Genomic DNA, 115,343 nt, shown 5'->3' on the forward strand with positions numbered 1-115,343 from the left:
TACAAATCTTGGCAAGCCAATATGGATGAAGGCTGGAGCCGTTGGATGTTCGAGCAATTTGAATTCGATTTAGACACCCTTCATAATGCTGAAATCAAAAATGCTGACTTGTCTCAGTACAGCGCTATTATTATGCCTTCTCAGAGTCCTCGTGGAATTAAAGATGGATCGAACAGAATGCCTGAGAACCTTCGTGGAGGTATTGGCGAAGAAGGTGTAGCCAAATTAGATGCTTATGCTAAAAATGGCGGTGCAATTATATTCTTTGACGATGCTAGTAATTTTGCCATTGAGGAATTTAAATTACCAGTAACGAATGTATTGAAAGAGCTTAAATCTTCTGAATTCTTTATTCCAGGTTCATTAATCCGTACCGACATCATGACTGATCATCCGCTTGCCTTCGGTATGCAACCACAGGTGGCCGCCTCATTTGATAATGGGCGAGCGTTTAAGGTGAATGCTGGTGCCGAAGGAATTGAGGAGGTAGCACGCTATGCTTCTAAGGATTTACTTATGAGTGGTTGGGCAATGGGAGAAGATAAGTACTTGGCGAATACATCAGCCATGCTCAATGTGAACTATGGTAATGGTGATTTGGTATTGTTCGGTTTTGGTCCGCAATTCCGTGGTCAGCCTAGAGGAACTTATAAATTGATTTTCAACTCTATTTATATGGGTGCTGAAAAGAAGTCGATTAAAATGAATAAAAAATAAGGAGATCAAAATTCATCTAAAAGCCCTGCCGTTTTTTGAAATGGCAGGGCTTTTTTTATGTCCTTTTCTTCTTAAGATTTTGAGCTAAAAATCGGACAGATATAAACTAAAGATAATTGAATGACACTGTTTTTCATCCTGAGTGAAACGAAGGAACTAGAAACAGCATCACGCAAATCAAGACAATTAGACCCTTCCTCCGAAGTTTCGGAGCCAGGAAAGGAAAATAAGCCTCTTTATGTTAAATAATCATCATCATTAATTTGGTTTAGGCCATGGTCTTAAGGGCAAAAAAATAACCCCTCAATTACGAGCGGTTTCAGTTCCTATTTTAAAGACTTAGGTTGTCGTCATTGTGCTACTGTGCATCCCATTTTATAGCGACTTGGGGCTGTCATTTGTGTACTTAAACAGATTTGGGAGTTAAAAGTTTCCTTTATCCTTAGATTTTTGAAAATAAAAAAGGGTTGAACGTCAGTCCAACCCTTCTCTTCAATATTATATAATGTGCTTAACCGATTTTCTCGATCAAGTCAGCAGCTCTATTAGAGTAGCCCGCCTCGTTATCGTACCAACCTACCACTTTAACAAGTGTTCCTTGCGCTGAAGTAAGCTGAGAATCGAAAATGTTTGAGTGAGGGTTTCCAACGATATCGATAGAAACGATCGGATCTTCTGTGTACTCAAGAATGCCTTTCATTGGGCCTTCAGCCGCAGCTTTCATTGCAGCGTTTACTTCTTCTTTAGTCACTTCTCTTTTCAATACCACAGTAAGGTCAGTTAAAGAGCCATCAGGAATTGGAACACGTAAAGCGATACCGTCTAATTTTCCTTTTAGGTGAGGTAACACCAAACCCACTGCTTTTGCAGCTCCAGTAGAGGTAGGGATGATAGAAACCGCGCCAGCTCTTGCTCTTCTCAAATCAGAGTGAGGTGCATCTTGAATACGTTGGTCAGAAGTGTAAGCGTGTACAGTTGAAATATAACCGTGTACAATTCCGAAATTATCATCTAAAACTTTGGCCATAGGAGCCAAGCAGTTAGTAGTACATGATGCGTTTGAAAGAATAGTTTCTTCGCCAGTCATGCTGTCTTCGTTAACACCCAAAACAACGGTTGGGATGTTACCTTTTGCAGGAGCAGAGATAACTACTTTTCTAGCACCAGCCTTTAAGTGTCCACCAGCACCTTCTTCATCCACAAATCTACCAGTAGACTCAAGAACAACATCAACACCTAGTTCACCCCAAGGAAGGTTAGCAGGTTCTCTTTCAGCATAGATTTTGATTTCTTTGCCATTTACTACAATACCATCTTTAGTAGAAGTTACAGTTCCATCGAATCTTCCATGAACTGAATCGTACTTTAAAAGGTGGGCTAAAGTTGCGGTGTCAGTTAAGTCATTGATCGCTACAACTTCGATGTTTTCTTTGGCCAACAATACTTTGAAAGTCAATCTTCCGATCCTTCCGAAGCCGTTGATCGCTACTTTGGTTTTAGACATATCTAGAAAGTTAATTTATGTGATTCTAAAAAGTGGTGCAAAGGTAACTAAGCCTTCTGCTATATCCAATACAATCGAATGAAGTTGCGCATAGTTCCATCAAAATGGTTGAATTTTTTTGAAGAAAATATTTTTGCAATTAAAATGGACTACTATATTTGCACCACGAAAAAAATGGTCCGTTCGTCTAGGGGTTAGGACACTGGGTTTTCATCTCAGCAACAGGGGTTCGATTCCCCTACGGACTACTTTCAAAAGCTCAGCAATATTGCTGAGCTTTTTTGTTTTAATGACTTTAAAGTATGGGGGAACCCACCCCGTAAGCTGGCCTAATTATAAACTCTTTCACCGGAAGAGTTATTAATCTTCATCCAGCGTAATTTCTTCTAGCACTCGATTTCCCCAACCACCGTATCGTCCGACAGACTCAATGTAATTGGTAAGTTCAACATCACTGTAGGCACATCCGTCATAAATTTCCGCTCCTAGTTCAACCAGTTCCCAATCATTTTCGATCAGGTGCCAACTGAATTGGTGTGATGCATTGGTATTGTAGCCTGCATAGCCCTGTCCCAGTTGTCCTAATGGGAACATGTTTCGCTGTTCAAGCGGTAGACTGAGTTGATCAAGGCATTGCTGAATCACCGCAGCATCGGCTGTTGCGGCAACGAAACTGCTGTCCTGCCAGCGGCCATGGGTTTCGCTAGGGCAGCTACTAAATCGGAAATATCGCCATTCAGGGTTTAGCTCATTTTTATCTCCATCGTCATTGCTGCAGCCTACCACCATTAGGGCTGCACAAAAGAAAATTAGTGTTTTTATATTCATAAAGTTTTTGACACAAAGAGAAGAAGAGGGGTTGTAAAGTATCGTTTTCTTTTCTCCCCAAATTGCAGATTCCAAATTGGAGCTTCTCACATGCTCATTTTGATAGGGGGTGAAAAGAAAGAAGAGCTCGACATTGCCGAACTCTTCATCTTTGCTGAACAAATTAAAACTACTTACTTCATTTCTCATAAGCAGGCACAAGCGTTATTTTACTGCGTATTACACTTGATCCGCTTTATAACCAGCGTTTTCCACTGCGATCTTGATTTTTGAAGCATCCACCTGTCCCTTTACCGTAAGCGTTTTTGAGGGGTTGTCGATGTCTACTTCCCAATTGTTTTTGCCCACTGCTTCGTCAAGAAATGGAGTAACATTGGCCACGCAACCTGAACACTTTATTGTTGTTTTGAATTTTAAACTTTCCATTTTTTTACTACTTTTTTGATTTTATTAAATGATTTTTCTTTTCACTCAATTAACGAAGATGAGGGCTTTTGGCTTTGCATAATTCCCGAGATTACTTATATAATTGTTGTTTTAACCTACTCTAGGCCCTTTCTGAACTGGTTGAGTTGAGGTGATTTATACCAACTCAATCTTAGATCAGATAAGAACAGTTGCTAGGCAAGCTGTGGCTACTACATTACCAATAAGGAGTACTATTGATTTTTTCATCGATCTCGTTGTTGAATGACTCAATTGATAGATCAAAGATAGTGGAGTGTCTGCCTCTGGCTCTTGCGCAATAACAGGATTGAATTACATTATTTACAGCACCCCGCGCTGGGGAGGGTTGGCTTGCTTGAAAATTGATAAACAGTGATCACTACAAAAATAAAAGGCCTTATCCTGATGCTTGTATCTTAGTGCTTCTTCAGGTGTCACAATCAGCATTTGACAAATAGGGTCTCTCATTTGATCTTGTTCGTTTGGAGCCGGGCTGAGTAACCTAAAAACCTTGACCTTAGATGAGAAGTTCTTGAATTCAAAGTGCCCCAAATCGATAAGTTGATAAGCATTGGTGTTTTTGAGCTGCCATGCAAAAGATTCAGAGCAGCGTACTTCTCCCGCTTTTGCTGTTGCAGCAATCCGGGCGGCAATATTAATTGTTGAGCCAAAAAAGCGACCCTCTTTTTCGACTATTTTACCATAATGGATTCCCGCATGAATCGGTAGAAATAAATTCTCTTTCTTCGTGAGCTCATTTAATTGGAGTGCGGTGGCAGCAAGATCGTCAACTACCGTTGAACAGACCACAACTTGGTCTCCAATTCGCTCTGCAAGGTAGCTTTCCCCCATCAGCGAAGATTCGACCAACTGAATATATCGGTCAACAATCTTTGAAGCAGAATCACCACCATGCACTTCTGTCATGGCGGTGTATCCTGTTAAATCTGCGATCAAAATAGCAAGGTCTTTCTCCATTTAAAAAGTAAGTATGCCTAGGGCTTTGTCCAATTGCAGTTTGGTGATGTTGATATCGTATACAGTACGCGTAAAATTCAACTTGGCTTCGCTCAAGGCAATTTCAGCATCACTCAATTCCAATCGAGAACTTAATCCATTTCTGTAGCGATCATTGGTGATTTTGAAATTTTGTTGTGCCGCATCTACGGTTCGTTCCTGAGCGTCAAGTCTTCGCATGGCCTCCATTAATCTGCTTTGAATTGAAACGATTTCCACTTTCGCTTTCTCAGTTTCATCCATCAACTTGATTTCTGATTGCTTGACATTGAGCGATGTTTGACGAATTTGGGAATTGATTCGGTTCCCCGAAAAGATGGGGACAGCGGCCTGTAATCCTAAATAAGAAGTGCTTGGCCACTTATAAGAACCAAGTTTAAGATTGTCAGCCTGCGCCTGTAATTGGTATGCACCAACTAAAGAGAGTACTGGCAACCGTTGTGCTTCTGCTTGTTTTACAAGGCTTCTACTTAATGCCGTAACTAGTTTTTGACGCTGAATATCAGGACGATTCTCAATCATCCCGCCATGCAGTTCATCAATTGCTGAAAAGTAGTTGGCCGAAGTATCAAGTTGAAGCTTATCAGTAAGCGTTATTAATTGAGCATCAGATACACCAATCAGCTGCTTCAAGTTCAACAAGGCTACTGCATGCTGACTTTGAAGATAAGAAGTGCTGGTTTTTAAATTTTCGACAGCAATGAAATTACTTAAGGTGTCCACCTTCAAGGCCTTGCCTTGGCTGAATAGTGAACGTGAATCCTGCAATGAGCGAAGGTTACGTTCTAAGCTTTGTCGATTCAGTTGTATGTTTTCATCGATCAGTAAAATCGTGTAATAACGAACCGAGACCTCCATAACTAATTGCGCTTCCAATTCTTTCGTTGTTTGCAATTGCACGGCTTCATTTAGCTGGGCAGATTTTAGCTGGTTTCTTGCTACTTCCGAAAGAATTGGCTGTTGAAATGTAAGCATTGTATTGAAGGTGTTTTTTCCACCAACAGCCACATCGACAACAGGCGCGGTGTCGTTGCCAGCGAAAGCTCCTGGCATAAAAATCACCTGACGGTCAAAGTAATTCGAATAATTTCCCTGTACACCAATGGAGGGTAACATCGCACCTTTTAGCTCACGGGTTCGTTCACCCGCAACAGATTCAGAAAATTTCTGAACCTGTAATGACTTATTATTTTCCTTGGCAAGCCCAAGGGCTTCCACAAGAGAAATATTGGTTTGGGCGTTCATTGCACCTGACAAAGAGGTCATGAAAAGCCCGATGATATATATGTTAAAGTTGGTTTTCATAAAGAAGTTCGTTTGCTGTTTCTATATCTGCTTGCACAATTTCTTCTACTTCCTTTTTGCGTTTCGAAGACGATAGGTACGAATACACAGCTGGAATTATAAAGAGGGTAAGAATTCCTGCGAAGATTAATCCGCCTGCGATCACGATACCCAATGATTGACGGCTATTGTTGGTGAGTGCAATTGGGAGTGCACCAAAAATCATCGCTAAACTGGTCATCAAGATTGGGCGGAACCGTTGCTCAGCAGCCAGCTTAGCGGCTTGAAATTTTGAAAGCCCCGTATCTTTTAAGTGGTTGGCAAACTCCACAATCAGAATTCCATTTTTGGTGATCAAACCTACCAATGTGATGATTCCAATCTGACTAAATACATTTAAGCTTTGGTCAAACCAGTCGAGGCTGATCAAGGCGCCCGTAACTGCCATAGGCACAGTGAGCATAATGATTAAGGGATCACGTAAGCTTTCAAATTGGGCCGCAAGAATCATGTAGATAAGAAGCAAGGCCAGCATAAGTGTGAATAAGATATTGCCTTGGCTTTCAACGAAATCACGAGACTGACCTGCCAAGGTGCTTTTAAAACTTTCACCCAATACTTCATGCTTAATCCGTTCCATTTCTTTGATCCCTTCATCCAGACTTACCCCTGGAGCAAGACCAGCAGAAACAGTGGCGGAGGTAAATTGGTCATAGCGGTAAATGGCTGCTGGACTGATGCCTTCTTCTATGGTCACTAGGTTATCTAACGAAATCATTTTGCCATGTGCAGCACGTACATGAATGGCCCGTAAATCACCAATGTCATTTCGATTGATACGCTCAACCTGACCAATTACTTCATACTGTCTATCATCTTTGAGAAAGTATCCATAGCGCTGTCCAGAAAGAGAAAGCTGTAAAGCACGGGCTACCTCTTGAATGGAAACCCCCATCAAAGCAGCCTTTTCCCTATTAATATTAATCATCAATTCGGGCTTGTTGATTTTTAGATCGCTATCGACAAACATCAACTTGTTGCTCTGTCTTGCGGCTGCCAAAAACTTGGGCAATACATTGGCTACGCTATCAAGACTGGGGCCTTGCAATACATATTGTACCGGCTGACCACCACCATACCGTGTGCCTATGGTAGGAGGCATATAAGGGAACAGTAATATATTTCTGAATTGACTAGACGCAGCACCATATTGATAATACAACTCTTGGGCGCTCATCTTTCTTTCCTTGGGGTCTTTCAGGTAAATGCTTTGTACAGCAACATTGACGGGTGCTGGAGCAGGAATAAATGAAATGGCAACCATAGAATAGGTTTGATAAAGACCATCGGTATTGTCATTTACATAGTGACCAACTTCTTCCATATTCTTCTTCATGAAATCATAGGAAACTCCCTCTGGCGCAATGGCGATCAACATCATATTGGAGCGATCTTCAACGGGCGCTAATTCGGAAGGAAGTTTTTTTCCTACATGGAATATTAAACCGCCTGATGCAATCAGGAAGACCCAGGCAAGCCAGCGGTATTTCATAAAGGAGTTTAACAGGTTGGCGTATCCCTTATTTAATCCAACAAACATGGGTTCGGTTACACGATACAACCAATTAGGTTTGTCCTGCTTTTTTAACAGATAAGCACTGAGCATCGGGGAAAGGGTAAGGGCTACAAATGCCGAGACCAATACAGATCCTGATACCACGATGGCAAACTCTTTAAACAATTGACCACTGATGCCACCCATGAAAATAATAGGCAAAAACACGGCTGCAAGAGTTATGGTGGTTGAAATCACTGCAAAGTAAATTTCCTTTGACCCGGCAAAGGCCGCTTGAACTGGGGTCATGCCTTCTTCTACTTTCTTGTAAATATTCTCCAACACCACAATTGCATCATCGACTACAAGCCCGATGGCCAGTACCAATCCTAATAGCGTTAACACGTTAATGGAGAATCCCCATAAATACATGATGAAGAATGCCGATAAAATAGAAACAGGAATGGCGAGCACAGGGATAATGGTCGAACGCCAATCGCGGAGAAATAAAAAGATGATCACTACGACTAAGCCAAAGGCAATGAACAGTGTTTCTTCCACCTCTTTGATGGATTCACGAACAGGCTTGGTGAAATCAAAGCCCACAATCAACCGGTACTCAGAAGGAATATCTCTGCGAAGTTGGTCTAAGCGTTTGTAAAACTCATCTACAACCTGAATTGCATTTGCCCCACGTTGAATCTGAATTGCAACCCCAACTCCTACACGATCTGCTTTTTCGGTACCGTTGATAATCGCATTGCGCTCATTGACTTCACCCAACTCCGCATAGCCAATATCTTTTAATTGAACGACCGTTGAGCCGGTTTGCTTAATAATCATGTTGTTGAACTCTTCGGCAGTAGTTAGCCTTCCGAGCGTACGCACACTCAACTCATTGCTTGTTCCTTCAATTCTTCCAGAGGGTAAATCCATATTTTCACGGTGTAATGCCATCCGGATATCTTCAGGGGTCAATTGAAAGGCTGCAAGTTTGATGGGATCAAAGCGCAATCGCATGGCATATTTGTGTTCGCCAACAATACTCACGCGCTGAATGCCTGGGATAGATTGCACGCGCTCTTTAATCACAGTGGACGCCAGGTGACTTACTTCTTTGATGTCACGTGTATCGCTCTCTACTTCAAGAAAGGCCACCAAGTTATCAGGTGAACTTGCTTTCTCAACAATAGGAGGGTCAACATCAGCAGGGAGCTGATTTTTCGATTTAGAAACTTTATCGCGAACGTCATTCAGTGCATCTTCCAAATCAATATCACGATTGAACTCAATGGAGATAATACTCACTTGTTCTCTCGATTCAGAGGAGATAGTCCTCACACCGCTGGCTTCTGCAATGGCTTCTTCTAATGGCTTGGTAATTTTGGAAGCGATCACATCTGGACTAGCGCCAGGATAAAATGTGATGGCTGAAATTACGGGTGGTTCTGTCAATGGGAATTCTCGTACACCGAGATATTTCCAGCCCACAAAACCCATGATCACGATCAGTGCAGAAAACACTCCGGCCAACACAGGTCTTTTTATACTTATTGATGGTAAACTCATCGTCTTGTCTTTTAAGTTTATTTTGAGGTGACTACTTGAACCGGAGTGCCTTCACCAGTGCGTAGAATGTTAGATATCATGACCGTATCGCCATCCACTAAACCAGAGGTGATCAAAGCATCCGACTCGGTACGGTTTCCAATGGAGACCGGAGAAATTTTGGCAACTCCATTTTTTACCACAAAGACACTGTATCCTTGCGCACTAGGAATTAAAGACTCAGTGGGAAGCCTAATTCCCTTCGTGCCTTCCTCAATTGTTGAGAAGTAAACCTGCGCGGACATTCCTGCTCTCAATGTTCCGCTCTTATTATCCGCAATGGCATGTACTGTAATGCTTCTGCTCAAGGCATTAATTCCAGGTTCAGTGGCAATCACATAAGCTGTTTGTTTCTCGTTTTCTGTAGTAGTGATGAAAGAAACTTTGGTTCCGTTTTTTACTTTGGTGATGTATTTTTCGGATACCTCAAATGTAATTTTGACCTGCCCTTGTTCTTGAAGGTTAACCAATGGCGTGCCCGGGCTCACCAATGAGCCAACCTCTGCTTTTGTGATGCCAATCACACCGCTGAAAGGTGCCTGGATAGAGGTTTTTGCATGCTCTGCGCTTAACAACTCTTCAGCGGCTAGTAGAGAATGTAGCTTTGCATAGGCTACATCATATTCCTCTTGGCGAACGGATTCATTCAAAAGCAATTCCGCCAAACGGGACTCATTTAGTTTTGCCAACGATAGTTCAGCGTCTACTTGCTTCATGCGTGCAAGGACTTCAGCATCATCAAGTTTGTAAAGTAATTGGCCTTTTTTAACCACCTGACCGTCTTGGAAATGAATTCCAGTTACCTTTCTTGAAACTTCACTCATGATGGTGACTTCCCTTGTGGCTAAAATGGAGCCAGCCACAGTCTCTTCCTGAATGATGGGTAGATTTCTCACCACTTTTACATCAACTGGCAGCTTCATAGCTTCAGTTGTACTTGGTTGATCAACTTCAGCGACTTGCGTTGTGCAGGCGACTAATGCCATACTCAATACCAGAAGACTTAGGTACGTACTTAGTTTTTTCATATTCATAGCATTTGGTTTTTTTCTTGGGTTGAACGACATGCCATGTTGTGTTGATTTGTATTTAAACTGATGGGGTTTATAAAGTTTACAGCAAAAAAAAATGTCCGGAGGGAGCCGGACATTAATTTGATTTTAGAAAGAGTCAGGTCAGTCTATTTGAATTGCTTGATTCCGAGGAAGGCAATTACAACTCCAAGTCCACTAATAACCGCGGCTGCTCTAAATGCAGATTGAAACCCAGCGTTAAGTGCTTCGGTAGATGCAGAAGCTCCAGAGGCAAATCCGTTGGTAGTAGCAATGGCGATCGCTACTGCGATGGCCAACCCAATAGCAGAACCCACTTGATAGGTTGTGCTTACCAGCCCCGATGCCAATCCTGCTTCTTCCGGTTTCGCGCCAGACATGGCGGCCATTGTTCCTGGTATATACGCCAACGACATTCCAATAGCCCCAAGCAAAGAAGCGCCAAGCACATGTGTTAGAAAATTACCTAAGACAGGGACAAATGAAAACCAAATCAAAGAAGCGGTTAGGGCTACCAAACCCGTGATTAGCGTGAGCTTATAGCCAAATTTGGCAATGAGTTTACCTGTAAGCCCTACCATAAGCACCATTATGGTGATGGTCATTGGCAGTAAGGCCAATCCAGAGTAAAAAGCAGAGTAGCCGAGTGTTTGTTGTAAATAAAGGTTCAGATAAAACCACAGCGGAATCCAGGCACCTGCCATCAAAGCCATCACAATATTTCCAACAGAAAGGTTCGGGACTTTAAATATGGAAAGTGGGAGCAATGGAGATTTTAATTTGCGCTGAAGTACGATAAAGACGATGAAGAGCAATAACGAGATTCCAAGGAGCCCTAAAGTAGTGGGTGAGGTCCAAGCATTTTTATCTACCATCACAAGCGCATAGACCAACACCATTGTTGCAGCGGTTACTAATAATGCGCCTAGATAATCAATTTTGCCCTTTTGACGATTTCCTGCCACGAGCAATGAGGCACCAGCCACCATCACAACAAGAGCAAGCGGTATGTTGATGAAAAAAGTCCATCGCCAAGATACATATTCAGTTAATACACCCCCTAAGAAAACACCAGCAGAGCCACCGGCTGCGGCAGAAGCTCCCCAAAACCCAAATGCTTTACCTAATTCTTTTGGGTCTGTAAAAATAGTCATCAGTAATGTAAGTGCCGATGGTGCAATTAATGCGGCACCCAAACCTTGTAAGGCACGTCCCGCATTCATCGACATTTCAGACCAAGCCAAGCCTGTTAGAAGTGAGGCTGCTGTAAGAATACCAAAACCCCACATGAAAATGTTTTTTGGTCTATAGAGGTCTGATAACTTACCTCCCAAAAGAAGTACCCCACCAAGAACGATTACATAGGCATTGAAAATCCATTGTAATTCAGAAGGTGTGTAATTTAGGGCGCTTTGAATGGCGGGCAAAGCGACCCCGATTATGGAGGTATCCATAATCACCATGAACTGGGCCGCACATAATACAGTCAGCGCCATCCATCGCTTCTCGTGAAGACTGACTGAGTTGTTTGTAATTGTTGACATTGTCTTAGTTGTTAAATTTTGATTTTTGAAATGAGTTGTCCTGTACCACCTGTTTAGGAGGTCATTATTTTTTGCTTTTTCAGCGTTTAAATTTTGGCTGTTTTTAGGCGTAGGCTGTTCCCTACAACGCTCACTGAACTCAATGCCATGGCCGCTCCAGCGATCATTGGATCCAATAAAAATCCGTTAATGGGATACAAAATTCCAGCAGCCAATGGAATACCAATGATGTTGTAAATGAAGGCCCAGAATAAATTCTGACGAATGCCCATCACGGTTTTCGATGAAAGGCTAAGTGCTTTGGGAATTGATTGTAGGTCCGATGTGATCAAGGTCATTTTGGCAACATCCATGGCAATGTCAGACCCTTTCCCCATGGCGATACTAACATCGGCTTGTGCCAAGGCATGTGAATCATTAATGCCATCGCCTACCATGGCAACAATTTTACCTTCGGCTTGCAGCATCTTGACAAATTCCGCTTTATCGCTCGGCAATACTTCCGATTGATAATGCTCAATGCCTACTGCTTTCGCTACGGCACTGGCTGTTTGCTGGTTATCACCTGTCAACATATGGACCGCAATGCCATCTTGCTGCAAGCGCTCGATCGCTGCTTTAGATGTGGCTTTAATTTTATCAGCGATGGCCACTACAGCCAATATTTCAGTAGCATTGGTGAAGTACACTACGGTCTTAGCTTCCGCTTGTAAGCCTGTCGTTTTTGACGCTACATCCTTGTCGATTTTTATTCCATTTTCTTCTAATAATCTTCGGTTTCCAACAAAATACCGAACACCATTTATTGTAGCACGAACGCCTCTTCCCGTAATACTTTCAAACTGTTCGAGCGAAACATTTGTGTTGAGTTGATGCTTTAGTTTTGCTACTACAGCATCCGCCAGTGGGTGTTCAGACTGTGATTCAATGGTGTAAAGTACAGCGCTCAGTAGATCGTTATTTTTACTCACTTCCCAGATTAGATCAGTCACTACAGGTTTGCCTTCAGTGATTGTTCCTGTTTTGTCCAAAACTATTGCATTGACTTTATGGGCCAGCTCTAGGCTTTCCGCATCTTTGATAAGAATGTTGTTTTCGGCACCCTTGCCAACGCCTACCATAATGGCGGTTGGCGTGGCAAGCCCAAGCGCACAAGGGCATGCAATGACCAACACAGTGACGGAGGTGAGTAAGGCATGAGTGAATGCATTGTCACCTCCTAAGATCATCCAGGTAATGAAGGTGAGAATGGCGATTCCAATGACTACGGGTACAAATATTCCAGCTATTTTATCGACCAGCTTCTGCACGGGGGCTTTGCTGCCCTGGGCTTGGTGTACCATTTTAATGATCTGGGCTAAAAGGGTGTCGCCACCTACTTTTTGTGCTTCAAACTGAAAACTTCCTTTTTGATTGATGGTGCCTGCAAATACTTTTTCCCCGGCTACTTTTTCCACCGCCACAGGTTCTCCGCTAATCATGCTCTCATCAACATAGGATCCACCTGATTTCACAAATCCATCAACAGGTATTTTTTCTCCAGGACGAACCTGAATTAAATGGCCCACTTGAACAGCACCAATCGGTAACTCTTGCTCGTCTCCATCGATGATAACCTTTACCGTTTTGGGTTGAAGGCCCATTAACTTTTTTATAGCGGAGGAAGTATTTGATTTTGCTTTTTCCTCCAATAATTTACCCAATGAAATAAAGGCGATCACTACCGCAGCTGCTTCATAGTATACATGGGGGTGAACTCCTCTTGCATGCCAAAATTCGGGGAAGAAGGTATTGAAAGCACTGAAAAGAAAGGCAATTCCGGTAGACAGTGCGACCAAGGTATCCATGTTGGCTTTGCCAAAGCGGGCCTGCTTGAATGCATTGACAAAGAAGTTTCTTCCTAAATAAAATATCACAGGAGCGGAAAGCGCCATGGAGATATAATTGCCATAGGGCATATCCATAAAGAACATTCCAATAATAACCACGGGTAACGCCAACACTGAAGACCAGATGGTTCTGTGTTTTACTTCCTCATAATGTTTACGTTGCGATTCTTCAAGAACGGCTTGTGGGTCTTCGGCATCGACAACAAGGTCGTAGCCAATGGAGCGTACAACAGATTGAAGCGCCTGGGGTTTGGTGATCTGTTGATCATAGGTTACCCAAGCGGTTTGGTTGGCGAAGTTCACTCTGGCATCGCTTACACCTGTTGCTGTTTTAAGCATGGACTCCACGCTTACTGCACAGGCCGCACAGGTCATTTCGAGCACAGGGAAACTATCGCTTTTCATATCATCATTTTCCTTTGATAAAGGCATCTTAGTATTCGAAGTCATGTCATTAATTTTTCTGATTCTTACTATGACAAGTATACTACTGAGACTTACACTTGGATTTGTACTTTGACAGGTGTGTTTTATAGGATTTACTAATAGTAGAAATATAAGGCCGTTTCGGATACATTTCCTCCACTTGCGATGCGTTTCTCTGCGAGGCCATCTGTACGGAACTCATAAGAAAATGTATAAGACAGATTTGCCCCACCTTCTTCTAGCTGGTAGCTAAGGGGTAACTTTTTCTGTGCGTTCTTGTTGGGAAGTATTTTTACCATCGGGAATGGGTTCTCTCCATCTGTATAGTGTTCAAAAGTTTCTGTTTTCACCAACACATCTTCTCCATTCTGGGGAGTATACATCATTTTTTTGTAGAGATTCCCGTCCAAGAAGTAGAGGTATAAAATGGTGAAGTCTAAACGGTAATCACTATTGTCCTTTCGGGAGTAATTTGCTGTCCCAGATACGTTACCATAATTGTCGTAATCGTAAAGAGTGTACTTAGTTACTATACCATTGTTTACTTCTTCTGATTTGGAAATTTCATTGTTATGCCAAGTATACAACACATCAATATTTTCGTATTGACTGATTCGTTCAATCCGATGTTGTGCATCGTAGTAGTATGTTTCTGTATGTGCACTGTATGCAGGTGTTGATTTTTCAATAAGTACTTTGTAGATGTCACCGCGTTCGTTGTACTCAATGGTCTCCTTCAGACCCCAAGACCCTCCTTCAGTTTGATACCCTTTTGGTTTACCAGTTAACTCATCATCTGAAATTTTAACAGATTCCATTAGGTTCGTTCCCTTAGTTATTGACCCACTGGTATTGTCAACCCTAAACATTACTTCCAATTCACCTGTGATAATTGAATTATTGATTGGGAAAACTTTGAAGCTTACTGTGCTTGAATTCAGTGCTGCATACAGGGTGAGCTTTCCATTTTCCAATGCAGGTTCAGTTCTGAAATGCTGCTCTGTGGCTTTAATAGATTGGTAGCTGATTATTACCTGTCCTTCCTGAACTAGCGGTTTGGAGAAATGGATTTGAAGTTCTAGCCCTGTTTCATTGGTTTCGATTAACGTAGCATTTTGTGAAATAAAATTCGCCTCGCTGACTACGGATTCAGGCGATTCATCATCGGTAATAATGGCTTTAAATTCATTTTGTGTTCCAATCTCAAAACCTGTTGTAACTGTTTTGAGCTTAATGGTAAGCGTGATAGATTCATTCACAACTGAATTATCTACTGGAACAAGTTGGATTGTTGCTGTGCTAGCCCCTTTCGCAACAGGGAGTGAAATTAGCCCATTCATGGAAGCTGGTACAGTTGTGTAATTCTCACTAGTGCCACCATCAATGGAAAGGGAAATTGTTCCATCATCGTTTGCAGGCTTAGAAAACGAAATTGCGATAGATTGGCTCTCCGCATTTTCAGCAAAGGATGTTTCCACGGTGGAAAACTGAACTATGACGGGGTCAGTAACGGGATCCATATCATCTTCGTTACAGCTGGTCAGAATTAGACTGAACATTAGAAACGGAATAAAATAACGATGTGATTTTTTCATGTGTGTAAATTTATTTTGCAATAACACGGATGATTTCAATTCCCTGTTTTGCATTTATACCGTTTCCATTTACAGAATTTCCATGTGCGTAACATTTCTGTTTTGGGACACTGACTATGGACTTAAGGTCAAATAGGAGCATGTAGGAAATAAAGAGATGGGATATGTGCCATGAACTACCGAATACTTGGTGCGCTTGATCCTTTAATGAAAAAGGAAGTGCATTGAACATATGTAGAGCTACTGGGTATCTTACTTTGTCGAAAATTTGGTGTTCGATAACCGAAAAAAAGCGCAGATTTACTCAGGTAATCGTTCCCTGTAAAATTGTTGACGGCTTCCTATTGTACAGATATAATGGATTGCGTTAAAGAAGGCTTTTCTTGGAACTCCCAATCGATTTAAAATGGGAGGGAGGTAGACCAGTCAGTTCTTTGAATTGGCGAGAAAGGTGGTTGATGCTATTGAAGCCTGTCTGATAAGCGATTTGTGTAAGGGACATATCTGTGTAGGCAAGTAATTCTTTTACCTTTTCAAGTCTCCTATTAATCATAAATTTTTCGATAGTGATTCCTTCCGACTTGCTAAAGACTTCGCTTATAGAATCATAGTTCAGGTGCAAGCGCTCTGCCAAAAGGGTGGAATATTTGACTTTAATGTCATACTTCCGGTCTTCATCAAATATTTCTTCAATAATTTCCTTTGTTAGCTGGACTAGCTTTTCTTTCTTATCTGTAAGCAATTCAAATCCTTTTTGCAGAAGAAAGTTATTAATTCGTAATAAATCAGTTTCCTGAAGAGTGGAGGCTAGAACTACTTTTCCCAGTTCTACTTTTTTTACATTAAAGCCCAATGCTGTAATTCCATTGGTGATAACGGACTTGCAACGATTACAAACCATTCCTTTTATTGAAACTTCAGTAAACTGTTCCATGCTTATGCTCAGTTGATACGGAAGCAAAGCACCAAAATTCCAGAATAAACAGTGTTACACTTTATAGGGTAAGAGTTACATCTTCTTAAGAAATAGAGTCGATAGGCTTTCTGTTCTGTTCCAACATTCTCGATTTCTTCAATTCGGAAGGTGTGAAGCCGGTTGTTCTTTTGAACAAGCCAGACAGATGGGCCACACTGCTGAATCCCATTCGATTGGCAATTTGGCTAAGGGTAAGCTCATCATAGAATAGCAATTCCTTGACCCTTTCAATTTTCTGTCGAATGATGTATTGCTCTAGGGTTATTCCTTCAACCGATGAAAAAAGATTGCTGAGGTAATTGTATTCGTAATGAAGCGCCTCCGATAGAATGGTGGACCAATTGTATTTTTGTTCACTGTCTGCATCGTGATGGATTTTCTGGATGACGATATTTTTGATCGACTCCATAAGTCTGCTCTTGCGATCATCGATGCGTTCAAAGCCTGCGGCAACTAGCGAGGCATCAAGTGCTTTTAATTGATCACTGTTTAGCGATTCTTCCTTCAAGAGCACTTCTCCTAACACTACTTTTTCAGGGTGAAGCCCCAATTTTTCTATCTCTTCTTTGACAACCATGATGCACCGGTTGCAGACCATGTTTTTGATATATAAGGTTTGCATAACTAAAATTAGTTAGAAAAAATTATATTCCCGATAGCGGTTTTTAACCTCTATTCGTAATCGCCTTCCTAAGAAAAGCCTAATAATAGAAACCTAAATGCTATTTTCTTTCCTAAGGCGTCTGGGGAGTCTTGGAGGTTTTTTCTTTGGGCCTGAGATCAAGTCGGCAACTACTTTGGTCCTTGGGAATTGCTCTAAAATGATTTTAAAGAATACGGTAAGCGGTATGGACATGATAAGCCCAGGAACACCCCAGATATAACCCCAAAGCATAAGCATTACTAAAATGGTAATGATATTGATTGAGAAGGATTTCCCCATAAACACGGGCTCTAATACACCTCCAAAAAGTGCTTGAACACCCGTAATGCTTAGAATAAAGAAGAACAAGGTGCTACTGGCATCCATTTCGACAAAGGCGAATACGGCCAGAAGTATTACCGATACAAATGAGCCAATCATTTGCACGAAGTTGATTACAAAGGCAAAGAGGCCCCAGAAAATGGGGAAGCTCACGCCAAAGAAAACGCAGGCCAAGCTTATGCCTATGCCAGTAAAAAGGCTTACCATAAACTTTACCTTAATGAAGGTGATGAGGTCTTTCTCAATTTTCATGAAAGTCTTTACTGAGGCAAATTCTTTTTTCAGAATAGTGCTGCTCAAGAGCTTTTGAAAATTGACAGATTCGGCCAACCAAAGAATGGCAAAGAAGGCTGTCATTAGCGTCATTGAAACCGTATTCTGAACAAAACCGAGAATAGTGCCTACATTTTTGAAAGAACTATCTTTTCCAATAATACCACCCAAAAGGTTTTCTCCCTGTAAAAGTGTAACCCCAAAAAGTTCTTCAATCGACATAATCATAGAAATGATTTTCGATTCTGCCTTCTGAAAAAAGTCATTTTCTGCGGATAGTATTTCTCTGCTTGAAAGCTGTATTAACTCAATTCCTACTTTAAACACACCTGCTATAATCAAGATGATAATTAAGATGCTGATGGTTTTAGGTAGATTTTTCTTGTTGAACCAACGCATGAGTGGTAGGAACAACAAGGCGATAAACATTGAGAAAATGAGCGGAATGAATATAAATGAAAGCAGCTTCAGCAGGTAGAATACCAACGGAATTACAATGATCAACAACAGGGTATTTGTTGTCTTTAAATCTTTTAATGGATTGTCTTGCATCTTTATTTTTTGCTCTCCTTATTTTAGGCACTTAAATGTTCAACTCACATACGAGTTTGCCGCGCAAAAGTACGTAAGGATCATGTTATTTTTCTTTAGAAGACAGAAGAATCTGTGGCCTGATTAAACATTTCTAAAAAACGCATCCCTTTATATGAGTTGCCTTTATCATTAAGACGTGGACTCCAGACTGCAACACTAAAGTGTTCAGGAAGCACGGCTATAATGCCACCACCCACACCACTTTTTCCTGGAATTCCTACTTTAAAAGAGAACTCACCAGCTTCGTCATAAAAACCACACAGCTGCATTAATGTATTGATTCGCTTTGATTTTTCGGTGCTGATTATTCTTTCTTTTGAAAACGGGTCAACGCCATCATTGACTAAAAACATAAAGGTTCTAGAAAGCTCAGCGCAGGTCATTTCAATAGCGCATAAGTGAAAGTAGAAATCTAAAACTACATCACAATTGCCTTGAATATTGCCATATGCCTTCATTAAATTGATTAGTGCAGCATTTCTATATCCATATGCCTTTTCCGACTCAGCTACTTTTTTATTGTAGTCGATTGAGTTATTCCCTGCAATTTTACGGATGTATTCAATAAAGGTCTGTTTTGAATCTTGAAGGTGATCTACTAAAATGTCGCAAACCACCAAAGCACCAGAATTGATCAAGGGGTTTCTAGGAATTCCCAAATCATATTCTAATTGGACTAGTGAGTTAAAGGGAGTGCCAGAAGGTTCAACTCCAACTCTTTTCCAGAGTTTTTCGCCCTCCAATTCATAGGCCAAAACTAATGAAAGTACTTTGGCTATACTTTGAATAGAGAATTTTTCATTGGAGTCTCCATAACTGAAGTTTTCGCCATTCATAGTGGTAAGATGAACTCCAAATTTGGTTGGGTCTACACAGCTTAGCTCTGGAATATAAGAAGCTACTTTACCAGGGTCATTTACATCAGAAAGAAAATTGCAGGTATTGGTAAAAGCTTGTTTGTACTCCATTCTATAATTCAATTATGGTTTTTATAGGTCAAAAAAATGATGTGTTAAACCTAAAGAAATTGAGAACAGAACAAAAGAGAAAGAGGATTGTTTGCTGCAATCCTCTTTCGCGTGTTTTAATAAATGGCTTTTCGCTGTTCTACCCAAGCGTCATTTTCGATGTAATCATCGTAAGTGCTTAGTTTATCTAGGAAACCTTTTGGTCCTAACTCCACAATTCTATTGGCTACGGTATGGGTAAATTCGTGGTCATGTGAAGTGAATAACACTGTTCCAGGAAAATCTTTCAAAGCATTGTTAAAGGCTTGAATCGATTCTAAATCTAAGTGATTAGTAGGTTCGTCAATAATTAAAAGATTGCCCTGCTTCAGCATCATTCGAGAAAGCATACAACGTACTTTTTCTCCCCCAGAAAGAACGCTACACTTTTTGAAAACCTCTTCGCCTGAGAAAAGCATTTTACCCAAGAAACCTCGAATGTAAACTTCATCTTTCTCTCCGTCCGAATATTGCCTTAGCCAGTCAATCAGGTTGTCGCTAGACTCGAAGTATTCCGCATTATCGTTCGGCAAATACGAATGAGTAATGGTTTGACCAAACTTGAATTCACCAGAGTCAGCTTTTACGGCACCCGTCAATATTTCGAAAAGGGCAGTAGTAGCCATGCTATCTTTACTAAGGAAGGCGATTTTATCTCCCTTATTCACAAACAGGTCTAGGTTGTTAATAAGTGTTTTGTCTTCACTCTTTTTGTTCAACCCTTTGATCTCAAGAATTTGATCTCCCGCTTCTCTGTTTTGCGTGAAAATAATGGCTGGGTATCGTCTAGTAGAAGGCTGAATGTCATCAAGGTTAATCTTCTCCAATAACTTTCTTCTACTTGTTGCTTGCTTAGATTTAGAGGCATTGGCACTAAATCTGGCAATAAATTCTTGTAATTCTTTCTTCTTCTCTTCTGCTTTTTTGTTGGCCGAAGATCGTTGTGTTAAAGCCAATTGGCTAGACTGATACCAGAAGGAATAGTTACCAGTATACAGTTTTACTTGGCTAAAGTCGATATCAACAATGTTGGTACAAACAGTATCTAAAAAGTGTCTATCGTGAGATACTACAATAACCGTGTTTTTAAATTCAAGCAAGAAATCTTCTAACCAAGAAATGGTGTTAATGTCCAAGTCGTTGGTAGGCTCATCTAGAATGAGAATATCAGGGTTGCCAAATAAGGCTTGTGCTAAAAGCACACGTACTTTTTGGCTACCGTTAAGGTCTTTCATTAACATATAATGAAGGTCTTCGGTAATACCTAGGCCGCTAAGTAATGAAGCCGCATCTGATTCAGCATTCCATCCGTCCATTTCGGCAAACTGACCTTCAAGCTCAGAAGCTTTAATTCCATCCGCTTCAGAAAAGTCTGGCTTCATATAAATGGCCTCTTTTTCTTTCATCAGGTTCCACAGAATGGTGTGTCCCATCATTACGGTATCTAACACTGTGTTTTCATCAAAGCCAAAGTGGTTCTGGCTTAACACTGCCATTCTTTTTCCAGGCTCTAAAATCACTTGGCCTGAATTAGGGTCTACTTCCCCCGAAAGAATTTTCAAGAAAGTAGATTTTCCAGCTCCATTGGCGCCAATTACGCCATAACAGTTGTTGCCTGTAAACTTGATGTTTACTTCATCGAACAATACTCTTTTGCCGTAAGCGAGGGAAATATTTTGGGTTGATATCATAGCTACCGTATTTTAAGGCCGCAAAGGTAAGGGGATCAAATGGGAAAGGGAAGTCAACAAGCAACTTTATGATTTGTATACCTTAACTATTAGAAATAAGTGAGTTATGTTTATAGAAAGTTGATTAGTTTCGCGGGATTTTTTACATGACTAAGTTCTCTGAAGAGCAGTGGATCAACTGGGTTGATCAGCTCTCACAAAATGATTTTGTTGTAATTGATGATTTTCTCGATAAGCAATTGTTTGAGAATATTCGTACCTATTTTCTCGATCGCCTTGAGACAGATGGCTTTTCTGATGCGGCTATTGGTGCTTTGAATCAAAAACAGCTTGAGAAATCAATTCGTGGAGATAAAATTTATTGGCTGGAACGAAAGAACGACCTTGAAATGGAATCTTTTTTCCAGCTTTCAGATGAGCTAATTCAACAACTCAATCAGCTTTGTTACCTCAGTCTTTCAGGTTGCGAGTTTCACTTGGCACATTACCCTATTGGTACTTTTTATAAAAAGCACATCGATCAGTTTAAGGGCAGAAGCAACCGATTGATTTCAGTGATTATCTACCTAAATATGGGTTGGAAACCTGGAGATGGGGGAGAACTTAAGGTTTTTAAAGAAAACGGTGAAGAACTGCTAGTAGAGCCTCTCGCAGGCCGATGTGTAATGTTCAAAAGCGACACTGTGCCTCATGAGGTAATGAAAACCCAAGTAAACAGATACAGTTTAACTGGCTGGTTACTATATCAGCCATCTACACTTGGGTATTTGTTAGGTTAAACTTATCGCTTCAGAATGGCCTCTACTACCACAGGTAAGTGGTCGGAGGGATACTTTTTATCCTTTGAATCACTAAGTACTGCATATTTTCTCACTTCAACTTGATATGGATTGGTGAAAATATAGTCGATTCGTCTGGTTACTGGCTCATTATGTTTAAATCCGTTGAAAGTACCTTTGGGGCCAAAAACTAAGTCAGTGCTATAGTGGCGAGCATCGTTCATTCTAGAGCTGAGTTTTTGAATAGGTTCAGAATCTGGCTCAAGATTAAGGTCTCCCATAAAAAAAACAGGTAGATTCTCCGTGTTCAGTTTTCTTATTTCGGTTGTAATAAGATCTACACTGTTTGCTCTTGCGGTATCTCCCACATGATCGAAATGGGTATTAAATACCCAAAATTTTTGATTAGTAACTTTATGCTGAAACAAGGCATAGGTGCAGATTCTTTCTAGTGCTGCATCCCAGCCTACACTTGGCTTCTCGGGAGTTTCCGAAAGCCAAAATGTATTTTGATTGATAAGCTCTAAGGTTTCGTTTTTGTAGAAAATCGCAGTGTATTCTCCAGCTTCTTTACCATCATCTCGCCCTACCCCAATATGATTATAGGTAGGCAACGCATCTTCTAAAAAAGTTACTTGATGAGAAAGGCCTTCTTGAATTCCCAATACATCGGGTTCTATAAAGTTGATTTGATTAGCCAGCCAGCGTTTACGCAATTCCCAATGATTCTCCCCATCATTCGGGTTGTCATAGCGAATATTATAGGTCATTACTTTAATTGGGGTTTGACCGATTAAAGTAGGAGTAAGTAAAATGGTGAATAGGAGAACGAATAATTTACGCATTGGTCAAAGTTCGGAATTGATTTGGAGATTATAAAACAAACTGACTGTTCTGGTAACCAAATTTTAGGCCAGAGCCTTAGAGCACTAGACGGAATGGATAAAAGAGATATTCGTTTTTGATTTGAATGAAAAGACCATAAAAAGGAAAAGGTGCCCGTACGGCACCTTTCCTCTCCTAAACACCACTATGATTGGATAACCATTTAATCCAACTGCTAGCGAAAATCTTTAACCCAAATCTTAACTTTAGATTGGTCCTAAATAAAAAAGTGAAACAGTACCCCCCGCGTTTGATGCCGCTCTTTGAACGTTACAAATGGCCTCTGTTTGTGGAACGGGGGGAGAAGGAGCGCCCAAAGGTTTATTGTTACACACAGGAGGAGCAACACTTGCTGTGCATATATCGCAGGCATAGGGGAAAACCCCTATATTCCCAATGTTTTTACCCAGCGCAGCATTCTTAAATTTTGTTACATTCGGGTAGTTTGGTCCCGCATTCCATTTCTCTCCATCCGTTAATAGAAATTTCATGTAAGAATTGGCTCCTGATACATTACTTATATCTACCGTTTCCCAGTTCTTGGGGTTGGCATGGTAAGTATTCAATGTGAATTCAGCTAGGTTGATTCCCATAGGGAAATCGTTAGTCGGACAATTCATTGGAGGAGAATTGAAAGAAATGTTTCCTGCAAATGCTTTATTTTGGGGAGAATTGTAGGATATAAATTTACTGGGTGCGAGCGTAAAATACCCTTGATTCGGATTGGTGATATTTTTAATGAAAGGTATTTTAGTGATGTCGGAAATGTAGCCATCTCCTTCATCTAAAGTAAGATAGACCTTGACTTCTTCAGTCCAGTCGTTGATAATGATAAATTCAGTAGTTCCCATATTTGGCTTATTTGAAAGATTAACAAGCTTTCTTGTTTAAGGAAGAGCTATTGATCTAAGTTTAAGACATCCCAAAATTGAGGAGTAAAAGGAAGGGTTTAATCGGCTGTAAGTAGTAATTTCACGATACCACTTTAGAGGTATGGGCAGAGCAGATCGAGGCCTTAATTTTGAAGAGATTTCAACTAAAACCAATTATAATTATGTCAAATGTTATTAATGATCAATATCCTTTGGGCCCAGGTGGGTCGTATGGGATGGCTACATGTATTGTTGCCGAAAACTTAGCTTTTGAAGACACGAAGGGTGTCGGAAAGGATCCTCTTGCATTCCCTGAACCGTTTTGTCCATTTTTAAGGATGACCAAAGTTGAAAATACCCAAGCACAACGACTGCATGTGGTAATTTTTGCTCCTCAAGGTTTTGTTTTAGACCCTAAGTCTCCCTTGGTCTGTGACTATATGGGAGCTGAATTGTTTTTTTATGTTAATTTCAAGCAAAACACGGTAGATCCAACTAAAAAGCAATGTTTCGTAATTCATGCTGATTTCACAGTTGAATTTTCTGCCAAACTTAAAAGAAAGAAAATCTTCGTTATTCCAGTACATGGCGATCCAGAGGAGGGTGAAGTTACTAAAGTAGTCGTTGAGGATGAAGGAGAAGTATAATCTATGCTAAATTTAACTATGGGATCAGGTAATTTTTTCAGTCTATTAATTTTTCGCTTAGGGCTTGGTCTCATAGTTTTACTTATATCTAGTTCACTCTACGGTTTTACACCTCAAGACCAGTCTAGAATAAAACAACTACAAGAAGATGCCGATCGAATAGGCAAAAACAACCTGGATTCAGTCTTATTACTTCTAAAAATGGCTGAGGATTTGGCCATTAAAGAGGACATCCAGAAAGTTCAAGCAGAAAATGCATGGATTAAGGCTAAAACTTATTATAGCCTTAGAGATTATGCTCAATCTCAAAAATTTGGCGAACAGGCCATCAAGATAGCTACTCCAATAAAGCATTTCCAAGTGCTCGGAGATGCTCATAATCTGCTTGGCCTTTTAATTAAAAGAGAAGGTAGAACTGATTCAGCCATTGACGAGTATAAACTTAGTTTGAAATACAAAGAGCTATTGTCCGATTCCTTAGGGATTGCTAAGACTTTGCAGAATATGGGGCTTGCTTTTAGGGCATTAGAGCTTCACGATAGTGCCCTTGTATATTATCAAAAGAGTATAGATATCAAAAGCGTACTCAACGATACGCTTTCTTTGGCCAAAACCATTTCAAACTTAGGTACTTATTATTTTGATGTAGGCAAGTATCAAACTGCTATAGAAAAATTTCAAGAGGCCGTAAAAATATATTCAAAGGGAAATCACCAAGAAGACTTGGCAAGAAATTACAATAATGTTGGCAGTGCTTATCTCAGACTGGGTTATTATCAACTGGCTTTAAATTTTTACTTAAAAGCATTGGATGAATATAGAGCTTTAGACTTAAAGTTAGAAGAGGGAAATACCTACTATAATATAGGAGCTATGTATAGTTATATGTCAAATATTCCTGAAGCTCTAAATTATTACTCTAAAAGTTTGGGGATATACGAATCAATGGATAACGATCTTGATAAGGCAAATGTATTTCTTGGCTTAGGTGAACTTTATCTTAAAGATAGGAAGCCTGAAGAAGCGCTGAAATACTTTAAGATGTGTGAAGATTTATATGCTCAAAAAGGAAAATCGAGCGATTTGGCACTCGTTCAGCATGGTTATGGTAAAGCATATGCTCAAATGGAGCAGTATCCAAAAGCCAAGGCATATTATCAAGAGACTATTTTAAGGCAGAAGGAACTTAATGGGACTAATGATTTAGGGAGTGTTTATAACAGCTTAGCAGTAACCAATTATAGAGCCAAGGAGTACAATGAGGCTTTGTCCAACTATAAAAAAGGACTAGATATTGCGAAGGAACTCAAACTCCCAGCATTGACAAGAGGGTCTCTTTTAGGTCTTTCAGAAGTATATGAGGCATTAGGTGATTCGAAGAGAGCTTATCAGTACAGATTGCAATACGAGACAGTGAAAGACAGCTTGGATAATGTGGAAAAATCACGTCAACTGGCTGAAATTAGAGAAATCTATGAATCTGAAAAGAAGGACGAACAGATTTCGCAATTAGAACTTGAAAACCAAGTGGTAAATGCTAAAAGCGAGGCAAATGCGGCTTTAGCGGCCAAAGAAGCGGCTAACAAGTTGGTGTTCATTATTTTAGCAATTGCATTATTTGTTTTGGCGCTAATCTTCTACTTCTACTTTAGACAGCGACTTGTGCTTACTAAATTGAAGGTCAATGAAGAAAAGGAATCTCATAATAAAGAGGTAAATCAGTTAATGATTCAGCAGCAAACCAAAACCCTAGAGGCAATGGTAGAAGGGCAGGAACAAGAACGAAAAAGAATTGCGAAAGAATTACACGATCACTTCGGGAGCTTAATGGCAACAGTAAAGGTAAACCTGACTACAGTGGCTTCGAATAAGGAAGTTACTCCCGAAAGCGAACTCCAAATGCAGCATTTAGCTAAGCTTGTAGATCAAGCTTGCGTAGATATTCGAAGCTTATCCCATACTATGCACGTGGGTATTTCTGAAGCTTTCGGTTTAGTGCCTGCATTAAAAGACTTGACAAACTCTATTTCTCAGTCAGGGAAAATTCAGGTGTCGTTTCATGCCTCGAACTGTGCGGAGAAACTCGATTCTACAATTGAAATTACTGCCTACAGGGTGATTCAAGAGCTTGTGAGTAATGTGTTGAAACACGCAAAGGCCACAAAACTGACAATTCAATTGACCTGCTTAGAAGATATTATAAACATTATTGTTGAAGATAACGGTCGTGGTTTCGATGCTGATTTCTTAATGAAGAATTCGCAAGGAATGGGGCTTAAGAGCCTACAAGAAAGAATTACTGAATTGCATGGGGAGTTTGAAGTGGACAGTAGGTCTGAAAAAGGAACTACGGTTATTATTGATTTACCCATATCTATTGAACAAACCCTGTTAAAAGTATGATACGCGCCTTGCTTGTAGATGATCATCAATTATTTGGTGAAGGAGTTCGCTCTATGTTTAAGCCCAATGATGGGATTGAAATTGTGAAGATCACAACCAACGGCAATAATGTTCCTTCCATCCTTTCTGAAATCGAGGTAGATATGATTCTGATGGACATCAGTATGCCATTGATTGATGGCGTTGGGGTGTTGGAGTTAATGAAAAGTAAGGGTTTAGATGTGCCGGTTTTGATGCTCACTATGCACCAAGACATGAAGTACATCAGAAGAACATTAGAAACTGGTGCGCAAGGCTATATTCTTAAAGATGCCTCAAAAGCAGAACTTACAGAGGCTATTGAAAAGGTAAGTAGAAGAGAAAACTATTTTCACCCAAAAATCAATAATCAAATTTTTGACTATCTGCGTGGTAATAAAAACCCAAGTGAAGGGAATTTAGTAGATCAACTTTCAGATAGAGAAAAGGAAATTATTAGCTGTATTGGGAAGGGAATGAACAGTAAGGCCATTGCCGAGGCCCTTTTTATTAGCGAGCATACAGTTAAAACTCACCGCAGAAATATTATGCACAAACTGGGTGTTAAGAATACTGCCGAGTTGGTTACCTTTTCAATGGAAAAAGGAATTATTTAGCCTAATTGAATCTCTGCAAGTTTAGCCTTTTGGTTTGACGGGAATCCAAATCTCTTCTTCTGAATTGGGGTCGGCATTTTTGTATTTCTCCCCTAAAACTTCAAAGTGAGGTCTGTGATCTAAATTATAATCTGATTTAGGTAACCATGTACCGAAAATATAACTGAAGATTCGGTGATCAGCGCTTGAACCTTTGTAGTCGAAAATGGCATAAAGCCCTTCTTTCAACACGAAGCTTTTCATTCCTTCTGGAATTGTACTGAAATCAGAAACTTCAACTCCAGCCCATTTTTCAAAGGTTTGCTCATATTGACCAAGGTTTAGAGGTTCGGAATACACTTGCATGGAAATTAGGTTGGAGCTGAGTGCGTTTATGACTTCCTTTCTCCTGGGCATAAAACTGCTCCAAAGCTCACCAGTTCGATTATTGGCAAGCGACATTTTTAATCGCTTACCAATAATTCTTTTTTGGGGTAACCTCTCAATTCTAGGTTCAATATTCATTTTATCTGAATACTAAGATTACTGCTTGGAATCATAAAGTACCTTTCCACCCACAATGGTCATGGCTACTTTTGTGTTTAGAATTTCAGCTTCAGGAATCGTCATAATGTCCTTATCAAAAACGGTAAAGTCCGCAACTTTGCCAACCTCAATACTACCTTTAAAATCTTCTTCAAATTCGCTGTAAGCACCAAAAATGGTGAATGATTTTAATGCTTGCTCACGTGTCATTTTTTGTTTTGGTTCAAACCCACCTTCTGGTAAACCAGTTAATGTTTTTCTAGAAACTGAGGCATAAAAAGAAGGAATTGGATCAACAGGCTCCACGGGTGCATCCGTTCCATTTGGAATTATAGCACCCGATTTAAGTAAATCTTGCCACACATAAGCACCTTCTTCAATTCTAGCTTTACCCAATCTGTCAATGGCCCAAGGTCTATCTGAACTCATGTGAATGGCTTGCATAGCTGGAATTACACCTAACTCTCCAAAACGTGGAATATCTTCGCCACTCAAATGTTGAGCATGTTCAATTCTAAATCGATGGTCTTTTGCCATGTCAGGGTATTTTTCAAAAGCAGCTTGATAGCGATCTAGTATTTCTCGATTTGCGCGGTCGCCAATGGCATGAGAGCAAACCTGAAAACCATGTTGAAGGCCTTGCTCTGAAACTTCTGTTACCACTTCCATAGGTAAAGTTTCGTGGCCAGTGTGTCCAGCTCTGTCCGCATAGTCTTCTAACAGCCATGCACCTCGTGGTCCAAGTGCACCATCGCAGTTTAACTTAATAGAACGAACCGTAACATAATGGTCTGGGTCGATCATGGGACCTCTTTCATACCAACGCTCCAGTAACTCTGGAGATCGTCCTGTAAGCATAACATACATTCTGATTCCCAGCTTTCCTTCGGTCTTAAATTTTTCTAATCTATCAATGAATCCTTGCCCTGAACCCGCATCATGAAAGCTAGTAATTCCTTTTTCTAAACATTCTTGAATGGCCATTTCTAAAGCTTGATCGTCTTTTTCTTCAGTAGATCCAGGTACTAAACGACCAACTAATCCTGAGGCACGTTCAGTAAAAACACCTGTCGGATTACCCAAATCGTCTTTAATAATCTCACCACCTTCTACTTTACTAGAAAGTTGTTCAATACTCAATCGGTTTACGCCTGCCAATTGCATGGCTTTTTCGTTGGCAAAAGTAGCATGACCACTGGCATGACGGAGATAAACAGGGTTGTCGGGTGAAACAGCACTTAACTTATCATGCGTTTGAAAGCCCTTTATCATATTGTCGGGTCGTTCAATCCATTTGTCTTGATGCCAGCCTCTGCCAGTAATCCAGTCACCTGGTTTGGCTTTCTGAACGGCTTCGGCAACTTTTTCAACCAGTTCATCATAGGTTTTTACATACATCAAGTCTAGTTCGAGCTTGTTATAACCTATCCCCATCAAGTGACCATGTGATTCAATAAACCCTGGTGTCATGGTTTTGCCTCCAAGATCAATCACTTTTGTTTCTTTACCTTTCATGGCTTCAATTTCGGCCAGATTTCCGGTAGCTAAGATCATCCCATCTTTGACTGCAACTGCTTCTACTTTAGAATTGCTAATGTCTGAGGTGTAAATATGGCCATTGGTGTAAATGACATCGGGTGTGTTTTTTGAACTGCAGGACAGAACTGTGAGCGCAATAAAGAGCGCAAGGCAGAGAAGTTTAGAAGTAGGTTTCATTATTTAAGGGTTGATTTTGCTGATGAATCTAATCCTTTTGTCTGAAACCTACAACGGCTTTATATACCACTTAAGAACTCTAGCGTATCAATGCCATCGGTATAGCTGTATGTTTTCTTGTAGGGCGTTTTTGAGAATAGACTAAATATTAAAGACAGGCACAACCGAAGGCATCAATAGAATCGATCCAAAGGCTAATTACAATATCATTTTTCACATAGTGGAATCCTCTAAGTGGTGTGTATAAATCATCCAAGGCTTTCTCTGGGTCATTTGCATAGGTGAAGTAGAGATTGTCGAATCCATTTAGTTTAGCAAAAGTGACTTGTTGATCATAGCTTGATGGGCAGTCCACACAGATTTCAGGGTATTGAGCATTGATCAATGAGTCAATTGATGGGTAGTTTTCATATTCGAGATCTAGGTCAAATGGACTTGCAAACATGATCGATTGATTTGCTAGCTGACTTTTCTTAATATTGGTAAGATAGAATGAATATCCATTATCACATTCGCTTTCTGAAACCCCAAATGCCTCTATTTGAGCGGAAATGACCTTTGTTGTACTGAATACATTTGTCTTAGCGTTAGTTTGAAAAGCCTGATCGTAAATGGAGTCATAAAGATACAATTCACCATTAGGTACAATTATATTTTTAGAGTCTTCCGAATATGTTGCTTGTTCTAATAACCTAGCATCACCAGAACTAATGTATTCTGTTCCATAGATTCCAACAGTATCTTCTCGGTAATTAAATATTGGAGCAATAGGATTTTCAATGGTAAGTGAACTTTTGCTTTTCTTTTCTTTGAACACTAATAATGCATTTAAGAAAGATTGATTCACAGAAACACCTGGTTGATCAGAATATAGACTGTTTATGATAGAATCATTTCGTCCTCTGTTTTGCTCACTGATTTTTTTTCTCAAGGTATAATATTGAGGACATAAATCCCACATAAGGGGGCCTAGGTTTTTTCTTAGTTCTGAGTAGTTATAGAGGTTATTGACCGTTTGATGATATGCTATGAGTTTAGTTAACTCAACCTCTAAATTTTCTGACAGAGAATCGGCTTCGAATTTTGGGCCTGCAATTAGCGATTGATAGAGTTTTAAGTCACCTGATGTAGGGGCTAGCGCTGCACTAATTTTTTTGCGAACAATCTCAGTTTCACCTGTCGTTCTACCATCATGTTTATTGTAGAGTAAAGCGAGGTCAATCAAATCTTCAAAAGTAACACCAATTAATGCTTGAAGTTTTTTGTGACTACTCGGCTCGAGTTGTCTCATCATGTTTAGATATGGATGGCTTTCATGTATTTCTGACCTGATGTAGGCACTGCCTTCAATGGTATTGAAGAGAGATCGTAACTCGCGTGTTTCGTTAAAGAACTCCTCATTTCTTATCAGATCGTCTGATAGTACTGTGCTATCAATACTCCTTGATTGAGTAGGCTGATTTAGGCCGTAATCGTCTGATAACAGACTATCACTTGGTGTGTTATTGTTGCTTTGTGTGGGTACCGAATCGCTAACAGGTTCGGCCTTTTTGGTTTCTGTAGTTTTTTGGCAAGAGAAGAATATTATGGAAATACATAGTATAAAGGCATGTGCTATTTTCATTGTTTTAATTAAATCTAAAATGCTTGTAAAAGCAAAGTCTGATACTGCTGATATTCAATTTGTTCTTCGATTGTTTTGAATTTAATGTGTTAACAAAGTTTCAGTTTAAAGACCACTCAAGAACTCTAGCGTGTCAACGCCATCGGCATAGTCCCAAAGTTCAGGCTGTTGGGCTTTTCCTAATGGAATACTGCCTTCGTACCAGCCGTTAGCAGAAACAATACATTGAATTTTATCATGGTGTTTGGCAAGTGTAAGGTCTAGTTCCGCTTCACTATTATAGTATTCATAAAAGAGCACCGAAATAGGGGAGACAAGCTCTTGACTTTCTCTCATTAAAAAGAAACCAGAATCGAGGTGTGGTTCGCCATTTACCAAATAGATGGACTTATTGTAATCGTAATTGTTGCGGTATTTATGATGGTCGAGCACTGTTTCATACCCCATAAGAGCATCGATCAATTTTACAAAGTCATAACCCTTTGGCGCATAGATTTTAGAAACGTTTCTACAACCTAAGCCAAAATATTGAAAATAGTCTTTACCAAAATCAGTCAGTTCTTCATCTGTTTCATTTCCTTTAATTACGGCTATGGCTGTTCTGTTTTGCCTAATGATGTGAGGGTGCTGGGCAAAATAATGCTTAAAGTAGCGGGCGCTGTTATCTGAGCCAGTCGCAATAATTGCATCTGCTTCATTCATTCTTTCAGCGTGAACAATATGGCTACCGAGTATTTCGGAAATAATACGAATTTCAGAAATGACAAACTGCATTAATACTTTGTCTTGAGAAGATAGCTTAACCATAGCGGTGTGTCCAGAAATAAGTACGGACAGCAAATCATGAAAGCCAACCATTGGAATATTTCCTGCCATAACCAACCCTACTTTTTTAGAGGCTTTGGGCGTTAAAGCATAGTCTTTTGTCCAAGAGGAAAGAGATTTTTCTGTCAAACATTCTCCCCAAGTGTTTAGTGTTGATTTAACACTTTCAGAAGTAAACCAAGAATTTTCATTTCTTGCTCTGAAGCTTAAATTGTCAATTTCATCGTCAGTCAGTGATTTAATCCGTTCTCCTAATTGAGCAAAAGCCTGTATTCTTTCCTTAAGTGTCATATTCTATAAATCTTGGGCAAAAATACACCTTATGTTTACTTCAAAGTCAAAATAGTGATTAGTTTTGCGGCAAATAAAAACCTTTGGCGATGAAACTTCGTCAGATAGGTTTTGTTATAAGGAAGTGATTATTCATTACAAAGGAGATCAGAAATGGCAATTATTATAACTGACGAATGCATCAATTGTGGGGCTTGTGAACCAGAATGCCCGAATACAGCTATATATGAAGGCGGTCAAGAATGGAATTGGGCTGGTGGAACTGACCTTCGCGAAGTGGAAATGGAAGATGGGTCTGTCTTGGATGCCAGCGATATGCAAGAACCTGTTTCAGACGAGTTTTACTACATTGTTCCTGGAAAGTGTACCGAGTGTACAGGTTTTCATGAAGAGCCACAGTGTGCCGCAGTTTGCCCTGTTGATTGCTGTGTAGACGACCCTGATTACAGAGAAACAGAAGAAGAGCTTTTGGCAAAAAAGGAGTGGCTACACGTATAAGTTATTCCTTCAATATATACTTGAAAAGCCTTCAGTGATGAAGGCTTTTTTTATATCCATTTGGTAATTTTGAAACACAGTTTTTCATTCTCTATACTGCTTTAGAGAATAGTTCTTTATAGTAAACTGTTCTTCAAACCCTAGCTTTAAGTACAAGCCTTTTCCCATGTTTGATGCTTGTAAAGTAACATACTCACACCCTTGTTTGATTGATAGGTTAAGAAGCATGATCATAAGTTGGTGGGCAAGCCCCTTTCTTCTTGCTTCGGGAATAATTCCTATTGCATGAACTCCCATGACATTTCCTGTTTGATATGTGATGGCCGTACCAACCGCTTTGTTTTGATAGTAAACAGTAAAGTAGCCAATGGCTTCATTTGTTGTGAGAAGTATATCAGGTAGAATTCTGTAGCCAAATGACATTTCAAATAAACTGCACCAATTATTGGCTTGGTCAAGAGTGACAACGGGCTCTAAGTTTATATTACATAGGCCGTCAAATGAGTCTGCTATTTTTAATGACATCCCCACTTGCTCAAACAATTTTGTAAACCCGTTTTTCTCTAATAGTTGGTATGAATGGTTTTCGTAAATTCCCCAATACGGTACAATAAGGTTAGGGTGCTTCGATAATACCTGATCTTTGGCATTCAAAACCATTTCCAAGTCTAAGTCATTGTTAAACCATAATCTATTTGGCCAATTCGAAGCCTCAATTACTGAATAGCTAAATTGTGGGTTTGCAATAAATGAATGATTGAATTCACTCGCTGTTGCCCATAATGAAGTCAAGTTTTCAATGTTTAGTTTTGCTATTGTCTGTGTGTTTTTCATTTTCCGTTGATTAAAAGAATTCCTAATATCATGGCTATCAGACCCGAAATACGCTTAACTGTTATTGGTTCTGTGGGTAGGTTTAGCCAGCCAAAGTGGCCAGCTATTACCGCAAAAATTAACTGACCACATAAGCCCAAAGAAATCATGGTTGAAACTCCGAGTTTTGGGATGGTGTAATAATAAAGGCTTATGCCTAAAACGCTGAAGAAGCCTCCTGTAAACCATAAATAGGCGGGGATCATTTTTACCTGACTTAGCGTAGGGAGTTTTTCTATACTGAAAATCGCTATTGATAGAGCGAAAATAAAGCTGCTGAAAAAAGCTACAACAGAAGCCAATAATGGGTTTTTAAGAAGTACTCCTAGGTGAGAATTTAAGCCTCCTTGAATGGCCAAGAAAACGCCACCTAAAAATGCCAACGCTGATAATGTAAATTGATTCATAATGTAAAGCTCGGTCGGTAGAATGACTTCCGCATTTACATATGTTGATTCCGCTACTTTTTTAAATCTCTTCTTATTCGGCTGAGTTGAGTTGGAGTGATTCCTAGGTGAGAAGCAATATGATGTTGAGGTACTCGCTTTTCTATATTGGGGCGCTTATTCAATAGTTTTAAATATCTAGCGGTGGCGTTTTCCATTACCATAGAAATTTCATTTTGCTCTTTCTCTATAATCCAGTTTTTTTCAATGTAAGCGATATAGAAGTTTTTCAGATCTGAATTTTCCTCAATCAACCTTCTGTATTCACTGAAGTTAATGTTGATTACAACGGAATCTTCTAAGGCTTCGATCGAAAAGTAAGAAGGAGTGTTTTTTAGAAGAGAGACCTTAGAAGCAGGAAAATCGCCTTCTAGAAATATATTTTTGTTATAAATGTTACCTTGGTTATCGGTGAAAAAGGTTCGGAAAACTCCCTTACAGATATAATGGATGTATTTGGCTGTTTGGCCTTCTCTTAATAGAGTAGCTCCCTTTTCAACCGATTGAAAGTGAATAATGGACTGAATCTGTTGCCAAGACTCCTTCGTTATTTTGGAATACGAGTCAAATGCCGACTTTAGCTCTATAATGTGTTTTTCTTCATCTATTTCCATTTGTAACACTGCCTTTCACAACGCCTTTGTTTAAGCCATCTTTCTTCTTTTGATCAAATACGAGTTTAAAATTTGATCAAAACCTAAGTTAATATCGGCCTCAATTAGGTCTATTTTGAGTTTCGCGCATTTCAAATATAGCTCCTTATAGTAGCTGTCCATTTGTATTTTGAAGTCCTTTTTAATGGCCGCTGGATTCAGCTTTATTCTTTCTTTGGTTTCTGAATCTATAAACTCATAAGGGCGATCCTCAAAATCGAAGTCGAATTCAGTTTTATGGTCGGTAACATGAAATAGGAGCACCTCATGTTTTTTATGTTTCAAATGTTGGAGTGCTGCTAATATTTCCGTTTCGTTGTTTTCATTGTCGAACATATCGCTAAAAAGAACTATCAATGATCGTCTGTGTACTTTTTCTGCCAACTGATGTAGGATAGAAGCTACATTGGTTCGCTTTTCCGTCTTTTGTTTTTCTAGCAGATGATTGAACTGAATAAAAAGCTTATGAATATGAGAGGCCGATGACTTTACAGGAGTTTCTAATTCTAGCTTATCGCTGAAGGTATGAAGCCCCACCGCATCTCGTTGTTTGTGAAGAAGGTAGGTGAGGGCAGCACCAGCCAAAACACTAAATCGCATTTTGCCAAAGTTGTGCTCAGGGTAATACATTGAAGAAGATTGGTCTATTACAATTTGACAACGCAAATTGGTCTCCTCTTCATACCGTTTTGTATATAAGCGGTCGGTCTTCGCAAAAATCTTCCAATCTACATGGCGTGTACTTTCGCCAGTATTGTAAAGCCTATGCTCTGCAAACTCTACAGAAAAACCATGATAAGGTGATTTATGAAGCCCCGTAATAAAGCCCTCAACCATCTGTTTGGCAAGGAGTTCAATGTTTGAAAATTGTTTTACGTCATCCAGAGAAAACTTCATAAGCAAAATTGAATTTGGGTCTAAAATAAGCCTTTATGCAAGGCTTTGTGCCAAATAAGGTACTGTTTTCTATATATTAAGTTTACGGAATTATACATTCGGCTATTGCAATAGTAATTATTATTGGCTTATATTGGATGAGTTTTTATAGTTATATCTACTTGGTAATTTACCAAACTAAATGTTGAATAGTGGAAGAGAACAAGGATAGTGACAAGAATGAAATTTTTTCAAAGAGGGTAAGAGCTGGTAAGAGAACCTATTTTTTTGATGTAAAGGCAACACGTTCAAACGACTACTACCTTACCATTACGGAAAGTAAAAGGAAGTTTAAAGACGATGGCTTTACTTATGAAAAGCACAAGATTTTTCTTTATAAAGAAGACTTTAATAAATTCATGGAGGCGTTTGGTTCGGCAGTGAATCATGTGAAAACAGAACTAATGCCTGATTTTGATTTTGATCAGTTTGATGAGGAAGAAGACGAAATGTTTGCTGAATCGTCATCGGAAGGATCTGACTTGAAATGGGACTGAAAAAAATGTAAATGAAAAAACTTAAGAGTTCTTGATCCCTCAGGAACTCTTTTTTTTGATATGAAAAGAACAGCCATATATATAGCTCTGATTATAGCCGCTCTGCTTCTATTCATATATTATTTCACAAGCATTTTCACTTACCTCGTATTGTCGCTAGTGCTGGCTTCGATTTTACGGCCTTTGGTAGAGAAAATTAGTGGAGCTCGTTTTTTTAAGCTGAAAGTACCTAGGTGGTTAGCAATTCTCATGGCTTTTGGTGCCATGATAGTGGTGCTTACTATGTTCGTTATTTTATTTATTCCACTGATAGACGATCAAATTTCTTTGCTATCTACGCTAGATATTGATAAAGTGACTGAAAGCATCCTTGAACCAATAAGGTCGCTTGAAGAGTTTCTGCTTGAAAAAAGACTGTCAAATGAGCCTCCAGGCTTTTTGGTTGAAGGCCTGCGCAATACAATTACAGAAGCGATAAGTAAAATTCAGGTACAGAGCATACTCAATATTATCCTGTCCTTTTTGAGTAGTTTTTTTGTAGGCCTATTGGCATTGAGTTTTATCACCTTCCTTTTGCTTTATGAAAAAGGGCTTTTAAGAAATAGCATTATTGTTATGATTCCCAATAAGTACTTTGAGGTATCAATTGCGGCACTCGATAAAATAGAAAGGTTACTCTCAAATTACCTTTTGGGCCTATCTTTTCAGGTGTTGGTTATTTTTACAATGGCCTCTGTTGGTCTTACAATTATGGGGATTAAGTACTCTTTAACCATAGCTCTTTTTGCTGCCTTGGCAAACCTTATCCCGTACGCTGGGCCATTGTTAGGATCAGCATTCGGAATTATCGTTGGACTTTCTACATCAGGTGATTTGGTTACATCCAACGATTACATCTTTTTAATAGTAAAGGTTGTTTCCGTATTCTCTGTGATTCAGCTTACCGATAATATCTTGCTTCAACCATTGATTTTCTCCAAATCTGTTAAAGTACATCCGTTAGAAATATTTGTTATTATCTTTGCGGGCGCTTCCATAGCGGGCATCCCCGGAATGATCGCTGCGATTCCTGCATATACCATTATCAGGGTGTCGATAGTAGAGCTTAGAAGGGGATATAAACAGTACAGTATTTTCAGATCATAGCATATTACCATGGGACTTCAGTGTGGGATAGTAGGATTGCCGAATGTGGGCAAGTCCACCCTTTTTAATGCATTATCCAGTGCCAAAGCAGAGGCAGCAAATTTTCCTTTTTGTACTATAGAACCCAATGTAGGGGTGGTTACCGTACCAGACCCTAGATTGAAGGTGTTGGAAAACTTGGTGAATCCACAGCGTGTTTTACCAACTGTAATTGAGTTTGTTGACATTGCAGGATTGGTGAAAGGCGCTTCAAAAGGCGAAGGTTTAGGTAATAAATTCTTGGCCAATATTAGAGAAGTTGATGCTATTCTACATGTAGTGCGTTGTTTCGAAGACGATAATGTAGTGCATGTAGCAGGTTCTGTTGACCCTATGTTCGACAAAGAGGTAATCGATACAGAACTGCAATTGAAGGACCTTGAATCAATTGAGAAGAAAATTCTTAGATATTCTAAAGTGGCTAAATCAGGAGATGCTACTGCTAAAAGAGAGCTTGCCATTTTAGATAAGTTTAAGGCAGCGCTAGAATCTGGTAAAAACGCCAGAGCTGTAGAGGCTAGTAAAGAAGATTTGGCTGCGGTTCGCGATTTGAGCTTACTTACAATTAAGCCAGTAATCTATGTGGCAAATGTAGAAGAAGAGTCTGTTAACTCTGGAAACAAGTTTGTCGATGCTCTTAGAGAAGGTGTTAAAGAAGAAAATGCAGAAGTAATAATTGTGTCTGCTGCTATTGAAGCTCAAATAGCTGAATTGGAAGAAGAAGATGAAAAACTGATGTTTCTTGAAGAATATGGCCTTTCTGAATCTGGTTTGAGCCAACTGATTAGAGCATCATACTCCATACTGGATTTAATCACCTATTTTACTGCTGGTGAAAAAGAGGTACGCGCTTGGACAATCAAAAAAGGATGGACGGCTCCACAAGCCGCAGGCGTAATTCATACCGATTTCGAAAAGGGATTTATTAAAGCTGAGGTAATTAAAATTGCTGACTTCGAAAATTATAAAACAGAAGTTGCTGTGAAGGAAGCTGGCAAAATGGCCATTGAGGGTAAAGAGTACATTGTTAAAGATGGCGATGTAATGCACTTTAGATTTAATGTCTAATCCATACAGTATTAAATAATTCAATAAATTTCATGCTTGTCATTGAACAAACTGTGACAACATTCAGTTAACGCTATACCCAATTAATTTATAATCGTATAAGTTGATAGGCGTTTTTTAATTAAAGTTGAGTTGTTGTGAGAGTAAGAATCATTTTTAAACTTAAGAATAGAGGGGCTGTTCTTCCGTTTCATCATCAATACATATTAGCACAGTTTATCAAGGGCGTAATTGTTAATGGTGGGGAGAAGGAATTTATTGATTATCCTTATTATAGCTTTTCAGGACTGAAAGGTCAGACAAAGGTAAGTAGAACCGGTTTGCATTATTATTCAAACTTGGTAACGCTAGTATTGTCATCTCCTAAAAAGGAGTTTATCGATTATGTGCTAACCGAAATTTTCAAGTTTGATCAGTTTGAACTAGGCAGTTTACAGCTTATTCCTCAAAACACTGAGCTTGAAAAGGTACCTGATTTTAACTCGGAAATGAAATATATCTGTATTTCGCCAATCGTTCCAGTTTCTTCTACTTTTAACGGGCCTGAAGGTAAGCGCTTTATAGAACCCGAAAATGACGAGTTTTCTGATTTTCTGTTTGATTCGACCCTTCAGAGAATGGAAGAATCTGGTCAATATGACATAGATAAAATTGAAGGCTTTAGTAAGTTTCAGGCAGTTCCTGATCAAGAGTACTTGAATAAATTGAGAGAAAGAGATAAGAAGTTTGCTAGAATTTACTCTCTGTTCGATATGGACGTGAAGTACGAAGTAAGGGGCTATACTTTACCATTTAAGCTTTATGCTGCCAAGGAGGTACAAGAGTTTATCTTTAATTGTGGAATAGGGAATTACACCTATAAAGGTTTTGGAATGGTAGATTTAGCCAATGCAAATCCAATTGAAAGGTCTGTGGAATACTCTTTTTCAAAGAAGGTTTCTACTAATCAAGACTAACGCCTGCGGTTGTAGTCTATTCTGGAATAACCAACTAAAATATCTCCGCGTCCCCCAATGGGCTTGAAATAAACATAAATTTCATACAGATTTTCAGTTTCGAAAAAGCTCTGCTCAAACTCATTTGGCGCCATGGGGTCTGCACTCCAATAAGAGTAATCATACCAGCCTTGCTTTAATAAGTAGTCAGTTTCATACGCCTCTCTTTGAGCGTTCCATTTTAGTTTAGATTGAGCATCCCTCTTCCAATTGTTAAAGGCACCAAGCAGATAAATGTCGGTAAGCCGTTTTTCTGTTTTTAAACTGAAAGTAGTAGTTACGTATTCAGAGGTAATTGCAAAGGCACCACCACCTTCTAAATCACGAATATAATATTGACCATTGAGGTCTAGGTTTTGGAAGTAGCCGTCATTCCTCATTACATCCATTCCGAGCTGCGCAAAAGGTTTGTTGTCCTTAAAGCCAGCATCGGTTATATTCCTACCTTTAAAATTCACCGTGCTTAAGTCAAAGAATCTGAATTCATTCCCGCCTGAAAAATCATTTTCGCTACCAAGGTTTTGATATCGAATTACTTTACTGTTCTCATCAATAAATGTAGGCTTAAGCAGTAGTAGCATATCTGGCCTTTGATTTTGCCTTACTACCACTTTAAAATCTTGCCTTGGGTCTATGCTATTAAGATTTCCATAACTCATTGTGACTTCAACGCGCTGATGGGTTAACCTATCTCCGACAGCGCTGGAGCGTGATATATTGCCACCAACACCCACTTCGTTTTGATAAACCCTAAAACGCTTGCTAAGAACAAGGTCTTCTTTATTTCTATCGCGGTACACTACCAACATGTAGTTGCCAGTAGATTGAAATGTTGGCAACCGATATTTGTAATGCACATAGTTTGTTTTTGATTCGCTACTGAATTCAAAGTCTTCAATTTCGAACTCATTAAAGCTGTTCAAATACATATTTGGCCTTAAATCAGAAGGAGTCCAGTCTGCATTGCAATGAATAAATTGCACAAAGTAATAGTCGGCATCGTTTCTTAAATCATCAAACTCCAATATTAGTTTTGTGGTCTGCCCTAGTTCAGCAATGGCAGGAGAAAGACTATTTTGGATCGAACCTCCTTCTGGATACATCTGCACAGTTTTGATCTCGTTCTCATAAACTGTGTCTTCAAATTTCAACTCCTTCTTTTTTTGAAAAGCCATTAAGGGTTGAATGAAAAAAACTAACAACGATAAGGTGAAGATTGACTTTGATTTCAAAACGGTGCTTTTAGTGCAAAATAACATATCATTTGCTTTCAACATAAATATGAAAAGAAATGGGAGATTAGGTAAGGTTTGGTGCGAAGATTGTGCCGAACTCAATTTTTAAACTTTAGATAGATAACGTTTACAACCATAACTTTGTGTGCGGTGTCTAATAAAACGGAAGAAAGAAACCGGCACTTCTCCATTAATGAACCTAGACGAAAATCTAATTGACCAATGTATAAAAGGCAACCAAAAGGCTCAGCGGGAGTTGTACGACCGCTATGCCCTAAAGTTAATGCCTATGGCAATGCGGTATGCCAAATCTCAGGAAGATGCGGAAGATATATTACAAGATGCATTCATTAAGATTTTCAACAGTTTAGATTCTTTTAGAAGAGAGGCTCAATTTCTGACTTGGCTAAAACGAATTGTGATTAATACGGCCATAAATCACAACAGAAAGAAAATGTATCAGCAACCAATGTTGGACATAGAAAAAGTGGCGCTAATGCATGTTGAATCTGATTTAACGCTTTCTAACATGCACTTCACCGAGATTTTAGCCATGATGCAGAAACTACCTGTAGGCTCTAGGACTATTTTCAACCTCTTCGCAATTGAAGGATATGGCCATAAGGAAATTGCAGAAATGTTAGAAATAAGTGAAGGCACATCTAAATCACAATACTCAAGAGCACGAGTGCTCCTGAGGTCTATGATTGATGAAGCAAATAAAGTTGTTCAAACTAATTATTTATCAGATGAGCGATTTTGAAAATGGGTTAAAGGAGATGTTTGAAGGGGCTGAATTTAAGCCTTCTGATCGTGTTTGGGCTGGTGTTGAGGCAGGCATCAAAATCAAAAAGAAGAAGGGTGTATTCTTCTACTGGCAGACCTATGGAATTGCGGCTGGAATTGCCTTGGTTTTAAGCTTTGGATTTCTCTTCTCCGATCGCTTTAATGGAGAAGGGCAGAAGGTAACTACAAAGAGTAAGGCGGAAGTTGAAAATAAGGAATCTGGAGTTAAAAATTCTGATGAGAATTCAAAAGGTACCGACAGTACTTTAAAGCTAGAAGAGGGGGGGGGAAGCAAATTGGACAACGAGGTGAATTCTAAGCTTCAAGCTTCAAACTCAACCCAAAAACCTATTGCTAAAATATACTCATTACCACCTGCAAAGCTTAAAAATGAAGTAGCTTCAGTAGGTGATGCATCTAATCTGGTTATTAGAGATAATGAGGTCTTTGAATCTCCCCAATTAAGAACTCCCCAGCGAAGTATTAATATTTTAAAAGGTTTATGGGACATGAAGCATATGGTGGCTTCAATGGATTTAAAAGATTATAAAATAGAGGAGGTTACTATAAACGAATCTCGTGCTTTAGCCTTAAATGGTGGCTTAAGTGGGGGTAGTTTCAACCCTAACCCTTCAGGTAACTCTCATGATATGTTTTCTAGGCTTGATAGCCCTTCTGGTAATAGTGGTATTGCTTTATCATCGGTAAGCAACGGTAGCGATAAACAGTTAGGCTCTTTAAGCTTTGGTGCTGGATTAGGCTTTGAGCTAAGCGACCGATGGGGGATAAATGCTGGCCTTAGGTATTCGGAATATAGATTTGCAAATCAGTCCAACGCTTATTCTGTTGAAAACGGGGTTTCTTATCCAATTTACCTTCCGGCCGGGTATTCTGGCGAGGTGTACTTCATTCCTAATTATGATATTACCAATACAATCAAGAGTGTATCAATTCCAGTTCAAGCTACTTTTAAGGTGTTGGATTTGGGCAAGTTTGATGTGCAAATGAAGGCTGGCTTTAGTGCAGATTATTTTCTCAGCTATAATATAAAAGGAGACTTAAGCTCACTTGAGGTAAGAAAAGTAGCCTTTTCGAAAGATGGTTTGTATGATCGCTTGAATTTTGCTGGGTTAAGTGCTTTGGCATTAAACTATAAATTGAGCCAAGAATGGGGAGTGTCGGTAGAAGGTTATTATAGAAAGTTTCTAAAACCATCCAATCAAGACAACTCTTTTCAGTCGAGCCCATCTGTTTTGGGTGTAGGCTTTAGTTTAAACTATTTTATAAATCGTGATTAAAATGAGAAAGCTTTCTTTAGTATTCTTTATCGCTTTAGGGTTAAGTGCCTTAGTGGGTTGTTCTGCAATTGACGAATTTGGTTTAGAAAAGGAAACGACTCTAGAAGAGGCTACAGCGATGTTAGATAAAATTCAAACTGACATTGATGGCATTATATCTGATAAGTCATGTAGCACAACTGGTGAATGCAAAGTGCTAGCCTACGGAAAGAAAGCTTGCGGAGGCCCATCTACCTACGTGATTTATGGCAGTAAAATTGATGAAGTTCTTTTAGCGAAGAAGTGTAACGAATACACCCTATTGCAAACTGAAATTAATAATAGGTTTGGGCTTTTTAGTGATTGTAGCTTACTTATTGTTCCGGAAGTGACTTGTGTGGATGGCAAATGCGTTAAGGTAGAAAATAATTAAACGGATAGTGCATGTTGATTAGTAAACGAATTTTGGTGGCCTTTTCTATACTCATTTCATCGGTGGTTTTTTCTTGCGATGAAGAGTTTGAGGTTTTTGAAGGAGGTGTATTTTCTCTAAAATTAAACCAGCCTAAAACTCTAATTGATGGCACTGTACTGGAGTTGATAGAAGTAGAAGATTCTCGTTGCCCAACAAACGCAAACTGTGTTTGGGAAGGTAGGTCAGCTGTTAAAGTAAGGTGGGTAAGACAAGAGTCCTATGATATAGAGCTCAATGATGTAGAATATGTTAACGCTCAAGTTGATGGGTATTTAGTCACACTACTTGAAGTGAACCCTTACCCGACTCTTGAAGCGGCTAATGAAGATAAAGTGGTGAAAATTAAAATTGAGGCGAATTAATTCACCTCAATTGCATCAATCATTTCAGCAATTTTCTCCCAGTTACTTTGAGCCGACTCTAATTTATTTGTGAGCTGATCGTATTCTGATTGCTTTTCTTGCAGTTTATTAAAATCTCCGAAAACCTCTGGTTTAGCCATTTCAGCTTCCAACTTTCCTTTCTTTGCCTCTAGTTTTTCAATGTCATTTTCTACATTCTCTAATTGATTCTGTAGCTTTTTTAACTCTTGTTGATTTGGGTCTTTTGGCGGTCTTTGGTTCTGAACAGGCTTTTCTTTCTGAACTTTAACTTCCTCAACTTTAGGCTTTTGCTCCGCCTCCTTTTTCTGTTGCCAATACACGTATTCGTCATACGTACCTGGGTACTCCTTAATTTGATGATCTTCGATGTACCAAATCTTATTAGCGATTTGAGAAATAAAATGTCTGTCGTGAGATACAATTAAGAACGTGCCTTCATACTGTTGCAAAGCCTGAATAAGAATATTTACCGAAAGAAAATCCAAGTGGTTTGTAGGCTCATCCATCATCAAGAAGTTGGCCTCAGAAATCAAAGTTTTGGCCAAAGCCACTCTTGATTTTTCACCACCAGAAAGTACTTTGATCTTCTTGAACACATCCTCGTTCGAAAATAAGAAGCAGCCAAGAATAGCCCTTAACTCCATTTCTGATTTTTCACTTCCAGCCTGAGAAAGCTCCTGAAGAATTTCATTGTTTACATTCAGAGCCTCTAGCTGATGTTGGGCATAGAAAGTAGTCAATACATTAAAACCCTCTTTTCTTTCGCCAGTTACTTTTTCTGTTCCCGCAATTACGCGTAACAGAGTAGACTTACCTTTTCCGTTTGCACCAATCAATGCAATTTTATCTCCACGCTCAATCTTGGCAGTGGTGTTTTTCAAAATGGTTAAGTTACCATAAGCCTTCGAAATATTGTCTAACTCAATAATGGAGCGGCCAGATTTCTGCTTGAAACCGAACTTGAAATTCATCACCATCGAATCATCAACGATATCTTCAATCTTGTCCATTCTCTCCAGAGATTTTACTCTTGATTGAACCTGACGGGCTTTTGTGGCTTTTGATCGGAAACGTTCAATGAACTGCTCGGTTTGCTTAATTTGTTGCTGCTGATTTTCAAAGGCGTTTTTCTGGATTTCTTCTCGCATTTGCTTTTCCTTCATGTAGAAAGAATAGTTTCCACTGTATTGTGTTAGCCTTTGGTTTGATACTTCTACTATTGAAGTTGCTACATTATCAATAAACGAACGGTCGTGAGAAACTACAATTACCGCTCCCTCATAAGTTTTTAAATAGTTTTCTATCCATTGAATTGAAGGTAAATCCAAGTGGTTAGTAGGTTCATCGAGCATTAGTAACGAAGGCTTTTCCAAGAGTAACTTGGCCAGCATTACCCTCATTCTCCAACCTCCCGAAAATTCTTTCAATGGTCGGTTTAAGTCTTCCGTTCTAAAACCAATCCCCTCTAAGATTGCTTCCGCATCTGATTGCATGGAATACCCTCCAAGCGTTTCAAATTGATCTTGCGCTTTGGCCAAATCATCTACCAATTTATCGTGGTAGTTGGTTTCCATTTCTTTCAGAATTCGGTCTATGGTAGCTTGAAGCTCATTCGCTTTGCCAAAGGCTTGCATGGCCACGGCCAAAATACTTTCTTCCGACTGATAAGAGAGAAGGTCCTGATTTAAGAACCCAATCGTGCAATCTTTACTTTTACTAATATCGCCAGAGGTAGGCGGAAATTCGCCATCAATCATTCTCAGAATGGTAGATTTGCCCTTTCCGTTTAGCCCTATCAAACCAATTTTGTCTTTTGGTTTAATATGAAGTGAAGCGTTTTCGTAAAGAGCTCGCCCCCCAATGAGGTACGATAAGTTGTTGATTGCAATCATGCCGCAAAATTAGTGTTTGTAAAGCCAATTCAAACGTTTATAAAAGTATTTTGGCATATATCCATTTGTCAAATCTTTTTTAACACTTAGCGCTTTATGTAATACCTTTCGGCATTAAATGAATTGTATATGATGAAACGCATTTCAACGATATTCTCAGTAGGCTTAATAGTACTACTGACTTGTAGCCTTGATGTATCGGCACAAAGTGAAATTGATTTAACGAAAATCAAACTGCCTGATGGATTCAAGATTTCTATTTATGCCGAAGGAATCACCGATGCTCGTTCACTGAGTAGAACCCCAGATGGTAAAATCGTATTTGTGGGAAATAGAAGGCGAAAAAATGTATACGCATTAAGCGATACTGATGGTGATATGGTAGTAGATAAAACCTACAAATGGGCATCTAAAACTGGAACGGATTGGAATAGCCCAAACGGTGTGGCATATCACAATGGAGATTTGTATGTAGCTGAAATAAACAGAATTCTCAGGTTTCCTGACATTATCAACAACTTGGATGATCCAAAGCAAGAGGTGATTTTTGAAGATTACCCAACAGACGGACACCATGGTTGGAAATTTATTGCTTTTGGACCTGACGGAAAACTTTATGTTCCGGTAGGAGCGCCCTGTAATGTTTGCGAGAGCGATAAGGAAGTTTACGCATCTATCACCAGAATGAATCCTGACGGTTCTAACATGGAGATTTACGCAAAGGGCGTGAGAAATACCGTAGGCTTTGCTTGGGATCCAAAAACGGAGAAAATGTGGTTTACCGATAATGGAAGAGATATGATGGGAGACGACATTCCTGCTTGTGAGCTTAATTATGCGCCAGAAAAAGGAATGAACTTCGGATTTCCTTATTGGCACCAAGGCGATATTCCAGATCCAGATTTTGGAGATAAATTTCCAAGAACGAATTTTACTGAACCAAAATATAAGTTTGAGCCCCATTCTGCTCCCTTAGGCTTGCGGTTCTACCAAGGCGATATGTTTCCAGCTAAATACAAAAACAATATCATTGTAGCCCAACACGGCTCTTGGAACCGTACCCTAGATGCTGGACATATTGGCTACCAATTGCGTTTTGTTCAGGTAGAAGGAGATAAGGTAATTAGCAGTGAAATTTTCGCTTCTGGTTGGTTAAACAAAGAGGATAACAAAGGTTGGGGAAAGCCAGTGGATATATTAGAAATGCCTGATGGCTCCATTCTAGTTTCTGATGATGTGGCTGGAGTGATTTACCGTATTTCTTATGAAAAATAGCTTGATTTTGATCAGGTTTAAATAAGGCACTATTGAAGTTTCTGAAAGTAGATAAAGTATCAAAAACCTATTCAGGTAATGAAAAGCCAGCCGTTTCGGGTCTGGCTTTTTCAATGAAAAGGGGTGAAATCGTTTCTTTTGTGGGCGCTAGTGGCTCAGGAAAATCAACCCTAATGAAAATGATAGGTGGATTGATTTCACCAGAAAAAGGAGCTATTCATTTTCAAGGCAAAGCGCTCGACAAGCCTGAGGATAAGCTAATTTCTGGAGAAGAAGGAATAAAAATGGTGTTCCAAGATTTACGTTTAATGCCTAACCATACGGTAGAGGAGAATATTAAATACCCACTTCTGCTTTTTGATAAGGACTATCAGAATGAAAGGACAGCAGAACTTTTGGAGGTATGTCACCTAAAAGAGTACAAGAGGAGGTTGCCAAGAGAATTATCTGGTGGCCAACAGCAACGCTTGGCTTTGGGGAAAACACTTGCAGAAGACCCTACACTTCTTTTAATGGATGAACCCTTTAGTAATTTAGATCCGATTGTTAAAAATAAATTGATTGTTGATGTAAGTGAAATTATCCGAAGCCAACAGTTGAGTTTGATTATGGTGACGCATGATACACAAGATGCGCTGATGTTGTCGGATAAAATTGGCTTTATGTCTGAAGGTAAATTGGTTCAGTATGATTCTCCATTCAATATTTACAATAAGCCAAAGAGCATTGAGATAGCTGAGTTTTTTGGCTCCGTTAATGTTTTTACCAAAGCGGAATTTCAGCAAATTTTTAATTGCAGTTTAGATATTGGTGATAACAAGAAGGTTGTTGTCAGAACAGAGAGCTTTCAGACTTCATTCCAATCAGACATGTTAAGGTTAGAAGGAGTAGTGCTAGGCGCTTTTTTTAAAGGTTCAGGGTATTTAATTAAGTTGAAAGTAGGTAGTCACCTGCTCGATGTGTTTGCTAATGATGTGTTGAAAATTGGAGATAACGTACCGTTTTATGTCGATCGCCACAAGATAATAGTGATTTAGGATTCGACTGATCTTTTTAATTACAGAAATTTCTTCATAACTTCGGCACATTGGTTTTTACCAGTCATTACCTCAATCCAATCACCATTCTTCCGACAAACTGTTGCTTTTTTTAGTACACAACTAACCATACACTTTAGATTATGAAGAGTGCCATAATTTTTTCATTTCTGTTATTGTGTCTGACTACTGTTAGTCAAGCACAAAACCTCAACAAAGCCTACGCGGCTATGGAAGAGGGCGATTGGGAAGTAGCATTGGGAATGCTAGAACCAATTATAAAGAAAAACGCTAAGAACAACGAAGCAAAGTTTTTAGCCGCGATATGTCATACCGAACGATATAGATTAGAACAAGCCATTGGCCTGTTCAACGAATCAACTGCCTTTGCTCAGGATTCTCCATACTTTTGGGTAAAATTTGCCAAGGCGTATTTGTTAAATGAGCAAATAGATGAAGCGGAACAGACAATCAAAAAAGTAAGAATGCAAGACTTGGATGATTTTCTACGACCAGATTATCTGTTAGTAAGTAGTAACATTCAAAATGCGAAGAAATACCTGCCAAACCCTAGAGATATCATCATTAAAAACCTAGGGCCAAACATTAACACTGAAGGAAATGAGTATAGCCAAGTAGTAACTGGTGACCAAAGGGGTATCTTTTTTACCGCAAGAAGAAAAGGAACTGCTAAGGTAGCAGATGACGGAGAGGCCTATGAGCAGGTTCTTACTGCCGACATGAATGATATTGATGAATGGGATAAGGATAATCCGCTCGAAGGGTTTGCAAGTACTACGGCTAACGAGGCTCCAATTCAGCTTTTCAATAACGACAGTACCTTGATTACCTTTTATGATGAAGATTTATTCATTTCGCAAAAGAGAAAAGATGGTACTTGGAGTAAAAGAGATGCTTTACCAATTAACTCAAAACGATGGGATTCGCACGCATTCATTTACAATAATGGCAACTCAATGATTTATGCTTCAGACATTAATCATGAGGTTGAAAACCTCGACTTGTATATAATGCACAAAGATGACAAAGGTAAATGGGGTAAGCCAGCACCTATTGCAGAGCTAAATACACCTTTAAATGATGATGCTCCTTTTGTAGCAGAAGATGGTACGTTCTATTTCTCTTCTAGAGGGCATGATTCAATGGGTGGATATGATATCTTCTCTACTAAATATGACAGTGCTTCAGGTAAGTTTAATGCACCTGTAAACATGGGCGCTCCAATAAACCTACCTAATGACGATACCTTCTTTACCATGTATGGTGGGTTCGCATATTTATCCTCTAGCCGACCAGAAGGCTATGGTCAAGTAGATATTTATCGTATCATCATGTTCAATCAATCTCAGATTCAAGGTAAGTTTTTAGAGTGCGATGGTGTGACACCAGTAGCCAATGCTACTATTACAGTAGAAGGTGAAGATGGTCCAATGTCTACCACAACTGATGAGTATGGTGTGTATAAAATGGTAATGCCAATCGAACGCTCTTTTGATTTAAGAGCAGTTTTGAACGGAGAAACGATTTATGAGAAAAAGCATACCATTCGCGTGCTTTTCAGAGATCAGTTTGATGTAGATCAAAACTTCTATGTAGGCTGTGAGAAGAATGATGAAACCATTTATGTGAAAATGATCAATGGTTTCGATCTTGACCCTATCAACTTACCAGTTGACCCACCTTCAATTGAAGGAATAAAGCCTAAAGTTACGGAAGAAGTGGTGGCAGAGGCAGCTCCACCAGTGGAAGAACCAAAGGAAATTATTGCTCCAGTTGCTGTAGATAAGAAAATTAAGCTTCCTAATGTGTTTTTTGATTTTGATAAGCACAACATCAAATCAGATTTCTTTAAACGTTTGAACGAAGCGGCTGAGCTATTGATAGAAAATAGGGAATTGAGAGTGATGGTTGCAGGACATACCGATGCTTACGGAACTAACCCTTATAACGTAGCGCTTGGAATTAGACGATATACTGAAGTGTATAATTACTTGATTAGCAAAGGAGTAGATCCTAGCCAGCTTGAAGTCAAAACTTTCAGTGAAGACATTCCAATATCGACTAATCGAACAATTGAAGGTAGAGCCTTTAACCGTAGGGTTGAATTGTCTTTTATTGAAAATTAGATTGAAGGGAAATGATATTTAATCAGAGAGGCATCTGTACAGATGCCTCTTTTTTTTGTCTCGATTGTATTACTGAGCTCTTTTATAATTGATTTGCCAATTCAATTTCCAAGTCTTTCCTCCGTCTTCACTCGACTCCCAGTCCCAAACGAACGAATCTTTAGTAATGTCCTTAAACACCATTCTTGATACTTGCTGTTTGCCATTTACCTCTTGAGGTCTAGTAATAAAGCCTTTGATGTTTTCGTCAAAAAAGCCTGTAAAGTTGATATTGCCTCGTTGGTTATCCATCCATGTTTGGTGCCATGTTTTTGAATTGGCATTGTATACCGAAATGCTGATTCCTTTATATCCTTTTTGAGCACCTTCAGTGGCTTCAAAGTTTTCTTGAATAACTTTTCCATCCAGTATTTCAGAAATGGTGTTTTGGCCCCGCTCAATTTTTCCATTTGCACCCAGCCAGGTAAGGTTCCATTTACCTATCCAGAAATCAAATTGTTTTTCAGGGTTGTTTTGGGCGTACATTCCATTCAATGAGAACAAGAAAATACAGAATACAATAAGTTTTTTCATCCGCTTTTTTTGAGCAAAATCAGCAGTTTGCTTTTAGTTTGAGGCAAAATCTATAATATTTTCCTTCAAATTATTGAAAGCGTTTTTCAAGTATTGATTTTCGGTATTGGGAAGGAGGTTGCCCTTCAAATTTTTTGAAAGCATTTAAAAATGAAGTTTTATTATTGAAACCAGCATCAATGGCAATAGCAAGAAGTGTAGCCTCTTTGTTTTCTTGTTTGCACAAAAGCTCTTTTGCCTCATTTACTCTTAGTTCATTTAAGTAATCGTTAAAGCTTTTCCCTTTTTTAACATTAATAGCTTGAGAGAGGCCATGTAGGTTAACCTCCAGTGTGTCGGCTAAATCTTGTAGTTTTAAATCGCCATTGGTGAACAGTTTTTCTTGTTCCATTTTCTGATCTAACTTCTTTTCAATCCACACTAAAGCGGTTTCGGTTAAGTTTGATTTAGCATACTTGTTTTCTTTATGCCCTTTTTCTGAGTGGTATGGCTGCGTATATCCACTATAACCAATAAAATAGATAAACACTGACATGCCCAATGACACCATGTAGTCATACTCGACTTTAAGCCACCCGAGCCAAACAAGTAGGTAATAGGCTAAGAAACACAAACAGTACCCCGAAAAGGCAAACAGAAGTTTGGTCAGCCATTTATTTGGGCTCTTGGTTTTAATGAAAGCATAGAGAAGTGCAACATAAATAAATAGATGAGCAATTTGCAAAATGGGAAAAACTACTATTGGAATATGCGCCTGAAAAGGAATCAGTAGCGAAATCAAAAGAAAAGGCAAATAGTGTATAGCTTCACTCTTAATGTCCTCGTTTTGAGTTTGTTTGGCATATTTTAAAACCAAGGGGCCGAGTAAATACGTTAGGTTGCCAGCGATACCTAGCCATATTGGTAAGTCTTTGGAGATGCCCATCCAGAAGACAATGTAATAGCTAATAATTAGGGTAAACGTAAATAGTAATAGAGCCAAAGTATTTTGACTGCTTCTTCCACTTGGGTTTTTACCAATAAGAATAAATGATAAGAACAAGCCTTGAGCTGCTGCCGCAATAAAAAAGATGATCCAAAGATTGAGTTCAGCTTTCATAAGCTAGGGTTTAACTATGAAAGCTAATGATTAATAATTTCCATTAAAAATGGAAAATGCCTTTGGAGTAGTAGTGGTGCTTCCCTTAGCCTTTTCGTCTCAGTGGCATGGTAGAACACCTAAGCAGACCACTAAGCTTTGAGTTCTCGGTGTAGTCTACTTCATGAACAGTGTAGCCACGCTCTTTTAAAGCGGCAATCAAAGCTTTAAATGATCTTTCCACTACAATGTCTTTTGGAGAAAGTGAAAAAATATTGGGGAACATTCTGTTCATTTGGGCCTGATCTACTTTAAGCATGTCTTCTTCCTTAAACAGATCATAAATGATTTGCGGATGTTCGGCAAAACCGTTTTCGTAGATGATCGCCTCCTTTGAGCCAATGGGCTGAAAGGTACAGTCAAGATGGAGAATATTCTTTTTTCGATCCTTAGACACTACCAATGGAATAGCATGTACCTGCTTATGAGGAAAGGAAGTTTTGATGAACTCATAACCTTCCATATTAGTACGGGCACTAATGCCCACAAAAATATGGTCGTTCCAAAGAATGACATCTCCACCTTCGACATTTGCCCCCTTTGGTGGGTGAATAATATGATTTGGGTCAATTCTATTTGTGATGTGGTTTACGCCTGGGAGTTCCATTTGACGAACCTCTTCCTGCATACTGGCCACCACATAGGTGTTATCTATCACAAAGCCAATGTCACGTGTAAAAACCTGCTCAAGTCCTTCAATATTCTTTGGGCGGTATACTTCAATCCCCTGTGACTTTAACACCTTCTCAAAAGTAGATATTTCCCTCTGGATGTCTTCTTCAGTAGGATAAGTGCCTTCCTCTTTGTGATACTTACTGGTAGGGTTAATTTCAGACTCTTCACCTATATCAGTACCAATGCCCAACACCACTGCTTCCAGTTTGTCTGTTTCGTTCTGAACATGAAGTGAAATATAATTTTGAGAATTGTTTTTATTGGTGAGCAAGTCGTCACTCATGAAACGGGGTTTTTGGTTAAAAATCGCAATGTCGGCATTGTTGATTAAACGCCCTAAGTATAACTGCCGAAATAGCCCTTTGGTTATAAATTCAATATCCGCTTTGTCGCCTAATTGAGATCTGTCTTTCTTAATGTTCTGTAAGCGAATAACACGCTTATAAATGTAAGAATGGCACCCAGCAAAAAAGCCGCTCCCGCAAAGTAGAAGTTGCCTTCGGTGGTGAAGTAAGCAAAGATGCCTGTCATCAATGGTGGGCCTACAATGGAAGTAACGCTGATTAAACTGGTTAAACCACCTTGTAATTCACCTTGTTCATTGGCAGGTAATTGTGACGACATAATGGCTTGAAGTGTTGGGCCAGCCAAACCGCCCAAAGCATAGGGAATCATGAAAGCATACATCATCCATGATTTATTGGCGAAAGCGAAGAGTAGTAAGCCCAAAGCATAAAAGGTAATACCAATATAGACAGCTCGCCTCTGGCCTAATTTAGGCACGGCCACACGAATAAGTAACCCTTGCACTAAAGCCACCATCAACCCTACAAATGCCAAAGAGTATCCGATTTGGGCTTCAGACCATTGAAATTCTTCAATCACAAAAAACGACCAGTTGCTTTGCACGGCATGGGCAGCAATGTAAATCAAGACCAATGACAACACTAAGCCCATAATGACAGGGTATTTCTTCAATTGTGCCAACGAGCCAATTGGGTTAGCCCGTTTCCACGAAAAAGGTCGTCTATTTTCAGGAGTTAATGATTCTGGAAGAATGAAATAGCCATATAGCCAATTGAGAAGAGCTAAGCCTCCCGCAACAAAAAATGGTACCCTTGGCCCAATTTCACCAAGTAAACCTCCAGTCAATGGGCCAATGATAAAGCCAACGCCAAAGGCTGCTCCAATCATACCAAAATTTTGAGCACGCTTTTCTGGCGGACTTACATCGGCAATATAGGCCATGGCGGTAGTGATGCTCGCACCGCCAATGCCAGCTACAATTCTTGCCAGAAAAAGCCAACTTAAAGTAGGAGATAGGGCTGCAATAAAATAATCGATTCCCAAAGCAAAGAGTGAAATGAGAAGAATAGGGCGTCTGCCATATTTGTCGCTTAATCCGCCTAAAATAGGAGAGAAGATAAACTGCATGGAGGCATAGGATAAGGCGAGAAGGCCACCAATTTTGGCTGTTTCACTAATGGACTCACCTCCCAACTCTAAAATGAGTGTAGGCACTACGGGTAAAACAATTCCAATTCCAATAATGTCAATCAGAATGGTTGCCAAAATAAATGGCATAGCAGGCGTACGTTTCGACATCTTGGATAAATTTGAGGGGTCGAATTTATGGAATTGAAACGAGTTGAAGAAGGATTAAATGATATTCACTTCAGGGATGATTTCGATTCCAAATTTAGAAGCAACAGAAGCCTTTATTTCGAAGGCTAATTTCTTGATGTCTTCGCCTTTTCCATTGCCGTAATTAACCAGAACGAGGGGGTGATTTTTGTGCACGCCAATTTCACCAAAAGTTTTTCCTTTCCACCCTGCTTGTTCAATGAGCCAAGCCGCTGGAATCTTCACCTTTTGCTCTGGTAATTTATAACCAGGAATATTTGGGAACTCGGCCCTAAGGCCTTCATAGTCAATGTTGTCGATCGTAGGATTCTTAAAGAAGCTACCAGAATTTCCTATCTCAACAGGGTCAGGGAGTTTGCTTTGCCTGATTTTTATTACAGCATCGCTAATGGCTTTGATGCTCAATTCTGTCACTCCCATTTCGTCTAAAGTAGCCTGAATAGCACCGTAAGAGGTGTTGAATGTTGGTTTTTTATCCAGCTTAAATACTACCGAAGTAATAATGTATTGTCCTTTTAGTGAGGTTTTAAAAACGCTTTCGCGATAGTCAAACTCGCAATCTTCTGCGGTAAACTCTTGGTATTTTCCTGATGCTATTTCAACCGCTTCTAAAGAATGGAAAACGTCTTTAATTTCTACTCCATACGCTCCAATATTTTGCATAGGAGCAGCGCCAACTGTACCAGGAATTAGGGAAAGGTTTTCTATGCCTGCCCAGTTGTTTTCAATACAGTGTAAAACAAATTGATGCCAATTTTCACCCGCCATGGCTTTGATCCAAACATGGTTTCTGTCTTCATCGATAAGCTCAATGCCTTTGAGCTCGTTTTTGAGTACAACGCCTTCAAAATCTTTAGTGAGTAAAATATTGCTACCGCCCCCTAAAACCATTAGTTGTTGGTCTGATTCAATCATTTTGAGTGCTTCCAGCAATTCGTTTACTGATGTGAATGCAATGAAATGGGCAGCTTTGGCTGATAACCCAAAGGTGTTAAAGGGTTTTAGAGAGACATCTTGTTCTACTTTGATCATTTATCTAAAATCCTGCGGTGGTAATTGATTTGCCCTAAATGATAGTTTAAATGCCCTTGAAGATGAATGAGGAAGAACAGCGTGCTCATTTCTTTATTGTTAAAAAGTCTTTGCGGGTAGGGGTAATTCAATACCGACTCTGGTAAACGTTGGAGTGTGTCGGTTACAGCAGTTTTTGTTTCTTGAATTGAGCCAAGGAGTTCTGCACGACTCACATTTTTTCCTGCAAACTCAAAATCTCTATTCCTTTCGTATCCCGTTTTTCCCAGAACTGCTCCTATGAAATGCTGTAAGTTTCCGCAAAGATGAAGTACTAAATTCCCTGCCGTATTGGTAATTTCTCCTTCTGTAATCCAAAGATTTTCTTCCTTTGAGTAAGTTTCTACTTCTATGGAAAGACGGTCTAAATCTCGGTTGATTAATTCTGAAATGGATTGGGCTGCAATGCTCATAACTTTAAATCTTTTTTGATGGTGTCAATTCTACTCTCTAAAAACCTTTTGGTTTCGTTAAACTCAACAGCAGATTTAAGCGCAGTGTTCACACTGACATAAAATTTAATTTTTGGCTCAGTACCAGAAGGCCTAGCCGAAATTTTAGTGCCGTCTTCTAAATAAAACTGCAACACATTTGACTTTGGTTGATCAATCGCTTTTTCAGAACCAGAAATCATGTCTTTTTCTACTAAACTTTGATAGTCCATGGTTCTTATTACTTTGCTCCCAGCAATTGTAGAAGGAGTTTTTTCACGCATATCGATCATCATTTGCTTGATTTCGTCTGCACCTTTCATCCCTTTTTTGGTCATTGAAATCAACGTTTCTAAATAGAAACCGTTTTCTACATAGATTTGCTTGAGAAGATCAAAAACAGACATGCCTTGATCTTTGGCCCAAGCACACATTTCGGCAAGCATGGCGCAAGAAGCAACGGCATCTTTATCACGTACAAAATCACTGATCATGTAACCATAGCTTTCTTCGCCACCGCCAATGAACTCTTTTTTACCTTCTTCCTGCCTTATAAGCGCGGCAATGTATTTAAAGCCCGTCAGCGTTTCAGGGCAATCTACCTCAAACTTTTCGGCAATTCGGGTGAGCAAATCAGTGGTTACAATGGTTTTAATAATCATCTGCTTGCCATTGAGCTTGCCGTTTTCTTTCCACTTTCTAAGCAAGTAGTAAATCAGAAGACTGGCAGCCTGATTCCCATTCAATAATTCAAACTCTCCTTCATTATTTTTGGCAGCCATACCCACTCGGTCAGCATCAGGGTCTGTAGCCATTACAAGGTCGGCATCTAACTCCTTGGCTTTATTCAGTGCCAAAGTCATCGCTTCTCTCTCCTCAGGATTTGGGTAAACTACGGTAGGGAAATCGCCATTGGGCTCGGCTTGTTCTTCCACCACAAATATGTTTTCAAAGCCTTTTCGCTTCAGAATTTCGGGTACTAATGTAATGCCTGTTCCATGAATAGGAGAGAACACAATTTTGAGATCTTTCTGATTTTTGATGGCTTCTGGCGCTAGGGTTAACCCTTCAATAGCCGAAAGATATTTTTCATCCAGTTCAGCACCAATCAATTCAATTTTACTATCGTCCTTTTCAAACTTAACCGCCTCAATTCCGGCTATAGCCTGAACTTCAGCAATGATATTTTTATCATGAGGGGCAATTACTTGTGCACCATCGTCCCAATAGGCTTTATAACCGTTGTATTCTCTTGGATTATGCGAAGCTGTGAGTACCACTCCACTTTTACAGCCCAATTCTCTGATGGCAAATGAAAGTTCTGGTGTAGGGCGTAGACTTTCAAAAAGATATACATAAATGCCATTGGCTGAGAAAACCGCAGCGGTAGTTTCTGCAAAGAATCGGCTATTGTTACGGCTATCGTGTGCTATGGCTACTTTTATAGCTTCGTTAGGGAAAGTTTTGATTAGGTAATTGGCCAAGCCTTGAGTAGCCATTCCAATGGTGTATTTGTTGATTCGGTTAGAACCTACTCCCATAATACCTCTTAAGCCTCCTGTGCCAAATTCAAGGTCTTTATAAAAAGCATCATTTAAATCATCTCCAGTAAGTGAACGAATGGCTGTTTTGCTCGCTTCGTCAATGCTACTGCTTAACCAAATATTTACTTTGTCTTGAATGCTATTTGCCATAAATGGAATGGTGAAAAAATATAAGTGACTAAAGAAATTTAGTTTGTAAAGTTATGTTTTCTGCCTGCTTTTAAAAAGGAAATTGACCTCTAGTAAACCTTTTTCTCTTATGCCTTGCATGTTTTAATTGAACTTACATTCTTTGTGCTACGCCTAGTATTTAGAATATGAATGTAGAGAAACTGAATGATGATTTTGCTGCCATTGCGGAGAAAATCAATGAGTTGGACGACATGGATTATAGCGATGAACGCTACGATGACTTGGAGGAAGAGCTTCACGATATGGAAGATGCGTTTATCGAAGAGTTCGGCCCCGAACTTGAGGAAGCCATTGCTTTAGTACACGATGAATTTTGCCCTGATAATGATGTGCTCTTGCCTATCGCCTATTTTGCAAAAAACTATATCCGTTTGCAACGTGACAAAGAGGGTAAATATGGATATGATGTTGAGTTTGGTGAAGGAGTGCCAGTAGAGGTAGATGATTTTCCGAACCAAGAAGTGAAGTTGGTATTGGTGCCAGGCCCAACCCGTTTATTGGTAACCGTTGGCGAAAATGCTAAACAAGAAGCTTGGAGAGCTAAGTAATTAGCCCTTTATAATAAAACCAAAAAAGTCTGGCTTGCCAGACTTTTTTGGTTTCAAGCCATTTTTTTAGCCACAAATAAGAGTTGAAGCTATAGGCTTTAGAGCACTTCACTTTGGCTTCTTAAATAGAATATAGAATATACGATGTTGGATATACAATGCACGGGGCTTTGGACATTCGTACTTCAAACATCTAAAATCGTACATTTTCCCTTGCCAGTTGCAAATTGACTTTCATCCGTATTGAAATCTATGATGCTTTTAAGGGAGATTTAATAGAGCATCCTGAATTTTATCGTGTGCTCTATTTTCTTTAACGCTTTACTTAACTCCTTTCCGTACTGTTTATTGATATCGGTAATTACATAACCAATGGTTTCATTGGTTTTTAGGTATTGCCCAACAATGTTGGCTTCAAATTCAGCCAAGGTATTATTGATTTTAGCTAAAACCCCAGGTCGGTTTTTGTGAATATGAATAAGTCTGTGTGCGTCTTTCAGTGGAGGTAAGGTAATATTCGGGAAGTTGACACTGTTTTCTGTGTTTCCTGTATTGATATAATCCATGATTTTACGAGGAACAAAGTCAGCAATGTTTTCTTGTGCCTCTAAAGTGCTACCTCCAATATGAGGAGTAAGAATGGTATTGGGTAAACCCCTAAGTTCCGAAGTAAAAGGGTCGTTGTTGCTTTTCGGTTCTTCTGGAAAAACATCAATTCCTGCGCCTATAACCTTGCCACTCAAAATGGCTTCTTTCAAGGCAAGAATATCAACCACTGGGCCGCGGGCCAAGTTCAAGAAAATAACGCCATCCTTCATCATCTGAAAATGCTCCCTAAGAAAGAAGTTTCCGTTTTCTGGTCGGCCATCAATGTGTAAAGAAACCACATCAGCAATGGATAGTAACTCTTCCATTGTATTGCATTTGGTGGCGTTACCTAGCGCTAATTTTTCAACCAAATCGTAATAGTAAACATCCATTCCAAGGTTTTCTGCCAAAACAGAAAGTTGAGCACCTATACTGCCGTAGCCAATAATGCCCAATTTCTTTCCTCGAATTTCAAAGCTGTTTTTAGCCGTTTTCGACCAAATGCCTTGGTGCATATCTCGGTTCTTATCAGAGATGCCACGCATCAGGCTAATCATTTCGGCAATGGCCAATTCTACCACCGAACGTGTATTGCTGAAAGGCGCATTAAAAACAGGGATTCCAGCTTCTAGCGCTGCCTCAGTGTCAATTTGATTAGTGCCAATACAGAAGGCACCAATGGCCATCAGCTTGTCGGCTTCTTTAATTACTTTGGCCGTTACTTGCGTTTTCGATCTAAGTCCTAAAACGTGAATGCCTTTAATCTTTTCGCAAAGCTCATCTTCGTCTAAACCCGCAGGGTAGCTCTCAACACTAAATCCTTCTTCTTTTAATTTGGCCAGCGCATTGGGATGAACGCTTTCTAGCAAAAGCATTTTGATTCGGTTTTTGGGGTAGGATAGGGCTCCGCTCATTTTCTTATGATATAAAATTTCGTCAAAACTTGGGGCAATGTGATCGGCATGTTTCTTTACGGGTTCGCGTTCTACATTTTCGGTATAAGCATAAAAGTTATTGGCCATTCCGGCTTGGCGCACCTCGTAATCGGTGTAACCATCGCCAATCATATTGATTTGACCCTTTAATTTTAACGCTTCAATCTGCTTTACTTTTCCTCCATTTATGGAAAGAACATTGTTGCGATTAAGGTCGATAATGTTGCCATCTTCATCAAAAACCATATCGTTCGCAAAAACATGATCGGCTTTAATGCCAAACTTGGTTACTACAGGCACTATAAACTCTTTGAAGCCATTCGAAATAATAAAAGTGTTTTCAGGGTGCTCATTAAAGAAAACACTATTTCTTTCAATAGATTTTGATACCAGTTTCGATAGGCGGGAGATTAACTCTGGAAGGTGTGCTTTATTGCCGTTTAATAACTGAATGCGAGCAATAAGTGATTCACGTAGCGACATTTCTCCAGCCATTCCTAAGTCGGTAATGTCTTTAATTTTCTGTAATCGAGCGTTCTTTTCGGGATGGTTAGAAAGTGAAATTTCCCCTAAAATATCAAGTGCTTCTACTTGAGTGAAGGTACTATCAAAATCAATTACAAAATACTGTTTTTCTTCCTCTTCAATTTTCATTCTACTTTTTCCCTGCGATTAATTGCTTGCATTGGTTACCAAAAACACCGGCCACTCCAGCAGCAATTCCCCCTACAACTCCCGTAATCAGAAAAAGCAAAAAGGTGTTTCCTTCTAAAGGTAATAGTACTGCTATTTTCTTGGTCATGGTGAAATCGTTGGGTTGCGCCAGAAACCATGCGTTTACGATCCAAAGTAAGGCGATTGCCAAGAAGGGAACAAAGAAAGAAGAGGCCTTTTTTAGTCCTACAACGGTTCCTATAATAAAGCCAGCAATCATCACTGACCACCAAGGAAGGAACAGACCTAAAATAAAGGCGATAGCAACAGTTAGAATAATATTGATGAACGTTTTCATTACTTGGCTGGGCTTAGGTTTTGAGAAAAAATGATACGGTCTGAAGCTTGGTCAGCGGACTTCATAAAGAAGAGTGGAATATATTCTCCAGCTGCCCAGCGATCAATCATATTGTCATAGAATTTGCTACCTGGATTTCCTGATTGGCCTCCAGGGTAAATTCCCAAAGCATTGGGCTCGTTGCCTAATTCTACAATCATTCTCCACGAAGGACCATGATTTTCACTCGTGGCATTTACAATACCTGAATTTCCTCCAATAGGTAAATTGAAACGCGAGAATGCGGGTAACGCTTGTAGCAAATGCCCAACAAAAGTGCCTTTGTAATCCACCCATTTTAAGGACTTCCCTGTTCTAGATTGCCAAACGGTCAGGTCTTGCACGGCATCTCTAAACGATTGAAAATAAAGGTCTTTAGCGGTTTCTATTTCTGGCGTTTCCTTCCTATCGAACCAAGGGTGGTTCGGCTGATTTTTTAGTAACCATATGGTTTGGTAATCGCTTGGGCGATTGATAGCGACATCGAGGTTATAGAGTTCGTCCCAAGTCATTCGATACAAGTTATCCCACCACTTTTCCCAAATCGAAGCGCCCTCGGCATCAATGTTATTGTTGAAGTCCCAATCTTCTATTGTAGAGAGCATCTGTTCTTCATTGGCAGTAAGCGAACTTCTGTCCATATTGTCGAGCATGGTAGGAATTAACTCAGCTGCCTTTAGGTTAAAGTTATTGGCTTGTAAATCTTTAAAATCTTGAATATCGAATTTCTCCTTACTTCTGAAAAAGTTATTGATTACGCGGTTACGATAGGTTTCATAACCGTCATCATATACATAATAAGGATATTTTTCATCGGTGGGGTGTTGGTTGGCTGAACTCACAAAACCTCTTTCAGGATTTTTTACATAAGCATTTTGGTGTTGAGGAATGAATGATTGCCATTCATATCTAGAATCTGACCCATCCATCAGAAACTTACCTTGTTCCGGCCATTTATTGGCCAATTCTCCTTGAATCCAGAGAGCAATATCGCCTTCGCGCGAAGCGAAAACAAAGTTTTGCGCTGGCGCAGTAAAGTGCTTTAAAGCTGCTGCATATTCATCATAGTTCTTTGCCTTATTTAAATCTAGAAAAGTTTGCTGGTTATTGTTCGGTAAATGGCCTGTCCATTTCATGGCGTAACCCACTTTTTCTCCATTTCCTTTATGGGTGTGGTCATAGGTTACAGGGCCATAATGGGTGTAAGTCACGGTGTCGTATACCGTAGATTTCCCTCTTACTTTGATCTCTTCGATTACCTCAGTAGTGGCTTTCCATTCATTATCATACTTGTAAGCTTTTCTGTTTTCGTCTTGAAATTCGATTTTGTACCAATCTTTTACATCGCGGGTGGCATTGGTTACGCCCCAAGCTATGTTTTGGTTGAAGCCAATAATGATTCCCATTGCCCCAGGAAGTGTAGCGCCAAAGGTGTTTTTCTCAGGAGTGGTCAATTGCATTACATACCAGATAGAAGGCAAGTTGAGTTGTAAATGCGGGTCATTGGCTAAAATTGGATTGCCAGAAACTGATTTGGATGGCGCTATAGCCCAGTTGTTACTACCGTTGTGCGGATTAGGCTTGTCCATGGTTTCTTTAATGAAATCGCTAGGGAAGTCAACATCGGGCTTTTCTACGGTTTCCAAATCAAAACTACTCCAGTCTCTTTCTTGAGGTATTACAGGGTCTTGGTCTGCATAAAAATTTGGGAAGAGCAAATCGAAGGTTTCTTGCCCAAATAGCTTTACAAAATTGGTGTTTTCTAAATCTACATCGCGCCCAGCTAGCATATCCGTCATGTACATTAATAGCAGTGCAGTTTTCTTGGTCGTCCAAGGTTCAGGCTTATAATCAAGTATTTTGTACTCCACCGGAATTTCTCCTACACTCAAACTTTCGATGTATGCATTAATTCCATCTCGGTAAGCTTCAAGTAGTTTCACTTCTTCAGGGTGCTTCATCATCTCCTTTAAAGCATTGTCAGCTCCAAAGCCCATTCCTTTTCTGCGTTGGCCGCGGTCGTATTCGATGGCCGCTTCGCCTACTATTTCTGAAAGTCTACCGCCCGAAGCAAAGGTCTGGAATTCAAGTTGCCACAGTCGGTGTTGGGCCGTAATGTAACCTTGAGCTCTGTACAAATCTTCATCATTTTGAGCGAATACATGAGGAATCAGAGATTCATCATAATGCACAGTTACAGGGCTTTTCAGTCCAGAAATTTCTAAAGTTTCTTTTGCCACATCAGACTCAGTGACTTCGTTTTTCCAGAAACCTTGGTTTGGGCTTAGAAATTTCCCCATCGGGGGGATGTCTCCAAACTTGGTGTTTAGTCCGTAAAAAATGCCAAGAGTAAAAAGTAGGCTGACCAAAAACTTAACTGACTTCATAAAGTAGTGGATTAAAGTAGACTTTAAATATAGTAGCCTGAACCCGATTAATAAAATAGCCATAAATTAATTATAGCTGAACAAGCCTCCAAAAGTGGGTGCTTAATCTTATTGAAAAATAAACGAGTCCATCTGTACTATGAATAAGAACTTTTGGAGGAGGTTATCTATTCGGTTCTTGCTGTATTTAAAGTCGAGTTAAGGTTAGTAGTTAATGTTGGATTCAGAAGAGGAGTAGTGTTGTGGTTTTAAAGTGTTTTTATGACTTTATTGAAAATCGAAGCATTATGTCAGACAAAAAAAACCTTCTACATTTGTCTAAATCTAAAGCTGTGAGAATATCCACTGAGATTGCTGAGAAAGCAAAAAAAATAAAAGCCATTATTTTCGATGTTGATGGCGTACTTACCGATGGCCGTATTATTTATAATAATGAGGGCATGGAGTCCAAAGAATTCAATGTGAAAGACGGTCAGATTATCCAACATTTAAAACTTCACGAAATCTTAACAGGCGTTATCACTGGGCGCGATTCTCAGGTGGTGCGTAATCGATGCAACGAGCTAAAATTTGATTTTCATTACCATGGGGTGAAAAGAAAAGGAGAAAAGTTTGATGATATCTTGATGGAATTCGGGTTAAATGCAGATGAAGTGGCCTTTGTAGGTGATGATATTAACGATCTTCCTGTACTGATACAGTGTGGGTTAGCTGCCACACCAGCAGATGGACACTACAAAGTGAAAGAACAGGTTGATTTGGTGCTCCAAGCCAAAGGAGGAGAAGGAGCACTACGAGAACTGGCCGATTTGGTTTTAGAGTCTCAAGGTTTTTATGAGTTAATTATTGAAAGACAGTTAAGAAATGAATAAGTTTGAAGAAGGTTTTCGCTTAAGTGATAGTGTAGAAGTAGGGAATGGCAAGATGGTACTGTTCTCTGGACCATGCGCAGTTGAAAGTTATGATATTTGTGCACAAATTGCGGAGACCTTAATAGCGATTTGTTCTGAACTGGATATCCAGTACGTATTCAAAGCTTCTTTTGATAAGGCCAATAGAACTTCTGTTGATTCATTTAGATCAGTAGGGTTCGAAGGGGCTTTAGACGTACTAGCAAGGATCAAAGCAAATTACCACGTACCAATTGTGACTGATATTCACGAATCATATCAAGCTTCTCCTGTGAGTGAAGTGGCGGACGCGTTGCAAATTCCGGCTTACTTATGTAGGCAAACCGACCTATTGGTAGCGGCTGGTGAAACGGGTAAAACCGTCAAAATAAAGCGAGGTCAGTTTATGGCTGCAGAAGATATGGGATACGCTGTGAACAAGGTGAAGTCTACTGGTAATGAGAAGGTTTGCTTAACCGAACGCGGTGTTTCATTTGGCTATCACAACCTTGTAGTAGATATGCGCTCCCTTCCTGTTATGCGTCAATTCGCTCCTGTTATTTTTGATGTTACCCATAGTGTTCAACAGCCAGGAGGCATGAATGGAAAATCAGGAGGTCAAAGAGAGTTTGCACCCTATTTAGCTCGTGCTGCCGCAGCCACTGGTGTAGACGGTTTCTTTATTGAAACCCACCCAGATCCTTCAAAGGCCTTAAGTGATGGGCCAAATTTAATTCCATTAGATAAAATGAAAGGCTTTATGGAAATGCTGAAAACAGGCTTTGAGTACGGTAACAGTCTTAATAATACCATTCTTTAAAATTGAATAAGCTGGACAAATGGTAAAGAAAATTTTAGGTTTGGTTGTATTAATAGCGATTGTGTCTTCCTGCATTCCGAATGAGAAGATTATTCTTTTTCAAAATAAGAATGATAACGATGCACTTAAATTAGATACTCTAATTACCCCACCTAGGTCTGAATACTTTTTACAGCCGAGGGATATTCTTTCTATTAATTTCTTCTCTAATGTAGAAACAGCTGTGGAGCCTTTTAGGCAATCCACTGCGGATGTTATCGCAACTACAGGTTCAGGTCAAGGTCAGCAAGGAGGGGGACAGGGGGGACAACAAGGCAGTCGTCAATCGCTAGGGCAGACTTTTGTTATTGATAATAATGGGTTTTTACTCATCAACACGCTAGAACCTCTTAGAGCTACAGGTTTAACAACCAAGGTTCTGAAGGACAGCTTAGAAAGTGTAATTAGAAGAGTTAAGGGTGTGAAAGATATTTCTGTGAATGTGAGTTTAGCTGGTATTAGGTATACTACCACCGGTGAAATAGGAGGAGGACAACAGTTAATAGTAGGAAGTGAGGCAAATCTTTTGGAAGCCATAGCCAATGCTGGAGGTTTTACCATTAATGCTGACAGACAGAAAGTGCAAGTGTTAAGAAATTATGAGGGGGGAGTAAAATGGCATGAGATAGATGTAACTCAAAGAGATTTAATGCTCACGGAGTTTTGGTACGTTAAACCTGGAGATATTATTTATGCACCTCCTTTAAAATTGCGTGAAATTGGAGCTGGAGATAACTTCCTTTCGCAGTTAGGGGTGGTTGTTGGATTGATTTCCACTGGAATTTTTCTTATCAGTTTAACAAGTAACTAGCAGCATGGAAGATTTTGAAGACCTTTTCGGTCAGGGAGAGAGTAAAACAAAAACGGCAGCTTTTAACCCAAAAGAGGTGGTTTTTAAGTACATCCGCTTATGGCCTCTTTTTATCATCTCCATATTTATGCTTTTGCTTACTGTATATATCTATCACAGATATACTACTGAAAAGTTCAGCGTAAGTAATACCATTTTAATTCCTGAACAGAATAGAGATATTGACCAAAGTATTTTAGCCCAGTTTAGTTTCGATTTCGGAGCAGTTTTCTTAAATGAAATTGAAATTCTAAAATCAAAACCACTTACAAGGGATGCTTTAGATAGCCTTAATTTTGATGTGTCTTATTATTCTAAGGGTAGAATAAAAACGATTGAAGAATACAGAACCCTACCCTTTGTTATACATTACGATAAGAGTCATCCTCAGCCCTATGACCAGGAATGGAGACTTACTTTCTACGAGGGAAACCAGTTTAGTGTATCTAAAGCTGGAGAAGAGGTTCAAGAATCTCCTATCAGATTCCGTCCCGATGGTTGGATTGAGAGCAGCCAATATCGATTCAAACTGGAATTTAAAAACTATACTGATTTAGCTGGTAAGACTTACTATTTCAAAATTCATAGTACAGAAAACCTGATTGATAGCTTTCAGAGTCGATTGAATGTAACCTATTTAAAAGCCTTTAGTTCCATTGCGGTACTTACGCTTACTACAGATGTGCCACAGAAGGGTGTTGACTTTCTTAATAAACTATTGGAAGTATACCAGAAAAGGGAACTTGCCTTGAAAAACAGTAAGGCAGAGAAAACCATAGAATTTATCGATAGCCAAATGGATACCCTTGAAGGTCAATTGGCGACTTTAAGCGCAGAAAGATCTAAGTATAGAATTGATAACAGGTTTTTAGATTTGGGAAGCAAGGGTACTGAACTATTGTCAAAGATAAATGAATCCGATTTTGAGATAAGGAAGTTGGAGCGTCAGGTTGAGTTTTTAAATGAGTCGCTTAATAAAATTGAAAGTAACGATGGCCTTCAAGATTTGATCTCCCCGTCCTTATATGGTATTGAGGATGTATACATGAATCAGTTTACAGACCAAATCAGTGAGCTTACCTTAGAGCGATCGGGGTTACTTCAATACCTAGAACCATATAACAGTGCAATTCAAACTTTAGATGAACAAATTAACCAAGTTAAAAGGAACTTGAAAAGTTATGTGAAGCTTAAGATTGAGGAGCTTGAAGGACAACTCAAGGCCTATCAAGATGAGAATAAGTTGGTTGAATCTGACTTTAAAGATTACCCTGTAATAGAACAAGGTTATTTGGAAATTGAGAGAAGGTTTAATATTGTTAATGGAATTTACACCAACTTGCTTCAGCGCAGGCAGGAAGCAGCGATTGTATCGGCTTCGAATGTGGCCAACTCTGAAGTGGTAGACCCTGCTGTTTTACCTTCAAAACCATTCTTTCCTAATTATCAGTTAAACTATTTGGTGGGAGGCGCATTAGGTTTGATTATTCCATTATTGTTTATTGTTATCAGAGAACTTACGTTCAACCGAATCGAAACCAGAGGCCAAATTGAGCGCATTACCTCCATTCCTATTATAGGGGTGATTGGGCATAACGAGCAAAAATCTAATTTGGCCATATTTGATAAGCCTAAATCTATTATTGCAGAAACTTTCCGTTCCTTGCGTTCTAACCTTCAGTATTTTAGTAGTGAAAAGGAGCTGCAAACCATTTTAGTTACCTCTGGCTCATCGGGCGAGGGTAAATCTTTCTGTTCTACCAATTTAGCTTCTATTATGGCCATTAGCGGCAAGAAAACCGTATTGCTAGGTTTGGATTTAAGGAAACCTAAACTTTTTGACGATTTCGGCTTAACCAACGATATAGGAGTTTCGAATTACCTTGGGGGCTTTGTGGAAATGGAAGATATCATTATCCATACCGAGTTCAATAATTTAGATGTTATTTTTGGAGGACCAGTACCACCCAATCCTGCGGAACTTTTAATGGGGCAGAAAATGGAAAAACTGATGGCTTACTTAAAGTCTAAGTATGAAATCATTATCATAGATACCCCTCCAATTGGTATTGTTTCCGATACTTTTAACCTGCTTAAATATGCCGATATTAGTTTGTATTTAGTGCGCCACCTCTATACCCAACAAGATTCGCTAAAACCACTTAACGAGTATGTAGAAAAAGGAATTATCAAAAATATGGCTTTAATCCTCAACGATTTTAAATCCCGTACGGGTTATGGCTATGGTTATAATTACGGTTACGGTTACGGTTATGGTTATGGTTATGGTTATGGTTACGGTAATCAATATGGTGGAGGGTATTATGAAGAGTTGGCTCCTGGTAAGTCAAAGGGTTTGATCAAAAGGTTAACTAAAAAATAATGAAGCCCTATTTTGCAGTTATTGTTACACTATTCTTGACGGTATATGGTCAGCTTATTTTGAAGTGGCGAATTTTGAAATATGGAAGTTTACCAGAGGAATTAAAACCAAAAATTCTATTTTTATTTAAGCTATTTCTTGATCCATATATTTTATCAGGTTTTTTCGCTGCCTTATTAGCCTCTGTACTTTGGATGGCAGCCATGACTAAACTTGAACTTTCCAAAGCATACCCTGTAATGAGTTTGGCGCCAGCGTTAGTGTTTTTCTTAAGTATTTTGTTTTTGAATGAGAGTTACTCACATGGGAAATTGGTTGGACTTTTATTAATTGGGTTAGGGGTAATTGTTACTTTTAAGTTTTAACATTTGAATATCGTAATTACACAATCGAACTATATTCCTTGGAAAGGATACTTTGACGCTATAGCGATCGCTGATTATTTTGTGGTTTTTGATGAAATGCAATATACCCGTAGGGACTGGAGGAATCGTAACAAAATCAAGACCCCTCAAGGGTTGAAATGGCTAACAGTTCCTGTTGAAGTAAAGGGTAAATTCTATCAGAAAATCAATGAAACAACAGTTGTGGATTCGAGTTGGACATCTTTACATTGGAAAAGTATATGTCATAATTACTCCAAAGCGCCTTTCTTTCAACAAACCAAGGAAATGGTTGAGGACTGGTATAAGCAAGCCGCTTTAGCGAACACTATTACTGAGGTAAACTTGATTTTTCTCCGTGGAATTTCCGATTTTTTGGGATTCAAAACGAAATTTCTATTCTCTAAAGATTTTGAACTGCTTGAAGACAAGACGGAAAGATTGATACATATTTGTAAACAGCTAGATGGTAAACAATATTACACTGGAGCTGCAGCAAGGGCATATATGAACGAAGGCCTTTTTGAAGAAGCTGGTATTGGCTTAAACTATTTTGATTATAGTGGTTATCCCGAGTACCTACAATTACATGGTGGTTTTGAACATGGTGTTAGTATTCTTGATATGATTTTCAATCTGGGTGATGAGACTAGACATTATTTAAAGATCCAATCATGAAGTTATCAATTATAAGCCCTGTATACCAAGCTGAAGAAATTGTTGATGAACTCCTTTTGAGGATTACTCAAGAGGCATCTAAAATCACTGATGACTTTGAAATACTTTTAGTTGAAGATGGGAGTGCAGATAATAGCTGGTCAAAAATCAAGAATCATTGTAAACACAATTCACATGTTGTTGGAATTAAACTAAGTAGAAACTTCGGGCAGCATTACGCAATAACTGCAGGAATCCAAAGAGCAAAAGGTGATTACATTATACTCATGGATTGTGATTTACAAGATAACCCAAAATATTTTTCATTATTAATTGAGCAAGCCGAAATTGGTTTTGATATTGTATTTACAAAAAGGGAAAAACGTAAGCATGGCTTTTTCAAAAGCGTCAATTCTAATTTGTATAATTTATTATTTAGACTGTTTTCGGATAGAAGATATGACGTGAATGCAGGATCATTAATACTTTTTACCAAGAGAATTGGTCTTGAGTTTCTGAAAATAAAAGACAAGGATAGACTTTATTTACAAATTTTTAAATGGCTCGGTTTTCGCAATACGACCATAGAAGTGGAACACGAACCTCGATATTCAGGTAAATCGAGTTATAAGTTTCTGGATTTACTTAAGCTGGGTTTGCAAGGCTGGACTTCGCATTCGGATAAGCTTTTGAAAATGAGCATTTATATTGGTTTCTTCATGGCACTCTTTTCATTTGTTTCTTCACTGGTTATTCTTGTTGCTACTTTTATCGGGTCATTCCAACCAGGATGGCCAAGCTTGATTGTTGTTATTTTCTTTTCAACAGGTCTTATTTTATTGAGTATCGGAATTGCTGGCATTTACATCGGTAAAACTTTTGATCAAGTTAAGGATAGACCGCTTTTCATTATAGAAGAAGAATTGAATTATGAAGGATAATATTCTATCTGCTGTGAATGATTACTATACGGAAAAAGTAGTTAAACATGGCGGGACAGCCTTAGGAGTTGATTGGAACTCTAAAGAGTCTCAATATTTACGTTTTGAACAACTAAGCAAAGTAATTCAAGCACAGCACTATTCTATACTCGACTATGGCTGCGGCTATGGTGAGTATGTGAATTTTATTGGTGCTGATAACATTGATTCCTGTAGAATTAGCTATACCGGCTATGATATTTCCAGAGAAATGATTCTCAAAGCGGAGACATCGTTTGGTCATTTGAAAGGTGTTCAATTTGAGTCTGCTTTAAGTAACTTGAAACATGACTATGCCATTGCAAGTGGTTTGTTTAATGTTAGGTTAAATATTACCGATGACTCAACTTGGTATGATTATATTTTAGAAACTATAAAAACATTGGATAATTATTCAGAAAAAGGTTTTGCTTTTAACGCTCTCACATCATATTCAGATCCAGAGTTCATGAAAGACTATCTATTTTATGCTGACCCACATAAGTTATTTAATTATTGTAAAACAAATTTCTCTAAAAATGTTGCCCTCTTACATGATTATGACCTTTATGAATTTACCATTATTGTTAGGAAATGAGAATTATACCTTTTGCAGACCATAAGATTGGTTATGATTGTGTGGAGTATTTATTGCATTTAGAGGGAATTGGTAAAGTAGAAATTCCATTTTTGGTTACTACCTCTAATAATGAAAATAATTGGTGGCCATCTCTTGCCAGCCTTGCTTCTGAAAAATCAATCCTGATTTTTGAACCGGGTAAGCCTATTGATGATTTCATATTTGATGATATTGACTTTGTTTTTCTAATTTCTTGGAAATACCTAATGCCAAAATCATTTGTAAACCATTATGATGTTATTATTAACCTTCATTATAGTCTTTTGCCTAAGTTTCGAGGTGTTTATCCTGTTAATTGGGCGATAATTGAAGGTGAAGAAAAAACAGGAGTTACATTTCATTCTATTAATAACTGTATTGATAGAGGACATCTGTTGGCTCAACGAGAAGTAGATATTGTTGAGAATGATACTTCTTATAGCTTATTACAAAAACTAGATATTATTGCTTTTGATTTATTTCAAGCAATAATTACTGAACAGATATTGTCTGGAAATATCTGTTTTATTAATGTTTTGCCAGATGAGTCTGCTTATTATTCAAGAATTAAGTTTAATGAAAAAGCAAAACTCTCTTTACAAGATAATATGAAGATAGGTGATATTCTAAATATCTTAAGGGGATATACTTTTAAAGACGGTACCTCTTCTGCTTATTTTATCGGTAGAAATGGCAAGAAATATTGGGTCTCAATTGATATTAAAAGTGATGAATAATATCCCATTCAATAAACCATATCTAACTGGTAAAGAAGCACATTATATTTATCAAGCTGTTTATTCAGGGAAAATATCAGGCAATGGTATCTATACCAAAAAATGTCATGAGTTCTTTAATGATAAATATGGGTTTGAGCAGTGCCTGTTGACTACCTCATGTACAGATGCCTTAGAGATGGCTGCTATTCTTTTAGATATTAAGGAGGGCGATGAAGTGATTATGCCCTCCTATACGTTTGTGTCTACGGCCAATGCTTTTGTACTTCGTGGTGCGAAAATTATTTTTTGTGATTCTAGAATTGATCATCCAGGCATGGATGAGTCACAAATTGAGGCCTTAATTACACTCAAAACTAAGGCGATAGTAGTGGTTCATTATGCTGGAGTTGCCTGTGATATGGATTTGGTAATGGATATTGCTAACAGGCATAATCTGTATGTAGTAGAAGACGCAGCGCAGGCCATTGATAGCTATTACAAAGGTCGCCCTTTAGGCGGTATTGGTCATTTGGCGGCTTTTTCTTTTCATGAAACCAAAAACATCATTAGCGGAGAGGGAGGAATGTTGGTTGTTAATGCGCCAGAATTTGCAAAGCGGGCAGAAATCATATGGGAAAAGGGCACTAATCGTTCTGCTTTTTTTCGTGGAGAGGTAGATAAGTACAGTTGGGTGGATGTGGGCTCATCTTTTCTACCTTCTGAGCTTATTTCTGCCTTTTTGTATGCTCAATTAGAGAATTTAGATGATATTCAGAAAAGGAGAAAGCAACACTGGGGACAATATGAATCTGAACTTAAAGCAGCGAATTTAACTGGGATTCAACTGCCGCAGCTACCACCCTTCGCCTCCAATAATGCTCACATGTTCTATTTGTTGTGTGAAAGCAGCCAGTTTAGAGAAGGCCTTATTGATCATTTAAAAACATCTGGCGTTTATGCAGTTTTCCACTATTTGTCACTTCATAAAAGCCCGTTCTATCTAAACAAACACGATGGAAGGGAATTGCCAGAGACGGATAGGTATTCAGAAAACCTAGTCCGTTTACCGCTTTACTATCAATTGGAAGCTAACCAAATTACTAAAATCACACAACTAATCATTCAGTTTTGCAATTCTTATCACAATTAAAAGAGGAAGGCGGTATTTGGTACAGCCCAGGTACAGATGTTATTTCATATCCAGAAGAAGGTAACTCACTTTGTTACCAGTTAGAAGATAAGAGTTATTGGTTTGCCCATCGAAACTCCTGCCTTTCCTATTTGATAAAAAAATACTCAAACGAGGGCATATTTGCAGACGTTGGTGGGGGGAATGGCTTTGTAAGTGCTATGCTTCAAAAGAATGGACATAAGGTAGTATTGGTAGAACCGGGTGAGACGGGTTGTTTAAATGCCAAGAAACGAGGTATTGAAAATGTAGTCTGTGCCAGATTAGAAGACATTGATTGGGCGGAAGGTGAATTGCAAAATGTTGGGGCTTTCGATGTGGTAGAACATATAGAAGACCATGAAGGTTTTTTGAATACAATACATGCTGCTTTAGCAGAAAATGGGAAACTATTTATTACAGTGCCCTCTTTTCAGTATCTGTGGTCAAAAGAAGATGTTGATGCAGGCCATTACAGAAGATATACCAAGCAATCAATGGCCAAATTGCTGTCTAAGACAGGCTTTGAACTGATTTATGATAATTATTTATTTACCTCCCTGCATTTCCCTATTTACTTAATGCGTACCATTCCTTCAAAACTAGGACTAAGAAAAAACAGCCCAGAAAACTCAGCCAATGAGCATGGCACCGAAGGTGGTTTGATGATAAGGTTCATAAACAAAATGCTGAAGAAAGAGCTCGCCAATGTAAAATCAGGAAAGAAGTACAGCTTGGGGAGTAGCTTGGTTGTAGTGGCTGTTAAAAGATGAATTTTGTATTCAGTATATAAAACATAAGCGAAGGTTATATGGCAAGGCTTAAATTGAAACACCACAGGTCACCATTCCTCTTTACCATTATAGGCATTTATGTTCTATCTAACTTTTTGATGCTTATTAATGGCGGTGTTTTTTGGGATGACTGGATTCTTTATGATATGCCTAAATCAACTGTGCTACAGGTTTTTACTGATGTAGGGGCACCATATATAGGTGTATTACACAACTTCCTTAACAGTTTTGATAATCCTGTCTTTATGTATAGGGTTATAACGCTGTCTTTGCAAATTGCATCAGTGCTAATTTTGAACAGAATTCTTGTTTATATCCGGGTCACTGACAAATATGATAGGTTCTATGTTTTAATGCTTTTTGCCTTAGTTCCATTCTATGCATCTAAGGTTACGTTAATAATGCTTCCAGCTACTTTGAGTTATGCTATTTTTATATTCGCCTTCTACCTATTGATGCGCTATTTGAGCCAAAAGCTTTTATACCTTAGGCTTTTATCATTGATGCTCTTTTTTGTTTCTTTTTCATTGAACTCATTACTGGTTTTTTATGCTGTTCCAATTTATTTTTTGGTGAGTGACCGTAGTCCTAAAAAACTATTTGACTTTAAGATTTCTTATTACATTGATTTCCTAAGGACGCATAAATATTTAAAAATATTAGATTTTTTATTGCTCCCTTTTATTTTTTGGGTAGTTAAGAAATTGGCTTTTCCATTAGGAGGAGCCTATCTCAATAAGAGTTACAATGAACTGAGTATAAAAGCTCTATTGAAGTTCCCACTACGTTTTTTAGAGACGGTAAAGAACTCTTTCTTGGGAGTTTTTTCTGAGTTCTACAGCTACATAGCAATAGACTTATTTTATGGTTTGTTATTTATAGGGGTATTAATGGTTGGGGTTATCTCAAGTAAATTCATTTTTTCTAATAGAGCCGCTAGAGTTGAAAGTAGGGTTGAATCATCCAAGAAATTTCTTGTGGTAGGTTTTATTGTTTTTTTATTAGGGAGTCTCCCCTATATTTTAGTTAAGAAAATTCCTTCTTTCGAAGGTTATGAAACCAGACATCAAGTTTTGTTGTCCTTGGGGTTCTCTCTTTTAATGTTTGGGTTTTTGCTTTTAATTAAAAATAATGTGGTTCGGAGGCTATTTTTTTATGTAACAATTTCAGTTTTTGTTACTTGTACTCTCGCCTTTCAATTACAATACTTAAAGGGATGGTTAAAACAAGAAGCCATACATGGCATTTTTGCAAAGGAATTGACCGAAGATACAGCCAGCTTGATTATTGTTCATGACAGCACAAAAGTGTATAACGCAACCTCTAGAGATATTGCATTTTATAACTATAACGGAATAGCAAAGAAGGCTACTGGATTACAGCAATTTTTTATCATAGAGCAAGAGGAATATGATTCATATTTAATTGGAGAGACAACTTATGAAGGCCGTATGGAAGCTTTTAACATGCAAGATTATGAGATCGGCCACAAAGCTGCGTCTATAACCTTCAGTTTTGGGGATACAGCATTAGATGTATTGACAACATTGAGACTATCTCTTCTTTATCATACGGATTTGCCTTTATTTGAACAACAAGTAGAATCGATTTTAAGTTATGAGATTAATGAGTGATTACTTCCTAGAATAAATGGGATTGAAAACTAATTTGATGAATTATTTATTGGGCTTGACAAAAAGCTTTAGATTTTTTTATGCCTTTCTTAAGTATCGAATATTTATAATCTTAGGAGCAAGTGTTTTTGTAGGGATCCTAGATGGCTTTGGACTCGCAATGATTGTCCCGTTGTTAGAAGTTGTAGATAAAGGTGGTGAAGTGGAAGGTGATGAGCTTGGGAGCTTATCTTTTGTTTTGGATTTTTTGCGAGCCTTGAATTTGCCAATGGAAGTATCTACCATTGTTGTTGTGCTACTTCTATTTTTCATATTAAAGGGGGTGTTTAAATATCTTGAAGGGTTTTTTAGGGTTACTTATCAACAAAAATTCATGCGCATGATCAGGGATCAGAATGCAGATATGTTCTGTTATTATAAATATTCTGATTTTGTGTTATCTGATGCAGGAAGAATTCAAAATACGTTTAGTGCCGAAGTGCTAAGGGTTAATCAGGCTTTTCAAACTTATTTTTTATCTGCTCAAGCGCTAATCATGATATCTGTTTATCTAGGGCTAGCATTTGGTGTTAACCCGCTTTTTGCATTATTGGTTAGTATAGGAGGGCTTGCAACTAATGTCTTGTTCAAGAGGATTTATAAACAAACCAAGGTACTTTCTCGCCAACTATCTAATGAGGCTAACTCTTTTCATGGTATTTTGATGCAAATGGTGAATAATTTCAAGTATTTAAAATCAACGAGCTCAATTGTACCGTACACTGGTAAGCTAAAGCAACAAATCAAAGAAATTGAGAGAGTTCAAAAAAGGTTAGGTATATTAGATTCCATTCTCCAAGCGGCTCGTGAACCTTTGATAATTTTAGTCGTTGCTGGTGTAATATTTATTCAAGTTAACCTTTATGGTGACTCTTTAGGGTCAATAATTTTGAGCTTACTCTTTTTGTATAGGGCATTGAGTTTTGTGATGGCCATGCAAAAACAATGGAATGGATTTTTAGGTCATTCAGGTGCCTTAGATCAAATGGTTGAGTTTCGAGATGAGTTGCGTAATTCACAAGAGAGTTTCGGAGAAGTGGTTGTAGATAAATTTAGCAGAGATATAGAGTTGAGGAATGTCTCATTTTCTTATGATGACTTAACGGTTTTGAAAGGAGTTGATCTTACAATTGAAAAGAACGAATCCATTGCTGTTGTTGGTGAAAGTGGATCTGGTAAAACTACTCTAATTAATATACTATGCGGATTAATTAGACCAAGCTTTGGAACAATTAGTCTTGATGGAAATAATTACGAGGGTTTATATTTACCAAGCCTTCAAAAGCGAATAGGGTATATAACTCAAGAACCAGTTATATTCAGTGATACTATATTCAATAATGTAACATTCTGGTCCAAAAAAACACCTGAGATATTATTTCGCTTTCAAGAAGCACTTAAAAAGGCATCTATTTATGACTTTGTGAAGAGTTTGAAAAATACGGAAGAAACTATTTTAGGAACTTCTGGAATTAATTTAAGTGGGGGGCAGAAACAACGGCTTTCTATTGCTAGAGAGTTGTTCAAAAATGTTGATATTTTAATTTTGGATGAGGCAACTTCAGCACTTGATACAGAGACTGAAAAGGAGATTCAAGCGAGTATTGATGTTTTAAGAGGGGAATACACGTTGATTGTTGTTGCCCACAGACTATCTACGATTAGAAATGTTGATAGGGTTTTATTATTAAGTGAAGGAGAAATTAAAGAGCAAGGAACGTTTGATGAGCTTTATATTGACTCTGAGCGCTTTAAGAGGATGGTCTCCTCTCAAAATTACTAAATCATGGTAAAGTTATTAATAAGCGGATGTTTCTAATTGCGGAGATAGGTCAGGCCCATGACGGAAGTTTGGGACAAGCTCATTCATATGTGGAGGCTTTGAGAGGCACTGGAGTGGATGCTATAAAGTTTCAAACTCATATTGCTGAGGCTGAGAGTTCAATACATGAGCCTTTCAGAGTAAAATTTTCAAAGCAGGATGCTACGAGGATGGACTACTGGAAAAGGATGGAATTCACAGAATTACAATGGATTGATTTGAAAAAGCACTGTGATGATGCGGGGCTTGAGTTCATGTCATCACCTTTTAGTTGTGCTGCAGTGGATTTGCTCGAAAGGGTGGGGGTGAAGCGTTATAAAATTGGTTCAGGAGAGGTTAATAATTTCTTGCTTTTGAAGAAAATTGCGCAAACAGGTAAACCTATTATATTATCGTCAGGAATGAGCTCTTTGGACGAACTAGATTGTACCTTCGACTTTCTTTTAAAGTATAATAACCACGTTTCACTTCTACAGTGCACCACGGCCTACCCAACAAAACCTAAGCAATGGGGATTAGACCAAATTCCAGTTTTAAAGGATCGATATAAAATCCCAGTAGGATATTCAGATCATTCGGGAGACATCTTTGCTGCCATGGCGGCAGCTGCTTTGGGTGCTGAAATCTTGGAGTTTCATGTGGTATTTCATAGGCTTTGCTTTGGGCCAGATTCCAATGCAAGCATTTTGATAGATGATATTCCAAGAATGGTTAATGGTGTCCGTCAAATATTTGAGAGCCTAAATCATAAGTCAGATAAGGCAAATGTTGAAGAGTTTTCAGAATTAAAAAGAATTTTCGAGAAATCATTGGCAGTAAATAAAGATTTACCGGAGGGCCATGTACTTACATTTGATGATTTGGAGTCTAAAAAACCATCAGGCATGGGGATTCCCGCGAGTCGGTATTATGAAGTTTTAGGAAAAAAAATTTCAATAGCCTTAAGTCAATGGTCATTTCTAAATGAAGATAATTTATTATGAGTAAAAGAAAGATTTGTGTTGTAGTTACTGCTAGACCTTCATACAGTAGGGTTAAAACAGCCCTTACTGCAATTCAGAATCATCCTAATCTTGAGTTACAACTTGTTGTGGCTGGGTCAGCACTTTTAAGTAGATATGGTAGTGTTATAGATTATATTACGGATGATGGCTTTGAGATAACAGAGAAGGTATATGTAGTATTAGAAGGAGAGAATCCTACAGCTATGGCCAAAACTACAGGTCTTGCAGTAATGGAGTTGTCTACTGTTTTTAATAACCTTTCGCCTGATGTTGTTGTTGTAATTGCTGATAGATTTGAAACATTGGCGGTGAGTATTGCTGCGGCATATCAAAACATTCCGGTTGCACATATACAAGGTGGTGAGGTTACTGGTAATATTGATGAAAAGGTAAGACATGCGAACACGAAACTTGCGGATATTCATTTAGTGGCATCAGAAGATGCTAGAGAAAGAGTGTTGAAGATGGGAGAGGATGTGGAATACGTGTTCAATTCGGGATGTCCTTCAATGGATATAGCAGCGGAGATAAAGAAAGTGGAATGCTTGAATTTTGATCCGATTAAAGTGTACGGTGGAGTTGGATCGGAGATAGATTTTAAGAAGGATTATATAGTTGTAATGCAACATCCCGTTACTACGGAGTACACTCAGGCTAAGGAGCATGTTTGGAAAACATTGAACGCAATCACCGAGTTGGGTATTCAAACGTGCTGGTTCTGGCCAAACGTAGATGCTGGTTCGGATGGAACATCCAACAGTATTAGGACTTTCAGGGAAACTAGGAACCCTCAGAATATTCGATTTTTTAAAAATATAGAACCGAGACATTTTCTTATGTTACTCATGCAGTCAAAATGTCTTGTAGGAAATTCAAGTGTTGGTGTTAGAGAATGCGCTTTCCTTGGGGTACCAGTAGTTAATATTGGCACACGCCAGCATAATAGGCTGCGTGGCGCAAATGTCCTTGATGTAATCTATGATAAGGATGAGATTAAGAAGGCTATTCAAAATCAAGTTACTCATGGTAAATATGATCCAGAGTATATTTATGGAAAAGGTGATGCCGGTATTAGGATTGCAAATATTCTTTCAGAAGTAAAACTCCGATCTCATAAAACAATCAATTATTGATTCACAATTTTGTATAGCTATTTGAATTGTAATTCTCAATGAGGATACTCGGACTGATTCCTGCGCGTGGGGGCTCTAAGGGAGTTCCTAAAAAGAACATTAAATACCTGGGAGGTAAGCCTCTCATAGCATATTCTTTAGAGAGTGCTGCAAAGTCTAATTTAATTTCTAGCACTATTGTGTCTACCGATACAGATGAGATAGCCGAGGAGGCAAGAAAGTGGGGAGGACAGGTTCCTTTTCTTAGGCCAGGACATCTTTCCACTGATAAAAGCCCTACAGTTGATACAGTATTATATTGCTTGGGGGAATTGGAAAAAAATGGATTGCAGTTTGATGCCGTTTGTTTAATCCAGCCAACTACTCCGTTCCGTCCTGAAGGTTTTATAGATGAATGTATTAATAAGTTCATTTCATCAGAGAGCGATTCTTTAATATCCGTATTGGAAGTTCCCAAAGAATACAATCCTCATTGGGTTTTTGAACCAAACGTAAATGGTTACTTACAAATAGCGACAGGTGAAAGTGAGATAATTTCAAGAAGACAAAGTTTGCCAAAGGCTTTTATTCGAGATGGATCTGTTTACATCACAAAAACAGAAGTACTACTGCAGAATAAATCTTTATATGGAAATATTATTGCTTACCAGGAGTCAGACCCTCAATATCATGTTAATATTGACACTATGGACGATTGGATAAAGGCAGAAAGTATGTTGTAATGTGTGGAATAGCAGGATTTATATCAGAAGGTAAATACAATTTAAGAGACCTTAAAAGAATGCTCTGTATTCAGTCCCATCGTGGACCAGATTATACAGGCGTTTGGAACAGTGGCGAAATATTTTTAGGGCATAATAGACTTTCCATTATAGATATTACAACCGCAGGTAATCAACCCATGGTTTTTGAAAATGGGAGATATGTTCTGGCGTTTAATGGTGAAATATATAATTATAAAGAGCTTAGGGCTCAGATTTCAAAACGTTATCGATTTAAATCAAATTCTGACACGGAGGTATTGTTATATATGCTCATAGAGTATGGGGTTGATGCACTGTCAATGCTTGATGGTATGTTTTCGATTGCTTTTTGGGATAATGAGAAAGAAGAGCTTTTAATGGTAAGAGATCGTTTTGGTGTTAAGCCACTCTATTATCATTTGTCTGATGATGGTTTGATACTAGCCAGTGAAATAAAGGCTATTCATGAAGTAATCAATTGTAGGCTTCCTGAACTTTCTACTTGGGCATCATACTACACTAAAGGATTGTATGGTACAGAAAATGATACTTTCTGGAAAGGTATAAAGACGATTAAAGCAGGGCACTATTTATTGTATTCAAAAGGTAAGTGTGTTGAAAAAGAATGGTATTCTTTTCATGAAAGAACAATGGAATTGATGAATAGTAATCAGTTTATCAATAGATCAGATCAAGAGCATATTGATTTTTATGGTGAATTACTAGAGCGTTCCATTAATCGAAGATTCAGAGCAGACGTACCGGTTGGCTTTAATCTTAGTGGTGGTCTAGACTCCTCTGTTTTGTTAGGAAGCATTCATAGACTTTTTAAAGCGTCTAACGATATTAGGGCTTTTACATTTTTTTGTAATGATGATCGTTTCGATGAGCTGAAGTGGGTTAGAGAAATGAACCAAAACACGAACAAACCACTTTATGAGGTTATGCTTTTGGCAAAAGACGTGCCTCAACTTGTAGATAAAGTAAGCTATTATCAAGATGAACCGTATGGTGGTATACCTACATTGGCTTATTATTTAGTGTTTAAACAAGCCAGAGAGCGTGGAACTAAAGTGCTTCTAGATGGGCAAGGTATGGACGAACAATGGGCCGGCTATGACTACTTTCACAATAGTCTAGGACATGTGATTCAAGGAAGTAAATCAGACCCACTAAAAAGTGCGCTGCTTTCACAAGAATTCAAAGTAAATTCCTCTGTACCAGATTACCCTAAACCATTTGATTCAGACCTACTGAATTTACAATATCGTGACCTGTTTTTCACCAAATTACCAAGAGCACTGAAATTTAATGATCGAATCTCCATGGCTAACTCAACAGAACTTAGAGAACCTTTTTTAAACTTCGAAATGGTGGAGTATGCATTTTCATTGCCGGTTCATCTAAAGGTTCGTGATGGGCATGCAAAATGGGGGTTGAGGCAGATAGGGTTAAAATTGTTTGAAAATTCAATAGCATTAGCTCCAAAGCGTGCGGTACAGACGCCCCAAGTTGAATGGCTCAAAGGAGACCTTAAGGATTTTGTCATGGCATCTATAGAAGGACTGCTACGAAAAAAACCTGAGTGGTTTGATAAGCCTAATGTAGATGTCGAAGTTGATGCTTTTATGAAAGGTAAATATGATAATAGTTTTTTTATTTGGCAGCTAATTAACACTAATACGCTCTTTTAAAGTTTAATAGAAGTTACATTATCATGGGTAATTTAAAGGTTAGCATTAAAAATGAGTTTAAATATTTAATGAATAGGGCTGATAATCTTAGTTTAAGAAGGAGGCGGTACTTTGGTAAGTATTCTTTTAAACAACCATTTGATAAGCTATTTATTTTAGGAAGTGGTTTGACGATAAATGAATTAACGGAAAGTCAATTCAATCATATTAATCAGTATAGTTCTGTTGCGGTTAATTTTTTCATGGTTCATCCATTTAGGCCAAACTTTTATTTCATTGAGATTTCGCGAAACCATGAGGATAGAGAAATGTATTTTCACAACCTTTCATTGCGTAGTGATTTTGATCAAATAGATAAATTTTATTGCTTTCGCAAGGAGGATGACGGTTTAGATGAAAGACTTACTGATCTTTTTGATCCAGCTAGACTTTATTCTTATAGCCTTTTAAAGATGGGGAACTATGGTCGTAGGTTTAACTATCAGAAACTCTTATCAAAGTATTACCACACTAAATTCAATAATCGCTTTTTCACACCACAAGATTACTTCGATAGAGTTCTTAATAATGTTTCTTCAATAGAAAGGCTCTGTCAGTTTGGCTTGCAGGGAGGAGCAAAGGAAATTATTTTTTGTGGTGTCGATCTTAATAAGACAGATTGTTTTTATGATTCAGCAGATTTTATACCTTATCTTGATTTTAAGATACCCTATAGGCGATACAAGGATAAGAAAGTTCATACCACAAATGATAAATCTGAAGTCAACTTTACAGTGGAAGAGTTTTTGATAAGCCTCACAGAGTTGGTTGATACCAAGTTTTATGTTAGTTCTGCTAACTCGAAATTATCTAATTTTATGCCTGTTTATGATTTTGGAGAAAATGAACAATAATTATACGGGTGCACCCAAGGTACTGTTAACAATAATGAGCTACAACAGGGGAGCATTCTTAAAAAACCTCATTGACTCCATCTTAGCTAATTTTGAAATCACCTATGATCTATTGATTTATGACGACAATAGTGATGATTGCCTAACGCTGGGTGTACTCCATGAGTACAACAGATATGTAGCGAAAATTGAACTTAGCGGGAACAATGCTAAGCATAAGGGGCTTTATTCTAACATGCGCAGCGCTTACAATTTGGCCGCTAGCAAGGATTATGACTTACTCTTTATATTTCAAGATGATACACAGGTAATACGAAAGTTTGATAACCAAGAACTGAGTTCTATCCATGATTTCTTCAATTATCATGACAGTACCTATCAAATCGCTTGTACTTTTTTTAAAAAGAATCATCAAAAACCGTATGCAAATCTTCTAGACTATGATAAGGATTTTGACATGTTTACCCCCAAAGCATCGAATGAAAATTATATGCTTGGTATAGCCGACATGGGTATTTATGCTATGAACAAGCTAAAGAATAAAGGCTGGAAGTTTGAGGACTCAGAAGGAGTTAACCTTAAAAAGGGGATTGAACAAAATATGCATCGTGCTATTATGAGGTTTCCTTTTTTAGCTTTTTTGCCATGGCCTTCTGTTTATAGGTATAGCGGCTCTATAATTAAACGCGCTTATCTTAAATTTTCCGATTGGTATTTTAATGCAGGATTTCATCCGCTTAATGTAATCAATGAACAGCAACAAAAGGTAATTTCAGAGAGGCGTGGTTTCGAAATTATCTTTGAAGATGATATTCTTCAGTTGCGTGGTGGTTATAAGTTGACAGAGCCTTGGAATTTTTATGCTTCTGTCTTTGAATGGAAAAGACGAGCCAAGACAGTCCTAGGGTTGAAAAAATACAGAAGTGCTTAAGCATTTAAATGCTACCTAAATAACGACCCATTTTCATTGAAAATCGTTTACCTATCTGATTCTGCACTGCCCTCCAAAAGAGCCAATAGTGTTCATGTAATGCACATGTGTAATGCATTTAAAGCATTAGGTCATGAAACGGTACTTTTTGGATTAAGCGGTGAAAAAGCGAGCGCTGAAAAGATAATGCAGTGGTATGGAGTAAATGGCTTCCATATTAAGCTTACTTCACTAAGAATCCCAAAACTCACACTTTGGTGGCATGCTTGGAATATGCTGCGTGGCGTCAAAAAGTTAAAAACTGATGTGATTTTTGGGAGGTCGCTCTATGGTTGCTATGTATTAGCAAAAAATGGTTATAAAGTTTGCTTAGAAACGCATGACCCAATAAATGCGCTGACCAAAAAGCAACGAGAGATTTTCATAAAGCTTTTGAAATCACCAAATTTGATTGGGATTGTGGTGATATCTGAAGCATTAAAGAATATTATTCTGAGTCAAACCGAATTGATTAGTGAGGATCGGGTTTTTGTAGCACATGATGGTGCTACCATTCAGAGTTTCACCGACAGTGATATAGCTTCCTATCCTTGGCCAAACTCAAAAAATGAGCGACTTCAAATAGGGTACGTTGGCACAATCTCTCAAGGGAGAGGTATAGAACTGATTGTTGAGCTAGCGAAGAAGTTAGGCCAATTGGATTTTCATATTATTGGTGGAAGAAAAGAAGACCTAGTTAAAATAGGTTTAGTAGATACAGGCTCACTAGAAAATTTATTCTTTCATGGTTTTGTCTCCCCGAAAGAAGCTGCTTTGGCGCGAAAACGCTGTGATGTTCTCTTGGCGCCCTATCAAGAAAATGTAACATTAAAGAGTGGGAAGAATACAGCTAAGTATATGTCACCATTGAAGGTTTTTGAATATATGGAGGCGGGTAAAGCTATTATTGCTTCTGATTTGCCGGTGCTAAGGGAAGTGCTGACTGACGGAGAAAACTGCATTCTTATTGCCCCAACATCTATATCTGACTGGGTTAAGGAGATTGTATCCCTTTCTGAAAACAATACTTTACGCCAAGCACTAGGGGGTAAAGCATCTCAAAGTTTACATATGAATTACACCTGGGAAAAGAGATCGGAACGTATCTTAGCTTTTATAAATGAGCAATTAGGAAAACAATGAACGTAGCCATTATCACTGCCCGAGCAGGCAGTAAATCCATTATCAATAAGAATATTCTAGAGGTCAAGGGCAAGCCATTGATCTATTATCCGATTAAGGCCTCACTCGATGCCTTAAAAATCGACAAGGTTTTTGTCTCTACCGATGGAGAGGGAATAGCCGCAGCATCCGAAAAATATGGTGCTACTGTTATTCCTCGTCCCGATGAATTGGGCGGAGATACCATTAACCATGGAGATGTAATTAAACATGCAGTGGAATGGGTAGACGAGCGCTATGAAAACCTTGAAAACGTAGTGCTTCTTCTCGGAAACACAGTCTATATAGATGGAAGCATCATTGACAAATGTCTCCAAAAGTTGGATGATGAAAAGGAGTTGGATTCTTGTATGACCGTATGGGAAGCACAAGATGATCACCCACTTCGGGCAATGGAAATTACCGAAAATGGGTTGTTAAGACCTTATGGGGGAGTAGAGCGCAATGTGTCTACCGAAAGACAATCCTATCAAAAAGCCTATTATTACGACCAAGGCGTGTGGGCTTTTAGAAAATATACAGTTCAGAGCCATGACGGGCCAAATCCTTGGTGGTGGATGGGTAAGAACTCTGCCCCAATTATCCGTACTTGGGTTACCGGACGCGATATCCATACTTATTTCGACGTGGGTATCAGCGAATGGTGGTTAGAAGGGTTAGATAAAATCAAAGAAGCACTAAAAAAATCTTCTGAAAATGGCTTATAAAATACTCACCACCACCTCTTCATATGGAAAAGTAGACCCTGCCCCTTTGGCATTATTGGAAGCAGAAGAGTTTGATGTTACTGTAAACCCATATGGTAGGAAACTATCCGTAGAAGAATCAAAGGAAATTTTGAAGGGCTATGATGGTTTAATCGCAGGTACTGAAGCCCTCAATGATGAAGTGCTTAGTGCTGCTGCTGGCTTGAAATACCTTTGTCGCTTAGGAGCGGGCATGGATAACGTGGATTTTGATGCCGCTAAAAAGCTTGATATCACTGTTGAAAACACGCCAAGTGCCCATGTGGATGGAGTAGCAGAGCTTACCCTGGGAGGTATTTTATCTTGCTTGAGAAACATTGCCAACGCTCACACGAATATCACCAATGGGATTTGGGAAAAACCAATGGGAAGTCTTCTGAAAGGAAAAACAGTGGGAATTATTGGCTTAGGAAGAGTAGGCTGTAGGCTTGTAGAGTTACTTAGCCCTTTCAAAGTAAAAGTATCGGCTTTCGATTTATACCAGAATACTGAGTTTGCTGAAAAGCATAATGTGTCTTTTGTTGAAATGGATGAATTAATCAGCACATCAGATATTATCGCTATTCATACGCCATATTCGCCAGAGGCCAAACATATGGTCAATACTGAATTTTTGACTAAGGCAAAAGCCAACCTTTGCTTGGTCAATGCATCGCGTGGTGGTTTAGTGGACGAAGATGCATTACTCGACTTTTTGAAGTCAAATTCCACAGCTTCTGCTTATATTGATACTTTCGAAAAAGAGCCTTACACAGGCCCCTTAAGTAAAATGAAAAACTGCACCCTTACCCCTCATATCGGTTCTTACGCTAGCGAAGTAAGAATTAATATGGAAATGGAAGCAGCACAAAACGTGATTAATTACTTCAAAAAGAAATGAGCAAAGTTTTAGTAACAGGGGGGGCTGGATTTTTAGGTAGCCATATAGCCGATGCGCTTTCTGATCTCGGGCACGAGGTTACTATTTTAGACCAGGTAGAGTCACCTTATTTACGTAAAGACCAAAGTTTCATCAAAGGAGATGTTTGCGATGCCGAAAAACTCATCGATCAACTTTCTGGATTTGAGTATGTGTATCATTTAGCCGCTCTGGCCGATTTGAATGCTGCCAAAGCACGACCCATTGAAACAGTTGCCATTAATATTCAAGGTACGGCTAATATGCTTGAGGCTTGTAGGGTGAATAATGTGAAGCGCTTTGTTTTTGGCTCTACCGTGTATGTTTACAGTCGCGAAGGTAGCTTTTACAGATGCAGCAAACAGGCCTGCGAAAACTATGTTGAAGAGTATTACAATCAGTTTGGCTTAGAATATACGATCCTCCGCTATGGTAGTTTGTACGGGCCAAGAACCGATATGGCCAATGGAGTTTATCGTCTGCTGAAAAATTTCATGGATAAAGATGAGATGGAGCACAGTGGTAAATCAAGCGACAAGCGAGATTACATTCATGCTTATGATGCAGCAAGGTTAAGTGCTTCTATTCTAGATGCCCAGTATGCCAATAAAAACCTGGTATTAACAGGTAATGACAAGTTAGAGATTGCCGATCTCTACAAAATGTTTGGTGAAATATTGGGAAAAGAAGTGAAAGTGAGGTTTTTAGGCGATGAAGGCACTACTAACGGGCATTATAATATCACACCCTATGCTTATACGCCTAAAATAGGTCATAAGCTGGTTTCTAACGAGTTTGTAGATATGGGGCAAGGGCTTATTCAAGTTATTGAAGAGATTGATTCGACATCGTCAAATCAGAAGTCTTCCTGAGCTTGTCTCAGGAACTGACTATTCAGGGTAGCTTGGAAAATAATGAGATCCTTCGTTCCTCAGGATGAAAAAAGAGTGTGTATGCAAAGATCTTTATCTAAGATTTCACTTTGAACTGTTAACATGCACTACGTTGAATGTCAGTTGATAATGGTTTAGTAGTAAACAGTATGTTTTCTTTTCCTGAGCCTGCCTGCCGCAAGCAGGGCACGAAGGATCTGAATTTTAATTTACGTTTCGCTATTTTAGATCCTTCGCTATCACTCAGGATGAAAAAAGAGCGTGCATACAAAGATCTTTATCTAAGATTTAACTTTGAACAGTTAACACAGACTTCGTTGAATGTCCAATCGATGATGGTTTAGCAGGAAACAGCATGTTTTCCTTTCCTGAGGTATGAAGGATCTGAATTTTAATTTACGTTTCGCTATTTTAGATTCTTCGCTATCACGCAGAGTGAAAAAAGAGTGTGCATACAAAGATATTTATCTAACGTTTCACTTTGAACTGTTAACACGCACTTCGTTGAATGTCTAGTAAATAGTGGTTTGGCAGTAAACAGCATATTTTCTTTTCCTGAAGTACGAAGGATCTGAATTCTACTATACGCTTTATTCTCTTTTAGTTACTTCGTTGCCAATCAGGGTGAACTGGAGGTCAATAAGAATAAGAAACAAAACCCAAAATGATTCAAAAACCAATTTCATATAAAGACTTAGCCAAGTATAAATGCATGTTCTTCGATTTTGACGGAGTTGTGTTAGAGGCAGGGAATATAAAGACCGATGCTTTTGTCGAGCTTTATGCAGGCACAGGGTTTGAAAAACAAGTGAAAGCACATCATTTGGCCCATCAGGGAGTGGCCAGGTATGAAAAATTCAAATGGATTTCTGAAAACCTTTTAAATCAAGAGCATACCCAAGAAATGGGAGAGGGGCTGGGTAAACGTTTCTCTGAATTAGTAAAAGCTAAAGTATTGTCAGCACCCTTTGTTCCCGGGTTTAGAGAAATGATCACCTTTATTAGGCAACAAAATATCTATTGTGTGGTGGCCTCTGGCACCCCGCAAGAAGAGTTAAGAGGCATTGTGATCGATCGCAAACTAAGCCCGTTCTTTGACGAGGTATATGGAAGCCCAAGAAAGAAAGCTGAAATAGCTAAAGAGGTGATGCAAAGAAAACAGTTGAATGCTGAAGATTGCCTCTTTTTTGGTGATGCCAGCACCGATCATCAAGCCGCAGCACAAACCCATATGGATTTTTTTGCTCGATTAACTCCAGAACTTTCTGATTATTGGGAGAAAGTTACCTACAAGTATGGCGCTAATGATTTCTCTAAAATTCAATAATTACGCATGTCAAAACGATTGAAGATACTTTTTGTGCGTCCCACTTTGGGCTATGGCGGAGCCGATAGAGTAACGATAAACCTGCTTCAAGCCTTTGATAGAGAAAAGTTTCAATGTGATTTAGCTCTAATGCGGGCAGAAGGAGAGTTCATAGATCAGCTTCCAAGTGATGTGCGGCTTTTCGACCTTAAATCTAGCTCACTTTGGCCCATGTGGAAGCCACTGAAAAAGTTGATTTCAGAAAGTGATTATGATGTAGTTTACTCTACTTGTGGAGGCGCTTCTATGCCAATGATGTTAGCTGCTTGGCTCAGTGGATACAAAGGAATCACTGTGGTTTCGGAAAGAAATATTCTTTTTCCTCCTAAAAAAGGCAAGGCTAAAAGAAAGTTGATGATTTTTATTAAGACCCTTCTCTATAAAAAGGCTAATTGGGTAACTGCGGTTTCGAAGGGTGTGGCTATTGAATGTAAGGATATTCTTGGCGTACCATCATCACGTATTCGAGTCGTACATAATCCAATTGTGAATACGACATTGTTAGATGGTGCTAGAGAAAAAGTTGAACATCCATTCTTTAATCAATTTGACCAAATCATATTAGCAGCAGGTCGTTTTGAGTGGCAGAAGGATTACGATACACTTCTGAAAGCATTTCAAAAGGTGACTCAAATAAATAACAATGTTGGCCTATTTATTTTGGGAAAGGGGCCGTTAGAAAGCCATTATAGGGCTATGGTTTCAGAAATGCAATTAGACAATAAGGTGTGTTTCGCAGGTTTCGATAAGAACCCTTTTAAATATATGGCTACTGCTGATATTTATGTGCTTAGCTCTCGTCATGAAGGAATGCCTGGAACGCTAGTGCAAGCGCTAGCATGCGGTGCCGCTTGCGTGTCAACAGATTGCCCAACCGGACCCAATGAGCTGATTACTGATGGTGAAAATGGGTATTTGGTTGATATGGAAGATGATACTGCCATGAGCGAAAGGATTCTCCACTTATTAGAAAACTATGATTTGAGATCCAAGTTTTCTATAGCTGCATCAAAGGCAGTACAATTATATACAGAAGAGAATGGAGTGCAATCGTATTTTGATTTTTTAGAAAAATGAAACTTGCCATACTTATCACCAATCCAAACCACCATTTGGAACTCACAATTGATGCTGCAAAACTGATTAAAGCAAAAGGGCATCAGGTAACCTATGTTTCGCTTTGTGAACTTAGACGAATGGCAAGCCCAGAAGATATCCTTAAAAGTGAAGGAATCGAATATGTCAAATTTGGTAGTCTGCCTCAAAATCTGAAGCCGAGTTCGGGTAAGAAAGCATTGGGTAATAGTGATTCGGTAGTTAGAACCGTGGTGAGGATGATTTTTTGGTTTTGGAAAGTTAAGCCTTTCATTAAAAAATCACTTTCTGATGTTGATAAGGTATTGCTACTGAATGATGCTGCTTTTCCAGGAGATAGAATTTGCAAATGGCTTAAGCGTAAATCAATTCCCTTTTATTTGATGCAGGAAGGGATTAGGTTTCCTTTACCCAATGAAGCTGAGGTGAAATATGGGGGGAACGGAGCTGTAAAAGTGATGGCTTGGGGCGAACGCTCCGCTAAACATTTTCGCCCCATTGCAACTCAAGGCACGGAGGTAGTGGTTACAGGGTCGCCAAGGTTTAATAAATTTCTAGCAGATATCGAACCGCGTTTAATAAGAGATGGTAATCAAAAAGTTTTGGGAATCTTTACCAATCCCATTGATGATCAAGGTTTTTGTAGCCCTCAAGCTAAGCTAGAGTTATTTGAGCAATTTGTGATGAGGGCTGCTCCGCAATTAAAGAACATGAATATTCAGTTAGGTATTAAATGTCACCCACGGGAAGATGTTCAAGAGTATCTAGCCGTTGCCAATAAGCATTTTCCTGCAATTGAATTACCAAAATCCATTGTAGAAGCCATTTTAGCGGTGGATGCGGGTGTCATAATGGCCTCTACTGTAGGATTAGAGCTTTTAGGAGCAAAAAGAAAAATTGCGCAATTAGAAATCCCTAACTACGGATATGTATTTGATTATCATGAAAGCACTGATGTTTTAACAATCCCGATAGAAGGAGATTTCGATTTGTCCGTTCTTTTCGGAGGACAAGCGGAAATTTCTTATTTTTATGAACACATTGCTATAGGAGATGCAGCCCAAAAGATCACTTCCGTTATAACAGAATAATGTTAGCCATTTTCAAACATACATTAGGTGCAAGAGGCTGGTTAAGGGCGTGGGCTATTTATTTAATTGCTTTTCCCTTTTACTTTTTTCCAGCAGGGAGTGCACAACCCTCTGATATCTTTATTGTTGTTTTAATAGGCTTTTATATTCTTGGAAGGAAGTTTCAATTGAAGGGAGCTCTAAAAGAACCTTTTACTAGATTCTTAAGGTTCTGTATTTATTTAACAGTTGTTAATTTTGGTGTCTTTATAGCTATGTTGGGGCAGAGGAGTAGTGGTCTTCCTTGGTATATAATATCTTCGTTCTATGTTTATAATCTTGTGGTTATGGGTTTTGCTTTATCCTTATATAGACAATATGGAAAGCAGTTTATTTATACTACAGCTTATGCTTGTGTTTTTGCTGGAATTCTCCAAATAGTCTTGTCGTATGCGCTTCAAACCAATGCTGAAGGTATTAGAGGTGCAATGTTTTTTACCAACCCTAATCAATTGGGTTACTATTCGCTATGTGGCCTAGCTATTATTTTAGTGTTAGAAACCATGATTAAAATACCACGATTGATTGTTTACATAAGCTTTTTCGTGTTTAGCTATTTGGCCTTAGTCAGTGTGTCTAAGGCAGCACTTGGTTCAATGATTATACTTTTTGGGGCTTACTTAATCGCTAATAAAATATTTTCATTCAGAAATATATTGGCTGTAATTGTAGTTGGGGGGCTTGGCTTTGTTGGAGTGACCCAATCAGAGTTTGGTAAAAGGTTTCAAGAGAATTTAGAAGTAAGAAATCAGAATGAAGAAACGAGACCTGATGAAATTACTGAATGGGAATATCGTGGCTATGATCGAATTACTAATCATCCAGAGTACTTGGTTTTTGGAGCAGGAGAGGGAGGCTATAATCGATTTGACACCTACATAACGAATCACGAAATGCATTCTTCTTTCGGTACTATTGCGTTTTCTTACGGTATTCCAGGTACTGCGTTGTTTATCATGTTTATATTTTCATTACTTAAAAAACTGCCTTGGTACTACTTAATTTATTCTTTACCCCTATTTGCTTATGGAGTTACTCATATGGGGCTGCGTTTTACTATTTTTTGGGTGGCGTTAATGATGTTTCCTATTATCAGAATGGAGCGAATGAAAGTTGATTTCTATAAACAAGTTTTAGCTAGACGGAAACATATAAAAGGTAGTGAAATTAAAACATCCAAATCACAAGTTGCAGTTTAGAGGTTATGAGCGATAAAACATCATATATTCTTATTGGAGCTTCTGGCCATGCCAAAGTAGTTTTGGATATTCTTGAGAAATCAGGAGAAAAAGTTCAGTGCTTGCTAGAGTTAAACCCATCAATAAAACAGCTTTTTAATCATCCTGTGTTCGAAGAAAAGGATTTTTTTATTAAACCCGATCATTTGGTCATTGTTGCAGTTGGAGATAACAAAAGGCGTCAGTTAATAGCTTCAAAGCATAAGGTTTCATTTGGATTGGCTATACATCCTGAAGCAACTATTGCGAGTTATGTGAAAATAGGCACTGGAAATATGATCATGGCAAAAGCGGTAATCAACCCTGATGTTACTATTGGTGATCACTGTATAATTAATACAGGTGGTGTTGTAGAGCATGACTGTGAACTTGGAGACTATTGCCATGTATCTCCTGGAGCAGTTGTTTGTGGAGGTGTCTCTGTTGGAGAAGGAACTCAAATTGGTGCTGGTGCAGTGATTTTGCCAGGGGTAAAAATTGGGAGTTGGGTAACGATTGGCGCAGGAGCTGTTGTCACGAAAAACGTTCCGTCTGATAGTGTATTGATTGGTAATCCGGGGAAGGTAATTAGATAGTTTATATCTTAGAGAATTGGCGAGCAAAGAACCAAAAATTTTAAGAATTACTACAATTCCAGCTTCTCTGAGGTATCTTTTGAAAGGGCAGTTTTCTTTTTTCAATCAGAGAGGTTTTGATGTACAAATAGCTTCATCTGATGGTGATGATGGTAGGTATGTTCAAGAAAATGAGAATGTTAAATTTCATCAAATCCCTTTAACTCGCACGATTACACCTCTTCGGGATTTATATTGTATTATATTACTTTATAGACTGATTAAAAAGGAGAGATTTGACATTGTCCATAGCCATACCCCAAAAGCGGGTCTAGTGGCTATGATAGCCGCTTGGATGGCTAGAGTGCCAGTTCGGCTTCACACTGTTGCGGGACTTCCTTTGATTGAAGCAACTGGAATAAAGAAACAAATACTTGTGATGGTAGAGAGGCTTACCTATAGCTTTGCTACGAAAGTATACCCTAACTCTTTCAGTATGTCCGATTACATTTCAAGGGAATTCTTTTCAAATACAACCAAACTCAAGGTACTAGCGAATGGTAGTAGCAATGGTATTGACTTAAACTACTTCTCTAGAAATGACTCGTTGCTGTCTGAATCTTTAGCATTGAGATGTGAATTAGATATTTCGTCCAGTAGTAAAGTAGGTGTTTTTGTTGGTCGTTTGGTTGGAGATAAGGGAATTAATGAAATGATTGAGGCGACTGCTGAAATTGTGGAGAGAGTGTGTGATTTTCATTTAATTCTAGTAGGGAGTTTTGAAAATGAACTCGATCCGTTAAGGGCTGAAACATATGAAAGAATTCGTATGCTTTCAAATATCCATGTAGTTGGTTTTCAGCCTGATGTAAGACCATGCCTGTTGGCTTCCGACTTCTTGGTTTTTCCGAGTTATAGAGAGGGATTTCCAAATGTACCACTTCAAGCAGGTGCTATGGGGCTTCCGTCCATTGTTAGTAATATAAATGGGTGTAACGAGATTATTGTTCATGAACAGAACGGCCTAATAATACCATCAAAAAATAAAGAGGCTTTAAAAGAAGCGATGTGCCGTATGATAAAGGATGAAAAACTATTTGAAACACTAAAGGAAAGGTCAAGGAAATCAATCGAAGATCGATATGATAGAACTCTTGTTTGGGAAGCATTACTTTCTGAGTATCGTACTCAATTAAAATCTCATGTACACTAGATTTTTCAAACGTTTCATAGACTTTATCGGAGCTCTGTTAATATTGTTATTTGCAAGCCCAATACTTTTGGTCTCCTCACTTCTCTTATTCTTCGCTAATTCTGGGAAGATATTTTTTGTACAAAAGAGACCTGGTTTAAATAGCGAAATTTTTAAGATCATCAAGTTTAAAACGATGAATGATAAAAGAGATAGCAATGGTGAATTACTGCCTGATGATAAAAGATTAACTAAGATCGGCTATTGGGTGAGGAAACTATCTATAGATGAATTGCCTCAGATGATCAATGTTTTGAAAGGAGATATGTCCTTAGTTGGACCCAGACCATTGTTGGTGGATTATTTGGCATTATATTCTGATGAACAGAACAGAAGGCATGATTTACGCCCAGGGATTACAGGATGGGCTCAGATAAACGGGAGAAACACACTTGAGTGGAAAAAGAAATTTGAATATGATGTATGGTATGTCGATAACTGCTCTTTCTGGCTTGATATTAAAATTCTATTTTTAACTGTAGCCAAGGTTTTTAAAACAGAGGGAATTAGTTCAGAGAAATCGGTTACGATGGAAAGGTTTTTAGGCAATGATGAGTCAGTCTAGATTTACGAAATATTTAACCCTATGAAATTAGAGAAGATTGCGATATTTGGAAAGGGAGGCTTTGGTCGTGAAGTACAGATGTTAATTGAGCAGATTAATGAATGTAAAATGACATGGGAGTTTATTGGCTTTTTTGATGACGCCAAAGCTGAAGAGAAAATTAATGGTGCACCATATTTAGGAGGACTTAATGAGTTGAATTCTTACAATGAAGAGCTCAATGTTGTCTTGGCAGTCGGAATGCCAGAAACGAAGAGATTAATTTTAGAAAAAATAGTTAATCAGAATATCAAGTTTCCTGCATTAATTCATCCTTCAGTAATCATAGGTAATCGTCAGTTTGTATCTATAGATGAAGGGTCTATTATTTGTGCAGGAAATATAATTACAGTGAATATTGAAATAGGGAAACACGTAATTTTAAATTTGGCCTGTACCGTAGGCCATGATACACAAATTCATGATTATTGTTCATTTATGCCTCATGTGAGTATATCTGGTGAGGTAGTAATTAAAGATGGGGTATATGTTGGAACTGGTGCCAGTATTATAAACCAACTAGAAATCGGTGAAAACACAACAGTAGGAGCAGGTTCGGTTGTTGCGAAAAGTCTTCCTGCAAACTGTGTTGCCGTGGGGGTTCCTGCAAAACCAATTAAGTTTAAATAATTTATGGAATCAAGAATCTGGCTCTCGTCTCCTCATATGGGAGGTAATGAGCTGAAATACGTAAAGGAGGCCTTTGATACCAATTGGATTGCTCCATTGGGCCCTAATGTCGATCACTTTGAGAAAGAATTGGGTGAATATTTAGATGTCAATCATGTGGCCGCTCTTTCAAGTGGAACTGCAGCCATCCATTTGGCGCTAATACTTTTGGGGGTAAAATCTGGAGACGAAGTTATAGCACAGAGTTTTACTTTTTGTGGTACCACGAACCCAATACTTTATTTAGGAGCTACCCCTGTTTTAGTGGATAGCGAACCTGATACTTGGAACCTTGATCCCGTTTTGCTCGAAGAAACAATTCTAGATAGAATAAAAAAGGGAAAAAGACCCAAAGCGGTGATAATGGTTCACCTCTACGGTATGCCTGCCAAAATGAAGGAGATTGTAGAGGTTTGTAGTCGCTATGAAATCCCTTTAATTGAAGATGCCGCTGAGGCATTAGGTTCAACTATTGATGAAAGAAAGGCAGGAACTTTTGGTGACATGGGTATTTTGTCATTCAATGGGAATAAGATAATTACCACTTCTGGTGGTGGAGCTTTAGTGAGTAATAATACCCAATGGATTGATAAATCTCGCTTTTTGGCGACTCAGGCACGAGACGAGGCACCACATTATGAACATACCGAATTGGGCTATAATTACAGAATGTCGAATATTTTGGCAGGTGTAGGACGAGGACAGTTAGAAGTATTAGATAGTCATGTATCGAAGAGACGTGCGGTTAATGCATTTTATAGAGAACATTTAAGCTTTGAAGGCCTTAGTTTTCAATCTGAAATGAGTGCTAAAGATTTCTCTAATTATTGGTTAACTTCAGTCAAAATTGAGCCAGAGCTACTTGGAGTAGACCGTGAGGACGTAAGGCTTGAGTTATGGAAGAGTAATATAGAAACTAGACCACTTTGGAACCCAATGCATTTACAACCGCTTTATAAAGATTGTGTTTATTACGGCAATGGAGTCAGTGATGAGTTATTTACTAAGGGCTTGTGTCTTCCTTCAGGTTCGAACCTAACTACAGTAGAATTAGAAAGAGTAGTAATAGCAATTAAAGGCTTCATTGCTAAATCATGAAAAGAAGCATTAGCACATTAAACGTTCTACCTAGGTGGATAATTGTTTTAATTGACTTAGTCATTTATTCACTGTCTGCCTTGGTGGGGTATTTACTTCGTCTGAACTTTAATGTTGAAAACCTTTATGCCTATAATTTTTTACAGGGCATAATTATTTTCACCCTTGCTGGTCTAATTAGTTCTCTAGTCACTAGGAGTTTTGCAGGCATCATTCGATATACAGGTATTCAAGATACCTTGAGAGTACTTTATGCAAGTTTATTAACCTTGGTTATAGCATTAGGAATTAACTCCATTTCGGAAAATGCCATTCCATATTCCATTGCGGCAATTGCATTTTTTGTATCCGTTGTGGCGCTCACGAGTTATCGACTTCTAGTAAAAGAGCTCTTTTCGTTTTACAGAACGATTCCTAAGGTCAGTAAGAAGATTGTTATTTTTGGTGCTGGCCAGTCGGGTATGATTACCAAACAATTGTTAGATAATGATACTTCAACTAATGTTAAGGTCATTGGTTTTTTGGAGGATAACCCAAGAAAGATTGGTAATGTACTTAGTGGTGTTCATATTTACTCTGCACGAAACGATTTTGAAAAGGTAGTGATTAAAAACAACCCTAGCGAATTAATCATTGCTACTACAAGCATGTCGCTAGACAGAAAAAATGAACTAGTAGATCAATGCTTAGAATTTGGAATTAAGGTGTCAACTGTTCCTTCAGCAGATCAATGGATAGGAGGAGAGTTTGGTATTGATCAAATTCATGAAGTGAAGATTGAAGACCTCTTGGGAAGAAACCCAATTAGTTTGAAAAATAAGTATGTAAATCAAGAATTATCAGGGAAAAGTATTCTAATTACTGGTGCGGCAGGTTCAATCGGTTCAGAGTTGGTTAGGCAAATAGTAAGATATAATCCATGTAAACTCATTTTATTAGATCAGTCTGAATCGGGGCTGTTTGAAATTGAAAATGAAATTCGTGGCTTAAGGTCACTTGGAGAAACTCTCGTTTGTTTTGTGGCTGATGTAACAAATAGAGAAAGATTAAAAAGGTTGTTTAGTCAGTATAAGCCCGAATTTGTTTTTCATGCAGCAGCATATAAGCATGTGCCTATGATGGAAGTTAATGTTCCTGAAGCCATTGAATGTAATTTAATGGGAACGAGGAACTTAGCTGACTTATCTGTAGAGCATGATGTTAAGAAGTTCGTAATGATTTCTACTGACAAAGCCGTTAATCCAACAAGTGTTATGGGGGCGACAAAGCGAGCAGCTGAAATTTACGTGCAGTCGCTGAATAACTTGCTGTCCGATATTGAAGCTGATAGCCCAACACGTTTTATTACTACCCGATTTGGGAATGTCTTGGGTTCGAATGGGTCTGTTATTCCCATTTTTCAAAAACAAATCCAAAGAGGTGGGCCTATTACCGTAACACACCCTGATATAACTCGATATTTCATGACCATACCTGAAGCCTGTAGTTTGGTGTTAGAAGCGGGGGTAATGGGTAATGGGGGAGAGATTTTCGTTTTTGACATGGGTAAATCCATTAAGATAGTAGAGTTGGCAAAGAGAATGATTCAACTCTCAGGACTTAAGGAAGGTAAAGAAATTGACATTGTATTTACTGGCTTAAGGCCAGGTGAAAAGCTTTATGAAGAACTTTTGGATGATAAGGAAAACACAATGAGTACTCATCATCCTAAAATAATGATTGCGAAAGTTAGGTCTCTGGATTTTTCTAAGGTTAAGTCTCATTACTCAGATTTAGAGACTTTGATCTATTCAACGCCTAGTAGTGGAGATGACTTAGATATGAAAATGGTTAAGATATTGAAGACTTTAATTAAGGAGTATAGAAGTAAGGAATCTAAATTTACTATGCTGGATAGGTAAATATAGTTGAAAGTTCACATACAGAACTAATTTACTAAAAAGGGGCAAGTCATGAAACATGACTTGCCCCTTTTTAGTATTAGAAGAATACAAAGTGTATTATCTGAATTTAGGTTTCTTTCTAGATGGGGAGAACAACTGAGATAAGAAGTTATCTGGTAGGTACATTTCCAATCTAATTTGAAAAATATAATAAGCATCATTCTTTAACGGGTTTCCTCTGTCCCATCCAGCTTCTCTTACCGGAAAACCACCTTCAGCGGCTCTATCAGACAAAGCTTTTGCTAAATTCGCCTTTTGAGTATCTTCCCCAAAAATAACATCGAACTGATTTTTGTCAACGTGATCCTTACTGATATCATCTAAATAATCTGTAAAGGTGTGTCTATAACCTGCTTCTAGTAGAATATCAATCGCGTCATTTGCCTTTAATCTCACACCAACACCTACAGGTATCACCATAATCCGCCCGGCATATGGGGTTAACTCTGTTTGTAAAGGTCTTAATGGAACCCAATCTCCTTCGTATAGTGCTTTAGGGTTATTACTACTTAATCCAAGGCCAGCGTATATATATGGATTGATAAGAGGCCTTCTGGTGTAAGAGTTATTTACTGGAATCAAGTTGAAAACAAACATGGCAGACAGTTCAATATTGTTTGCTCTAAATGATAGATTTCGAGGACGTCTCGTATCTGTTCCTCCAAATCTATTCTCACGATCTTTGATTTTTTGGTTGAGTGAGTCGGCACCAGCAATCTGATACCAATTTAGGTCAACTCTTAAGCTTAATTGCGAACCGAATTTTTTACGAAGGCCTATGCCGAGGTTAGGTCTGGCTGTAAAACCGTCATAGAGAACGTCATGCAAATCACCATGGTAGGTGGTTGCTCCTAAGCCAAAGGAGAACATCATGCTCCTGTCTCTTCGTCTAGAATAGAAACTTTGAGCATTGACAGAGTCAACTACGACAAAAATAAATAAAAGAAGAAATATCGTTTTTTTCATTCCGAATACACAAGTGCGTAAAGCTATATACTGAAAAACATGTTACATATGTGGTGGTTACACTAAACGTACTTCGGTGAGGTTAGGAGCAAAACTAGGTATTTTTCTTATAAATAGAAAATCCTTCGGTAAAATACCGAAGGATTTTTGAGTGCACCCGGAAGGAGTCGAACCCTCAACCCCCAGAGCCGAAATCTGGTACTCTATCCAGTTGAGCTACGGATGCCGGATATTTTATCCTAAAACCTCTTGAACTTTAATTGCTGCATCTTTCAAAAGGATAGCAGAATGGACTGCTAAGCCACTTTCGTCAATGATTTTTGCACCTTCTTCAGCATTCGTGCCTTGCAAACGAACAATGATTGGGATATTGATATTTCCAATTTTCTTATAGGCTTCTACAACACCATTAGCTACTCTATCGCAACGGACAATTCCACCAAATATGTTAATTAGAATAGCTTTAACGTTAGGGTCTTGAAGGATAATTCGGAAACCAGCTTCAACTGTTTCGGCATTTGCAGATCCCCCAACATCTAAGAAGTTAGCTGGCTCACCCCCTGAAAGTTTAATAATGTCCATGGTAGCCATTGCTAAACCAGCACCATTTACCATACAGCCAACGTTGCCATCTAACTTAACATAGCTCAGGCCATATTTGCCAGCCTCTACTTCAGCAGGATCTTCTTCTGTAACGTCTCTTAAGGCTAATAAGTCTGGGTGACGCATTAGAGCATTGTCATCCAAGTTTACTTTAGCATCAACAGCAAGTATTTTGTTATCTGATGTTTTTAAAACCGGGTTGATTTCAAACATTGAAGAATCAGAACTCTCATATGCTTTATATAAAGAGAAAATGAACTTAACCATTTCCTTGAAGGCATTACCTTCTAGACCTAGTTTGAAAGCTACTTTTCTAGCTTGAAAGCCTTGAAGACCAACTTTTGGATCGATCCATTCTTTGATAATTTTTTCTGGACGGTTTTCAGCAACTTCCTCAATGTCCATTCCACCTTCAGTAGAAGCCATGATTACATTACAACCTTTCGCTCTATCCAATAGAATTCCCATGTAGTACTCCTTAGGCTCAGAGTCGCCAGGGTAATATACATCTTCAGCAATAAGTACTTTGTTTACTACCTTTCCAGTAGGTCCAGTTTGATGCGTTACAAGAGTTCCTCCTAAAATAGCCTCTGCTTTGGTAGGTACTTCATCAAGGCTTTTCGCCAAAACTACTCCGTGAGATCCGGTTTCGTTTACTGTACCTTTTCCACGACCACCAGCATGGATTTGAGCTTTTACTACGTACCAAGATGTTCCTGTTTCAGCATTCAGTTTTTTTGCAGCTTCTAGGGCCTCAGCACCAGTTGAGGCTACAACGCCTTCCTGAATTTTTACTCCATGTTTTTTTAGTAGTTCTTTTGCTTGATATTCGTGGATATTCATGTGTCAAAATTTTTGCACGAAACTACACCTTTGACCTTAATATAACAAGGGAAATAAGATGTGATCTTTTCAATTGTAAGTGATCATTCCAATGAATTTATTATGTTTGATTCGATTAGTAGCTATGGAAATTTTAAAGGCAGAAAGTGTAAGAAAGTCTTATGGTGATTTAGAAGTGCTCAAGGGCATTCACCTGACAGTTCAAAAAGGAGAAGTATTGTCTATTGTAGGAGAGTCTGGAGCAGGTAAGAGTACTTTGCTCCATATTTTGGGAACTTTGGATTTGGCCGATATGGGAGGTATAATGATCAATGGAAAGTCTGTTGGTGATATGAACCCGAAACAACTGGCTAACTTCAGAAACAAAGAAATAGGGTTCATTTTTCAATTTCATAACCTTTTACCAGAGTTTACTGCGTTAGAGAATGTTTGCTTACCTGCATTGATATCTAATTCGAATGAGAAGGAAGTGTTTAAAAAAGGAGAAAGGCTTTTAACTAAACTTGGGCTTTTATCTAGAATGGATCACAAGCCTTCTGAACTTTCCGGTGGTGAGCAACAAAGGGTGGCGGTTGCAAGATCGCTAATTAATGATCCGAGCCTTGTTTTTGCTGATGAGCCCAGCGGTAATTTAGATTCTAAAACTGCTGAAGATCTACACCGTTTGTTTTTCGACCTGAGGGACGAACTTAATCAAACCTTTGTGATAGTAACTCATAATCAATCGTTGGCCTCAATGACAGACCGAAAGATTGAAATTAGAGATGGGGTAATAGTAAACTAAGGATTACCTAGTTTTCTTTACCACTTTACAGCGGATTGATGATTTTCCATAAAGTGAACCTGGTAGATAATAACCAAGTCTAAAACCAAATCTGAGATAAGAGTCATTAGTTCCTTCCCCGCGGGCATCGCCTGCTGCGGCTGGGTCAAAACCTAATTCAACTCGCCTGTCTGACAATTGAGATGCGATTGGATCGGCAAAAGAAGAAGGGTCTCTATAATTGGCGCTAACGTCATCTAAATACTTGGTTAATGCTGCTGTATACTGCATTTCAAGCTGTAAATCTACATTCCTATTAATGAAGATACTTACACCTACTCCCACAGGAACAACAAGTGCAATAGTTCCATATTCAACTCCTTCAAGCCTCATTGGTCGTAATTCATAATCCGTTCCCGCTAAAGTAGCTTTGGGTTTATTAGTGGTTATTCCTAAACCTAAATGGAAATAGGGGTTGGCAAATGCCCTGTCTTTATAGCCAGAGTGCGGGTGACGGTAGGCATAGTACAACGCCTGGGCTGTAAATTCGATGTTGGTAGCTTTGAATGATAAATTGCGCTGTAGTCTTGCCGTTTCAACAGAAAGTGAGTCTGCACCTTTTATAGAGTAAACCGATAAACTTCCTCTTAAGGCAATGTTATCGGTGAAAAGGTGTTCGTAAGCCAATGAAGTGCTTAAGCCCATCTTTACTTTAGTGTCTGTTGCCAAAGCGCTTAATTCACCAAAGTAGGTATTTAAACCAAAGCCAAAAGTGACTTTTGAAATTCTATCAAAATCGCCTGTAGTAGTATACTGTTGAGCCATCATGCTCTTCGAAACAATAACAAAAAGCAATAACAAAAAGCGTGATTTAGTCATTCTTTAAATATTTGATTTAGGCTTAGAACCATAAAGATATAATTCAAACGCAAAAAAAAGCTATGTATTGGCAGATTTCATCTTTTCAAGCATGATTTCAATATGCTTTTTTGCTCCGAACATGTCTTGATAAACCGCAACTACCTTGTGGTTAGCATCTAAAAGGTAGGTTATTCTCTTTGGAATATTGACTATAGGTATTAGCGAATCGTAAGATTTGCAAATCCTACCAGTGGGGTCAGAAAGTAGTTCGAATGGGAGACTATGCTTTTTTTTAAATTTTAAATGACTAGAAATGCTGTCTTTGCTAATTCCAATAACTGTTACAGCTAAGTCAGTAAAGTCAGAAAAGGCATCGCGAAATGTGCAGGCTTCTTCGGTACATCCACGAGTGAAGTTTTTCGGATAAAAATAGATAATGCAAGGCTTGTTCTTGAGGTCTACGCTCAATTCGAAAGTTTTTCCTGACGTACTTTTTAATTTTATTTCTGGTGCTTTTGAACCAATTTTTAATGCCATGCTTTATGTTTGAGTAACTAATTTTTTGGATGGGAATATCGCAACTTCGAGCATGGTTTCAAAAGGGGTAAAATACATGCTCTTATCAACATTCATTTTCGCAGTAATGAATGTGCTCATTAAATACGTACCCAATATACCTGCTATTGAAATAATTTTATTCCGATCGATTGTTTCATTTATAATGTCTGGTGTTGCCTTAAAGTCTCAGAAGGTTCCGCTTTTTGGAAATAACAAGAAGATACTTCTATTCAGAGGTCTTGCCGGAGCACTTGCGTTAATGATGTTTTTCACCACTTTACAAGAAATACCTCTTGCTAGCGCTGTAACATTAATGTTTCTAGGGCCAATTTTCACGGCTATTTTGGGAATGTGGATTGTAAAGGAAAAAGTGGCTTGGGTACAATGGCTTTTCTTTGGTCTTTCTTTCGGGGGAATTTTAATGATTAAGGGTTTTGACCCAAGGGTTTCACCAGAAATGACTTTGCTCGGAATAGGGGCAGCCTTCTTTTCAGGGATTGCTTATAATATGATTCGGAAGTTGAAAACTTCGGAACATCCATTGGTGATTATATTTTACTTCCCATTGGTTACGCTACCCATCGTTGGGATTTACTCTGCATTTCATTGGGTTTGGCCAGTAGGAATGGAATGGATTGTGCTTTTGGCCATTGGAGTTTTAACTCAAATTGCTCAGTATTTTATGACTAAATCCTATCAGTCGGAAGAACTTTCTAAAGTGGCAAACCTTAACTTTATTGGTATTATCTATGCCTTAGGTTTTGGCTACGTTTTGTTTGAAGAAACTTTCAACCTTCTGACCTATTTAGGTATGACGTTGGTGATGGTAGGCGTAGTTTTAAACGTGGTGTACAAGCAGAGAAAACAGAAAACTGTATGAAAATTTATCAAGTAGACTCTTTTACTAAAGAAGTTTTTAAAGGAAATTCAGCGGCTGTAGCCATAATGGATGGGCCGCTTTCTGGTGATCTAATGCAGAAAATAGCGATGGAGATGAATTTATCTGAAACGGCCTTCGTCAAGATAAATGAAGATTATTGCGATTTACGATGGTTTACGCCAGCTACCGAAGTACCACTTTGCGGCCATGCAACTTTAGCTTCGGCTTTTGCGCTTTGGCAAGGCGGGCACTGGCCTAAAGACAAAACTATTGAGTTCAAAACTTTAAGTGGATCGTTGTTCACTTCTTTGGATTCAAGTGGTTTGATTACCATGGATTTTCCTGCCAATTATGCCACCACTGCCAAAGGCTTTGATAAAACTGAACTAGAAAATACTTTTGGTTCCCCTATAAAAGAAGTACTTAATTATCCTGCAGAGTTGATTTTGATTTTTGAATCAGAACAGGCTGTATTTTCAGCAAACCCCGATGATACCATTATTGCCAAACAAGCTAAGAATGGAGTGATTGTTTCTGCGATGTCGGAAGGGGAGAACTACGATTTTGTGAGTCGCTATTTTGCACCCAACTTGGGAATTAAGGAAGATCCGGTCACTGGCTTTATGCACACCATTCTAACGCCTTACTGGGCTGATAAAACTGGAAAAACTATTTTCAAGGCTTTTCAAGCTTCAACCAGAACTGGCGAAATGCAAACGGAATTAAAAGCGAACCGCGTAATTATAAAAGGAAATGCAGTAATGGTTTTTGAAACAGATTTTGAATTACCATCTACCTCACATTAAAGGTAGTCCTACCAATTTCATATGTGTCCGAAAGAATCACAATTTTATACTCGCCCTCATCAAACTCAGAGCCTTTGTCGTAAACGAAAGTCATTTCTTGCTTTGAGTTATCGAAAAGAATTTCCTGACGTGCAGTAAATGTTTGCTCACGTCCGTCTACAGTAAAAGAACCAGAACCTTTAGCGATATCAAAAACCACATTGCCAGCAGGGTCTACTAACTGAATCATGATTTTATGACCAGCAACTGGCGCTACTGGGTTGTCTGCTAAGTTGAAGGTTACCTTGATTTTCTCTGCCTGACGGCCTCTGAAATCACCTTCGCGCTCTTTTCCTCTGGAATTGATATTAAAAACTTTAACGTTTTCTGCTTTCAGTTTTGCAGCAAGAGAAATTTGTTGTTTTAACTCTTGTTGGGTTTCCGTGGCTTTGCGAATTGTGCTATTCAATTCATTCTTTTCGGTTTTCAAGTCAATGTTCTCTTCAACCAATTTGGTATTAATCACTTTCAAAGCCGCGATCTCATCATCTTTGGCCAAAAGTAATTCCTCATACCCACCTACTTTTCTGTCTAAACGTTGAATGATGGCTTTATTCGCTACTCTAGTTCTTTGCAGTTGATCACGTTGCGCTGTAATAGAATCTTTTAAAGTAACCAAGGAGTCTATATTCCCACCCAACTTGGCTATTTCAGAAATACGGTTACTCAGTTGACCGCTAATACTATCTAATTTAGTGGTAAGTGTAATTTTAGTGGCATCAAACTCAGCCTGAAGTGCAGTGTTACTTTTGTTATCAGAATAGATTTTAAAACCAGCTCCAGCTACTATTATAATGATGGCTACAATTAATATGATTCTGATTTTATCTGGGCTTCCGCCTTTCTTCTTTGCTACTTCACTCATTCCGCTGAACCTCTGTTAATAAATTTTAAACGCCTTTTCGGTTAAATATTGGGCGAATTACTTAAATCTTTTTTAAATATGCCAACCCATTAAAAATGACTGGCATGATTGAATCTTTAAACGAGAATTATTGGACACAAAGGTATGAGAATAATCAAACTGGCTGGGACATAGGCCATGTTTCTACACCTATTAAAGGTTATATTGATCAACTCAGCGATAAGGAGATTAAAATTTTAATTCCAGGAGCAGGTAATTCCTATGAAGCAGAATATTTATGGCAGCAGGGCTTTAAGAATGTTTGGGTGATTGACCTTTCCAAAACTCCTTTGAATAATCTTCAATCTAGAATTCCTGAGTTTCCTGCTTCGCAATTAATTCATGGTAACTTCTTCGAACATCAGGCACAATATGATTTGATTATTGAACAGACTTTCTTTTGTGCACTCAACCCAATTATGCGAACGGATTATGTTGCCAAAATGCATGAGCTTTTGTTGGATGGTGGTAAGCTAGTAGGCCTCATGTTTAAAATACCTCTTAATACAACACATCCTCCTTTTGGTGGGAATGAAGAGGAGTACAGATCGATTTTCTCTCCATATTTCAAGATTGACATTATGGAAGAAGCTCATAATTCCATTCTTCCTAGAATTGAGAATGAGCTTTTTGTGAAGATGATCAAAGCTTAGAATTCCAAAATATAGCTTTCTTTCATTAAATCAGGTTGAAGGAAGAGGATTCCTGCTTCAAATAGGTCGATGGAAAGAGAAATTTTAGGATGGTTTTTGAGTACTTCCCAAGCATCGTTCATCTCTTTGGACCAATGAATGTCGTCTAAAATGATCATGCCAGATGTTGTCATTTTAGGCAAAAGCAGTTCAAAGTATCGAAGTGTAGGTTCGTATTTATGGTTGGCATCAATGTAGACCAAATCAACTTGAGAGGCGTTTTCAATCCATTGAGGTAAAGTGTTGTCAATATTCCCTTCAATCAATTTATAGTTGGAGCAGTTTAACTTGCTTAAGTTTTGCCTAGCTAAACTGGCGATAGACGTACTTCCCTCAAAAGTAAATAGTTGAATATCTTTATTTGTAGAAGCCATATAGGCTGAATTTAAACCTAATGAAGTGCCCAATTCCACTATGGTTTTATAATCGAAATGGGTGATAATTCGATTGAGCAATCTTGAAAAAGGAGCAGGAGTAGAGGCGTGTTTAGCAATCTGACTTACTTTACGCGTATTAGAATTATTGACCCGAGAACCTGCCCCCAAGTCTTCTACCAAAACCACTTCATTGTTTTGAAGTAAGGTTTTTCTTAGGGTTTCTATTTGTTCAAAACCTTTTCTGTTTTCTCTTTTAATCACTTCGGTATAAAAAGAGTAGAGGAAGGGTGAGTGCAACGAATGTTCGTTCATGGCCAAAAGCCAGTACTTAATATAAGCCAGAATTTGGTACAAGGGGATTAATTAAGGAGATAGGGAACGATCATAGTGAATTCCGGAATAATCACATCAAATTGCTTTCCGTCCATTACTCTTTCCATTAAGTAGATGCCTCGCATTTTGCCAATTCCACTTCTAAGGTTACAGCCCGAAACATATTGATGTTTTTCGCCCGGTTCTAAAACAGGCTGCTGACCTACCACACCTTCACCCTCTACTTCGCGCACCTCATTATTAGTGTCAAAAATTTGCCAATGCCTGCGATGAAGTTTAATGGTGTTTTCGCCATCATTCTGAATTGTAATGCGATAGGTAAACACAAAGTGGTTTTGTGCCGGACTGGAATATTCCGGTTGATAGTGGGTTTCTACACTTACCTTTACACCTTCTGTTACTGCTGTTACAATCATTTATGGCTTTCGCTTCAGAGTTTTAAAGATATAGATTACTTTTAAAATTACTAATGAGAAAAGGAAAATTCGATGAATGTTAAGATTGAAGAGAGCTGGAGGGAAGTTTTAAAAGAGGAGTTTGAAAAGGAATATTTCAAAGATCTGACGGATTTTGTGAGGGATGAATATAAAAATCAAACCATTTTTCCAGCAGGGAAAAATATTTTCAGAGCTTTTGATCAATGCACTTTTGACGATGTAAAAGTGGTGATTCTGGGGCAAGATCCATATCATGGCCCAGGGCAAGCTAATGGACTTTGCTTTTCAGTAAAGGAAGGAATGCCTTTTCCTCCTTCTTTGGTTAATATTTTTAAAGAAATTAAAGACGACCTAGGCAAAGACATTCCACCAAACGGTTCTCTCGATCGATGGGCGCAACAAGGCGTGTTATTGCTCAACGCAACTTTGACAGTTCGAGCACATCAGGCGGGTTCACACCAAAATAAAGGTTGGGAAGAATTTACGAATGCTGTTATTCATCAACTGGCCACCCGAAAACAGGGGATAGTTTATTTGCTTTGGGGCAGCTATGCCCAGAAGAAAGCCTCCTTTGTTGATAATAAGTCAAACTTAATTTTGAAAGCGCCACATCCTTCGCCACTATCTTCTTACCGAGGTTTTTTTGGCTGCAAGCATTTTAGCAAAGCGAACGCTTATTTGGAGGGAAAGGGAAGAGATGGGATTGAGTGGTGATCATTGAACTTTTGGAAAGTTCGTGCTACTGATAGTAATCAGTATCTAGCATCTGACTTGGACAGGCTTATTGAGTTTGCAAAACTTTCCAAAAGGTAGCTTTAATTGGGTGAAGAGTTATTATCGAACTATAGTCAACACTTATTTTAATTTCACAATCATCACCATCGGATTATCTTCTCGGTCTATGTTTTGTAGGTTCTGCAAGTTTTTAGGTAGTGATTCAATTTTATCAGGATTGTCTTGAAACCAGTTATATATCTTTTCTGCTTCAACATTGTAAACGAGTTCATTTTGGTCGTTGATATACTGTGGAGAGAAAGGTATAAACTCATTTAAATCATCTTGAAAGCTCGATCTTTCAGCATGCCTCTCATAAGCAAGGTGTGTTTGATTCTCTTTAATATCGTGGTAGGCACTAAAACGCTGTCCTTGATATTTGGTATTGAAGAATACATAGTGATCATTTAAATCAATATTACTCACCGAATACATGTTCAGGTAATCATCGTCCTCCATAATTTCTTTCTTTTCATAAGGTGGAGAGTGTTCTCCCATATCAAATATAACAGCGGGTAAAAGCTTTTCCTTTGTTACCTTAAAAACGGTATCGTTAAAGGCTTCTTTAAAGAATACATCATTGCTTTTTGTGAAAAACCATCCTTCGCCTATGTTGAAGGAAAATGAGTTAGTCCGATTTGGTTCACATTGTTGGTGATTAGGAAAGCTTTTAATGACTTCTCCTTTCCTATTAAAAATGACTACTTGATCTTTTATATCACAACTTTTATTGAGGACATAACCTGCAAAAATGCCTTCTTCTATTTCAAAAGAGTGATCCACTTCTGTAGGACCTGATGCTACTGTTTTAATTTCCCCTTTTGAGTTCAAAGTTTTAATTCGGTTGCCAGTTCGAACATATATTTCATTCGATTTAGTAGGGGGTGTATCAGGAAGGGTATACTGATAAGCCTCTGGATCATTGCCATAGTGGCTTAATTCTTTAATGAACTTACCTGTTTTTCTATCAAACTGAAGTATTTGCCTGAAAGCAACAGTATAGATGTAATCTTCCAACACGTAAGCTCTCGCATTTCCCGCCACTAACCCCTCGTCTGCCGTTTCGAGCCTAACATATTCAATTTCAGAACTAAATTGACTCAAGTATTGTGAAGTACCTTCTTCAAGTGCTTTTTCGACATCAATAACTACCGCACCTGAATTTAGTTGATGCGTAGTTTCGGTCGATTCTTTTTTTTGATTACAACCACTCAAAAAGACTAAAGTACAAAGAAGTGTAACGAGCGATATTTTTTTATAATCCATGAGAATTTGGTTTTTATAGGCTATTTAAAAGACTGATTCTTACATTACTAAACTAATAGTTGTATTAAATGTAAGTTAGTTTACCTGCTAAAGCAAATTATGGAATTGGTGCTTCTTGAAAGGATATAACCCTCCAAGGGCTCGTTCGAGAAACCCTTAAAACTGTAAGAAATCCTCCATGGTTTTTACGCCTTTTTGGCTCGGAAGCCATTCGGCTACCAAAAGGGCGCCCATGGCAAAACCTTCTCGCAAATGCGCAGTATGGGTAATTTCTATGGAGTCAATTCTTGAATCGTATTGGATAGAATGTGTGCCTGGTGCAGGGTCAACACGCTCGGAAATAATTGATAATTCTTCTGGTTTGTCTGAAGTTTGGTTCACCCATTTGGTTTTGCTAGGTAGGTTTTCCATTACGCCTTCAGCCAAAGTAATGGCCGTGCCGCTTGGCGCATCCAGTTTATGGGTATGGTGAATCTCCTTCATGCTCACTTCATAGTCAGATTGGCCATTCATGAGTTTGGCCAAAAACTTATTCAACTTGAAGAAAATATTTACCCCAATACTGAAATTCGAAGCCACCAAATAAGAGCCTCCATTATCATTGCAATACTGATCAATTTCAGCTTTGTGACTTGCCCAACCTGTGGTACCTACCACTACGGGTATTTTGTGATCAATACACCACTTAATATTATCAGGAGCAGCAGAAGGTTGACTAAAATCTATGGCAACATCTACAGAATCAGAAGATAGATTATCTAAATCTGTTCTATTGTCCTCGGTAATTTTAGCAGCTATGCTGTGATTTCTATCTAAGGCCAGTTTTTCTATCATCTGACCCATTTTTCCGTAACCTAATAAAAGAATTTTCATCTCGATCTGATTGGAATAGTTACTCCTACACCAAGGTAGGGGCTGCCGTTATTAATTACACCAACTTTGGGTTTGAAGTTGGCAAGGTTATCATTTACATTAAAGCCTTTGAGGTGGGCATCAATGGAAGCTTCAATAATGTTTAAACCATAAATGGCGAGTGTTGTCAGAAATACTAAATCCCGGTTTTTGCGCCAATAGTCAGCATTGCTTCTGAATACTCTCAGTTTATTTTCACTAATTGTTTCGCCATTTTTTTGTTTCTCGATCAACTCTTCAGCCCACCTTGTATAGTCTTTTCTTTTCTCATTGTTGTCGTGCACAAAGTAAATGGCTGTTCCCATGCCCACATAAATGATAGGCGCTTTCCACCAGCTGTCGTTATAAATCTGGCCTAAGCCAGGAAACATAGCAGATAGGGTGGAAGCTCTTTTTGGGTCATATTCCTTTCTAAGTTCAATTTCTGGAGGCACAGTGTCGCTCTCTACCAAACCTTTGTCCATTATTTCAACGGGGTCTTGGGCCATTGCTCCAAAGCCAAGGGCAAAGAATGAAACAAGGAATATGATTTTTTGCATTACAAGTTTATGATCTCCAAAATGCGGTTCAGATCTTCAGTAGAAACAAATGGTATTTTTATTTCACCTCTGTACTGTCCGTCTGCTTTTAGGTTTACCCTTGTGCCAAAATGTGAAGAAAGCTTCTGCTGAATTTGCTGAACTTCATAAGTTCTGTGCTTACTGTCTCCAGTTTTTTCTGGCTTAGGTTTTTCCTCTTTCGGGGTTATCAAATCACGTACCAACTGTTCTACCTTTCTTACAGAAAGTTCTTCTTCTACAGTTTGTTTATAAATGTGCAATTGCTTGTCTACATCTTCGATATTGATCAAAGCGCGGGCATGTCCCATTGATATCTTATTGTCGCGCAGGCCTGCTTGAATATCTGGCGGAAGCTTGAGTAACCTTAAGTAGTTGTTTACAGTAGTTCTGTTTTTACCAACACGCTCTCCTAGCTCTTCTTGCTTGATTTTACATTCAGATAGAAGCCTTTGGTAACTCAATGCAATTTCAATGGCATTCAGGTTTTCTCTCTGAATGTTTTCTATAATCGCCATTTCCAGCATTTGCTGGTCATCGGCAGTTCTTACATAAGCAGGAATACTTTTGAGTCCCGCAATTTTCGAAGCCTGAAATCTTCGTTCTCCAGAAATCAACTGAAACTCTCCTTCGCTCAGTTGCCTTACGGTTATGGGCTGAATGATTCCTTGCAATTTGATTGAATCGGCAAGTTCTTCTAATGCTACCCTGTCGAAATGGGTTCTAGGCTGATATGGATTTACCTCAATTTGATCGAGGTTGATTTCATTCATAGTGCCTACTGATGAGGGCTCTAGGTTTTTGTTGTTTTCAGAATTCGAATCTTCCAAAAGCGCGCCTAATCCTCTGCCCAATACGCTTTTCTTTTTGGGTGCTTTTGCTGCCATAGTAATATTATATTAAATGAATGAGTCAGTTTGAATGGCTTCGATGTAAAGAAACCTAAAAACTGAATTCATTGATGTGTCTAATTTAAACGATCTCCTATCTCTTTTGCAAGGTTGAGGTAAGCTAATGCTCCTTTACTTTCTGCATCGTGAACGATTACCGGAAGTCCAAAACTAGGAGATTCACTGAGCTTTACATTCCTAGGGATTATAGTTTCGAAAACCATGTCTTTAAAATGTGTATGAACTTCTTCCACTACCTGATTGGAAAGCCTTAAACGTACATCGTACATTGTAAGAAGAATGCCTTCAATTGATAGTTTAGCATTCAAACGCTTTTGAATAATAGTAATTGTATTCAACAGTTTACCTAGACCTTCTAATGCGAAATACTCACACTGTACAGGGATTACAACGGAGTCGGAAGCAGTTAATGCATTAATAGTAATCAAACCAAGTGATGGAGCGCAGTCAATTAAGATGAAATCATACTCATCTTTAATTTCGCCCAATACTTGTTTCATTTTTTCCTCTCGGTTAGAAAGGTTCACCATTTCTATTTCTGCTCCAACCAGATTGATATGCGAAGGCAATAGATCTAGAAATTTAACCTCGGTGTTCATAATGCAGTCACGTATGCCTTCTTTTCCCACCATGCATTCGTAAATACTTTTGGTTACTTCTCTTGGGTTATGGCCCAAACCAGAAGTGGTATTGGCTTGTGGATCGGCATCTACCACCAAAGTTTTGTATTCTAATACCGCTAAACTTGCGGCAAGATTCATGGCTGTTGTAGTTTTACCTACTCCTCCTTTTTGGTTCGCTATGGAAATTATCTTACCCATTCTTAAATCTAAAAAGTGATTTGTTGTCCAATTTTTGGTAATGTAAGCTGAATTCCTGATTCGCTCGCTTTTTCTATCGACTCCTCATGGTCTATTGCTACATAAGGAAAGGTGTCGAAATGTACCCCAATTAAGATATTACATTTTACCATTTTTGCAGCTTTTATAGCATCGGTAACGCCCATCGTAAAATTGTCGCCTACAGGCATTATAGAGAAATCTAAATTGAATTCTTCGCCAATAAGCTCCATGTCTTTTGTAAGAGCGGTGTCTCCTGAATAATAGAAGCAGCCTTCGGCATTGCTTATAACTACACCAGCGGGGTTACCACCATAACTTCCATCGGGCATTGAGCTAGAATGAATAGCATTTACCATTTTGAGTCTTCCGAAATCGAAATCCCATGCTCCACCATGATTCATAGGGTGGCCGTTTTCTATTCCCTTTGTTTCAAACCAATTTACGACTTCGTAAGTAGAAATTAGTTTGGCTTTTGAGTTGAAATAAATGGCCTCAACGTCTGCTACGTGATCTCCATGCCCATGACTTAAAATAATGTAATCAGGCTCTATTTCGCTGATATCAATATCTTTTGCAAGTTCGTTGGGGGTAATGTATGGGTCAAAAAGCAACTTTTTACCCATCGTTTCAATCATAAAAGAGGAGTGTCCGTAAAAGGTGAATTTCATGTTTGCTAGCCTCTGATTTAGTTCGTCAATAGCCTACAAAGATAGAAGAATCATTGAAAGAATTAAGTCAACTACATCAATTGAAAGTGACTAAACTATGAACCCAAGATAATTGGCTGTGATTGATAGAATTAGACGGTAGCTTGATTTTTTAAACTAAAAAAGGAAGCCTTTTTGGGGCTTCCTCTTTAATGATTTTATTAAATCTTACTTTCTAGATTTCTTTTGCTTTTGGGCTTCTTGGCTCGCTTTCATCGCGTCTTCCAATCTTTGTTGAAATTTAGATTTACCCTTGTTTGCATTATTTTTCTTGTTCTCGTGCAGTTTTGCTCTAATCTGATCTTCGTCTACAAAACGTCTAATGATGGTCTGCTGACCAAAAGTGATGATGTTGGAAACAAAATAGTAGAAGCTTAACCCTGATGAATAAGAGTTCAATACAAACATGAAAATAATTGGCATTACATAACCAATGCTTTTCATTGGACCTTGTACAGTACTTACTTGATTGTTTGACCAAGTATAGAGTAGGGTAGAAAGAGTCATTAGCAGCGTGAAACCACTTACGTGAGAACCATAAAAAGGAATGGTAAACGGTAAGTTAAACAGTACATCGTAGGTTGAAAGGTCAGTTGCCCATAAGAATGATTCTCCTCTTAATTCAATTGAGTTAGGAAAGAAGAAGAACATGGCAAACAAAATTGGCATTTGTAACACCATAGGGATACAGCCACTGATTGGGTTTACGCCCATTTCGCGATAGAGCTTCATTTGCTCTTGTTGCATTTTTTGCTGATCTCCGCCTACTTTTTCTTTTAGCTCGTCTAGTTCTGGTTTAAGGGCCTTCATTTTGGCCATCGACAAATAGGATTTCCTTGTAAGTGGGAATAGCGCCAATTTGATGATCAAAACAATGATCATAATGATTACTCCATAACTAGCTATGTACTTCTCTAGGAATTGGAATAGCGGAATAATGATGAGCTTATTAACCCAACTCACCATTTTATATCCTAAATAGATATTCTCTTTATAACCTGGAGTTACCTTTTTTAGAATTCTATAATTATTGGGACCGAAATAATATTGCTGTTGACTACCACTATAAAGGTCGGCAACAGGAATGGCCAAACGCATTTCGCCAGCTTTAACAATAGATGTATCCTGAACTGGAACTTCCGTAGTTACTAGCGCGCCACTGAAACCCTTTTCTGAAATAATTCCAGCGTTAAAGAATTTTTGATCGAAGCTTAACCACTTTATTGGTTCGGTTAATTGCTCTTGTTGTATATCGTTGCTCGATGCCTTTAAGTCATCTAAATCTTCGGCAAGTGAATACCATTTGATGGTAGACTTGATACGAGAATCTGATAAGTTTTTCTCGTAACGTTTCATTTGGTGCGCCCAAACAAAGTTCATTTGGTCACCAATAATGCTGCTATTTAGGCCGTTGATTTTAATCTCATAACCAACAACATACGAATCGCCAGCGATTGAATAAATTTGCTCAATCGAGTTACCTGAGCCTAAATCCATGGTGTATTTAAACTGGAGCGAATCGCCTTTTACAAGGTTAGTGCCTGTTTGGCTGGCTTTAAAATAGAGGTCGGCTATGTTAATGTTTCCTTTAACAGTTTGTAGCGTTAGCGACTGGCTTGTTGATTCTTCATCAATCAACATCAAAGGCCTACCGTCCCATGTCTTAAAATCTTTTAATTCAACCGATTTTATAATACCACCCTTAGAGCTAAAAGTGAACTTAGCCACTTCGTTTTCTATGGTTAAATCGGTAGCTTCACCTTGCGCACCAGCGGCAAACGCACCATACTTATCTGTATAATCAGTGGCAATGGTGTCAGGCAAAGCAGTGCTTGTTTCTGACTGATTCGTTTTTTGCTCAGGAGTAACCGCTGCTTGTTCGGTAGGGGCTGGTGTTGCTAAATCTTCCTCGGTAACTGGCGGCTTAAAAACGATTGCATAGGTTATTAATAACGCTGCAATCAGGCCGAGACCGATCATCTGATTTCTATCCATCTTCTCTTTATTCTTATTCTTAGTTTTTCTTATTCTGTATTATGGCATCAATAAAGCTCACGAAAAGTGGGTGAGGGTTCATTACTGTGCTTTTTAATTCTGGATGGAACTGCGAACCAACGAAATAAGGATGGCTGTCCAATTCAACAATTTCTACCAATCCCGATTTTGGGTTGATGCCCGTTGCCTTTAGCCCTGCTGCTTCCATTTGTTCCAAATACTTATTGTTGAATTCGTATCTGTGTCGGTGTCTTTCCTGAATTGCAGATGTTTTATAAGCCTGATAGGCTTTTGACGACTTCTTTAATTTACATTCGTAAGACCCTAAACGCATGGTTCCACCATAGTCTGTAATCTTTTTCTGATCTTCCATCAGGTCAATTACTGGGTGTTTGGTGTTTTTGTCCATTTCAGAAGAAGCTGCATCTTCGAAACCTAAAACGTTTCTTGCAAACTCCACTACAGCGCACTGCATTCCCAAACAAATGCCAAAGAAAGGGATATTATTCTCCCTTACATAGCGAATAGCTTCAATTTTGCCTTCAATGCCTCTTTCTCCAAAGCCAGGAGCAACCAGTACTCCATGTAAATCACTCAGGGTTCGTTTAACGGACTTTTCTGTAATCGTTTCTGAGGAAATCCAGTGAATGTTCACTTTGCACTCTAAGTGGGCACCAGCGTGGATGAACGCTTCAGCTATTGATTTATAAGCATCAGGCAATTCTACGTATTTACCTACTAGCCCAATGTTTACTTCGTTGGTCGGGTTTTTAAGTTTGCTCAAGAAAGTTCTCCACTCGTCAATAT

Annotated in this window: 109 protein-coding genes and 2 tRNA genes (2 of these 111 cut by a window edge); 58 read left to right on the top strand and 53 right to left on the bottom strand. The window is 38.7% G+C overall.

The annotated features are described in order from the left end of the window. On the top strand, positions 1-717 hold the 3' portion of the coding sequence (locus tag AAC026_RS07360; RefSeq protein ID WP_339696498.1) for a M14 metallopeptidase family protein. It extends 1,842 nt beyond the left edge of the window; 717 of the gene's 2,559 nt are visible here — the last part of the coding sequence; its start codon lies beyond the left edge, outside the window; its stop codon occupies positions 715-717. Positions 718-1,228: 511 nt separating this feature from the next. On the opposite strand, the gene gap is transcribed toward AAC026_RS07360, so the two are convergent. Beyond that, on the bottom strand, positions 1,229-2,221 hold the full coding sequence (gap, locus tag AAC026_RS07365; protein ID WP_339607762.1) for a type I glyceraldehyde-3-phosphate dehydrogenase: 993 nt from the start codon (positions 2,219-2,221) through the stop codon (positions 1,229-1,231). Between the two features lie 176 nt (positions 2,222-2,397). On the opposite strand from gap, the gene AAC026_RS07370 reads away from it, so the two are divergent. After that, positions 2,398-2,469, top strand: a tRNA-Glu gene (locus AAC026_RS07370). Positions 2,470-2,581: 112 nt separating this feature from the next. Here the strand turns inward: AAC026_RS07370 and AAC026_RS07375 are convergent. The 14 genes from AAC026_RS07375 to AAC026_RS07440 form a co-directional block, all read right to left on the bottom strand. Then, positions 2,582-3,238 carry a hypothetical protein gene (locus AAC026_RS07375; protein ID WP_339696500.1) on the bottom strand — a complete coding sequence of 219 codons (657 nt, stop codon included), beginning with the start codon at positions 3,236-3,238 and terminating at the stop codon, positions 2,582-2,584. 30 nt (positions 3,239-3,268) lie between these two features. Further along, positions 3,269-3,475: a heavy-metal-associated domain-containing protein gene (locus tag AAC026_RS07380; RefSeq protein WP_339696503.1), complete on the bottom strand. Its 207-nt coding sequence runs from the start codon at positions 3,473-3,475 to the stop codon at positions 3,269-3,271. Positions 3,476-3,817: 342 nt separating this feature from the next. Further along, positions 3,818-4,474, bottom strand: coding sequence for an adenylate/guanylate cyclase domain-containing protein (locus AAC026_RS07385; RefSeq protein ID WP_339696506.1), 657 nt, complete (start codon positions 4,472-4,474; stop codon positions 3,818-3,820). Then, on the bottom strand, positions 4,475-5,818 hold the full coding sequence (locus AAC026_RS07390) for a TolC family protein (protein ID WP_339696509.1): 1,344 nt from the start codon (positions 5,816-5,818) through the stop codon (positions 4,475-4,477). Next, a complete protein-coding gene (locus AAC026_RS07395; RefSeq protein WP_339696512.1) occupies positions 5,802-8,921 on the bottom strand; it encodes an efflux RND transporter permease subunit in 3,120 nt (1,039 codons plus the stop codon). Before AAC026_RS07395 ends, AAC026_RS07390 begins: the two co-directional genes overlap by 17 nt. A gap of 17 nt (positions 8,922-8,938) precedes the next feature. Continuing rightward, on the bottom strand, positions 8,939-9,988 hold the full coding sequence (locus AAC026_RS07400; RefSeq protein ID WP_339696515.1) for an efflux RND transporter periplasmic adaptor subunit: 1,050 nt from the start codon (positions 9,986-9,988) through the stop codon (positions 8,939-8,941). Positions 9,989-10,140: 152 nt separating this feature from the next. After that, positions 10,141-11,556, bottom strand: coding sequence for an MFS transporter (locus tag AAC026_RS07405; RefSeq protein ID WP_339696518.1), 1,416 nt, complete (start codon positions 11,554-11,556; stop codon positions 10,141-10,143). A gap of 86 nt (positions 11,557-11,642) precedes the next feature. Then, entirely contained in the window at positions 11,643-13,895 is a 2,253-nt protein-coding gene (locus tag AAC026_RS07410) for a heavy metal translocating P-type ATPase (RefSeq protein WP_339696521.1), read from the bottom strand. Positions 13,896-13,987: 92 nt separating this feature from the next. Continuing rightward, positions 13,988-15,466 carry a hypothetical protein gene (locus AAC026_RS07415; protein ID WP_339696524.1) on the bottom strand — a complete coding sequence of 493 codons (1,479 nt, stop codon included), beginning with the start codon at positions 15,464-15,466 and terminating at the stop codon, positions 13,988-13,990. A 367-nt stretch (positions 15,467-15,833) separates the two neighbouring features. After that, positions 15,834-16,400: a helix-turn-helix domain-containing protein gene (locus AAC026_RS07420; protein ID WP_339696527.1), complete on the bottom strand. Its 567-nt coding sequence runs from the start codon at positions 16,398-16,400 to the stop codon at positions 15,834-15,836. Positions 16,401-16,485: 85 nt separating this feature from the next. Then, positions 16,486-17,064 (bottom strand): helix-turn-helix transcriptional regulator, encoded by a 579-nt coding sequence (locus tag AAC026_RS07425; protein ID WP_339696530.1) that lies wholly within the window; start codon positions 17,062-17,064, stop codon positions 16,486-16,488. 93 nt (positions 17,065-17,157) lie between these two features. Further along, positions 17,158-18,252: an AI-2E family transporter gene (locus AAC026_RS07430; protein ID WP_339696533.1), complete on the bottom strand. Its 1,095-nt coding sequence runs from the start codon at positions 18,250-18,252 to the stop codon at positions 17,158-17,160. Positions 18,253-18,347: 95 nt separating this feature from the next. Then, positions 18,348-19,262, bottom strand: a complete 915-nt coding sequence (locus tag AAC026_RS07435) for a glutaminase (protein ID WP_339696536.1) — start codon at positions 19,260-19,262, stop codon at positions 18,348-18,350. 116 nt (positions 19,263-19,378) lie between these two features. Then, a complete protein-coding gene (locus AAC026_RS07440) occupies positions 19,379-20,992 on the bottom strand; it encodes an ATP-binding cassette domain-containing protein (protein ID WP_339607759.1) in 1,614 nt (537 codons plus the stop codon). A 146-nt stretch (positions 20,993-21,138) separates the two neighbouring features. On the opposite strand from AAC026_RS07440, the gene AAC026_RS07445 reads away from it, so the two are divergent. Continuing rightward, positions 21,139-21,771 carry a 2OG-Fe(II) oxygenase gene (locus tag AAC026_RS07445; RefSeq protein WP_339696539.1) on the top strand — a complete coding sequence of 211 codons (633 nt, stop codon included), beginning with the start codon at positions 21,139-21,141 and terminating at the stop codon, positions 21,769-21,771. A 2-nt stretch (positions 21,772-21,773) separates the two neighbouring features. Here AAC026_RS07445 and AAC026_RS07450 read toward each other — a convergent pair whose 3' ends face one another. After that, a complete protein-coding gene (locus AAC026_RS07450) occupies positions 21,774-22,616 on the bottom strand; it encodes an endonuclease/exonuclease/phosphatase family protein (protein WP_339696542.1) in 843 nt (280 codons plus the stop codon). Positions 22,617-22,862: 246 nt separating this feature from the next. Beyond that, complete coding sequence (locus AAC026_RS07455) at positions 22,863-23,507, bottom strand: hypothetical protein (RefSeq protein ID WP_339696545.1); 645 nt, start codon at positions 23,505-23,507, stop codon at positions 22,863-22,865. Between the two features lie 203 nt (positions 23,508-23,710). Here AAC026_RS07455 and AAC026_RS07460 point away from each other — a divergent pair, with 203 nt between their 5' ends. The 3 genes from AAC026_RS07460 to AAC026_RS07470 are packed head-to-tail and all read left to right on the top strand — an operon-like array spanning position 23,711 to position 27,213. Further along, positions 23,711-24,175 carry a hypothetical protein gene (locus tag AAC026_RS07460; RefSeq protein ID WP_339696548.1) on the top strand — a complete coding sequence of 155 codons (465 nt, stop codon included), beginning with the start codon at positions 23,711-23,713 and terminating at the stop codon, positions 24,173-24,175. Positions 24,176-24,193: 18 nt separating this feature from the next. Then, positions 24,194-26,578 carry a tetratricopeptide repeat protein gene (locus AAC026_RS07465; protein ID WP_339696551.1) on the top strand — a complete coding sequence of 795 codons (2,385 nt, stop codon included), beginning with the start codon at positions 24,194-24,196 and terminating at the stop codon, positions 26,576-26,578. Continuing rightward, positions 26,575-27,213, top strand: a complete 639-nt coding sequence (locus AAC026_RS07470) for a response regulator transcription factor (protein WP_339608133.1) — start codon at positions 26,575-26,577, stop codon at positions 27,211-27,213. The genes AAC026_RS07465 and AAC026_RS07470 overlap by 4 nt, the downstream gene beginning before the upstream one ends. A 21-nt stretch (positions 27,214-27,234) precedes the next feature. On the opposite strand, the gene AAC026_RS07475 is transcribed toward AAC026_RS07470, so the two are convergent. From AAC026_RS07475 to AAC026_RS07490, 4 genes are all read right to left on the bottom strand, one after another. Further along, positions 27,235-27,717 carry a GyrI-like domain-containing protein gene (locus AAC026_RS07475; RefSeq protein WP_339696553.1) on the bottom strand — a complete coding sequence of 161 codons (483 nt, stop codon included), beginning with the start codon at positions 27,715-27,717 and terminating at the stop codon, positions 27,235-27,237. Between the two features lie 18 nt (positions 27,718-27,735). Continuing rightward, the gene (locus AAC026_RS07480) at positions 27,736-29,454 is read right to left on the bottom strand and encodes an amidohydrolase (protein WP_339696556.1); all 1,719 of its coding nucleotides are present in this window, start codon (positions 29,452-29,454) and stop codon (positions 27,736-27,738) included. 148 nt (positions 29,455-29,602) lie between these two features. Next, positions 29,603-31,078: a hypothetical protein gene (locus tag AAC026_RS07485; protein WP_339696559.1), complete on the bottom strand. Its 1,476-nt coding sequence runs from the start codon at positions 31,076-31,078 to the stop codon at positions 29,603-29,605. 105 nt (positions 31,079-31,183) lie between these two features. Then, positions 31,184-32,194: an acyl-CoA reductase gene (locus AAC026_RS07490; RefSeq protein ID WP_339696562.1), complete on the bottom strand. Its 1,011-nt coding sequence runs from the start codon at positions 32,192-32,194 to the stop codon at positions 31,184-31,186. A 153-nt stretch (positions 32,195-32,347) separates the two neighbouring features. On the opposite strand from AAC026_RS07490, the gene AAC026_RS07495 reads away from it, so the two are divergent. After that, positions 32,348-32,692 carry a 4Fe-4S dicluster domain-containing protein gene (locus AAC026_RS07495; protein ID WP_339608129.1) on the top strand — a complete coding sequence of 115 codons (345 nt, stop codon included), beginning with the start codon at positions 32,348-32,350 and terminating at the stop codon, positions 32,690-32,692. 84 nt (positions 32,693-32,776) lie between these two features. Here the strand turns inward: AAC026_RS07495 and AAC026_RS07500 are convergent, their stop codons facing one another. Genes AAC026_RS07500 through AAC026_RS07515 form a run of 4 tightly spaced genes read right to left on the bottom strand, consistent with a single transcriptional unit; the run spans position 32,777 to position 35,561 of the window. After that, positions 32,777-33,526 (bottom strand): GNAT family N-acetyltransferase, encoded by a 750-nt coding sequence (locus AAC026_RS07500; RefSeq protein ID WP_339696565.1) that lies wholly within the window; start codon positions 33,524-33,526, stop codon positions 32,777-32,779. Continuing rightward, positions 33,523-33,972 carry a DMT family transporter gene (locus AAC026_RS07505; protein ID WP_339696567.1) on the bottom strand — a complete coding sequence of 150 codons (450 nt, stop codon included), beginning with the start codon at positions 33,970-33,972 and terminating at the stop codon, positions 33,523-33,525. The genes AAC026_RS07500 and AAC026_RS07505 overlap by 4 nt, the downstream gene beginning before the upstream one ends. A 53-nt stretch (positions 33,973-34,025) precedes the next feature. Further along, positions 34,026-34,625 carry a Crp/Fnr family transcriptional regulator gene (locus tag AAC026_RS07510; protein WP_339696569.1) on the bottom strand — a complete coding sequence of 200 codons (600 nt, stop codon included), beginning with the start codon at positions 34,623-34,625 and terminating at the stop codon, positions 34,026-34,028. A 30-nt stretch (positions 34,626-34,655) separates the two neighbouring features. Further along, on the bottom strand, positions 34,656-35,561 hold the full coding sequence (locus AAC026_RS07515) for a DUF58 domain-containing protein (RefSeq protein ID WP_339696571.1): 906 nt from the start codon (positions 35,559-35,561) through the stop codon (positions 34,656-34,658). A gap of 191 nt (positions 35,562-35,752) precedes the next feature. Between AAC026_RS07515 and AAC026_RS07520 the strand changes: the two genes are divergently transcribed. From AAC026_RS07520 to cas6, 4 genes are all read left to right on the top strand, one after another. Then, the gene (locus AAC026_RS07520) at positions 35,753-36,097 is read left to right on the top strand and encodes a DUF3276 family protein (RefSeq protein ID WP_339696573.1); all 345 of its coding nucleotides are present in this window, start codon (positions 35,753-35,755) and stop codon (positions 36,095-36,097) included. Positions 36,098-36,157: 60 nt separating this feature from the next. Next, positions 36,158-37,243, top strand: a complete 1,086-nt coding sequence (locus tag AAC026_RS07525; RefSeq protein WP_339608123.1) for an AI-2E family transporter — start codon at positions 36,158-36,160, stop codon at positions 37,241-37,243. Positions 37,244-37,252: 9 nt separating this feature from the next. Beyond that, positions 37,253-38,350 carry a redox-regulated ATPase YchF gene (ychF, locus tag AAC026_RS07530; protein WP_339696576.1) on the top strand — a complete coding sequence of 366 codons (1,098 nt, stop codon included), beginning with the start codon at positions 37,253-37,255 and terminating at the stop codon, positions 38,348-38,350. 137 nt (positions 38,351-38,487) lie between these two features. Beyond that, positions 38,488-39,306 carry a CRISPR-associated endoribonuclease Cas6 gene (gene cas6 / locus AAC026_RS07535; protein ID WP_339696579.1) on the top strand — a complete coding sequence of 273 codons (819 nt, stop codon included), beginning with the start codon at positions 38,488-38,490 and terminating at the stop codon, positions 39,304-39,306. Here cas6 and AAC026_RS07540 read toward each other — a convergent pair. Beyond that, positions 39,303-40,520 (bottom strand): DUF5103 domain-containing protein, encoded by a 1,218-nt coding sequence (locus AAC026_RS07540; protein ID WP_339696582.1) that lies wholly within the window; start codon positions 40,518-40,520, stop codon positions 39,303-39,305. The two genes, cas6 and AAC026_RS07540, sit on opposite strands and share 4 nt — an antisense overlap. Before the next feature lie 10 nt (positions 40,521-40,530). Between AAC026_RS07540 and AAC026_RS07545 the strand changes: the two genes are divergently transcribed. From AAC026_RS07545 to AAC026_RS07565, 5 genes are read left to right on the top strand one after another with little or no spacing between them, the layout of a single operon-like run. Beyond that, entirely contained in the window at positions 40,531-40,689 is a 159-nt protein-coding gene (locus tag AAC026_RS07545) for a hypothetical protein (RefSeq protein ID WP_339696585.1), read from the top strand. 36 nt (positions 40,690-40,725) lie between these two features. Beyond that, positions 40,726-41,343, top strand: coding sequence for a sigma-70 family RNA polymerase sigma factor (locus AAC026_RS07550; RefSeq protein WP_339696588.1), 618 nt, complete (start codon positions 40,726-40,728; stop codon positions 41,341-41,343). Further along, positions 41,330-42,664, top strand: a complete 1,335-nt coding sequence (locus tag AAC026_RS07555; protein WP_339696590.1) for a hypothetical protein — start codon at positions 41,330-41,332, stop codon at positions 42,662-42,664. Before AAC026_RS07550 ends, AAC026_RS07555 begins: the two co-directional genes overlap by 14 nt. A 1-nt stretch (position 42,665) precedes the next feature. Next, the gene (locus AAC026_RS07560) at positions 42,666-43,076 is read left to right on the top strand and encodes a hypothetical protein (RefSeq protein WP_339696593.1); all 411 of its coding nucleotides are present in this window, start codon (positions 42,666-42,668) and stop codon (positions 43,074-43,076) included. A gap of 11 nt (positions 43,077-43,087) precedes the next feature. Then, the gene (locus AAC026_RS07565) at positions 43,088-43,480 is read left to right on the top strand and encodes a hypothetical protein (protein ID WP_339696596.1); all 393 of its coding nucleotides are present in this window, start codon (positions 43,088-43,090) and stop codon (positions 43,478-43,480) included. Here AAC026_RS07565 and AAC026_RS07570 read toward each other — a convergent pair. Next, entirely contained in the window at positions 43,477-45,393 is a 1,917-nt protein-coding gene (locus AAC026_RS07570; RefSeq protein ID WP_339696598.1) for an ABC-F family ATP-binding cassette domain-containing protein, read from the bottom strand. The two genes, AAC026_RS07565 and AAC026_RS07570, sit on opposite strands and share 4 nt — an antisense overlap. A 129-nt stretch (positions 45,394-45,522) precedes the next feature. Between AAC026_RS07570 and AAC026_RS07575 the strand changes: the two genes are divergently transcribed. From AAC026_RS07575 to AAC026_RS07585, 3 genes are all read left to right on the top strand, one after another. Continuing rightward, complete coding sequence (locus AAC026_RS07575; protein ID WP_339696601.1) at positions 45,523-46,668, top strand: sorbosone dehydrogenase family protein; 1,146 nt, start codon at positions 45,523-45,525, stop codon at positions 46,666-46,668. 32 nt (positions 46,669-46,700) lie between these two features. Then, positions 46,701-47,705 carry an ABC transporter ATP-binding protein gene (locus AAC026_RS07580; protein ID WP_339696603.1) on the top strand — a complete coding sequence of 335 codons (1,005 nt, stop codon included), beginning with the start codon at positions 46,701-46,703 and terminating at the stop codon, positions 47,703-47,705. A gap of 143 nt (positions 47,706-47,848) precedes the next feature. Further along, on the top strand, positions 47,849-49,852 hold the full coding sequence (locus AAC026_RS07585) for an OmpA family protein (RefSeq protein ID WP_339696606.1): 2,004 nt from the start codon (positions 47,849-47,851) through the stop codon (positions 49,850-49,852). Between the two features lie 69 nt (positions 49,853-49,921). On the opposite strand, the gene AAC026_RS07590 is transcribed toward AAC026_RS07585, so the two are convergent. The 7 genes from AAC026_RS07590 to AAC026_RS07620 all read right to left on the bottom strand — a co-directional run bounded on the left by AAC026_RS07590 (position 49,922) and on the right by AAC026_RS07620 (position 57,078). Further along, the gene (locus AAC026_RS07590) at positions 49,922-50,425 is read right to left on the bottom strand and encodes a hypothetical protein (RefSeq protein WP_339696609.1); all 504 of its coding nucleotides are present in this window, start codon (positions 50,423-50,425) and stop codon (positions 49,922-49,924) included. Between the two features lie 70 nt (positions 50,426-50,495). Next, the gene (locus tag AAC026_RS07595) at positions 50,496-51,524 is read right to left on the bottom strand and encodes a helix-turn-helix domain-containing protein (RefSeq protein ID WP_339696612.1); all 1,029 of its coding nucleotides are present in this window, start codon (positions 51,522-51,524) and stop codon (positions 50,496-50,498) included. 85 nt (positions 51,525-51,609) lie between these two features. Next, the gene (locus AAC026_RS07600) at positions 51,610-52,521 is read right to left on the bottom strand and encodes an arginine deiminase family protein (RefSeq protein ID WP_339696615.1); all 912 of its coding nucleotides are present in this window, start codon (positions 52,519-52,521) and stop codon (positions 51,610-51,612) included. A gap of 110 nt (positions 52,522-52,631) precedes the next feature. Continuing rightward, positions 52,632-53,843 carry a TCR/Tet family MFS transporter gene (locus AAC026_RS07605; protein ID WP_339696618.1) on the bottom strand — a complete coding sequence of 404 codons (1,212 nt, stop codon included), beginning with the start codon at positions 53,841-53,843 and terminating at the stop codon, positions 52,632-52,634. 54 nt (positions 53,844-53,897) lie between these two features. Further along, positions 53,898-54,914: a UDP-N-acetylmuramate dehydrogenase gene (gene murB, locus AAC026_RS07610; protein ID WP_339696620.1), complete on the bottom strand. Its 1,017-nt coding sequence runs from the start codon at positions 54,912-54,914 to the stop codon at positions 53,898-53,900. Then, positions 54,911-55,366, bottom strand: coding sequence for a DUF1572 family protein (locus AAC026_RS07615; protein WP_339696623.1), 456 nt, complete (start codon positions 55,364-55,366; stop codon positions 54,911-54,913). The genes murB and AAC026_RS07615 overlap by 4 nt, the downstream gene beginning before the upstream one ends. Continuing rightward, positions 55,363-57,078, bottom strand: a complete 1,716-nt coding sequence (locus AAC026_RS07620) for a phospho-sugar mutase (RefSeq protein WP_339696626.1) — start codon at positions 57,076-57,078, stop codon at positions 55,363-55,365. The genes AAC026_RS07615 and AAC026_RS07620 overlap by 4 nt, the downstream gene beginning before the upstream one ends. Positions 57,079-57,245: 167 nt before the next feature. Here AAC026_RS07620 and AAC026_RS07625 point away from each other — a divergent pair, with 167 nt between their 5' ends. After that, entirely contained in the window at positions 57,246-57,668 is a 423-nt protein-coding gene (locus tag AAC026_RS07625) for a hypothetical protein (protein ID WP_339609984.1), read from the top strand. 272 nt (positions 57,669-57,940) lie between these two features. Here AAC026_RS07625 and serA read toward each other — a convergent pair whose 3' ends face one another. Genes serA through AAC026_RS07640 form a run of 3 tightly spaced genes read right to left on the bottom strand, consistent with a single transcriptional unit; the run spans position 57,941 to position 62,629 of the window. After that, positions 57,941-59,845: a phosphoglycerate dehydrogenase gene (serA, locus tag AAC026_RS07630; RefSeq protein ID WP_339696629.1), complete on the bottom strand. Its 1,905-nt coding sequence runs from the start codon at positions 59,843-59,845 to the stop codon at positions 57,941-57,943. Between the two features lies 1 nt (position 59,846). After that, positions 59,847-60,203, bottom strand: a complete 357-nt coding sequence (locus AAC026_RS07635) for a hypothetical protein (protein WP_339696632.1) — start codon at positions 60,201-60,203, stop codon at positions 59,847-59,849. Next, positions 60,203-62,629, bottom strand: a complete 2,427-nt coding sequence (locus AAC026_RS07640) for a penicillin acylase family protein (RefSeq protein WP_339696635.1) — start codon at positions 62,627-62,629, stop codon at positions 60,203-60,205. The genes AAC026_RS07635 and AAC026_RS07640 overlap by 1 nt, the downstream gene beginning before the upstream one ends. 287 nt (positions 62,630-62,916) lie before the next feature. Between AAC026_RS07640 and AAC026_RS07645 the strand changes: the two genes are divergently transcribed. The 33 genes from AAC026_RS07645 (at position 62,917) to AAC026_RS07805 (ending at position 97,468) form a co-directional block, all read left to right on the top strand. Further along, entirely contained in the window at positions 62,917-63,501 is a 585-nt protein-coding gene (locus tag AAC026_RS07645; protein ID WP_339696637.1) for an HAD family hydrolase, read from the top strand. Then, positions 63,494-64,339 (top strand): 3-deoxy-8-phosphooctulonate synthase, encoded by an 846-nt coding sequence (kdsA, locus tag AAC026_RS07650; protein WP_339696640.1) that lies wholly within the window; start codon positions 63,494-63,496, stop codon positions 64,337-64,339. The genes AAC026_RS07645 and kdsA overlap by 8 nt, the downstream gene beginning before the upstream one ends. Positions 64,340-64,358: 19 nt before the next feature. Then, a complete protein-coding gene (locus AAC026_RS07655; protein ID WP_339696643.1) occupies positions 64,359-65,189 on the top strand; it encodes a polysaccharide biosynthesis/export family protein in 831 nt (276 codons plus the stop codon). 4 nt (positions 65,190-65,193) lie between these two features. Then, a complete protein-coding gene (locus AAC026_RS07660) occupies positions 65,194-67,611 on the top strand; it encodes a polysaccharide biosynthesis tyrosine autokinase (protein WP_339696646.1) in 2,418 nt (805 codons plus the stop codon). Between the two features lie 74 nt (positions 67,612-67,685). After that, positions 67,686-67,976, top strand: a complete 291-nt coding sequence (locus tag AAC026_RS07665) for an EamA family transporter (RefSeq protein ID WP_339696649.1) — start codon at positions 67,686-67,688, stop codon at positions 67,974-67,976. Between the two features lie 3 nt (positions 67,977-67,979). Next, positions 67,980-68,672 carry a WbqC family protein gene (locus tag AAC026_RS07670; protein WP_053223211.1) on the top strand — a complete coding sequence of 231 codons (693 nt, stop codon included), beginning with the start codon at positions 67,980-67,982 and terminating at the stop codon, positions 68,670-68,672. Further along, positions 68,669-69,592, top strand: coding sequence for a glycosyltransferase family 2 protein (locus AAC026_RS07675; RefSeq protein WP_339696653.1), 924 nt, complete (start codon positions 68,669-68,671; stop codon positions 69,590-69,592). Before AAC026_RS07670 ends, AAC026_RS07675 begins: the two co-directional genes overlap by 4 nt. Beyond that, positions 69,582-70,208: a class I SAM-dependent methyltransferase gene (locus tag AAC026_RS07680; protein ID WP_339696655.1), complete on the top strand. Its 627-nt coding sequence runs from the start codon at positions 69,582-69,584 to the stop codon at positions 70,206-70,208. The genes AAC026_RS07675 and AAC026_RS07680 overlap by 11 nt, the downstream gene beginning before the upstream one ends. After that, positions 70,205-70,966, top strand: a complete 762-nt coding sequence (locus AAC026_RS07685; RefSeq protein WP_339696658.1) for a formyltransferase family protein — start codon at positions 70,205-70,207, stop codon at positions 70,964-70,966. The genes AAC026_RS07680 and AAC026_RS07685 overlap by 4 nt, the downstream gene beginning before the upstream one ends. Further along, complete coding sequence (rffA, locus tag AAC026_RS07690) at positions 70,959-72,098, top strand: dTDP-4-amino-4,6-dideoxygalactose transaminase (RefSeq protein ID WP_339696660.1); 1,140 nt, start codon at positions 70,959-70,961, stop codon at positions 72,096-72,098. The genes AAC026_RS07685 and rffA overlap by 8 nt, the downstream gene beginning before the upstream one ends. Further along, complete coding sequence (locus tag AAC026_RS07695; RefSeq protein ID WP_339696663.1) at positions 72,077-72,889, top strand: class I SAM-dependent methyltransferase; 813 nt, start codon at positions 72,077-72,079, stop codon at positions 72,887-72,889. Before rffA ends, AAC026_RS07695 begins: the two co-directional genes overlap by 22 nt. A gap of 119 nt (positions 72,890-73,008) precedes the next feature. After that, on the top strand, positions 73,009-74,544 hold the full coding sequence (locus AAC026_RS07700) for a hypothetical protein (protein ID WP_339696665.1): 1,536 nt from the start codon (positions 73,009-73,011) through the stop codon (positions 74,542-74,544). A gap of 37 nt (positions 74,545-74,581) precedes the next feature. Continuing rightward, the gene (locus tag AAC026_RS07705) at positions 74,582-76,366 is read left to right on the top strand and encodes an ABC transporter ATP-binding protein (RefSeq protein WP_221404862.1); all 1,785 of its coding nucleotides are present in this window, start codon (positions 74,582-74,584) and stop codon (positions 76,364-76,366) included. A gap of 26 nt (positions 76,367-76,392) precedes the next feature. Further along, entirely contained in the window at positions 76,393-77,388 is a 996-nt protein-coding gene (locus AAC026_RS07710) for an N-acetylneuraminate synthase family protein (RefSeq protein ID WP_339696670.1), read from the top strand. Beyond that, positions 77,385-78,542 (top strand): UDP-N-acetylglucosamine 2-epimerase, encoded by a 1,158-nt coding sequence (gene neuC / locus AAC026_RS07715; RefSeq protein ID WP_339696673.1) that lies wholly within the window; start codon positions 77,385-77,387, stop codon positions 78,540-78,542. Before AAC026_RS07710 ends, neuC begins: the two co-directional genes overlap by 4 nt. Before the next feature lie 38 nt (positions 78,543-78,580). Beyond that, positions 78,581-79,264 carry an acylneuraminate cytidylyltransferase family protein gene (locus AAC026_RS07720; protein ID WP_339696676.1) on the top strand — a complete coding sequence of 228 codons (684 nt, stop codon included), beginning with the start codon at positions 78,581-78,583 and terminating at the stop codon, positions 79,262-79,264. Then, positions 79,237-80,979 carry an asparagine synthase (glutamine-hydrolyzing) gene (gene asnB / locus AAC026_RS07725; RefSeq protein ID WP_339696679.1) on the top strand — a complete coding sequence of 581 codons (1,743 nt, stop codon included), beginning with the start codon at positions 79,237-79,239 and terminating at the stop codon, positions 80,977-80,979. The genes AAC026_RS07720 and asnB overlap by 28 nt, the downstream gene beginning before the upstream one ends. 23 nt (positions 80,980-81,002) lie before the next feature. Then, on the top strand, positions 81,003-81,872 hold the full coding sequence (locus AAC026_RS07730) for a hypothetical protein (RefSeq protein ID WP_053223223.1): 870 nt from the start codon (positions 81,003-81,005) through the stop codon (positions 81,870-81,872). Between the two features lie 34 nt (positions 81,873-81,906). Next, positions 81,907-82,803, top strand: coding sequence for a hypothetical protein (locus AAC026_RS07735; RefSeq protein ID WP_339696682.1), 897 nt, complete (start codon positions 81,907-81,909; stop codon positions 82,801-82,803). Between the two features lie 36 nt (positions 82,804-82,839). Next, a complete protein-coding gene (locus AAC026_RS07740) occupies positions 82,840-83,985 on the top strand; it encodes a glycosyltransferase family 4 protein (RefSeq protein ID WP_339696685.1) in 1,146 nt (381 codons plus the stop codon). Then, positions 83,982-84,731, top strand: coding sequence for an acylneuraminate cytidylyltransferase family protein (locus tag AAC026_RS07745; protein WP_339696688.1), 750 nt, complete (start codon positions 83,982-83,984; stop codon positions 84,729-84,731). The genes AAC026_RS07740 and AAC026_RS07745 overlap by 4 nt, the downstream gene beginning before the upstream one ends. Next, positions 84,721-85,650, top strand: a complete 930-nt coding sequence (locus AAC026_RS07750; RefSeq protein WP_339696691.1) for a phosphoglycerate dehydrogenase — start codon at positions 84,721-84,723, stop codon at positions 85,648-85,650. Before AAC026_RS07745 ends, AAC026_RS07750 begins: the two co-directional genes overlap by 11 nt. After that, entirely contained in the window at positions 85,647-86,540 is an 894-nt protein-coding gene (locus tag AAC026_RS07755; RefSeq protein WP_339696693.1) for an NAD(P)-dependent oxidoreductase, read from the top strand. Before AAC026_RS07750 ends, AAC026_RS07755 begins: the two co-directional genes overlap by 4 nt. Positions 86,541-87,225: 685 nt before the next feature. Then, complete coding sequence (locus AAC026_RS07760; RefSeq protein ID WP_339696695.1) at positions 87,226-87,888, top strand: HAD hydrolase-like protein; 663 nt, start codon at positions 87,226-87,228, stop codon at positions 87,886-87,888. A 6-nt stretch (positions 87,889-87,894) separates the two neighbouring features. Next, positions 87,895-89,004, top strand: a complete 1,110-nt coding sequence (locus tag AAC026_RS07765; protein WP_339696698.1) for a glycosyltransferase — start codon at positions 87,895-87,897, stop codon at positions 89,002-89,004. Then, on the top strand, positions 89,001-90,113 hold the full coding sequence (locus AAC026_RS07770; RefSeq protein ID WP_339696701.1) for a hypothetical protein: 1,113 nt from the start codon (positions 89,001-89,003) through the stop codon (positions 90,111-90,113). Before AAC026_RS07765 ends, AAC026_RS07770 begins: the two co-directional genes overlap by 4 nt. A gap of 326 nt (positions 90,114-90,439) precedes the next feature. Continuing rightward, positions 90,440-91,351: a hypothetical protein gene (locus tag AAC026_RS07775; RefSeq protein ID WP_339696704.1), complete on the top strand. Its 912-nt coding sequence runs from the start codon at positions 90,440-90,442 to the stop codon at positions 91,349-91,351. Between the two features lie 5 nt (positions 91,352-91,356). Continuing rightward, complete coding sequence (locus AAC026_RS07780) at positions 91,357-91,965, top strand: acetyltransferase (RefSeq protein WP_339696707.1); 609 nt, start codon at positions 91,357-91,359, stop codon at positions 91,963-91,965. 16 nt (positions 91,966-91,981) lie between these two features. Further along, positions 91,982-93,157: a glycosyltransferase family 4 protein gene (locus AAC026_RS07785; protein WP_339696710.1), complete on the top strand. Its 1,176-nt coding sequence runs from the start codon at positions 91,982-91,984 to the stop codon at positions 93,155-93,157. After that, entirely contained in the window at positions 93,147-93,761 is a 615-nt protein-coding gene (locus AAC026_RS07790; RefSeq protein ID WP_339606489.1) for a sugar transferase, read from the top strand. Before AAC026_RS07785 ends, AAC026_RS07790 begins: the two co-directional genes overlap by 11 nt. 21 nt (positions 93,762-93,782) lie before the next feature. Beyond that, positions 93,783-94,430 carry an acetyltransferase gene (locus AAC026_RS07795; protein WP_339606490.1) on the top strand — a complete coding sequence of 216 codons (648 nt, stop codon included), beginning with the start codon at positions 93,783-93,785 and terminating at the stop codon, positions 94,428-94,430. A 3-nt stretch (positions 94,431-94,433) separates the two neighbouring features. Then, positions 94,434-95,567: an aminotransferase class I/II-fold pyridoxal phosphate-dependent enzyme gene (locus AAC026_RS07800; protein WP_339696713.1), complete on the top strand. Its 1,134-nt coding sequence runs from the start codon at positions 94,434-94,436 to the stop codon at positions 95,565-95,567. Next, on the top strand, positions 95,564-97,468 hold the full coding sequence (locus AAC026_RS07805; RefSeq protein ID WP_339696715.1) for a nucleoside-diphosphate sugar epimerase/dehydratase: 1,905 nt from the start codon (positions 95,564-95,566) through the stop codon (positions 97,466-97,468). The genes AAC026_RS07800 and AAC026_RS07805 overlap by 4 nt, the downstream gene beginning before the upstream one ends. Before the next feature lie 99 nt (positions 97,469-97,567). On the opposite strand, the gene AAC026_RS07810 is transcribed toward AAC026_RS07805, so the two are convergent. The 3 genes from AAC026_RS07810 to sucC all read right to left on the bottom strand — a co-directional run bounded on the left by AAC026_RS07810 (position 97,568) and on the right by sucC (position 99,922). Continuing rightward, entirely contained in the window at positions 97,568-98,476 is a 909-nt protein-coding gene (locus tag AAC026_RS07810) for a DUF6089 family protein (protein ID WP_339696718.1), read from the bottom strand. A 152-nt stretch (positions 98,477-98,628) separates the two neighbouring features. Continuing rightward, positions 98,629-98,702 (bottom strand) — tRNA-Arg (locus AAC026_RS07815). 8 nt (positions 98,703-98,710) lie between these two features. Next, positions 98,711-99,922, bottom strand: a complete 1,212-nt coding sequence (sucC, locus tag AAC026_RS07820) for an ADP-forming succinate--CoA ligase subunit beta (protein ID WP_339606494.1) — start codon at positions 99,920-99,922, stop codon at positions 98,711-98,713. A 124-nt stretch (positions 99,923-100,046) separates the two neighbouring features. Here sucC and AAC026_RS07825 point away from each other — a divergent pair, with 124 nt between their 5' ends. Next, on the top strand, positions 100,047-100,706 hold the full coding sequence (locus AAC026_RS07825) for an ABC transporter ATP-binding protein (protein ID WP_339696721.1): 660 nt from the start codon (positions 100,047-100,049) through the stop codon (positions 100,704-100,706). A gap of 3 nt (positions 100,707-100,709) precedes the next feature. Here AAC026_RS07825 and AAC026_RS07830 read toward each other — a convergent pair whose 3' ends face one another. Both AAC026_RS07830 and AAC026_RS07835 read right to left on the bottom strand, forming a co-directional pair. Continuing rightward, complete coding sequence (locus tag AAC026_RS07830) at positions 100,710-101,564, bottom strand: hypothetical protein (protein ID WP_339696724.1); 855 nt, start codon at positions 101,562-101,564, stop codon at positions 100,710-100,712. A gap of 60 nt (positions 101,565-101,624) precedes the next feature. Continuing rightward, positions 101,625-102,083: a peroxiredoxin gene (locus tag AAC026_RS07835; RefSeq protein ID WP_339696727.1), complete on the bottom strand. Its 459-nt coding sequence runs from the start codon at positions 102,081-102,083 to the stop codon at positions 101,625-101,627. A 52-nt stretch (positions 102,084-102,135) separates the two neighbouring features. Between AAC026_RS07835 and AAC026_RS07840 the strand changes: the two genes are divergently transcribed. Both AAC026_RS07840 and AAC026_RS07845 read left to right on the top strand, forming a co-directional pair. Further along, positions 102,136-102,984 carry a DMT family transporter gene (locus tag AAC026_RS07840; protein ID WP_339696729.1) on the top strand — a complete coding sequence of 283 codons (849 nt, stop codon included), beginning with the start codon at positions 102,136-102,138 and terminating at the stop codon, positions 102,982-102,984. Further along, positions 102,981-103,790, top strand: a complete 810-nt coding sequence (locus AAC026_RS07845; protein ID WP_339696731.1) for a PhzF family phenazine biosynthesis protein — start codon at positions 102,981-102,983, stop codon at positions 103,788-103,790. Before AAC026_RS07840 ends, AAC026_RS07845 begins: the two co-directional genes overlap by 4 nt. Here AAC026_RS07845 and AAC026_RS07850 read toward each other — a convergent pair. Continuing rightward, complete coding sequence (locus AAC026_RS07850) at positions 103,777-104,694, bottom strand: chromosome segregation protein SMC (RefSeq protein ID WP_339696733.1); 918 nt, start codon at positions 104,692-104,694, stop codon at positions 103,777-103,779. The genes AAC026_RS07845 and AAC026_RS07850 overlap by 14 nt on opposite strands. 104 nt (positions 104,695-104,798) lie before the next feature. Here AAC026_RS07850 and AAC026_RS07855 point away from each other — a divergent pair, with 104 nt between their 5' ends. Further along, positions 104,799-105,386, top strand: coding sequence for a methyltransferase domain-containing protein (locus AAC026_RS07855; protein WP_339696736.1), 588 nt, complete (start codon positions 104,799-104,801; stop codon positions 105,384-105,386). On the opposite strand, the gene AAC026_RS07860 is transcribed toward AAC026_RS07855, so the two are convergent. Further along, on the bottom strand, positions 105,383-106,156 hold the full coding sequence (locus AAC026_RS07860) for a class I SAM-dependent methyltransferase (protein ID WP_339696738.1): 774 nt from the start codon (positions 106,154-106,156) through the stop codon (positions 105,383-105,385). The two genes, AAC026_RS07855 and AAC026_RS07860, sit on opposite strands and share 4 nt — an antisense overlap. A 5-nt stretch (positions 106,157-106,161) precedes the next feature. After that, positions 106,162-106,548, bottom strand: a complete 387-nt coding sequence (gene apaG, locus AAC026_RS07865; protein ID WP_339606521.1) for a Co2+/Mg2+ efflux protein ApaG — start codon at positions 106,546-106,548, stop codon at positions 106,162-106,164. A 75-nt stretch (positions 106,549-106,623) separates the two neighbouring features. Here apaG and ung point away from each other — a divergent pair, with 75 nt between their 5' ends. Next, the gene (ung, locus tag AAC026_RS07870) at positions 106,624-107,286 is read left to right on the top strand and encodes a uracil-DNA glycosylase (protein WP_339696740.1); all 663 of its coding nucleotides are present in this window, start codon (positions 106,624-106,626) and stop codon (positions 107,284-107,286) included. 141 nt (positions 107,287-107,427) lie between these two features. Here ung and AAC026_RS07875 read toward each other — a convergent pair whose 3' ends face one another. The 8 genes from AAC026_RS07875 to AAC026_RS07910 form a co-directional block, all read right to left on the bottom strand. Next, the gene (locus tag AAC026_RS07875) at positions 107,428-108,612 is read right to left on the bottom strand and encodes a DUF4934 domain-containing protein (RefSeq protein ID WP_339696742.1); all 1,185 of its coding nucleotides are present in this window, start codon (positions 108,610-108,612) and stop codon (positions 107,428-107,430) included. A 156-nt stretch (positions 108,613-108,768) separates the two neighbouring features. Next, entirely contained in the window at positions 108,769-109,485 is a 717-nt protein-coding gene (dapB, locus tag AAC026_RS07880) for a 4-hydroxy-tetrahydrodipicolinate reductase (protein ID WP_339696744.1), read from the bottom strand. After that, on the bottom strand, positions 109,482-110,063 hold the full coding sequence (locus tag AAC026_RS07885) for a DUF5683 domain-containing protein (RefSeq protein WP_339696746.1): 582 nt from the start codon (positions 110,061-110,063) through the stop codon (positions 109,482-109,484). Before AAC026_RS07885 ends, dapB begins: the two co-directional genes overlap by 4 nt. Continuing rightward, on the bottom strand, positions 110,063-110,968 hold the full coding sequence (locus AAC026_RS07890) for a ParB/RepB/Spo0J family partition protein (protein ID WP_339606508.1): 906 nt from the start codon (positions 110,966-110,968) through the stop codon (positions 110,063-110,065). Before AAC026_RS07890 ends, AAC026_RS07885 begins: the two co-directional genes overlap by 1 nt. 80 nt (positions 110,969-111,048) lie before the next feature. Then, complete coding sequence (locus AAC026_RS07895) at positions 111,049-111,813, bottom strand: AAA family ATPase (RefSeq protein ID WP_339606509.1); 765 nt, start codon at positions 111,811-111,813, stop codon at positions 111,049-111,051. An 8-nt stretch (positions 111,814-111,821) separates the two neighbouring features. Next, a complete protein-coding gene (locus tag AAC026_RS07900) occupies positions 111,822-112,502 on the bottom strand; it encodes a metal-dependent hydrolase (protein WP_339696748.1) in 681 nt (226 codons plus the stop codon). A gap of 207 nt (positions 112,503-112,709) precedes the next feature. Next, positions 112,710-114,536 carry a membrane protein insertase YidC gene (gene yidC, locus AAC026_RS07905; RefSeq protein ID WP_339696751.1) on the bottom strand — a complete coding sequence of 609 codons (1,827 nt, stop codon included), beginning with the start codon at positions 114,534-114,536 and terminating at the stop codon, positions 112,710-112,712. Positions 114,537-114,555: 19 nt separating this feature from the next. Further along, positions 114,556-115,343, bottom strand: partial view of a CTP synthase gene (locus AAC026_RS07910; RefSeq protein WP_339606512.1) — the final stretch only. It continues 826 nt past the right edge of the window; the window shows 788 of its 1,614 coding nt (coding positions 827-1,614); the start codon falls outside the window, past its right edge; its stop codon occupies positions 114,556-114,558.

Origin of the sequence: uncultured Roseivirga sp. (assembly GCF_963973945.1) — a bacterium.
Classification (GTDB): domain Bacteria; phylum Bacteroidota; class Bacteroidia; order Cytophagales; family Cyclobacteriaceae; genus Roseivirga.

What these genes read in the sequence shown, in the direction of transcription:
- ychF (WP_339696576.1), top strand. Translation starts at nt 37,253, where the DNA reads ATGGGACTTCAGTGTGGGATAGTAGGATTGCCGAATGTGGGCAAGTCC.
- AAC026_RS07600 (WP_339696615.1), bottom strand. Translation starts at nt 52,521, where the DNA reads ATGAGTGACGACTTGCTCACCAATAAAAACAATTCTCAAAATTATATT.
- kdsA (WP_339696640.1), top strand. Translation starts at nt 63,494, where the DNA reads ATGAATAAGTTTGAAGAAGGTTTTCGCTTAAGTGATAGTGTAGAAGTA.
- AAC026_RS07735 (WP_339696682.1), top strand. Translation starts at nt 81,907, where the DNA reads ATGAGCTACAACAGGGGAGCATTCTTAAAAAACCTCATTGACTCCATC.
- AAC026_RS07420 (WP_339696527.1), bottom strand. Translation starts at nt 16,400, where the DNA reads ATGGAACAGTTTACTGAAGTTTCAATAAAAGGAATGGTTTGTAATCGT.
- AAC026_RS07675 (WP_339696653.1), top strand. Translation starts at nt 68,669, where the DNA reads ATGAAGTTATCAATTATAAGCCCTGTATACCAAGCTGAAGAAATTGTT.
- AAC026_RS07705 (WP_221404862.1), top strand. Translation starts at nt 74,582, where the DNA reads ATGAATTATTTATTGGGCTTGACAAAAAGCTTTAGATTTTTTTATGCC.
- AAC026_RS07515 (WP_339696571.1), bottom strand. Translation starts at nt 35,561, where the DNA reads ATGAAGTTTTCTCTGGATGACGTAAAACAATTTTCAAACATTGAACTC.
- AAC026_RS07625 (WP_339609984.1), top strand. Translation starts at nt 57,246, where the DNA reads ATGAATGTAGAGAAACTGAATGATGATTTTGCTGCCATTGCGGAGAAA.
- AAC026_RS07575 (WP_339696601.1), top strand. Translation starts at nt 45,523, where the DNA reads ATGATGAAACGCATTTCAACGATATTCTCAGTAGGCTTAATAGTACTA.
- yidC (WP_339696751.1), bottom strand. Translation starts at nt 114,536, where the DNA reads ATGGATAGAAATCAGATGATCGGTCTCGGCCTGATTGCAGCGTTATTA.
- AAC026_RS07450 (WP_339696542.1), bottom strand. Translation starts at nt 22,616, where the DNA reads ATGCGTAAATTATTCGTTCTCCTATTCACCATTTTACTTACTCCTACT.
- AAC026_RS07615 (WP_339696623.1), bottom strand. Translation starts at nt 55,366, where the DNA reads ATGAGCATTGCAGCCCAATCCATTTCAGAATTAATCAACCGAGATTTA.
- AAC026_RS07380 (WP_339696503.1), bottom strand. Translation starts at nt 3,475, where the DNA reads ATGGAAAGTTTAAAATTCAAAACAACAATAAAGTGTTCAGGTTGCGTG.
- AAC026_RS07405 (WP_339696518.1), bottom strand. Translation starts at nt 11,556, where the DNA reads ATGTCAACAATTACAAACAACTCAGTCAGTCTTCACGAGAAGCGATGG.
- AAC026_RS07645 (WP_339696637.1), top strand. Translation starts at nt 62,917, where the DNA reads ATGTCAGACAAAAAAAACCTTCTACATTTGTCTAAATCTAAAGCTGTG.
- AAC026_RS07875 (WP_339696742.1), bottom strand. Translation starts at nt 108,612, where the DNA reads ATGGATTATAAAAAAATATCGCTCGTTACACTTCTTTGTACTTTAGTC.
- gap (WP_339607762.1), bottom strand. Translation starts at nt 2,221, where the DNA reads ATGTCTAAAACCAAAGTAGCGATCAACGGCTTCGGAAGGATCGGAAGA.
- AAC026_RS07385 (WP_339696506.1), bottom strand. Translation starts at nt 4,474, where the DNA reads ATGGAGAAAGACCTTGCTATTTTGATCGCAGATTTAACAGGATACACC.
- AAC026_RS07500 (WP_339696565.1), bottom strand. Translation starts at nt 33,526, where the DNA reads ATGAAAAACACACAGACAATAGCAAAACTAAACATTGAAAACTTGACT.
- AAC026_RS07655 (WP_339696643.1), top strand. Translation starts at nt 64,359, where the DNA reads ATGGTAAAGAAAATTTTAGGTTTGGTTGTATTAATAGCGATTGTGTCT.
- AAC026_RS07470 (WP_339608133.1), top strand. Translation starts at nt 26,575, where the DNA reads ATGATACGCGCCTTGCTTGTAGATGATCATCAATTATTTGGTGAAGGA.
- AAC026_RS07765 (WP_339696698.1), top strand. Translation starts at nt 87,895, where the DNA reads ATGTCAAAACGATTGAAGATACTTTTTGTGCGTCCCACTTTGGGCTAT.
- AAC026_RS07825 (WP_339696721.1), top strand. Translation starts at nt 100,047, where the DNA reads ATGGAAATTTTAAAGGCAGAAAGTGTAAGAAAGTCTTATGGTGATTTA.
- AAC026_RS07480 (WP_339696556.1), bottom strand. Translation starts at nt 29,454, where the DNA reads ATGAAACCTACTTCTAAACTTCTCTGCCTTGCGCTCTTTATTGCGCTC.
- AAC026_RS07710 (WP_339696670.1), top strand. Translation starts at nt 76,393, where the DNA reads ATGTTTCTAATTGCGGAGATAGGTCAGGCCCATGACGGAAGTTTGGGA.
- AAC026_RS07750 (WP_339696691.1), top strand. Translation starts at nt 84,721, where the DNA reads ATGGCTTATAAAATACTCACCACCACCTCTTCATATGGAAAAGTAGAC.
- AAC026_RS07775 (WP_339696704.1), top strand. Translation starts at nt 90,440, where the DNA reads ATGGGTTTTGCTTTATCCTTATATAGACAATATGGAAAGCAGTTTATT.
- AAC026_RS07505 (WP_339696567.1), bottom strand. Translation starts at nt 33,972, where the DNA reads ATGAATCAATTTACATTATCAGCGTTGGCATTTTTAGGTGGCGTTTTC.
- AAC026_RS07635 (WP_339696632.1), bottom strand. Translation starts at nt 60,203, where the DNA reads ATGAAAACGTTCATCAATATTATTCTAACTGTTGCTATCGCCTTTATT.
- AAC026_RS07605 (WP_339696618.1), bottom strand. Translation starts at nt 53,843, where the DNA reads ATGTCGAAACGTACGCCTGCTATGCCATTTATTTTGGCAACCATTCTG.
- AAC026_RS07565 (WP_339696596.1), top strand. Translation starts at nt 43,088, where the DNA reads ATGTTGATTAGTAAACGAATTTTGGTGGCCTTTTCTATACTCATTTCA.
- AAC026_RS07780 (WP_339696707.1), top strand. Translation starts at nt 91,357, where the DNA reads ATGAGCGATAAAACATCATATATTCTTATTGGAGCTTCTGGCCATGCC.
- AAC026_RS07460 (WP_339696548.1), top strand. Translation starts at nt 23,711, where the DNA reads ATGTCAAATGTTATTAATGATCAATATCCTTTGGGCCCAGGTGGGTCG.
- AAC026_RS07560 (WP_339696593.1), top strand. Translation starts at nt 42,666, where the DNA reads ATGAGAAAGCTTTCTTTAGTATTCTTTATCGCTTTAGGGTTAAGTGCC.
- AAC026_RS07810 (WP_339696718.1), bottom strand. Translation starts at nt 98,476, where the DNA reads ATGAAAAAAACGATATTTCTTCTTTTATTTATTTTTGTCGTAGTTGAC.
- AAC026_RS07835 (WP_339696727.1), bottom strand. Translation starts at nt 102,083, where the DNA reads ATGGCATTAAAAATTGGTTCAAAAGCACCAGAAATAAAATTAAAAAGT.
- AAC026_RS07660 (WP_339696646.1), top strand. Translation starts at nt 65,194, where the DNA reads ATGGAAGATTTTGAAGACCTTTTCGGTCAGGGAGAGAGTAAAACAAAA.
- AAC026_RS07585 (WP_339696606.1), top strand. Translation starts at nt 47,849, where the DNA reads ATGAAGAGTGCCATAATTTTTTCATTTCTGTTATTGTGTCTGACTACT.
- ung (WP_339696740.1), top strand. Translation starts at nt 106,624, where the DNA reads ATGAATGTTAAGATTGAAGAGAGCTGGAGGGAAGTTTTAAAAGAGGAG.
- AAC026_RS07830 (WP_339696724.1), bottom strand. Translation starts at nt 101,564, where the DNA reads ATGACTAAATCACGCTTTTTGTTATTGCTTTTTGTTATTGTTTCGAAG.
- AAC026_RS07850 (WP_339696733.1), bottom strand. Translation starts at nt 104,694, where the DNA reads ATGAGTGAAGTAGCAAAGAAGAAAGGCGGAAGCCCAGATAAAATCAGA.
- murB (WP_339696620.1), bottom strand. Translation starts at nt 54,914, where the DNA reads ATGATCAAAGTAGAACAAGATGTCTCTCTAAAACCCTTTAACACCTTT.
- AAC026_RS07885 (WP_339696746.1), bottom strand. Translation starts at nt 110,063, where the DNA reads ATGCAAAAAATCATATTCCTTGTTTCATTCTTTGCCCTTGGCTTTGGA.
- AAC026_RS07440 (WP_339607759.1), bottom strand. Translation starts at nt 20,992, where the DNA reads ATGATATCAACCCAAAATATTTCCCTCGCTTACGGCAAAAGAGTATTG.
- AAC026_RS07395 (WP_339696512.1), bottom strand. Translation starts at nt 8,921, where the DNA reads ATGAGTTTACCATCAATAAGTATAAAAAGACCTGTGTTGGCCGGAGTG.
- AAC026_RS07800 (WP_339696713.1), top strand. Translation starts at nt 94,434, where the DNA reads ATGGAATCAAGAATCTGGCTCTCGTCTCCTCATATGGGAGGTAATGAG.
- AAC026_RS07795 (WP_339606490.1), top strand. Translation starts at nt 93,783, where the DNA reads ATGAAATTAGAGAAGATTGCGATATTTGGAAAGGGAGGCTTTGGTCGT.
- AAC026_RS07455 (WP_339696545.1), bottom strand. Translation starts at nt 23,507, where the DNA reads ATGGGAACTACTGAATTTATCATTATCAACGACTGGACTGAAGAAGTC.
- AAC026_RS07895 (WP_339606509.1), bottom strand. Translation starts at nt 111,813, where the DNA reads ATGGGTAAGATAATTTCCATAGCGAACCAAAAAGGAGGAGTAGGTAAA.
- AAC026_RS07540 (WP_339696582.1), bottom strand. Translation starts at nt 40,520, where the DNA reads ATGGCTTTTCAAAAAAAGAAGGAGTTGAAATTTGAAGACACAGTTTAT.
- AAC026_RS07510 (WP_339696569.1), bottom strand. Translation starts at nt 34,625, where the DNA reads ATGGAAATAGATGAAGAAAAACACATTATAGAGCTAAAGTCGGCATTT.
- AAC026_RS07790 (WP_339606489.1), top strand. Translation starts at nt 93,147, where the DNA reads ATGTACACTAGATTTTTCAAACGTTTCATAGACTTTATCGGAGCTCTG.
- AAC026_RS07840 (WP_339696729.1), top strand. Translation starts at nt 102,136, where the DNA reads ATGGTTTCAAAAGGGGTAAAATACATGCTCTTATCAACATTCATTTTC.
- AAC026_RS07590 (WP_339696609.1), bottom strand. Translation starts at nt 50,425, where the DNA reads ATGAAAAAACTTATTGTATTCTGTATTTTCTTGTTCTCATTGAATGGA.
- AAC026_RS07435 (WP_339696536.1), bottom strand. Translation starts at nt 19,262, where the DNA reads ATGGAGTACAAACAAGCTTTTACCAATACCTGCAATTTTCTTTCTGAT.
- AAC026_RS07730 (WP_053223223.1), top strand. Translation starts at nt 81,003, where the DNA reads ATGGGTAATTTAAAGGTTAGCATTAAAAATGAGTTTAAATATTTAATG.
- AAC026_RS07400 (WP_339696515.1), bottom strand. Translation starts at nt 9,988, where the DNA reads ATGAAAAAACTAAGTACGTACCTAAGTCTTCTGGTATTGAGTATGGCA.
- AAC026_RS07770 (WP_339696701.1), top strand. Translation starts at nt 89,001, where the DNA reads ATGAAACTTGCCATACTTATCACCAATCCAAACCACCATTTGGAACTC.
- AAC026_RS07475 (WP_339696553.1), bottom strand. Translation starts at nt 27,717, where the DNA reads ATGAATATTGAACCTAGAATTGAGAGGTTACCCCAAAAAAGAATTATT.
- rffA (WP_339696660.1), top strand. Translation starts at nt 70,959, where the DNA reads ATGAATAATATCCCATTCAATAAACCATATCTAACTGGTAAAGAAGCA.
- AAC026_RS07570 (WP_339696598.1), bottom strand. Translation starts at nt 45,393, where the DNA reads ATGATTGCAATCAACAACTTATCGTACCTCATTGGGGGGCGAGCTCTT.
- AAC026_RS07680 (WP_339696655.1), top strand. Translation starts at nt 69,582, where the DNA reads ATGAAGGATAATATTCTATCTGCTGTGAATGATTACTATACGGAAAAA.
- AAC026_RS07445 (WP_339696539.1), top strand. Translation starts at nt 21,139, where the DNA reads ATGACTAAGTTCTCTGAAGAGCAGTGGATCAACTGGGTTGATCAGCTC.
- dapB (WP_339696744.1), bottom strand. Translation starts at nt 109,485, where the DNA reads ATGAAAATTCTTTTATTAGGTTACGGAAAAATGGGTCAGATGATAGAA.
- AAC026_RS07700 (WP_339696665.1), top strand. Translation starts at nt 73,009, where the DNA reads ATGCTTATTAATGGCGGTGTTTTTTGGGATGACTGGATTCTTTATGAT.
- AAC026_RS07485 (WP_339696559.1), bottom strand. Translation starts at nt 31,078, where the DNA reads ATGAAAATAGCACATGCCTTTATACTATGTATTTCCATAATATTCTTC.
- sucC (WP_339606494.1), bottom strand. Translation starts at nt 99,922, where the DNA reads ATGAATATCCACGAATATCAAGCAAAAGAACTACTAAAAAAACATGGA.
- AAC026_RS07430 (WP_339696533.1), bottom strand. Translation starts at nt 18,252, where the DNA reads ATGCAAGACAATCCATTAAAAGATTTAAAGACAACAAATACCCTGTTG.
- AAC026_RS07490 (WP_339696562.1), bottom strand. Translation starts at nt 32,194, where the DNA reads ATGACACTTAAGGAAAGAATACAGGCTTTTGCTCAATTAGGAGAACGG.
- AAC026_RS07745 (WP_339696688.1), top strand. Translation starts at nt 83,982, where the DNA reads ATGAACGTAGCCATTATCACTGCCCGAGCAGGCAGTAAATCCATTATC.
- AAC026_RS07410 (WP_339696521.1), bottom strand. Translation starts at nt 13,895, where the DNA reads ATGACTTCGAATACTAAGATGCCTTTATCAAAGGAAAATGATGATATG.
- AAC026_RS07760 (WP_339696695.1), top strand. Translation starts at nt 87,226, where the DNA reads ATGATTCAAAAACCAATTTCATATAAAGACTTAGCCAAGTATAAATGC.
- AAC026_RS07855 (WP_339696736.1), top strand. Translation starts at nt 104,799, where the DNA reads ATGATTGAATCTTTAAACGAGAATTATTGGACACAAAGGTATGAGAAT.
- serA (WP_339696629.1), bottom strand. Translation starts at nt 59,845, where the DNA reads ATGAAAATTGAAGAGGAAGAAAAACAGTATTTTGTAATTGATTTTGAT.
- AAC026_RS07465 (WP_339696551.1), top strand. Translation starts at nt 24,194, where the DNA reads ATGGGATCAGGTAATTTTTTCAGTCTATTAATTTTTCGCTTAGGGCTT.
- AAC026_RS07390 (WP_339696509.1), bottom strand. Translation starts at nt 5,818, where the DNA reads ATGAAAACCAACTTTAACATATATATCATCGGGCTTTTCATGACCTCT.
- AAC026_RS07495 (WP_339608129.1), top strand. Translation starts at nt 32,348, where the DNA reads ATGGCAATTATTATAACTGACGAATGCATCAATTGTGGGGCTTGTGAA.
- AAC026_RS07620 (WP_339696626.1), bottom strand. Translation starts at nt 57,078, where the DNA reads ATGGCAAATAGCATTCAAGACAAAGTAAATATTTGGTTAAGCAGTAGC.
- AAC026_RS07720 (WP_339696676.1), top strand. Translation starts at nt 78,581, where the DNA reads ATGAGGATACTCGGACTGATTCCTGCGCGTGGGGGCTCTAAGGGAGTT.
- AAC026_RS07595 (WP_339696612.1), bottom strand. Translation starts at nt 51,524, where the DNA reads ATGAAAGCTGAACTCAATCTTTGGATCATCTTTTTTATTGCGGCAGCA.
- neuC (WP_339696673.1), top strand. Translation starts at nt 77,385, where the DNA reads ATGAGTAAAAGAAAGATTTGTGTTGTAGTTACTGCTAGACCTTCATAC.
- AAC026_RS07890 (WP_339606508.1), bottom strand. Translation starts at nt 110,968, where the DNA reads ATGGCAGCAAAAGCACCCAAAAAGAAAAGCGTATTGGGCAGAGGATTA.
- AAC026_RS07525 (WP_339608123.1), top strand. Translation starts at nt 36,158, where the DNA reads ATGAAAAGAACAGCCATATATATAGCTCTGATTATAGCCGCTCTGCTT.
- AAC026_RS07425 (WP_339696530.1), bottom strand. Translation starts at nt 17,064, where the DNA reads ATGCAAACCTTATATATCAAAAACATGGTCTGCAACCGGTGCATCATG.
- AAC026_RS07805 (WP_339696715.1), top strand. Translation starts at nt 95,564, where the DNA reads ATGAAAAGAAGCATTAGCACATTAAACGTTCTACCTAGGTGGATAATT.
- AAC026_RS07375 (WP_339696500.1), bottom strand. Translation starts at nt 3,238, where the DNA reads ATGAGAAATGAAGTAAGTAGTTTTAATTTGTTCAGCAAAGATGAAGAG.
- AAC026_RS07555 (WP_339696590.1), top strand. Translation starts at nt 41,330, where the DNA reads ATGAGCGATTTTGAAAATGGGTTAAAGGAGATGTTTGAAGGGGCTGAA.
- AAC026_RS07900 (WP_339696748.1), bottom strand. Translation starts at nt 112,502, where the DNA reads ATGAAATTCACCTTTTACGGACACTCCTCTTTTATGATTGAAACGATG.
- AAC026_RS07640 (WP_339696635.1), bottom strand. Translation starts at nt 62,629, where the DNA reads ATGAAGTCAGTTAAGTTTTTGGTCAGCCTACTTTTTACTCTTGGCATT.
- AAC026_RS07545 (WP_339696585.1), top strand. Translation starts at nt 40,531, where the DNA reads ATGAAAAAAACTAACAACGATAAGGTGAAGATTGACTTTGATTTCAAA.
- AAC026_RS07685 (WP_339696658.1), top strand. Translation starts at nt 70,205, where the DNA reads ATGAGAATTATACCTTTTGCAGACCATAAGATTGGTTATGATTGTGTG.
- AAC026_RS07845 (WP_339696731.1), top strand. Translation starts at nt 102,981, where the DNA reads ATGAAAATTTATCAAGTAGACTCTTTTACTAAAGAAGTTTTTAAAGGA.
- AAC026_RS07415 (WP_339696524.1), bottom strand. Translation starts at nt 15,466, where the DNA reads ATGAAAAAATCACATCGTTATTTTATTCCGTTTCTAATGTTCAGTCTA.
- AAC026_RS07755 (WP_339696693.1), top strand. Translation starts at nt 85,647, where the DNA reads ATGAGCAAAGTTTTAGTAACAGGGGGGGCTGGATTTTTAGGTAGCCAT.